The sequence below is a fragment of the Streptomyces sp. NPDC048192 genome (assembly GCF_043202415.1).
Classification (GTDB): domain Bacteria; phylum Actinomycetota; class Actinomycetes; order Streptomycetales; family Streptomycetaceae; genus Streptomyces.
Window position 1 is genome coordinate 110,768 of sequence record NZ_JBIDAL010000015.1, and the last position, 115,343, is coordinate 226,110.

General features: G+C 72.0%; 84 protein-coding genes and 2 pseudogenes (1 of these 86 cut by a window edge). 62 read left to right on the top strand and 24 right to left on the bottom strand.

Going from position 1 to position 115,343, the window contains the following annotated elements; genetic code table 11:
• The 4 genes from ACGFZN_RS29715 to ACGFZN_RS29730 form a co-directional block, all read right to left on the bottom strand.
• Positions 1-1,103: the 5' portion of a hypothetical protein gene (locus tag ACGFZN_RS29715; protein WP_393861534.1), read on the bottom strand. The gene continues 436 nt to the left of window position 1, outside the view; only the first 1,103 of its 1,539 coding nucleotides appear in the window; its start codon is at positions 1,101-1,103; its stop codon lies off the left edge, out of view.
• Complete coding sequence (locus tag ACGFZN_RS29720; RefSeq protein ID WP_393861535.1) at positions 1,085-1,831, bottom strand: ABC transporter ATP-binding protein; 747 nt, start codon at positions 1,829-1,831, stop codon at positions 1,085-1,087. The genes ACGFZN_RS29715 and ACGFZN_RS29720 overlap by 19 nt, the downstream gene beginning before the upstream one ends.
• 196 nt (positions 1,832-2,027) lie before the next feature.
• Entirely contained in the window at positions 2,028-3,410 is a 1,383-nt protein-coding gene (locus ACGFZN_RS29725) for an aspartate aminotransferase family protein (RefSeq protein ID WP_393861536.1), read from the bottom strand.
• Positions 3,395-3,916, bottom strand: a complete 522-nt coding sequence (locus tag ACGFZN_RS29730; protein WP_393861537.1) for an Lrp/AsnC family transcriptional regulator — start codon at positions 3,914-3,916, stop codon at positions 3,395-3,397. The genes ACGFZN_RS29725 and ACGFZN_RS29730 overlap by 16 nt, the downstream gene beginning before the upstream one ends.
• Positions 3,917-4,087: 171 nt before the next feature.
• On the opposite strand from ACGFZN_RS29730, the gene ACGFZN_RS29735 reads away from it, so the two are divergent.
• From ACGFZN_RS29735 to ACGFZN_RS29765, 7 genes are all read left to right on the top strand, one after another.
• Positions 4,088-5,527, top strand: a complete 1,440-nt coding sequence (locus tag ACGFZN_RS29735) for a gamma-aminobutyraldehyde dehydrogenase (protein ID WP_393861538.1) — start codon at positions 4,088-4,090, stop codon at positions 5,525-5,527.
• 178 nt (positions 5,528-5,705) lie between these two features.
• Positions 5,706-6,662 (top strand): hypothetical protein, encoded by a 957-nt coding sequence (locus ACGFZN_RS29740; protein WP_393861539.1) that lies wholly within the window; start codon positions 5,706-5,708, stop codon positions 6,660-6,662.
• Between the two features lie 31 nt (positions 6,663-6,693).
• Positions 6,694-7,350 (top strand): hypothetical protein, encoded by a 657-nt coding sequence (locus ACGFZN_RS29745; protein WP_393861540.1) that lies wholly within the window; start codon positions 6,694-6,696, stop codon positions 7,348-7,350.
• The gene (locus tag ACGFZN_RS29750) at positions 7,334-8,296 is read left to right on the top strand and encodes an inositol monophosphatase family protein (RefSeq protein WP_393861541.1); all 963 of its coding nucleotides are present in this window, start codon (positions 7,334-7,336) and stop codon (positions 8,294-8,296) included. The genes ACGFZN_RS29745 and ACGFZN_RS29750 overlap by 17 nt, the downstream gene beginning before the upstream one ends.
• A gap of 150 nt (positions 8,297-8,446) precedes the next feature.
• Positions 8,447-8,926, top strand: a complete 480-nt coding sequence (locus ACGFZN_RS29755; RefSeq protein WP_393861542.1) for a Scr1 family TA system antitoxin-like transcriptional regulator — start codon at positions 8,447-8,449, stop codon at positions 8,924-8,926.
• 16 nt (positions 8,927-8,942) lie between these two features.
• Entirely contained in the window at positions 8,943-9,284 is a 342-nt protein-coding gene (locus tag ACGFZN_RS29760; RefSeq protein WP_393861614.1) for a Scr1 family TA system antitoxin-like transcriptional regulator, read from the top strand.
• On the top strand, positions 9,256-9,531 hold the full coding sequence (locus ACGFZN_RS29765) for a DUF397 domain-containing protein (protein ID WP_393861543.1): 276 nt from the start codon (positions 9,256-9,258) through the stop codon (positions 9,529-9,531). Before ACGFZN_RS29760 ends, ACGFZN_RS29765 begins: the two co-directional genes overlap by 29 nt.
• Here ACGFZN_RS29765 and ACGFZN_RS29770 read toward each other — a convergent pair.
• Entirely contained in the window at positions 9,528-10,811 is a 1,284-nt protein-coding gene (locus ACGFZN_RS29770) for an SLC13 family permease (protein WP_393861544.1), read from the bottom strand. The two genes, ACGFZN_RS29765 and ACGFZN_RS29770, sit on opposite strands and share 4 nt — an antisense overlap.
• Positions 10,812-10,912: 101 nt before the next feature.
• Here ACGFZN_RS29770 and ACGFZN_RS29775 point away from each other — a divergent pair, with 101 nt between their 5' ends.
• Both ACGFZN_RS29775 and ACGFZN_RS29780 read left to right on the top strand, forming a co-directional pair.
• Entirely contained in the window at positions 10,913-16,741 is a 5,829-nt protein-coding gene (locus tag ACGFZN_RS29775; protein WP_393861545.1) for a TIR domain-containing protein, read from the top strand.
• Positions 16,742-16,790: 49 nt separating this feature from the next.
• Positions 16,791-17,318, top strand: a complete 528-nt coding sequence (locus tag ACGFZN_RS29780) for a hypothetical protein (RefSeq protein WP_393861546.1) — start codon at positions 16,791-16,793, stop codon at positions 17,316-17,318.
• A 16-nt stretch (positions 17,319-17,334) separates the two neighbouring features.
• Here the strand turns inward: ACGFZN_RS29780 and ACGFZN_RS29785 are convergent, their stop codons facing one another.
• The gene (locus ACGFZN_RS29785) at positions 17,335-18,063 is read right to left on the bottom strand and encodes a glycerophosphodiester phosphodiesterase (RefSeq protein WP_393861547.1); all 729 of its coding nucleotides are present in this window, start codon (positions 18,061-18,063) and stop codon (positions 17,335-17,337) included.
• A gap of 20 nt (positions 18,064-18,083) precedes the next feature.
• A pseudogene (locus ACGFZN_RS29790) lies at positions 18,084-19,212 on the bottom strand (adenosine deaminase).
• Positions 19,213-19,311: 99 nt separating this feature from the next.
• Here ACGFZN_RS29790 and ACGFZN_RS29795 point away from each other — a divergent pair.
• Positions 19,312-20,148: a DUF4190 domain-containing protein gene (locus ACGFZN_RS29795; RefSeq protein ID WP_393861548.1), complete on the top strand. Its 837-nt coding sequence runs from the start codon at positions 19,312-19,314 to the stop codon at positions 20,146-20,148.
• Positions 20,149-20,187: 39 nt separating this feature from the next.
• On the opposite strand, the gene ACGFZN_RS29800 is transcribed toward ACGFZN_RS29795, so the two are convergent.
• On the bottom strand, positions 20,188-20,751 hold the full coding sequence (locus ACGFZN_RS29800) for an NADAR family protein (protein ID WP_393861549.1): 564 nt from the start codon (positions 20,749-20,751) through the stop codon (positions 20,188-20,190).
• Between the two features lie 209 nt (positions 20,752-20,960).
• On the opposite strand from ACGFZN_RS29800, the gene ACGFZN_RS29805 reads away from it, so the two are divergent.
• The 8 genes from ACGFZN_RS29805 (at position 20,961) to ACGFZN_RS29840 (ending at position 30,697) form a co-directional block, all read left to right on the top strand.
• Entirely contained in the window at positions 20,961-22,496 is a 1,536-nt protein-coding gene (locus ACGFZN_RS29805) for a gamma-aminobutyraldehyde dehydrogenase (RefSeq protein WP_393861550.1), read from the top strand.
• A 97-nt stretch (positions 22,497-22,593) separates the two neighbouring features.
• Positions 22,594-23,841, top strand: coding sequence for a PotD/PotF family extracellular solute-binding protein (locus ACGFZN_RS29810; RefSeq protein WP_393861551.1), 1,248 nt, complete (start codon positions 22,594-22,596; stop codon positions 23,839-23,841).
• Entirely contained in the window at positions 23,838-24,998 is a 1,161-nt protein-coding gene (locus ACGFZN_RS29815; RefSeq protein ID WP_393861552.1) for an ABC transporter ATP-binding protein, read from the top strand. The genes ACGFZN_RS29810 and ACGFZN_RS29815 overlap by 4 nt, the downstream gene beginning before the upstream one ends.
• Entirely contained in the window at positions 24,998-25,933 is a 936-nt protein-coding gene (locus ACGFZN_RS29820; protein WP_393861553.1) for an ABC transporter permease, read from the top strand. The genes ACGFZN_RS29815 and ACGFZN_RS29820 overlap by 1 nt, the downstream gene beginning before the upstream one ends.
• Complete coding sequence (locus ACGFZN_RS29825) at positions 25,934-26,734, top strand: ABC transporter permease (protein WP_393861554.1); 801 nt, start codon at positions 25,934-25,936, stop codon at positions 26,732-26,734. It begins immediately after the preceding gene.
• A gap of 36 nt (positions 26,735-26,770) precedes the next feature.
• Positions 26,771-28,201 (top strand): NAD(P)/FAD-dependent oxidoreductase, encoded by a 1,431-nt coding sequence (locus ACGFZN_RS29830; protein ID WP_393861555.1) that lies wholly within the window; start codon positions 26,771-26,773, stop codon positions 28,199-28,201.
• Between the two features lie 126 nt (positions 28,202-28,327).
• Entirely contained in the window at positions 28,328-28,780 is a 453-nt protein-coding gene (locus tag ACGFZN_RS29835) for a hypothetical protein (RefSeq protein ID WP_393861556.1), read from the top strand.
• Positions 28,781-28,864: 84 nt separating this feature from the next.
• Positions 28,865-30,697 (top strand): chitinase, encoded by a 1,833-nt coding sequence (locus tag ACGFZN_RS29840; RefSeq protein ID WP_393861557.1) that lies wholly within the window; start codon positions 28,865-28,867, stop codon positions 30,695-30,697.
• Here ACGFZN_RS29840 and ACGFZN_RS29845 read toward each other — a convergent pair.
• Positions 30,639-31,322: pseudogene (locus tag ACGFZN_RS29845) on the bottom strand (phosphatase PAP2 family protein); the annotation flags it as partial. The gene ACGFZN_RS29840 and the pseudogene ACGFZN_RS29845 overlap by 59 nt on opposite strands.
• 450 nt (positions 31,323-31,772) lie before the next feature.
• Positions 31,773-33,107, bottom strand: a complete 1,335-nt coding sequence (gene gabT / locus ACGFZN_RS29850) for a 4-aminobutyrate--2-oxoglutarate transaminase (protein WP_393861558.1) — start codon at positions 33,105-33,107, stop codon at positions 31,773-31,775.
• A 300-nt stretch (positions 33,108-33,407) separates the two neighbouring features.
• Here gabT and ACGFZN_RS29855 point away from each other — a divergent pair, with 300 nt between their 5' ends.
• From ACGFZN_RS29855 to ACGFZN_RS29870, 4 genes are all read left to right on the top strand, one after another.
• Positions 33,408-35,918, top strand: a complete 2,511-nt coding sequence (locus ACGFZN_RS29855; RefSeq protein ID WP_393861559.1) for an ATP/GTP-binding protein — start codon at positions 33,408-33,410, stop codon at positions 35,916-35,918.
• A gap of 132 nt (positions 35,919-36,050) precedes the next feature.
• The gene (locus ACGFZN_RS29860; protein ID WP_393861560.1) at positions 36,051-37,703 is read left to right on the top strand and encodes a PucR family transcriptional regulator; all 1,653 of its coding nucleotides are present in this window, start codon (positions 36,051-36,053) and stop codon (positions 37,701-37,703) included.
• A 142-nt stretch (positions 37,704-37,845) separates the two neighbouring features.
• Positions 37,846-39,291 carry an aldehyde dehydrogenase family protein gene (locus ACGFZN_RS29865; RefSeq protein ID WP_393861561.1) on the top strand — a complete coding sequence of 482 codons (1,446 nt, stop codon included), beginning with the start codon at positions 37,846-37,848 and terminating at the stop codon, positions 39,289-39,291.
• A gap of 222 nt (positions 39,292-39,513) precedes the next feature.
• Positions 39,514-40,881, top strand: coding sequence for a S8 family serine peptidase (locus ACGFZN_RS29870; protein ID WP_393861562.1), 1,368 nt, complete (start codon positions 39,514-39,516; stop codon positions 40,879-40,881).
• 105 nt (positions 40,882-40,986) lie between these two features.
• On the opposite strand, the gene ACGFZN_RS29875 is transcribed toward ACGFZN_RS29870, so the two are convergent.
• Positions 40,987-43,830, bottom strand: coding sequence for a glycoside hydrolase family 3 C-terminal domain-containing protein (locus ACGFZN_RS29875; RefSeq protein ID WP_393861563.1), 2,844 nt, complete (start codon positions 43,828-43,830; stop codon positions 40,987-40,989).
• A 356-nt stretch (positions 43,831-44,186) separates the two neighbouring features.
• On the opposite strand from ACGFZN_RS29875, the gene ACGFZN_RS29880 reads away from it, so the two are divergent.
• From ACGFZN_RS29880 to ACGFZN_RS29915, 8 genes are all read left to right on the top strand, one after another.
• Positions 44,187-45,896, top strand: a complete 1,710-nt coding sequence (locus ACGFZN_RS29880) for an extracellular solute-binding protein (RefSeq protein ID WP_393861564.1) — start codon at positions 44,187-44,189, stop codon at positions 45,894-45,896.
• Positions 45,897-45,924: 28 nt separating this feature from the next.
• Complete coding sequence (locus ACGFZN_RS29885; protein WP_393861565.1) at positions 45,925-46,971, top strand: ABC transporter permease; 1,047 nt, start codon at positions 45,925-45,927, stop codon at positions 46,969-46,971.
• Entirely contained in the window at positions 46,968-47,903 is a 936-nt protein-coding gene (locus ACGFZN_RS29890) for a carbohydrate ABC transporter permease (protein ID WP_393861566.1), read from the top strand. Before ACGFZN_RS29885 ends, ACGFZN_RS29890 begins: the two co-directional genes overlap by 4 nt.
• Before the next feature lie 144 nt (positions 47,904-48,047).
• Positions 48,048-50,225, top strand: a complete 2,178-nt coding sequence (locus ACGFZN_RS29895) for a 1,4-beta-glucanase (protein ID WP_393861567.1) — start codon at positions 48,048-48,050, stop codon at positions 50,223-50,225.
• Complete coding sequence (locus ACGFZN_RS29900; RefSeq protein WP_393861568.1) at positions 50,222-52,192, top strand: beta-galactosidase; 1,971 nt, start codon at positions 50,222-50,224, stop codon at positions 52,190-52,192. Before ACGFZN_RS29895 ends, ACGFZN_RS29900 begins: the two co-directional genes overlap by 4 nt.
• Positions 52,189-54,390, top strand: a complete 2,202-nt coding sequence (locus ACGFZN_RS29905; protein WP_393861569.1) for a glycoside hydrolase N-terminal domain-containing protein — start codon at positions 52,189-52,191, stop codon at positions 54,388-54,390. The genes ACGFZN_RS29900 and ACGFZN_RS29905 overlap by 4 nt, the downstream gene beginning before the upstream one ends.
• Positions 54,391-54,427: 37 nt before the next feature.
• Positions 54,428-55,141: a hypothetical protein gene (locus tag ACGFZN_RS29910; protein WP_393861570.1), complete on the top strand. Its 714-nt coding sequence runs from the start codon at positions 54,428-54,430 to the stop codon at positions 55,139-55,141.
• Positions 55,142-55,169: 28 nt separating this feature from the next.
• The gene (locus ACGFZN_RS29915) at positions 55,170-55,739 is read left to right on the top strand and encodes a chorismate mutase (protein ID WP_393861571.1); all 570 of its coding nucleotides are present in this window, start codon (positions 55,170-55,172) and stop codon (positions 55,737-55,739) included.
• Positions 55,740-55,764: 25 nt separating this feature from the next.
• On the opposite strand, the gene ACGFZN_RS29920 is transcribed toward ACGFZN_RS29915, so the two are convergent.
• The gene (locus ACGFZN_RS29920; protein ID WP_393861572.1) at positions 55,765-57,804 is read right to left on the bottom strand and encodes a TIM-barrel domain-containing protein; all 2,040 of its coding nucleotides are present in this window, start codon (positions 57,802-57,804) and stop codon (positions 55,765-55,767) included.
• A gap of 467 nt (positions 57,805-58,271) precedes the next feature.
• Entirely contained in the window at positions 58,272-59,285 is a 1,014-nt protein-coding gene (locus ACGFZN_RS29925) for a LacI family DNA-binding transcriptional regulator (RefSeq protein WP_393861573.1), read from the bottom strand.
• Positions 59,286-59,603: 318 nt separating this feature from the next.
• Between ACGFZN_RS29925 and ACGFZN_RS29930 the strand changes: the two genes are divergently transcribed.
• On the top strand, positions 59,604-61,541 hold the full coding sequence (locus tag ACGFZN_RS29930) for an acyl-CoA dehydrogenase family protein (protein ID WP_393861574.1): 1,938 nt from the start codon (positions 59,604-59,606) through the stop codon (positions 61,539-61,541).
• Positions 61,542-61,575: 34 nt separating this feature from the next.
• On the opposite strand, the gene ACGFZN_RS29935 is transcribed toward ACGFZN_RS29930, so the two are convergent.
• Positions 61,576-62,043, bottom strand: coding sequence for a hypothetical protein (locus ACGFZN_RS29935; protein WP_393861575.1), 468 nt, complete (start codon positions 62,041-62,043; stop codon positions 61,576-61,578).
• 270 nt (positions 62,044-62,313) lie between these two features.
• Here ACGFZN_RS29935 and dxr point away from each other — a divergent pair, with 270 nt between their 5' ends.
• From dxr to ACGFZN_RS29965, 6 genes are all read left to right on the top strand, one after another.
• Positions 62,314-63,585, top strand: coding sequence for a 1-deoxy-D-xylulose-5-phosphate reductoisomerase (gene dxr / locus ACGFZN_RS29940; protein WP_393861576.1), 1,272 nt, complete (start codon positions 62,314-62,316; stop codon positions 63,583-63,585).
• Positions 63,582-64,886: a M50 family metallopeptidase gene (locus ACGFZN_RS29945; protein WP_393861577.1), complete on the top strand. Its 1,305-nt coding sequence runs from the start codon at positions 63,582-63,584 to the stop codon at positions 64,884-64,886. The genes dxr and ACGFZN_RS29945 overlap by 4 nt, the downstream gene beginning before the upstream one ends.
• Positions 64,887-65,056: 170 nt before the next feature.
• Positions 65,057-66,214: a flavodoxin-dependent (E)-4-hydroxy-3-methylbut-2-enyl-diphosphate synthase gene (ispG, locus tag ACGFZN_RS29950; RefSeq protein ID WP_393861578.1), complete on the top strand. Its 1,158-nt coding sequence runs from the start codon at positions 65,057-65,059 to the stop codon at positions 66,212-66,214.
• 247 nt (positions 66,215-66,461) lie between these two features.
• Positions 66,462-67,310 carry a GNAT family N-acetyltransferase gene (locus ACGFZN_RS29955; protein ID WP_393861579.1) on the top strand — a complete coding sequence of 283 codons (849 nt, stop codon included), beginning with the start codon at positions 66,462-66,464 and terminating at the stop codon, positions 67,308-67,310.
• 20 nt (positions 67,311-67,330) lie between these two features.
• On the top strand, positions 67,331-67,861 hold the full coding sequence (locus ACGFZN_RS29960) for a GNAT family N-acetyltransferase (protein WP_393861580.1): 531 nt from the start codon (positions 67,331-67,333) through the stop codon (positions 67,859-67,861).
• Between the two features lie 73 nt (positions 67,862-67,934).
• Positions 67,935-69,638, top strand: a complete 1,704-nt coding sequence (locus tag ACGFZN_RS29965; protein ID WP_393861581.1) for a proline--tRNA ligase — start codon at positions 67,935-67,937, stop codon at positions 69,636-69,638.
• Between the two features lie 93 nt (positions 69,639-69,731).
• Here the strand turns inward: ACGFZN_RS29965 and ACGFZN_RS29970 are convergent, their stop codons facing one another.
• The 3 genes from ACGFZN_RS29970 to ACGFZN_RS29980 form a co-directional block, all read right to left on the bottom strand.
• Positions 69,732-70,643, bottom strand: a complete 912-nt coding sequence (locus ACGFZN_RS29970; RefSeq protein WP_393861582.1) for an aminoglycoside phosphotransferase family protein — start codon at positions 70,641-70,643, stop codon at positions 69,732-69,734.
• 70 nt (positions 70,644-70,713) lie between these two features.
• Positions 70,714-71,196, bottom strand: coding sequence for a ferritin-like domain-containing protein (locus tag ACGFZN_RS29975; protein ID WP_393861583.1), 483 nt, complete (start codon positions 71,194-71,196; stop codon positions 70,714-70,716).
• Positions 71,193-71,702, bottom strand: a complete 510-nt coding sequence (locus ACGFZN_RS29980) for a hypothetical protein (protein ID WP_393861584.1) — start codon at positions 71,700-71,702, stop codon at positions 71,193-71,195. The genes ACGFZN_RS29975 and ACGFZN_RS29980 overlap by 4 nt, the downstream gene beginning before the upstream one ends.
• 279 nt (positions 71,703-71,981) lie before the next feature.
• Here ACGFZN_RS29980 and rimP point away from each other — a divergent pair, with 279 nt between their 5' ends.
• The 9 genes from rimP (at position 71,982) to ACGFZN_RS30025 (ending at position 84,596) form a co-directional block, all read left to right on the top strand.
• A complete protein-coding gene (gene rimP, locus ACGFZN_RS29985; protein WP_393861585.1) occupies positions 71,982-72,494 on the top strand; it encodes a ribosome maturation factor RimP in 513 nt (170 codons plus the stop codon).
• A 2-nt stretch (positions 72,495-72,496) separates the two neighbouring features.
• Positions 72,497-73,486 carry a transcription termination factor NusA gene (nusA, locus tag ACGFZN_RS29990; protein WP_393861586.1) on the top strand — a complete coding sequence of 330 codons (990 nt, stop codon included), beginning with the start codon at positions 72,497-72,499 and terminating at the stop codon, positions 73,484-73,486.
• 128 nt (positions 73,487-73,614) lie between these two features.
• Complete coding sequence (locus ACGFZN_RS29995) at positions 73,615-73,911, top strand: YlxR family protein (protein WP_393861587.1); 297 nt, start codon at positions 73,615-73,617, stop codon at positions 73,909-73,911.
• 145 nt (positions 73,912-74,056) lie between these two features.
• Positions 74,057-77,095, top strand: a complete 3,039-nt coding sequence (gene infB / locus ACGFZN_RS30000; RefSeq protein ID WP_393861588.1) for a translation initiation factor IF-2 — start codon at positions 74,057-74,059, stop codon at positions 77,093-77,095.
• Positions 77,096-77,263: 168 nt separating this feature from the next.
• Positions 77,264-77,557 (top strand): DUF503 domain-containing protein, encoded by a 294-nt coding sequence (locus ACGFZN_RS30005; protein WP_030216812.1) that lies wholly within the window; start codon positions 77,264-77,266, stop codon positions 77,555-77,557.
• Between the two features lie 62 nt (positions 77,558-77,619).
• Entirely contained in the window at positions 77,620-78,078 is a 459-nt protein-coding gene (rbfA, locus tag ACGFZN_RS30010) for a 30S ribosome-binding factor RbfA (RefSeq protein ID WP_360152816.1), read from the top strand.
• Complete coding sequence (gene truB, locus ACGFZN_RS30015; RefSeq protein WP_393861589.1) at positions 78,075-78,980, top strand: tRNA pseudouridine(55) synthase TruB; 906 nt, start codon at positions 78,075-78,077, stop codon at positions 78,978-78,980. The genes rbfA and truB overlap by 4 nt, the downstream gene beginning before the upstream one ends.
• Before the next feature lie 260 nt (positions 78,981-79,240).
• Positions 79,241-83,509 carry a hypothetical protein gene (locus ACGFZN_RS30020; RefSeq protein WP_393861590.1) on the top strand — a complete coding sequence of 1,423 codons (4,269 nt, stop codon included), beginning with the start codon at positions 79,241-79,243 and terminating at the stop codon, positions 83,507-83,509.
• Positions 83,510-83,648: 139 nt separating this feature from the next.
• Positions 83,649-84,596 carry a bifunctional riboflavin kinase/FAD synthetase gene (locus ACGFZN_RS30025; RefSeq protein ID WP_393861591.1) on the top strand — a complete coding sequence of 316 codons (948 nt, stop codon included), beginning with the start codon at positions 83,649-83,651 and terminating at the stop codon, positions 84,594-84,596.
• 111 nt (positions 84,597-84,707) lie between these two features.
• Here ACGFZN_RS30025 and ACGFZN_RS30030 read toward each other — a convergent pair whose 3' ends face one another.
• From ACGFZN_RS30030 to eccE, 3 genes are all read right to left on the bottom strand, one after another.
• Positions 84,708-87,821, bottom strand: coding sequence for an SCO5717 family growth-regulating ATPase (locus tag ACGFZN_RS30030; protein WP_393861592.1), 3,114 nt, complete (start codon positions 87,819-87,821; stop codon positions 84,708-84,710).
• Positions 87,822-88,168: 347 nt separating this feature from the next.
• On the bottom strand, positions 88,169-88,879 hold the full coding sequence (locus ACGFZN_RS30035; protein WP_393861615.1) for a hypothetical protein: 711 nt from the start codon (positions 88,877-88,879) through the stop codon (positions 88,169-88,171).
• Positions 88,880-88,944: 65 nt separating this feature from the next.
• Positions 88,945-90,282, bottom strand: a complete 1,338-nt coding sequence (eccE, locus tag ACGFZN_RS30040; protein ID WP_393861593.1) for a type VII secretion protein EccE — start codon at positions 90,280-90,282, stop codon at positions 88,945-88,947.
• Positions 90,283-90,478: 196 nt separating this feature from the next.
• On the opposite strand from eccE, the gene eccB reads away from it, so the two are divergent.
• The 7 genes from eccB (at position 90,479) to ACGFZN_RS30075 (ending at position 98,996) form a co-directional block, all read left to right on the top strand.
• Positions 90,479-92,002 (top strand): type VII secretion protein EccB, encoded by a 1,524-nt coding sequence (gene eccB / locus ACGFZN_RS30045; RefSeq protein WP_393861594.1) that lies wholly within the window; start codon positions 90,479-90,481, stop codon positions 92,000-92,002.
• 11 nt (positions 92,003-92,013) lie between these two features.
• Complete coding sequence (gene mycP / locus ACGFZN_RS30050) at positions 92,014-93,264, top strand: type VII secretion-associated serine protease mycosin (RefSeq protein ID WP_393861595.1); 1,251 nt, start codon at positions 92,014-92,016, stop codon at positions 93,262-93,264.
• 1,412 nt (positions 93,265-94,676) lie between these two features.
• Positions 94,677-95,129 (top strand): hypothetical protein, encoded by a 453-nt coding sequence (locus tag ACGFZN_RS30055; RefSeq protein ID WP_393861596.1) that lies wholly within the window; start codon positions 94,677-94,679, stop codon positions 95,127-95,129.
• Positions 95,126-96,901 carry a hypothetical protein gene (locus ACGFZN_RS30060; protein ID WP_393861597.1) on the top strand — a complete coding sequence of 592 codons (1,776 nt, stop codon included), beginning with the start codon at positions 95,126-95,128 and terminating at the stop codon, positions 96,899-96,901. The genes ACGFZN_RS30055 and ACGFZN_RS30060 overlap by 4 nt, the downstream gene beginning before the upstream one ends.
• 81 nt (positions 96,902-96,982) lie before the next feature.
• A complete protein-coding gene (locus tag ACGFZN_RS30065) occupies positions 96,983-98,197 on the top strand; it encodes a S8 family serine peptidase (protein WP_393861598.1) in 1,215 nt (404 codons plus the stop codon).
• A 114-nt stretch (positions 98,198-98,311) separates the two neighbouring features.
• Positions 98,312-98,653, top strand: a complete 342-nt coding sequence (locus ACGFZN_RS30070; RefSeq protein ID WP_393861599.1) for a WXG100 family type VII secretion target — start codon at positions 98,312-98,314, stop codon at positions 98,651-98,653.
• Positions 98,654-98,693: 40 nt separating this feature from the next.
• The gene (locus tag ACGFZN_RS30075; protein ID WP_393861600.1) at positions 98,694-98,996 is read left to right on the top strand and encodes a WXG100 family type VII secretion target; all 303 of its coding nucleotides are present in this window, start codon (positions 98,694-98,696) and stop codon (positions 98,994-98,996) included.
• A gap of 301 nt (positions 98,997-99,297) precedes the next feature.
• On the opposite strand, the gene eccCa is transcribed toward ACGFZN_RS30075, so the two are convergent.
• Positions 99,298-103,263 carry a type VII secretion protein EccCa gene (gene eccCa, locus ACGFZN_RS30080; protein WP_393861601.1) on the bottom strand — a complete coding sequence of 1,322 codons (3,966 nt, stop codon included), beginning with the start codon at positions 103,261-103,263 and terminating at the stop codon, positions 99,298-99,300.
• A gap of 300 nt (positions 103,264-103,563) precedes the next feature.
• Here eccCa and eccD point away from each other — a divergent pair, with 300 nt between their 5' ends.
• Together eccD and ACGFZN_RS30090 are read left to right on the top strand one after the other, a co-directional pair.
• A complete protein-coding gene (gene eccD / locus ACGFZN_RS30085) occupies positions 103,564-105,066 on the top strand; it encodes a type VII secretion integral membrane protein EccD (RefSeq protein WP_393861616.1) in 1,503 nt (500 codons plus the stop codon).
• A gap of 184 nt (positions 105,067-105,250) precedes the next feature.
• A complete protein-coding gene (locus ACGFZN_RS30090) occupies positions 105,251-106,747 on the top strand; it encodes a PQQ-binding-like beta-propeller repeat protein (RefSeq protein ID WP_393861602.1) in 1,497 nt (498 codons plus the stop codon).
• A 62-nt stretch (positions 106,748-106,809) separates the two neighbouring features.
• Here ACGFZN_RS30090 and ACGFZN_RS30095 read toward each other — a convergent pair whose 3' ends face one another.
• Positions 106,810-107,136 carry a DUF397 domain-containing protein gene (locus ACGFZN_RS30095; RefSeq protein WP_393861603.1) on the bottom strand — a complete coding sequence of 109 codons (327 nt, stop codon included), beginning with the start codon at positions 107,134-107,136 and terminating at the stop codon, positions 106,810-106,812.
• Positions 107,137-107,355: 219 nt separating this feature from the next.
• Here ACGFZN_RS30095 and ACGFZN_RS30100 point away from each other — a divergent pair, with 219 nt between their 5' ends.
• The 6 genes from ACGFZN_RS30100 (at position 107,356) to ACGFZN_RS30125 (ending at position 113,260) form a co-directional block, all read left to right on the top strand.
• Positions 107,356-107,571, top strand: a complete 216-nt coding sequence (locus ACGFZN_RS30100; RefSeq protein WP_393861604.1) for a hypothetical protein — start codon at positions 107,356-107,358, stop codon at positions 107,569-107,571.
• Positions 107,572-107,747: 176 nt separating this feature from the next.
• Positions 107,748-108,035, top strand: coding sequence for a 30S ribosomal protein S15 (gene rpsO, locus ACGFZN_RS30105; RefSeq protein ID WP_030619140.1), 288 nt, complete (start codon positions 107,748-107,750; stop codon positions 108,033-108,035).
• Positions 108,036-108,422: 387 nt separating this feature from the next.
• A complete protein-coding gene (locus ACGFZN_RS30110) occupies positions 108,423-110,642 on the top strand; it encodes a polyribonucleotide nucleotidyltransferase (protein ID WP_393861605.1) in 2,220 nt (739 codons plus the stop codon).
• The gene (locus ACGFZN_RS30115) at positions 110,639-112,018 is read left to right on the top strand and encodes a M16 family metallopeptidase (RefSeq protein ID WP_393861606.1); all 1,380 of its coding nucleotides are present in this window, start codon (positions 110,639-110,641) and stop codon (positions 112,016-112,018) included. Before ACGFZN_RS30110 ends, ACGFZN_RS30115 begins: the two co-directional genes overlap by 4 nt.
• Positions 112,019-112,043: 25 nt before the next feature.
• Positions 112,044-112,796, top strand: a complete 753-nt coding sequence (gene dapB / locus ACGFZN_RS30120; RefSeq protein ID WP_360572584.1) for a 4-hydroxy-tetrahydrodipicolinate reductase — start codon at positions 112,044-112,046, stop codon at positions 112,794-112,796.
• An 11-nt stretch (positions 112,797-112,807) separates the two neighbouring features.
• Complete coding sequence (locus ACGFZN_RS30125; protein ID WP_393861607.1) at positions 112,808-113,260, top strand: hypothetical protein; 453 nt, start codon at positions 112,808-112,810, stop codon at positions 113,258-113,260.
• Between the two features lie 93 nt (positions 113,261-113,353).
• Here the strand turns inward: ACGFZN_RS30125 and ACGFZN_RS30130 are convergent, their stop codons facing one another.
• Complete coding sequence (locus tag ACGFZN_RS30130) at positions 113,354-113,914, bottom strand: hypothetical protein (protein ID WP_393861608.1); 561 nt, start codon at positions 113,912-113,914, stop codon at positions 113,354-113,356.
• A 90-nt stretch (positions 113,915-114,004) separates the two neighbouring features.
• A complete protein-coding gene (locus ACGFZN_RS30135; protein ID WP_330337458.1) occupies positions 114,005-114,241 on the bottom strand; it encodes a hypothetical protein in 237 nt (78 codons plus the stop codon).
• Between the two features lie 183 nt (positions 114,242-114,424).
• Between ACGFZN_RS30135 and thyX the strand changes: the two genes are divergently transcribed.
• Positions 114,425-115,174 (top strand): FAD-dependent thymidylate synthase, encoded by a 750-nt coding sequence (gene thyX / locus ACGFZN_RS30140; RefSeq protein WP_393861609.1) that lies wholly within the window; start codon positions 114,425-114,427, stop codon positions 115,172-115,174.
• The last annotated feature ends 169 nt before the right edge of the window (positions 115,175-115,343 follow it).

The following is a 115,343-nucleotide window of genomic DNA, read 5'->3' on the forward strand; positions in this document are numbered from 1 at the left end:
ACGAGCCCGGCGGCGGTCAGCAGCCGGCCGAGCAGTACGGCGATGTCCGCGTGACCGCCGTAGGCCTGGACGGCGAGGCCGGTGGCCAGGAGGCTGATGCCCCAGGGCAGGCCGGCGGGGGCGCCCTTGGGGGGCTGGGCGCCGTGCGTCCCGCCGGCGGCGGATGCCTGCGGCTCCGGCCGGGCATCGCCGCCCGGCGCCGGCCGGATGCCGTCGGCGTCCGAGGCCGCCGGGGTGCCGTCCGCCTCCGGGGCCCCTGCCGTCGCCGTGGCGTGGCCGGGGTCGTCGACTCCGTGCGGGGCTGCCGGGGCGGGGTCGGCAGCCATGGTCCCTGTCGCCGCGGCGGCGCGACCGGCGTCGGTGGCACCACCCGCCGCTGCCGGGGCGCCGTCGGCATCCGCCGTCGCCGTCGACGCGGTGGCGGGGCCGCCCGCGGACTGTCCGGCGTCGCCGGCTTCGCCGTGCGGGCGTGCGGCCTCCGGCCGCAGCCGCGCCCCGAACCTGCCGTACGTCCCGAACGTCTCCCGGGCCGCCGCGTAGCCGTACGCGCCGAAGCGGCCGTATCTGCGCAGCAGCGGGGCGGTGGGGCGCGGGTCCCTGGGGCGCAGGGCGAGGGCCACCGTGGCCGAGGCGGCGGCCGGGACCAGCAGCAGCAGTGTCAGGGTGGCCGGCACCGGCAGGTGCGCGTCCACGGCCAGGAAGTCCGCCGCGGCGCCGTCGAACGGCACGCCGGTGAGGTCGCCGCGCAGATCGAGGAAGACCAGCAGGGCCAGCAGCGAGCCCAGGGTGCAGCACAGGGCGGTGGTCAGCGCCGAGATCGCCATCATGCGGGCCGGGCCGAGGCCCAGCGCGGACAGTCCCGTGCGCGGCCGGGTGGCGGGGTCGGTGCGGGCGACGGCGAGCGCGAAGTACACCGTGGCGGCGAGCGGCACCGTGCACCAGGCGAGCCGCAGCGCAGCGGCGTCCGCGGCCTCGGGGTGGTTCAGGGCGTAGCCGAAGCAGGACAGCAGGAGGAATCCGGTGCCCGCCGACGCCGCGGTCACCAGCAGCCGGCGCAGCTGGACGGCGGGCCGGGCCGCACGGGTCAGACGGAGAGCGACCACGCTGCCCGGCCTTCCGTCTCGGGGGTCTCGGGCAGGTGCACGGTGCTGACGCGCCGGCCGTCCAGCAGGCAGACGGTGCTGTCGGCGAGGGCGGCGGTGTCGGGGTCGTGGGTGGCTAGGACGACCGTGATGCCGTGCGAGCGGGCGGCCGTGGTCAGGGTGCGCAGCACGTGGGCGCGGTCGGCCCGGTGCAGCGGGGCCGTGGGCTCGTCGGCGAAGAGGACCGTGGGGGTCGTGGCCAGGGCCCGGGCGATGGCCACCCGCTGGCGCTCGGCCTGCCGCAGCTCGTGCGGGCGGCTGCGGGCCTTGTCGCCGACGTCGAGGCGCTCAAGCCACTCCAGCGCGGCGACCTTGGCCCTGCGGCGGCCGGCGCCGCGCAGCATCAGGGGCAGCGCGGCGTTCTCCCAGACGTTCAGCTCGGGCACCAGGACCGGCTGGGTGTCGATCCAGCCGAACCGCTCCCGGCGCAGCCGCTCGCGGCGCATCGGGCCGAGGGTGTGCAGGGGGGAGCTGTTGAACCACACCTCGCCCTCGCGCACCGGCACCAGGCCGGACAGGCAGCGCAGCAGGGTCGTCTTGCCGCTGCCGCGCGGGCCGGTGACGGCGAGGATCTCGCTCGCGCGCACACCGAGCGAGACCCCGGTGAGTCCGGGGGAGCCGTCGGGGTGGGTGAAGTGCAGGGAGCGTGCCCAGAGCACGTCGTTGTCCGGCGGGGCCTCGGCCTCCATGGCGTACACCTCGGTTCTGATCCGTTTTCCCGCTTCCGGTCCCTCGTCCGGGGGAACGAAGGCTGGGCCGATCGGTCACTGGCACGCTAGGCAGCGGTCCCGGGGAGGCCGGACAGCACACGGCCCCGGGCCGCCGTTCCCACTCGAACGGACGGCACCGGGGCCGGTGCTGATCAGCTGATCGGATGAATCAGGCTCAGAGCTTGGTCCACGCCTCCGTCAGCGTCGCGCGCAGGATCTGCTCGATCTCGTCGAAGGTCCCCTGGTCGGAGATCAGCGGCGGGGCGAGCTGGACGACCGGGTCGCCGCGGTCGTCGGCACGGCAGTACAGGCCGTTGTCGTACAGCGCCTTGGAGAGGAAGCCGTACAGGACGCGCTCGGTCTCCTCGTCGTTGAAGGACTCCTTGGTGTTCTTGTCCTTCACCAGCTCGATGCCGTAGAAGAAGCCGTTGCCGCGGACGTCGCCGACGATCGGCAGGTCGTGCAGCTTCTGCAGGGTCTGCAGGAAGGCGCCCTCGTTGTCCAGCACGTGCTGGTTGAGGTTCTCGCGCTCGAACAGGTCGAGGTTGGCGAGACCCACCGCGGCCGACACGGGGTGGCCGCCGAAGGTGTAGCCGTGCAGGAAGGTGTTGTCGCCCTTGTAGAACGGCTCGGCGAGGCGGTCGGAGACGATGCAGGCGCCGATCGGGGAGTAGCCCGAGGTCATGCCCTTGGCGCAGGTGATCATGTCCGGGACGTAGCCGAACTTGTCGCAGGCGAACATCGTGCCGAGGCGGCCGAAGGCGCAGATGACCTCGTCCGACACGAGCAGCACGTCGTACTGGTCGCAGATCTCGCGCACGCGCTGGAAGTAGCCGGGCGGCGGCGGGAAGCAGCCGCCGGCGTTCTGCACCGGCTCCAGGAAGACCGCGGCGACGGTCTCCGGGCCCTCGAAGAGGATCTGCTGCTCGATCTGGTCGGCGGCCCAGCGGCCGAAGGCCTCGGGGTCGTCGCCGAAGATCGGGGCGCGGTAGATGTTGGTGTTCGGCACCTTGTGCGCGCCGGGGACCAGCGGCTCGAAGGGGGCCTTCAGGCCGGGCAGGCCGGTGATGGACAGGGCGCCCTGCGGGGTGCCGTGGTAGGCGACCGCGCGGGAGATCACCTTGTGCTTGGTGGGCTTGCCGACCAGCTTGAAGTACTGCTTGGCGAGCTTCCAGGCGGTCTCGACGGCCTCGCCGCCGCCGGTGGTGAAGAACACCTTGTTCAGGTCGCCGGGGGCGTAGTCGGCGAGGCGCTCGGCCAGCTCGACGGCCTTCGGGTGGGCGTACGACCACACCGGGAAGAAGGCCAGCTCCTGGGCCTGCTTGAAGGCGGTCTCGGCGAGCTCCGTGCGGCCGTGACCGGCCTGGACCACGAACAGACCGGCGAGACCGTCGAGGTAGCGCTTGCCCTTGTCGTCGTAGATGTAGGTGCCCTCGCCCCGGACGATGGTCGGCACGGGGGAGTTCTCGTACGAGGACATGCGGGTGAAGTGCATCCACAAGTGGTCGTACGCGGTGCGGCTGAGGTCCTTCTGGGTCACGGTTATCGGGTTCCCCACATGTAGGTCTGCTTCTTCAGCTTCAGGTAGACGAAGCTCTCGGTGGAGCGCACCCCGGGCAGGGCCCGGATGCGTTTGTTGATGACGTCCAGCAGGTGGTCGTCGTCCTCGCAGACGATCTCGGCGAGGATGTCGAACGAGCCCGCGGTCATCACCACGTACTCGACTTCCGACATGCCGGTCAGCGCGTCCGCGATCGACTCGACATCGCCCTCGACGTTGATGCCGACCATCGCCTGCCGGCGGAAGCCCACGGTGAGCGGGTCCGTGACGGCGACGATCTGCATGACGCCCTGGTCCAGCAGCTTCTGGACGCGCTGGCGCACGGCCGCCTCGGACAGGCCCACGGCCTTGCCGATCGCGGCGTACGGCCTGCGGCCGTCCTCCTGGAGCTGCTGGATGATGGCGAGGGAGACGACGTCCAGCTGGGGGCTGTTGCCGTTCCTGGACTCGCGGGTGGAGTCCCTCTGGTCTGCGCTTCGACTGGCCACGACCTCACTGTGCACGAGGTCTCGTCAGTTTCGCAAGCCCCGATCGATGAAATCCGTTGTCTGGGACTCGCAGTCTTGCGGATTTCGCAGAAGTCGATGGCGCGGGGGTGTTGAAAACGTGGGGCTGGCGGCTAGGGTGGGGTGTCTCAGCAAGTGGACGCAAAGAACCAGATCAGGAGGCCGGCAGTGAGCACCGAGCTGCGTCGTCTGCGCAACTACATCGACGGTGAGTTCCGGGACGCCGCCGACGGACGGACCACCGAGGTGGTCAACCCCGCGACGGGCGAGGCGTACGCGACCGCGCCGCTGTCCGGCAAGGCGGACGTCGACGCCGCGATGGAGGCCGCCGCCCGCGCCTTCCCGGCCTGGCGCGACACCACCCCGGCCGAGCGCCAGAAGGCCCTCCTCAAGATCGCCGACGCGTTCGAGGAGCGCGCCGAGGAACTGATCGCGGCCGAGGTGGAGAACACGGGCAAGCCGGTCGGGCTGACCCGCTCCGAGGAGATCCCGCCGATGGTCGACCAGATCCGCTTCTTCGCGGGCGCGGCGCGGATGCTGGAGGGCCGCTCGGCCGGCGAGTACATGGAGGGGATGACCTCGATCATCCGCCGTGAGCCGGTCGGCGTCTGCGCGCAGGTCGCGCCCTGGAACTACCCGATGATGATGGCGGTGTGGAAGTTCGCCCCGGCGATCGCCGCGGGCAACACGGTCGTCCTCAAGCCCTCGGACACGACCCCGGCCTCCACCGTCCTGATCGCCGACATCATCGGCTCGATCCTGCCCAAGGGCGTCTTCAACGTCATCTGCGGCGACCGTGACACCGGCCGCCTGATGGTCGAGCACGACATCCCGGCCATGGCGTCGATCACCGGCTCGGTCCGCGCCGGCATGTCGGTCGCCGAGTCGGCGTCGAAGGACCTCAAGCGGGTCCACCTGGAGCTGGGCGGCAAGGCCCCGGTCGTCGTCTTCGAGGACACCGACATCGCCAAGGCCGTCGAGGACATCTCCGTGGCGGGCTTCTTCAACGCCGGCCAGGACTGTACGGCGGCCTGCCGCGTTCTGGTCCACGAGGCCATCCACGACGAGTTCGTGGCCGCGCTCGCGAAGGCCGCCGAGGACACCAAGACCGGCCAGCCGGACGACGAGGACGTCCTCTTCGGCCCGCTGAACAACCCCAACCAGCTCAAGCAGGTCGAGGGCTTCATCGAGCGGCTGCCCGCTCACGCGCGCGTGGAGGCCGGCGGCAAGCGCGTCGGCGACAAGGGCTACTTCTTCGCGCCGACCGTCGTTTCCGGCGTCAAGCAGGACGACGAGATCATCCAGAAGGAGGTCTTCGGCCCGGTCATCACCGTCCAGTCCTTCTCCGACGAGAACCAGGCCGTCGAGTGGGCCAACGGCGTCGAGTACGCCCTCGCCTCCTCCGTGTGGACCAAGGACCACGCCCGCGCGATGCGCATGTCCAAGAAGCTCGACTTCGGCTGCGTGTGGATCAACACCCACATCCCGCTGGTCGCCGAGATGCCGCACGGCGGCTTCAAGAAGTCCGGCTACGGCAAGGACCTGTCGGCGTACGGCTTCGAGGATTACACGCGCATCAAGCACGTGATGACGTCGCTCGGCGAGTAGACACCGGCGACCGCAGGCAGTGAGCGGCCCCCGGACGGGTCCACCTTCCCGTCCGGGGGCCGCGCCATGTCGTTCCGCCGGACGTCCGCCGTCCCCCGTCCGGTTACGGCCGATTGACGCATGGCTGACCAACTCCCGTTGCTCCTACGATGGAAGCCACCGTCGGGGGAGGGTGGACGTGACGAGCAGTTCGCCGCAGGGGGCCGGGCGCCGGCTGGAGAACGGGATCGCCTGGGCGGTCCGCAACGCCGACGGGATCGTGGCGATCGTCGTCGCCGTGGTCGTCGGGCTCATGGACGTCCTCAACCAGAACATGGACGACAACATCGTCTCCGGCGCCACGCTGCTCGTGCTCGCCGCGCTGGTGTACGGCTCGCTCACCGAGCGCCGCCGGCGGATGGCCGACATCCGCACCGCCACCACGGCGACCAGCCGGGCCGTCGAAAACCTGGCGATGGTGCGCACCCTGTCCGGCGCCGAGGTCGCCCTCGCCCACGAACGGGCCCGGCGCACCACCACCCGCTGGGTGTTCAAGGGCGGCACCGGCACCTACCTGCGCGCCGTCACCCTGCCCGAGTGCGTGCTGGAGGCGCAGCGGCAGCGGCGCTCGCTCAGCATGAAGATCGACATCATCAACCCCGCCGACGACGCCGTGTGCGCCGCCTACGCCCGCTTCCGCAGCACCTTCGGCCCCGGCGGCGACCTCGCCGCGTGGACCGTGGAGCGCACCCGCAAGGAGGCGTACGCCACCGTCGTCGCCGCGAGCTGGCACCGGCAGCGGCTGGACACCCTGGAGATCGACGTCCACCTGTCCTCCGTCGCACCGGCCCTGCGGTTCGACCTCTCGGACACCTGCCTGATCATCACCCAGGACGACCCCAGCCGGGTCGGCCTGTACGTGGAGCGGGACCGGCCGCTCTACGACTACTACGTCACCGAGCTGCACCAGAGCCGGGAACAGGCGGTCAAGCTCGATCTGCGCGAGGCCGTCCCGCTCGCCGACGAACCCACCGTGGACGAGGTCGGACGCCTGCTCGACCGGCTCGGACTGCCGCTTCCGCCGAGCTTCACCGACCGTGACGTCGGCGACATCATCGACAAGGCGCTGCGCGCGGAGAACCCGTACCGCAGGTGAGCGCCGTGTTCCGGCCAAGGGGGGAAGGAACATGGACTACCCGGCCCTGGAACGGGCCGCCCGGCGGCACGCCACCGCCGAGCTGATCCGGCACGCCGTGGCGGAACTGGACCGGATCGTCTCGGGCCGCCGCACCCTGCACGCCGTACGCCACCCGCTCGGGTTCGTCTGCCTGCCCGTGCTGCGCGACGGCCCCGACGGCGTCTGCGTCCACGTCTTCGGCACACCCGAGTCCCCACCCGACGCCTCTGCGCCCCAAGTGCACTGCCACAGCTGGGACTTGACCAGCACCGTGCTGTACGGCCGGCTCGACAACCGGCGCGTGCGCGTCGACGACACCGCCGCCGACCCCACCCACCGCGTCTTCGAGGTGCTCAGCGACCCGGCCGGCGTGGACGAACTGCGGCCCACCGAGCGGCTCGTGCGCTGCCGGCCCGGCGCCCGGGAGACCAGCGTGCGCGGCCAGAGCTACGCCCTTCCGGCGGGCGAGTTCCACACCAGCGTGGTGCCGGACGGCCGCCCCGCCGCCACGCTGGTCCTCGGACGGACCCTGCCCGGCCGGGTGGACCTCTCGCTGGGCCCGCCGTCCGCACCCGGGCACCGCATGGTCCGCCGGACGTGCGACGCGACCCAGACCGCCCGCATCGCCCGCGCCGCCCTCAGGAGGATCCATGAGCCCGAACCCTGACGCCTGGTCCTCCGAGCACGCCGCGGCCGTGGCCGCCGCCGAGGAGGCCGGGGCGCTGCTGCGGTCCCGTTTCCCCGACGGCTTCGCCGCCCGCCCCAAGGGCCGACGCGGCGACGTCGTCACCGACCTGGACGTCGCCGCCGAGCGCCTGGTGGTCGGCCGGATCCGCGAGCGCTTCCCGCACGACCGGATCCTCGCCGAGGAGTCCGGCGAACTCCCCGGCGACGGCGAAGGCTCCGGCCGCACCTGGCTGATCGACCCCCTCGACGGCAGCAACAACGTGGTCATCGGGCTCGCCGTGTACGTCGTCGGCATCGCCCTGTGCGTCGACGACGCGCCGGTGGTGGGCGTCGTCCACGATCCGATGACCGGGCGTACGTGGTCCGCGCGGCGGGGCGGCGGGGCGCACGGTCCCGCGGGACGGCTCACGTCCCCCGCGGCTCCCCGCCCGCTGTCCGCCGCCGGGCCCCTGCTCGCCTGGACCCAGGGTCACGCCGTCTCCCGCGACGACCCCGTGGCCTGCTCCCTGCGGCACACCCTCGAACTCCGCTCCCGGCGCCTGCTCCAGCTCTGGGCTCCGCTGGTCGCCTGGGCGATGCTGGCCCGGGGCGACATCGACGGCTTCGTCGGCTACCGCGCCGAGGCCGTCGATCTGCCGGCCGGCGCGCTTCTCGCCCGCGAGGCCGGCGTTTCTCTACGGCGCCTCGACGGCACGGAGTTCGGCGGCGGCTTCGGCGGCCCCGACACGGGGCGTTCCTTCGTCGCCGGGCGCCCCGAACTCCTCCCGCACCTGCTGGACCTCGTCAGCCCTTTCTCTCCCGGCACCGCGGACACGCGCACGGCGGGAACCGCCCCGACAGATCCAGCGGCGCGGCGTTCTTCGGCGGCCGGTACGTCACCCTGGGCCCCCACGTCCGCCCGCCGTCCCGGGACACCCTCAGCGTGAGAAACACCCTCACGTAACCGTCTTCCTCGTCCTGCATGTGCAGTGCCTTTCACTTTCCGTGGCGATTCATGCACAGAGTGATGTGAGGGCGGGTAGCTTCGGAAGATGACCGAGAGTGACGAGGGAGTCTGCACAAGGGGGAGTTGAGGCGTGGCCATCGAGGACAACCCGATCTCGCGGGTGCGGTACGGGGAGGAACTCAAGCGGCGGAGGGAGTTTGCCGGGCTCACGCAGGAGGAGCTGAGCCAACGTGTCGTGATGGCCCGCACGCACATCGCCCATATCGAGGCGGGGCGGCGGAGGCCGGATGTGGAGGACGCGCGACGGCTCGACCGGGAGCTGGGCGGGGATGGGTTCTTCGAGCGGTTCCTGCCGACGCTGGACGGCAGGAAGGTGGCGGAGCACTTCGCGGAGGCACTGGAGTTCGAGGGCAAGGCGACGGTCATCAAGGAGTACGCCCCAAGCCTCGTGCCAGGTCTCCTGCAGACGAAGCGGTACGCGTACGAAGTGCTCGGCACCGGCTACCCGCGCCAAAGTGACGAGGACCGCGACAAGTTGGTGACCACGCGCCTAGATCGAGCGGGCATCCTCAGCAACTTCCACGCCCGAGGTCTGCTTCCTCCTGGATGAAGCGGTGCTGCGGCGTGTGGTCGGAGGGCCGGCTGTGATGTGCGAGCAGCTCCGGCACATCGCGGAGTTGGGGGAGAGCCGTCGTATCCGCGTGCATGTGCTCCCTTATTCAGCGGGTGCCCATGCCCTCCAGGCAGGTTTCCTCTCCCTCATGTGGTTCGAGGACATGCCGCCCATCGCATACGCGGAAGGCGTGAACAGCGGCCGTCTCCTCGAAATTCCGTCCGTGGTGCGAGGGTGTCAGGAGCTCTACGATCAAGCTCTGGGTGACGCCTTGTCGCACCGTAAGACCATGGGCCTGCTGAGGTCCGTCGCGGAGGATTACGAACATGAAGCGCAGCGAGCCGATCATCCCTGACGCGTCGGCGCTTTCGGGCTGGCGCAAGTCCAGTTATAGCGGAGGCAGCAGCGACAACTGCCTCGAAGTCACCGTCTGGCGTAAGTCGAGCTACAGCGGTGAGAGCGGCGGCAACTGCCTCGAAGTCGACGACACCCCCGCCCCCACCCACGTCCCTGTGCGTGACAGCAAGAACCCCGCCGGGCCCGCCGTCGTGTTCTCGGCGTCGGCCTGGGCGGCGTTCGTCGGTGCGCTGAAGGACAGCTAGCGCGTCAAGGCCAGCGCAGCCACCGCCGCCCCCACCGCGCACACGGCCAGCACCGCGCCGGTGCCCATCAGGCGGGGGACCGGCACCCGGACGCCGTAGGCGTGGCAGCGCTCGTACCACAGCAGCGTGGCCAGGGACGCCCAAGGGGTGATCACCGGGCCGGCGTTGGTGCCGATCAGCAGGGCCAGCAGCTGGTCGTGGTTGCCGACCGGGACCGCCGCCTCGCCGGCCAGGTACACCGGCAGGTTGTTCAGCGCGTTGGACAGGCCGCCGCCGACCGCCGCCGCGCGGAACAGGCCGAGCGTGCCGCCGTCGGTGCCGACCGCCGAGGCGAGCAGGTGGTGCAGCCCGTGCGCGTCGAACGTCTCGACCACGAGGAACATGCCCGGCACCATCACCAGCAGCCGCCAGGGGACGAGGGACAGGCTCAGTGCGGACCGCTGCCGCAGGGCGAAGGCCGCCACGGCGATGAGTGCCGCCGTGCCGGACGCCATCCACAGGGGGACGTCGGCCACCAGGATGGCGAGCAGGAAGCCGCCGCAGGCCAGCGCGCAGGCGCGGAACAGGACGGCGTCGGCGGGGCGGTGGACGGCCGGGGGGACGTAGCGGTCGGTGGCGTCCACCCGCACGTCCGTCACACGGGCCGCGCCCGGGCCCGAGACCTCCACGGCCTCCATCAGGCCGGACCCGTCCACAACAGGCCCCCCTCGCCGTCCCCGGCGCCAGAAGAACAGCCACAAACAAGCCATCGTCACGGCGAGCGCGGCGAGTTGCGGGGCCCACATCCGTCCCGCGAGACCCAGCGGGGACAGCGCGACCCGGTTGGCGGCCAGCAGGTTGGTCAGGTTGGACACCGGGAGCAGAAGGCTCGCCGTGTTGGCCAGCCATACCGTCGTCATGGCCAGCGGCACCGGCGCGATGCCCACCCGGGAGGCGAGCGCCAGCATCACCGGGGTCAGCAGGACGGCCGTGGTGTCCAGGTTCAGGGTGATGGTGGTGACCGCGGCGAAGGCCACGCACAGCAGGAACAGCGCCGGATAGCTGCCCCGGCCCGCCCGCGCGACCCGCGCCGCCACCACGTCGAACACCTCGGCCCGGCTGGTCAGTTCGGCCAGCACGATCACCGTGCCGAGGAACGCCAGCAGCGGGGCGATGCGTGTCATCGCGTCGGACGCGGAGTCCTGCGGCAGCAACCCCGTCGCCACGCACAACAGTCCGGTGGCCAGCAGACCGATCGCCACCCGGTCGAGGACATGCAGACGCAGCAGTAAGGCACGCACGGAGGGAAGGGTCGCACGTTTGTGCGCCGCTGTGACCAGGGCACCGTCGAACGCCTGGAAACGACCGGTATCGGCCTGTCTTCTCACGGCATCATGAATACATGGTGGCTCGTCAGATCGCCCCGGGGGACACCGGGCCATTGGATTTCTTCGTCAGCTACTCGCCCGCGGACGAGCGCTGGGCGTCCTGGATCGCCTGGACGCTGGAGGAGGCCGGGTACCGCACGGTGCTGCAGGCCTGGGACTTCGTGCCCGGCACGAACTTCGTGGACTTCATGGACCGGGGCGTGAGCGAGTCCGCCGCCGTCATCGCCGTACTCTCGCGGAACTACGAGCGGTCCCGGTACGGGCGGATGGAGTGGCAGGCCGCCCTTCGCGCCGATCCGGACGCGCCGGAGCGGCGGCTGATCACCGTGCGGGTCGAGGACATCCCGGTGGAGGGCCTGCTCGCCACCATCACCTACGTGGACCTGGTGCCGGTCACCGACCCGGTGGCGGCCCGGGACCTGCTGCTCGCCCGGGTCCGGCAGGCCCTCGACGGGCGGGCCCGGCCCAGTCTGCCGCCCGGTTACCCCGGCGGCGCGAACGGGCATCCGCCGGCCTCGGCCCCGCCCCCGCCGAGCCCGGGACGCCCGCTCGGCGGCACCGGGTGGGCCGGGCGGCGCAGACCCGCGGCGGCGCCGGCGTATCCGCGGGCGTCAGGAGCGGACGGGGAACGGGACGCGGTCACCGTGCTCCAGCTCGCCGGGCCCGCCTTCGGCCGGGGCCAGGACCCCGCCGAGTTACAGGCCGCGATCTGGGGCGACCTGGTCGAGCTGGCCGACGCCGGGGCGCCCGCGCCCGACCTGCTCGTCGTCACCGGGGACCTCACCGCCTCCGGCAGCCGGCGCGAGTTCGAGCAGGCCCTCGCCTTCCTCACCGGGCTGCGGGCCCTGCTCGGACTCGAACCGCACCGGGTCGTCCTGGTCCCCGGCGGCCAGGACGTCAACCATGCCGCCTGCCGGGCCTACTTCAGCACCTGCGAGGCCGACGAGATGCCGCCCCGGCCGCCGTACTGGCCCAAGTGGCGGCACTTCGCCGGGCTGTTCCGGGAGCTGTACCAGGGGCTCGACCTCGTCTTCGACAGCGATCAGCCGTGGAGCCTGTTCCCCGTGCCCGAGCTGCACACCGTGGTCGCGGGCCTGAACTCGTCCATGGCCTACAGCCACCGGCCCGACGACCAGTACGGGCTGATCGGGCGCGAGCAGGCGGCCTGGTTCGCGCAGGCGCTGCGACCCCACGAGACCGAGGAGTGGCTGCGGATCGGGGTCGTACGGCACTCGCCCGGCGCCGCCCGCGCGGCCGCCCCCGGCGTACGGCGCCCCGGTGCGGCCGCCGCCGACGGCGCCGGGCCGCTGCGCGACACCGACGTGCTGGCCCGGCTGACCGCGCCCCGGCTGCACCTGCTGCTGCACGGCCCGTCCGGCCCCGGCACGCCGGCCGCCCTGGCCACCGGCTCCGGCGAGGTGCCGCTGCTCGGCGCCGGGCGGCCCGGCGGACACCAGCTGGTGCGGATCGGACGCGACGGACTGGCCGTCTGGCAGGGGCCGGGCGAGCCGCAGCGGCGGCCCGTCCGGTGGCGGCGGGCCGACCGGGCCTTCGGGCCCGGGGCCGCGCCCGCCGACGACCGCGCCGGCACGCCCGCACCCGCACCCGAGCCCGAGCCGCGCGCCGTGCAGACCCCCGCCGAGATCCTGCTCGCCCGGGTCGCGGAGGTCTGCCGCACCCGGCACGAGGGCGCCCAGCTCCGCCGGGTCGACGGGCCGGTGCCCCAACTCCTCGTCACCTGGAGCCAGTCGGGCTTCGTGCGGCAGCAGCGGGTGGCGGTCCACATCGGCACCCCGGCCGCGCAGGACGTCGACCGGTTCGCGGCCCTGGTGCACGCCGCCGACGCCCAGGCGGAGGCCGAACTCGTCCACGACGGCCCGCCGCCCGCCCGCGAACTGCGCGACGCGGCCCGCCGCCTGGGCGTCCGGGTGCGCAGCTTCACCGAGTTCCAGGGACTGCTCGACCTGCGCGGCTACGTCGCCGGGCAGACCGAGCGGCTGCGCACCGACCCCCGCTACCCCCCGGGCATGTACCTGCCGCAGCGCTACCGGGAGGTGGAGCGCCTCGACGCCGAGGACCGCGACGGGCTCGTGGACGAGATGCTGCGCCTGCTCGACTCCGACCAGGGGCGCTTCCTGCTGCTGCTCGGCGACTTCGGGCACGGCAAGACCTTCGCGCTGCGCGAGCTGGCCCGCCGGATCCCGGCCGAACTGCCGCACCTCGTGCCGCTGCTGATCGAACTGCACGCGCTGGACCGGGCCTACTCCTTCGAGGGCCTGGTCGCCGCGCACCTCGCCGCGCACGGCGTCGACAACATCGACCTGCGGGCCTTCCGGTACATGCTCCAGCAGGGCCGGATCGTGCTGCTCTTCGACGGCTTCGACGAACTCGTCAACCAGGTGACGTACGACCGCGCCGCCGAACGCCTCCAGGTGCTGCTGGACTCCGCCGTGGACAGCGCCAAGGTCGTGGTCTCCAGCCGCACCCAGCACTTCCGCTCCCAGGGCCAGGTGCTCACCGCGCTCGGCGAACGCGTCGGCCTGCTCCCGCACCGCCGGGTGCTGGCCGTGCGGGAGTTCACCCCGCAGCAGATACGCGCCTACCTGGTCAACCGCTACGACGGCGACGAACGCGCCGCCGACCACCGGCTGCGGCTGCTCGACGCCATCCCCGACCTGCTCGCCCTGTGCCGCAACCCCCGGCTGCTCGGCTTCGTCGCCGACCTCGACGACGACCGGCTGCGCGCGGTCGCCGGCGCCGGGCGCGCCCTCAGCCCCGCCGGGCTGTACGAGGAGGTGCTCGGCGCCTGGCTGGGCTTCGAGGCGCAGCGCGGCGGCGGCAGCCCCGGCCGGGCGCCCGGACTCTCCGTGGACCAGCTGTGGGACGCGGTCACCGCGCTCGCCCTGCGCCTGTGGGAGAGCGGCCAGGACTCGCTGCGCCTGGACGAGCTGACCGACGTCGCCGAGACCCTGACCGGGCTCGCGGACGCCCGGCTGTCGGTGCCGCAGACCGCGCACGCCATCGGCTCCGGCAGCCTGCTGGTGCGCAGCGACGACGGGGTGTTCCGGTTCATCCACGGCTCGGTGGTGGAGTGGCTGGTCGCCCGGGAGTGCGCCCGCCGGATCACCCGCGGCGACAGCACCCTGCTCGAGCGCCGCCAACTCGGGCAGCTCGCCGTCGAGTTCCTGTGCGACCTCGCCGACCACCGCCTCTGCCAGGCCTGGGCCGAACGGGAGCTGTCCCGCACCTCCGGCGACGCCGCGCCGGACGCCGCCCACGCCAACGCCGTGAAGATCCTCAGCCGGCTGCGCGTGCCCGCCCACACCGATCTGCGCGGCGCGGCCCTCGCCGGGGAGGACCTGTCCCACCGCGACTTCTCCGGCGTCGACCTGACCCGCGCCGACCTCACCGACGCCCGGCTGATCGGCGCCGACCTCTCCGGCGCCGTCCTGCGCGGCGCCCGGCTGACCGGCGCCCGGCTCGACGGCGCCGACCTCACCGGCGCCGACCTGCGCGGCGCCGACCTGCGGCGCGCCCGGCTGATCCGCGCCGACCTGACCGGCGCCCGGGTGGACGGCAGCCGGTGGCGGCGGGCGGCGCTGATCTCGGCGACCACCGGGCCGCTGGCCGGCCGCCCCGAGCTGGCCACCGCCGCGATCGCGCCCGGCATGGCGGTCGACGCCGGCTTCCGGCCCTCCGCGGTCGGTGTGCCGTACGGCTTCGACATGCGGACCAGCCGGCTGCCCGAACCCATCTCCTACAGCCCCGACGGCGAACTCCTCGGCGTGGGCAGCGAGGACGGCGGCGTCCTGGTCTGCGAGGCCGCCACCGGCACCCCGCTGCGCACCCTCCAGGGCCACACCGGCCGGGTCTACGCCGTGAAGTTCCGCGGCCGCGTCCTGGCCACCGGCAGCTCCGACGGCACGGTACGTCTGTGGGACCCGGTCTCCGGCCGCTGTCTGCACCGGCTGGAGATCCACGGCAGCGGCGTCTGGCCGCTCGTCCTCGACGCCGAGGGCTCGCTCATGGCCACCGGCGACGCCGACGGCGTGGTCACCGTCTGGGACACCGCCTCGGGCACCGCCCTGCACCGGCTGCCCGGCCACACCGCGCCCGTCTACACCGTGGCGTTCGCACCGGGCAACGCCACCCTGGTCACCGGCGACGCCTCGGCCGCCGTACGCCTGTGGGACCTGCGCACCGGGCAGCCGGCCGGGGAACTCCCCGGGCACCAGGGCGCGGTGTTCCGGGCGCGGTTCAGCCCGGACGGCGCCCTGCTGGTCACCGCCGACCGGGGCGACGGCCGGCAGGGCGGGGCCGTGCGGCTGTGGGACCTGGCGACCGGACGCCCCCTGCACGAGTTCACCGGACACTCCGGCCGCGTCTACACCCTGGACTTCCACCCCGGCGGCGCCCTCCTGGCCACCGGCGACACCGAGGGGGAGGTACGGCTGTGGGACCTGGCCGGCGGGCGCGGCGCCGGGCTGCTCGGCGGCTGCCGCGGGGCCGTCTACCAGGTGCTGTTCGACCCCGACGGGACCCTGCTGGCCGCCGGGGACAGCGCCGGGGTGGTCCGGCTGTGGCGGATCGACCCCGCGGCCGACCCGGTCGCCACGCCGCTGAACCGGCAGCCCGCCGAGCACCGCGGCTCGGTCTGGGTGTGCAAGTTCCGTCCGCACGGCGACACGCCCGCCCAGGGACCCGGCGCCCTGCTGGTCACCGGCGGCAACGACGGCGTCGTACGGCTGTGGGACCCCGCCACCGGGCAGGGCCGGCGCATCCTGCGCGGCCACGGGCGGCGCATCGGCAGCCTCTCCTTCAGCGCCGACGGCTCGATGCTCGCGGCCGGCGGCAACGACGGCGTCGTCCGGGTGTGGCACGCCGCCTCCGGCCGCCGGCTGCGCGAACTGACCGGCCACAGCGACCGCCTGGTGTCCGCGGCGTTCGGCCCCGCCGGGTCCCTGCTGGCCACCGCGAGCAGCGACGGCGACATCTACCTGTGGAACGCGGCCACCGGCGAGTACCAGCGCGCGCTCGACGTGGAGACCGACCATGTGTGGGCGGAGGCGTTCAGCGCCGACGGCGAACTCCTCGCCACCGCCAACGACGACGACACCGTACGGCTGTGGTACCGGACCACCGGCGCCCATGTGGCCACCGTCACCGAGCACTTCGGGCGGGTCCGCGCGATCGCATTCCGGGCCGACGGCGCGGTCCTGGCCACCGGCTGCGACGACCGCAGGGTGCGGATCTGGGACGTGGCGGAGGGCCGGATCACGGACGTCCTCGACGGCCACACCGACCGGGTGTACGCCGTGGGCTTCGCCCCCGACGGCTCCTGGCTGGCCAGCGCCTCCTGGGACGGCATGGCGGTGATCTGGAAGGACGGCGAGAGCGTCCACCGGCTCACCGGCCACACCGGCAAGCTCTGGACGGCGGCGGTGCATCCGTCGCGGCCCCTGCTGGCGACGGCGGGCGACGACCGCACCGTCCGCCTCTGGAACGCCCTCACCGGCGAGCAGACGGCCGTGCTGACCGGCCACACCGGCCGGGTCCTGGCCGTGGCCTTCAGCCCCGACGGCTCCCTGCTGGCCGGCGGCGGCGAGGACGGCACGGTACGGCTGTGGAACGTGCCCGCCGACGCCGCGCCCGCCCTCAAGGTCACCCTGGTCGGCATGCCCGGCGGCTGGGCCGCGCTGTCCCCGTCCGGCGGCTACAAGTACGAAGGTGACGTCACCGGCGAGTTCTGGCACGCGGTGGGCATGTGCCGCTTCGAACCGGGGGAGTTGGACGGCCGGCTGCCGGGGGTGCGGCAGGTGCCGCCGGACGAGCCGCTGGGGTAGGGCAGGGGGTGGTTTTGAACGCGTTCAAATACAGGCGTACGCTCCTGTCATGAGCGACAGAGCCGCCCTGCTCAAGGGCATTCGCGTCTGGCTGGTCTTCTTCGTGGTGTGCCTCGCCCTCAGCGGGGCCACCGCCTTCCCCCTGGTGCACGAACTGCGCTGGACCGACAGCGCGCTGAGGTGGCTCTCCGTGCCGGACCACCTGCCCGGCCTGGCGGCCTGGATCGCACGGGTGCGCGACGGTCTGGACACCGTGGACGCCCGGTACCCGTTCGTCCTCTACGGCACCGACTGGCTGGCCTTCGCCCACCTCGTCATCGCCGTCGCCTTCTACGGGCCGTACCGCGACCCCGTCCGCAACGTCTGGGTCGTCGAGTTCGGCATGATCGCCTGCGCCGGCATCGTCCCGCTCGTCCTGATCTGCGGGCCGATCCGCGGAATTCCCTTCTGGTGGAGCCTGATCGACATGTCCTTCGGCGTGTTCGGCGTGGTCCCGCTGTACGTCGTACGCAAGAAGATCAAGCGGCTGGAGGCGCTCACGCCCGCGGTGGCCGGCGCGGCTCAGGCGCGGGCGTAGCGCTGCCGCGCGGACCTCACCGCCCCGAGGACCGGGCCCGGCCCCGGCGGCGCCCGCCGCCGTCGCCGTCGCGCAGGGCGTGCAGGGTGTCGATCCGGTTGGTGGTGATCGAGTCGACGCCCAGGTCCAGCAGGCGGGCCATCGAGCGGCGGGTGTCCGGGGTCCACACGGACAGCAGGTAGCCGTCGCGGTGGACGCGGGCCGCCAGCTCCCGGCTCACCAGGGAGAAGCGGTAGTTGAGCCAGCGCGGGCGGATCACGTCCAGCAGCACGGGCCGGGGCGGGGCCAGCGTCGTGCGGGTCAGGGCGATCTCGGCGGCCGGGTCGGCGGCGCGGACGGCCAGCATCGCCTCGGCGCCCGCGCAGTAGTAGACCCGCTCCCCGGCCCCGCTCTGCCGGACCACGTCCATGACCCGGTCCACCGTCCGCCGCTCGACCCGACCGCACAGGTCCACCATCACCCGGCTCTCGCCGGTCGCGGCCAGCGCCTCCGCCAGCGTCGGCACCCCGCCCGCCGTGAGCCCGCGCACCTCCTCGGCGGACAGCGCCGCCAGCGGCCGGCCGACGCCCCACAGCCGCTCCAGCGTGTCGTCGTGCAGCAGCACGGGCACGCCGTCGCGGGTCAGCCGGACGTCGACCTCGACCACGTCCGCGCCCCGGCCGAGCGCGGAGCGGAGCGAGGCGAGCGTGTTCTCACGGAGGCGATAGGGGTCGCCGCGGTGGGCCACGGCGGTCAGGGTCTGCATGCCCCCCATTGTGGGGTGCGTCAGGAGGCGAGCCAGGTCGTGGTGTACGCGTCGATCTCCGCCGTGAGCCGGGCCTTGCCGGCCGGGTCCAGGAAGGACGCCTCCACCGCGTTCCTGGCGAGGCCGGCGAGGCCCCGCTCGTCCAGGTCCAGCAGCCGGGCCGCGACCGCGTACTCGTTGTTGAGGTCGGTGCCGAACATCGGCGGGTCGTCGGAGTTGATCGTGACCAGCACGCCGGCCTTCACGAACTCCCGGACCGGGTGCTCCTCCAGGGTGCGGACCGCCCGGGTGGCGATGTTCGACGTCGGGCACACCTCCAGCGGGATGCGGTGCTCGGCGAGGTGCGCGAGCAGCCCGGCGTCCTGCGCGGAGCTGGTGCCGTGCCCGATGCGCTCGGCGCGCAGCTCGGTCAGCGCGTCCCACACCGTCTGGGGGCCGGTCGTCTCACCGGCGTGCGGCACCGAGTGCAGGCCGGCGGCGACGGCCCGGTCGAAGTACGGCTTGAACTGCGGCCGGGGCACGCCGATCTCCGGCCCGCCGAGTCCGAACGACACCAGCCCCTCCGGGCGGATCCGGTCGTCCGTGGCCAGCCGTGCCGTCTCCTCGGCGGACTCCAGCCCCGCCTCGCCCGGAATGTCGAAGCACCAGCGCAGCACGGTCCCGAACTCGGCCTCGGCCGCCTTGCGGGCGTCCTCGATCGCCGCCATGAAGGCCAGCTCGTCGATGCCGCGGCGGGTGGAGGAGAAGGGGGTGATGGTCAGCTCGGCGTACCGCACCTGCTGCCGGGCCAGGTCACGGGCCACCTCGTAGGTGAGCAGCCGGACGTCCTCCGGGGTGCGGATCAGGTCCACGACCGACAGGTACACGTCGATGAAGTGCGCGAAGTCGGTGAAGGTGAAGAAGTCGGCCAGGGCCTCGGGGTCGCTCGGCACCTTGGAGTCGGGGTGCCGGGCGGCCAGCTCGGAGACGATGCGGGGGGAGGCGGAGCCGACGTGGTGGACGTGCAGTTCGGCCTTGGGCAGTCCGGCGATGAAGGTCCGCAGATCACGGTCGGCGGTGCCGGCGGCGGGCACGGAACTGTCGGTCATGGGGTCCTCCCCGGGAAGGGCGCCCGCACAGCGGTGTCCGTGGCGGTGCGGGCGCGGTGATCGGCTGATCGGTTGCGCGGCATCATCGTAGGCCCCTGCCCCGAACCCTCCCGACCTGCCCGTAGCATGGCGGCACAGCCAGCAGAGGGGGGCCTTCACCATGTCCGACGAGGTGCCGCAGTCCACGCCGCAGCAGCACCGGCCCGCCGGCGACGGCCAGGCCCCGCCCCGCGTCTCCCTGGACAAGCACCAGGACCCGATACCCGAGGCCCGGCCGGGCGCCGCTGCCCGGGACGGATACGGGTCCGCCCCCTACCAGCAGACGGTGACCTCGCTGCCGTCCTCGCCGGACGAGCCCTCCGACGCCGTGCCGTCGGCCTGGGCCCCGCCGGCCGCCGATGCCGCGCCCCCGGCCGCGAACCCCTTCGCACCCCCGGCGGCCACCCCGCCCCAGGCGAACCCGTACGCCCCGCCGGCCGCCCCCGCCAACCCGTACGCCCCGCCCGCCGCCACGGCGCACGCCTACGCGCCGCCCGTCGCGCCGGCGAGCCCGTACGCACCGCCGGTCTCCTACATCCCGCCCGCCGCACGGCACGCGGGGCCGGAGCCCGTTCCCCCGCCGCCCATCGCCCCCGACGGCCCCGGCCGGGTGCCGTACGGCTATCCGGGCCCCGCGGGCTACGGTTACCCCGGCGGGCCCCAGCCGCCGTACGCCGGTCCCTACGGCTGGCCCGGTGTGCAGCCCATGCCGAGCAACGGCATGGGCACGGCCTCGCTGGTGGTCGGGATCCTGGGCGTGCTCTTCTTCCTGCTGTGGCCCATCTCCCTGGTGCTGGGCATCCTGGGCATCATCTTCGGCGCGGTGGGCCGCGCGAAGGCCAACCGCGGCGAGGCGACGAACCCCGGCGTGGCCCTGGCCGGCCTGATCTGCGGCGCGGGGGGCATCGTCCTGGCGCTGGTCTTCATCGCGGCACTGATCGCGGCCGGCTCCTCCTGACCGGATCCCCGGACCCATCCGGTCGCCAGGTCTCGGGGTTTATTCGGCGCCCTCCTTCAACCTGTCCCGCGCCTCCATCAACGCGAACCCCAGAAGGTTCAGCCCTCTCCACCGCTCGGGGTCCGACGCCGCCTCGTCGGTCGCCGCCAGGCCGATGCCCCAGACGCGGTCCACGGGGCTCGCCTCCACCAGGACGCGGTCGCCGGTGCCCAGCAGGAAGCCGCGCAGCGCGTCGTCGGACGCGAACTTGTGGACGCTGCCCTCGACGACGATCCGGAACCGCTCCCGCTCCCAGACCGCCTCGTCGAAGTCCCGGACCAGCCGCCCCGCCTTCTTGGCCTGAGCCGGGTGCTCCGCGGCCAGGATCCGCCGCTCCGCCTCCGCGTCGCCGAACAGGCGCGCCTTGCCCGCCATCATCCAGTGCTCCGCCGTCGCGTACGTGACGCCGTCGACGACGAACGGGGACGGCCACCACTGGCTCAGACAGCTGGCGCCGATCGTGCCGTCCGGTCTCGGCCGGTGCCCCCAGAAGTGCAGATACCTGGTCCGGTGACCCGCCCGGACCCGGCTGACCAGCGCTTCCACCCCGTCGATCTTCCCCATGCAGCCGAGTCTGGCACGCGCCACTGACACTCCGTCCCCCCTTTTCCGGCCCGACTCGACATCTGGTCGACAGATTCCGTCGCGTAACCAAAAGGCAACAACGGAATCACTTGTTGAGGTCCTTGTGCTCTGTCAGGATCGGCACTCAAATCGAGCTGGAGCTACGCCACCCACCCCCCGGGACGGGGCGAACGGCGGAGGAGAGCGACATGCACAACCCGGGCACTGCCACCCCGGAACGATTTCCCGCCGAGGACCGGTTCGCCGCCGGCGCGCAGTTCATCGCGGGCCGGCCGGCCAAGGGCACGTCGGGCCGTACCCACGCCGTCGTCGACCCCGCCACCGGCGAGGAGGTGTACACCTACGAGCTGGCCGGCCCCGACGACGTCGACGCGGCCGTCGCCGCCGCGCGCGAGGCCTTCCCGGGCTGGGCCTCGCTCACCCCGGGCGAGCGCTCGGACGCCCTGCACCGGTTCGCCGCCGTGCTCGCCGACCGCGCCGAGGACCTCGCCCGCGCCGAGTCCCTGCAGTGCGGCAAGCCGCTCAAGCTCAGCCGCGAGTTCGACGTGCCGGGCACCATCGACAACACCGCCTTCTTCGCGGGCGCCGCCCGGCACCTGCAGGGGCAGTCCGCCGGTGAGTACTCCGGCGACCACACGTCGTACGTACGGCGCGAGCCGATCGGCGTCGTCGGGTCGATCGCCCCCTGGAACTACCCCCTGCAGATGGCCGCCTGGAAGATCCTCCCGGCGATCGCCGCGGGCAACACCATCGTGCTGAAGCCCGCCGAACTCACCCCGCTCACCTCGCTGCTGTTCGCCCAGGCCGCCACGGACGCCGGCATCCCCGACGGCGTCGTCAACGTCGTCACCGGGACCGGCAGGGAGGCGGGAGAGCACCTGGTCGGCCACCCCGATGCCGCGATGACCTCCTTCACCGGGTCCACCGCCGTCGGCAGGCGCGTCGCCGAGGTCGCCACCGCCACCGTCAAGCGGCTGCACCTGGAGCTGGGCGGCAAGGCGCCGTTCGTCGTCTTCGACGACGCCGACCTGGAGGCCGCCGTCCACGGCGCGGTCGCGGGCGCGCTCATCAACACCGGGCAGGACTGCACGGCCGCCACGCGCGCGTACGTGCAACGGCCGCTGTACGACGCGTTCGTGGAGCGGACCGCCGCGCTGATGGAGACCGTGCGGCTGGGCGATCCGTTCGCCCCGGGCACCGACCTCGGACCGCTCGTCTCGCACGCCCAGCGCGACCGGGTCGCCGGCTTCGTGGACCGTGCGCGTGCCTACGCGCGCGTGGTGACCGGCGGCGAGGCGCCGGGCGGCGACCTTGAGAAGGGCGCCTACTACCGGCCGACCCTGATCGCCGGCGCGGCCCAGGACAGCGAGGTCGTCCAGTCCGAGATCTTCGGCCCGGTCCTGGTCGTCCTGCCCTTCGACACCGACGACGAGGGCATCCGGCTGGCCAACGACACCCCGTACGGCCTGGCCGCCTCCGCGTGGAGCACGAACGTGTACCGCGCGGGCCGCGCCACCCGCGAGATCAAGGCGGGCTGCGTGTGGATCAACGACCACATCCCGATCATCAGCGAGATGCCGCACGGCGGCTACAAGGCCTCCGGCTTCGGCAAGGACATGTCGGCGTACTCCTTCGAGGAGTACACGCAGGTCAAGCACGTCATGTTCGACAATACGGCGGTCGCCCGGAAGGACTGGCACCGCACGATCTTCGGGGACCGGTGACAGCCGGGGACACCGCAGGAACCGGCTGCCGCCGGGTGTGACGTTCCGGCCCACGACCAGGCCGACCACCCAACCCTCCCGAAAGGGCACCACGCGCATGGAGAGTTACGAGCCCGACCGCCTCAACCCGGTCGAAGTCGCCGCCATACGGCGCAGCCTCCGCACCGGCCGGGCCGCGCTCACCCGCCGCTCGCTGCTGCGCGCCTCCGCGGGCGGCGCGCTCACGGCAGGCGGCCTCGGGGCGCTGAGCGCCTGCGGCATCCCCGCGGCGGACAAGACGCAGGGCGGCGTGTCCGCCGACGACCACTCGGCCAAGGAGAAGGTCGTCAACTTCTCCAACTGGCCCGAGTACGTCGACGTGGACGACAAGACCAAACGGCACCCCACGCTCGACGCGTTCGCCCGGCAGACCGGCATCCAGGTCAAGTACACCGAGGACATCAACGACAACGACGAGTTCTTCGGCAAGATCCAGCCGGAGCTGGCCGCCGGCCACGACACCGGCCGCGACCTGATCGTCCTCACCGACTGGCTGGCCGCCCGGATGATCCGCCTCGGGTACGTGCAGAAGCTCGACGCCTCCAACCTGCCGCACGCCTTCGCCAACCTCTCGGACCAGTTCCGCGCCCCCGACTGGGACCCCGGCCGCGCCTACTCCTACCCCTGGCAGGGTGTGTCGACCGTCGTCGCCTACAACAAGAAGGCGCTCGACGGCATCGAGGTGAAGTCGGTCTCCGACCTGCTGGACAACCCGAAGCTCAAGGGACGCGTCAGCTTCCTGACCGAGATGCGCGACACCATCGGCATGACCATGCTCGACATGGGCAAGGACCCGGCGAAGTTCACCGACGACGACTTCGACGCGGTGGTCGCCCGCCTCCAGAAGGCCGTCGACAAGGGGCAGATCCGCCGCTTCACCGGCAACGACTACACGTCCGACCTCACCAAGGGCGACATCGCCGCCTGCGTCGCCTGGGGCGGCGACATCGTCCAGCTCCAGGCGGACAACCCGAACGTCGGCTACATCATCCCCGACAGCGGCTACATGACCTCGACCGACAACATGATGATCCCCAACAGGGCGCGTCACAAGACGAACGCCGAGCGGCTCATCGACTTCTACTACCAGCCCGAGCCGGCCGCCGAGCTGGCCGCGTACGTCAACTACGTGAGCCCCGTCGCGGGAGTGGAGCCCTACCTCGCGAAGATCGACAAGAACGCGGCGAGCAACCCGCTGATCGTTCCCGACAAGGCCATGCAGGCGAAGTCCCATTCCTTCCGCGCGCTGACGCAGAAGGAAGAGACCGCCTACCAGCAGAAGTTCTCGAAGCTCACAGGGGCGTGACGACGATGACGACACCAGACAACAGCGGCGACGTCCGCCTCTCCGGTATCTCCAAGACCTACGACAACGGCTTCACCGCCGTGCACCCGCTGGACCTGACCGTGCCGCAGGGCTCCTTCTTCGCCCTGCTCGGCGCCTCCGGCTGCGGCAAGACCACCACCCTGCGCATGATCGCCGGCCTGGAGGAGCCGACCGGCGGCACCGTGCACCTCGGCGACCAGGACGTCACCCATCTGCCGCCGTACAAGCGGCCGGTGAACACGGTCTTCCAGTCCTACGCCCTCTTCCCGCACCTCGACGTCTTCGAGAACGTCGCCTTCGGCCTGCGCCGGCGCGGCATCAAGAGCGTGAAGAAGCAGGTCGAGGAGATGCTGGAGCTGGTCCAGCTCGGCGAGCAGGCGCGCAAGAAGCCGCACCAGCTCTCCGGCGGCCAGCAGCAGCGCGTGGCCGTCGCCCGGGCGCTGATCAACCACCCGAAGGTGCTCCTCCTCGACGAGCCGCTCGGCGCCCTCGACCTGAAGCTGCGCCGGCAGATGCAGCTGGAGCTCAAGCGGATCCAGACCGAGGTCGGCATCACCTTCGTCCACGTCACGCACGACCAGGAGGAGGCCATGACGATGGCCGACACGGTCGCCGTGATGAACGCGGGCCGCGTCGAGCAACTCGGCTCACCCACCGACCTGTACGAGAACCCGAACACGACCTTCGTCGCGAACTTCCTCGGCACCTCCAACCTCATCGAGGCCGAGGTCGACACCAGCAGCGGCGACGACCTCGTCCTGAAGGCGGCCGGCGGCAAGCTGGTGCTGCCGAAGGCGCGGTGTTCGGCGCCCACGGCGGCCGGCGGCAAGGTGCTGGTCGGCATCCGCCCGGAGAAGATCTCCCTCACGCACGCCGACGACGCGGGGGAGATACCCGAGGGACGCAACCGGCTCACCGGGAAGATCGCCGACGCCAGCTTCATCGGCGTCTCCACGCAGTACGTCATCGACAGCCCGGCCTGCGACGAGCTGTCGGTGTACGTGCAGAACGTCGAGCGCGACGGCCGGCTGGTGCCCGGCGCCGACGTCGTCCTGCACTGGAGCCCTGCGCACACCTTCGGCCTCGACGCGGCACAGGACATCGACGCCGGCACCGAGGAAGAGGCGGCCGTCTGATGTCGACGCTCACCGAAGCCGAGGCGCCCCCACCGCTCGCGCCCACCGCACCGAAGACCAGGCCCCCGCGCAAACGCGGCAGGTTCACGCCGTACTGGCTGCTGCTGCCCGGCATCCTGTGGCTGCTCGTCTTCTTCGCGCTGCCGATGATCTACCAGGCCTCCACGTCCGTGCAGACGGGCTCGCTGGAGGAGGGCTACAAGGTCACCTGGCACGTCGCGACCTACTGGGACGCCCTGTCCGAGTACTGGCCGCAGTTCCTGCGGTCGGTGTTCTACGCGGCGGCCGCCACGGTCCTGTGCCTGCTGCTGGGCTACCCGCTGGCGTATCTGATCGCGTTCCGCGCGGGCCGCTGGCGGAACCTGATCATGATCCTGGTGATCGCGCCGTTCTTCACCAGCTTCCTGATCCGCACCCTGGCCTGGAAGACGATCCTCGCCGACAACGGCCCGGTCGTGCACGTGCTGAACTCGCTGCACATCCTGGACCTCACCGGCTGGCTCGGCTGGACGGCCGGCGACCGCGTCCTCGCCACCCCGCTCGCGGTGGTGTGCGGACTGACGTACAACTTCCTGCCGTTCATGATCCTTCCGCTGTACACCTCGCTGGAGCGGATCGACCCGCGGCTGCACGAGGCGGCCGGCGACCTGTACGCCAGGCCCTGGACCACCTTCCGCAAGGTCACCTTCCCGCTGTCGATGCCGGGCGTGGTCTCCGGCACGCTGCTGACCTTCATCCCGGCGGCCGGCGACTACGTCAACGCCGAACTCCTCGGCTCCACCGACACCCGCATGATCGGCAACGTCATCCAGACGCAGTTCCTGCGGATCCTCGACTACCCGACGGCCGCCGCCCTGTCCTTCATCCTCATGGCCGCCATCCTGGCCATGGTCACCCTCTACATCCGCCGGTCCGGGACGGAGGATCTGGTCTAAATGCCCTTCGTCACCTGGCTCAAGCGCCATCTCGTCGTCATCGCGGGACTCCTGACGCTCGCCTACCTGCTGCTGCCCAACGTCATCGTCACCGTGTTCTCCTTCAACAAGCCGAAGGGGCGCTTCAACTACGAGTGGCAGCAGTTCTCCGTGGACGCCTGGAAGAAGCCGTGCGGCGTCGCCGACATGTGCGGCTCGCTGTCCGTCAGCCTCCAGATCGCCGTCTGGGCGACGATCGGCGCCACCGTCCTCGGCACGATGATCGCCTTCGCGCTGGTCCGCTACCGCTTCCGCGCCCGCGGCGCCGTCAACTCGCTGATCTTCCTGCCGATGGCCATGCCCGAGGTCGTCATGGCGGCCTCGCTGCTCACCCTGTTCCTCAACATGGGCGCGCAGCTCGGTTTCTGGACGATCCTCATCGCCCACATCATGTTCTGCCTCAGCTTCGTCGTCACCGCGGTCAAGGCGCGCGTGATGTCGATGGACCCGCGCCTGGAGGAGGCCGCCCGGGACCTGTACGCCGGCCCGGCGCAGACCTTCCTGCGGGTCACCCTGCCCATCGCGGCGCCGGGCATCGCCGCGGGCGCGCTGCTGTCGTTCGCGCTGTCCTTCGACGACTTCATCATCACGAACTTCAACGCCGGCTCGACCGTCACCTTCCCGATGTTCGTGTGGGGTTCGGCGCAGCGCGGCACGCCCGTGCAGATCAACGTGATCGGTACGGCGATGTTCCTCGTCGCCGTCCTCATCACGCTGTTCTCGATGCTCGTCACCAACCGCCGCACCAGCCAGAAGGCATAGGCCTTCGCCAGCAGTCCTCTGTAGGGAGTTGAAATCATGGCCCCGAGCGCCATGAGCCGTGGCACAGACACCTGGATCGCCTCTCTCTCCGAAGCCCGGCCGGTCCCGTACTGGCTGGAAGACCCCGGCAAGCCCCGCCCCGAGCCCGCCCTCACCGGCACCGACACCTGCGACCTGCTGGTCGTCGGCGGCGGCTACAGCGGGCTGTGGACCGCGCTGAACGCGAAGGAGCGCGATCCGCGACGGGACGTGGTCCTGCTGGAAGGCCGCGAGGCGGGCTGGGCCGCCTCCGGCCGCAACGGCGGCTTCTGCGCCGCCTCCCTCACCCACGGCCTGGCCAACGGCCTGACCCGCTGGCCGGACGAGATCCACCGGCTCGAGGAGCTGGGGCGGCGCAACCTCGACGAGATCGAGGCCGCCCTCGCCCGGCACGGCATCGACTGCGACTTCGAGCGCACCGGCGAGATCGACGTCGCCACCGAGCCCTACCAGGCCCGGGAACTGCGCGACTGGCACGAGGAGCTGCGGGACAAGGGCCTCGCGGACGGCATCGAGTTCCTGGACGCCGACGCGGTGCGCGAGCAGGTGAACTCGCCGACGTTCCAGGCCGGTCTGTGGGACCGCGAGGGCGTGGCGATGCTGCACCCGGCCAAGCTGGCCTGGGGCCTGAAGAAGGCGTGCCTGAAGCTGGGGGTGCGGGTGTACGAGCACACGCCCGCGCTCACCCTGAAGCCGTACGGCGCGGGAATGGCCGTACGCACCCCGTACGGCGCGGTCCGCGCCCGCCAGGTGGCCCTGGCCACCAACGTCTTCCCGAACCTGCTGCGCCGGGTGCGCTCCTACACCGTGCCGGTCTACGACTACGCGCTGATGACCGAGCCGCTCAGCGCGGACCAGCTGGCCTCGATCGGCTGGAAGAACAGACAGGGGCTCGGCGACAGCGCCAACCAGTTCCACTACTTCCGGCTGTCCGCCGACAACCGCGTCCTGTGGGGCGGCTACGACGCGATCCACCACTACGGCGGCCGGGTGCGCGCCGAGTACGACGACCGGCCCGAGACGTACGCCAAGCTCGCGGGCCACTTCTTCACCTGCTTCCCGCAGCTGGAGGGCGTCCGCTTCACGCACGCCTGGGGCGGCGCGATCGACACCTGCTCGCGTTTCTCGGCGTTCTTCGGCACCGCGCACCAGGGCCGGGTCGCGTACGCGGCCGGGTACACCGGGCTCGGCGTGGGCGCGACCCGCTTCGGGGCGGACGTGATGCTGGACCTGCTGAGCGGGGAGCGCACCCAGCGGACGGAGCTGGAGATGGTCCGCACGAAGCCGCTGCCGTTCCCGCCCGAGCCGTTCGCCTGGACCGGCATCGCGCTCACCAAGTGGTCGCTGGCCCGCGCGGACGCGCACGGCGGCCGCAGGAACCTGTGGCTGCGGACGCTGGACCGGCTGGGCCTCGGCTTCGACAGCTGAGCAGAAATGTGATTCAGGTCACTCTATAAAGGGTGGGAATCCGCGTAATGCCCACCGAAGGCCTCCCTCTCTCCTCCTGAGGCGACCGCACCGGACGGTCGGGACGAGAACAGGGAGGCCTTGCGCATGACTGGGGCGAAGACGGCCGTCGAGTGGCTGGCATCCGTCGCGCCGGACCCTGAGGCGTGCCGCTGGGAATGGGAGCGCAACCCCCTCGGGGTCACGCTGCTGCCCGCCGGCCGGGCCTGGGACGTGCTGATCCTGCCGGGCGACCTCGGCTATCCGACCCTGGACGTGCTCACCCGCGTCCTCGACCGGCCCGGCCCGGTGCTCGTCGACTTCGGCGACCACCGGGTCGGGTTCTTCGTGCCGCCCGGCACCGCGGCCCGCTGGGTCGGCACCGGAGTGCGCACCGCGGGCGCCGGCACCTGGATCGTCGTACCGCACCCGGCGCGCGCGACCCGGGACGTGCGCTGGCTGGTGCCGCCGGACGGCTCGGGCGCGGTGACCGACCCCGCGCTGCTGGAGCTGGCGATGCACGAGGCGGCGGCGCGGCTGGCCGGGGGCGGGGACGGGTAGCGTCCGGAAGCCTTGACAACAGGATTGGTCTGGACCAAGTTGTGTGCGCTCCACCCTCCAACTCCCCCACCACCGGAGGCCCTTGTGGACCGCACCCCGCGCGCCCCGCGCGCACGACGCGCCAGACTCGTCCTCGCCCTGCTCACGGCCGCCCTGCTGGCCGTGCCCGGGATCACCGCACTGTCGTCGGCCGCCCGTGCGGCCGACGCGGACCTCGTGACGAACGGCGGCTTCGAGTCCGGCCTGACCGGCTGGACCTGCACCGCCGGTACCACCGTGAACTCGCCCGTGCACAGCGGGGGTTCCGCGCTCCAGGCGACCCCGGCCGGCAGCGACGACGCCCAGTGCGCGCAGACGGTGACCGTCCGGCCCGGCGCGCAGTACACCCTGTCCGGCTACGTCCGCGGCGCCTACGTCTACCTCGGCGTGAACGGCACCGGCACCACCGACGTCTCCGCCTGGACCCCGTCCACCTCCGACTGGCAGCGGCTGACCACCACCTTCACCACCGGCGCCGCCACCACCGAGGTCACCCTCTACACCCACGGCTGGTACGGCACCGGGGCCTACCACGCCGACGACATCTCCCTGACCGGCCCGGGCGGCAGCGGCGCCGAGCAGCCGCCCGCCGCGCCCACCGGCCTGAAGACCACCGCCGTCACCTCGTCCTCCGTCACCCTCGCCTGGTCGCCGGTCACCGGCGCCACCGGCTACACCGTCTACCGCGACGGGACCAGGACCCAGACGGTGACCGGCACCTCGGCCACCGTGACCGGGCTGTCCGCGTCGACCGCCTACGGCTTCCAGGTCACCGCGAGCAACGCCGCCGGCGAGTCCGCGAAGTCCGCGGTGGTGGCCGCCACGACCGCCGCCGGCACCGGAACCGGCGGCGGCTCCGCCGGCCTGCCCGCCCACGCCCTCGTCGGCTACCTGCACGCGAGCTTCGCCAACGGCTCCGGATACACCCCCCTCGCCGACGTACCCGACAGCTGGGACGTGATCGACCTCGCCTTCGGCGAGCCCACCTCGCCCACCTCCGGGGACATCCACTTCGACCGCTGCCCGGTCACCGAGTGCCCGAACGCCGAGAGCGACGCCGACTTCAAGGCCGCGATCAAGGCCAAGCAGGCGGCCGGCAAGAAGGTGCTGATCTCGATCGGCGGCCAGAACGGCCAGGTCCAGCTCACCACGACCGCTGCCCGGGACGCCTTCGTCTCCTCGGTCTCGGACATCATCGACACCTACGGCCTCGACGGCCTCGACATCGACTTCGAGGGCCACTCCCTGTCCCTCGACACCAACGACACGGACTTCAAGAACCCGACCACGCCGGCGATCGTCAACCTCGTCTCGGCGCTGAAGACCCTGAAGGCGAGATACGGCTCCGGCTTCGTGCTCACGATGGCCCCGGAGACCTTCTTCGTGCAGATGGGCTACCAGTACTACGGCACCGGCAAGTGGGGCGGCCAGGACCCGCGCTGCGGGGCGTACCTCCCGGTCATCTACGCCCTGCGCGACGACCTCACGCTCCTGCACGTCCAGGACTACAACTCCGGGCCGATCATGGGCCTGGACAACCAGTACCACTCCATGGGCGGCGCCGACTTCCACATCGCCATGACCGACATGCTGCTCACCGGCTTCCCGGTCGCCGGCGACCCCGGCAACGTCTTCCCGCCGCTGCGCCCCGACCAGGTCGCCATCGGCATGCCGGCGTCCACGAACGCGGGCAACGGCTATGTGGCGCCCACCGAGGTCACCAAGACGCTGGACTGCCTCACACGGAGGACGAACTGCGGCTCGTACGCGACCCACGGGACCTGGCCCGCACTGCGCGGTCTGATGACGTGGTCGGTGAACTGGGACCGCTACTCGGGCTGGGAGTTCCAGAAGACGTTCGACGCGTACTTCGGCTGAGCCCCGTCACCAGGGACAGGGCGGTCAGCAGCACGGTGGACAGGCACCAGCTGGCCACCACGTCCAGCGGCCAGTGCCAGCCGTGCCGGACCAGGCCGTACGACACCCCGAGGACCAGCACCGCGCAGCCGGCCACCAGCAGCCGGCGGGCGAGGGCCGACCGGAGCCAGGGCAGCAGGATCAGGGTCGCCGAGCCGTAGGCGACGGCCGCCGTGGCCGTGTGCCCGGAGGGGAAATAGCCGACGGCCGGGGGCACCACGGGGGTCCCCGGCCGTGCGGTCCAGTCCTTCAGCGGTACGACGATCGCCGGGACCAGGGCCATCAGCACGGCCGCGGCCAGCGGCGGCAGCCACCACCGGTGCGTGCCGGCGGCGCGCCCCCGCCACAGGACGTAGCCCACGGCCGCGACGAGGACCGGGACGGCGACCTCGATGTTGCCCAGATCGGACAGGGCCCCGCCGAAGCGGTCCGGATGGACCAGGGACCGGCTGAGGCGGGCGTCCAGACCCAGCAGCGGGCCGTGCGCCACGACCTGCCAGGTGATCAGGGCGAAGAACACGGCCGGGGCGCAGAGGAGCGGGACGAGGCGGACTGCACGGGACACGGCGTCCAGCTTGTCAGACATTCGGCCCGGCGGGCGGACGACATACGGTCTGCCGCACTGCCCCGAGGAGGAAGGGGAGGAAGGGAGAGAAGAAGGAGGTCGGCCGCCCCGGAACAGGGGGGGTGGTTCCGAGGCGGCCGTCCGGACCGGAACGTCGCTCGCCCCGGGGGGTTTGGGGCGGCGACCGTCCGATCGGTGAGGAGATCCCGGAGCCGTCAGGCGCCGGTTGTGTGCGCGAGGGCACGACCAGGTCGAAGCTGGGGAGGCCTCGGCCCGAAATCGCCCACAGTCCCCTGTGGGCGGGGTGTATCTCTCATCTGGGTAGAACCTACGGCAGGCCGGGCCGCTTGGGCAGACGGAATCGGGTCCCGTCATCCACCTCGCACACGTTCTTCACACGGCCTGCCGCAGGCGCACGTCAGAGGAAAGAGCGCTCGCCCAGATGGGCGTCGAACGCCCGCCCGGCGGTGCTCAGATGCCCGCGAAGGCCTGCTCGATGATGTCGAGGCCCTCGTTCAGCAGGTCCTCGCCGATCACCAGCGGGGGCAGGAAGCGCAGCACGTTGCCGTAGGTGCCGCAGGTGAGGACCAGCAGGCCCTCGGCGTGGCAGGCCTTGGCGAGCGCGGCGGTGGCCTCCGGGTTCGGCTCCTTCGTCGTACGGTCCTTCACCAGCTCGATGGCGATCATCGCGCCGCGCCCGCGCACGTCGCCGATGACGTCGAACTTCTCGGCCATGGCGGTGAGGCGACCCTTCATGATCTCCTCGATGCGCTTGGCCTTGCCGTTGAGGTCCAGCTCCTTCATGGTCTCGATGGCGCCGAGCGCACCGGCGCACGCCACCGGGTTGCCGCCGTAGGTGCCGCCCAGCCCGCCGGCGTGCGCGGCGTCCATGATCTCGGCGCGGCCGGTGACGGCGGCGAGCGGAAGGCCGCCGGCGATGCCCTTCGCGGTGGTGATCAGGTCCGGGACGATGCCCTCGTCCTCGCAGGCGAACCACTGACCGGTCCGGCAGAAGCCGCTCTGGATCTCGTCCGCGACGAACACGATGCCGTTGTCGGCGGCGAACTGCCGGATGGCCGGCAGGAAGCCCTTCGCGGGCTCGATGAAGCCGCCCTCGCCCAGCACCGGCTCGATGATGATCGCGGCGATGTTGTCCGGGCCGACCTGCTTGGTCATCTGGTCGATGGCCTGCGCGGCGGCCTCGGGACCGGCGTTCTCGGCGCCGGTCGGCCAGCGGTAGCCGTAGGCCACCGGCACCCGGTACACCTCGGGCGCGAACGGCCCGAAGCCGTGCTTGTACGGCATGTTCTTCGCCGTCAGCGCCATCGTGAGGTTGGTGCGCCCGTGGTACCCGTGGTCGAACACCACCACGGCCTGCCGCTTGGTGTAGGCACGCGCGATCTTCACGGCGTTCTCGACGGCCTCGGCGCCGGAGTTGAACAGCGCCGACTTCTTGGCGTGGTCACCCGGGGTCAGCTCGGCCAGCGCCTCGGCGACCGCGACGTACCCCTCGTACGGGGTGACCATGAAACAGGTGTGGGTGAAGTCGGCGAGCTGGGCGGAGGCACGGCGTACGACGGCCTCGGCGGAGGCGCCGACGGAGGTCACGGCGATACCGGACCCGAAGTCGATGAGGCTGTTGCCGTCGACGTCCTCGATGACACCGCCACCGGCGCGGGTGACGAACACCGGCAGCGTGGAGCCCACGCCCTGCGCGACCGCGGCGGTACGGCGGGCCTGCAGCTCCTGCGACTTCGGGCCGGGGATGGCGGTGACGACGCGGCGCTCCTGCGGAAGTGCGCTCATGAGGGCTCCCTGAAGATCTTGCGTACCGGGCGGTCCCGGGATTCCGGGCGGTGATGTTTTCGGCCGCATACCAGTCTTTCTTCGCAGGCTAGGGCCGGCCACGGGGGGTGGGCATGCTCCATGTGGGCGTCTTCGGGGGTGGCGGTTGTCCGGAGTGGACATAGAGGTATCGGAAGAGAGACGTGGCGGGGCGCTCGCATCTCACCACGCGCCGACCGCGCAATCGCTGAACTCCCCTTGCCAGGGCATTAGATTGACTCGCTGATGGTGGACGGAGCGGCTGGTCAGGGGGCAGGAGCAATGGACAGCGACGGGACGCAGGACGCGCGGGGCACGCATGCGCACCCTGTGCCGCGGCCGGCGGAGCCGACGGACGTGCCCCCGGCACCCCCGAACGGCCCCGCGACGCCCCACCAGGGAGCCGCGACACCGTACGACGGAGCGGGAGCGCCGTACGGCGCCCGCGCCGTGCCGCCACGGCCGTCGCGGGCGCCGGACGTGCCGCCACCGGCCGCCCCGTCCGGGCACGCCACTCAGCCGTCGCATTCCCGCTCGCCGGTCGCCGACTGGCTCGACGAGCCGCGTCCGGCCGTCGAGCCCGGCATCTGGCGCCTCGGCTACCGCAGGCCGAAGGCGGCATCCCAAGGACAACGCCTGGCGCCCGTCACCGTCGTCGGTTTCGCCGTCCCCCTCGCCGCGGGGCTGCTGCTGTGGTCACTGTGGCGGCACGGCGGTCTTCCCTATCAGTGGACCATCCTGAAGCTGCTCACCCCCGCGGACTGGTGGTGGCCCGGCACCACATCGGCGAAGGGCTACCAGGGCGCCGAGGTCAAGACGGTCGCCGACGGGGTCTTCTTCGCCATCCTCGTCTACGTCATGGCGCGCCTGGGCAGCTGGTCCGACATCATCCGGCACGTCGTCACCCGCCGCGAGCAGCCCGCCCGCGCCCTCATGGCCGCTCTCGGCGCGCTGATCGCGCTGGCCTTCGTCTTCCCGAGCTGGTTCGGCCTGGGCTGGGACGCCCTGCCCGTCCAGGATCCGCTGTTCTCCCTGATCGTCCTGATCAACGGCGGTGACTACGGCGTGTTCGCGTCGAAGACGCTGACGGACGGGCTGTACACGCTCATCACGCTGCTGGTGCTGTGGCCCTTCGCGCGGATCGGCGGCTGGTGGCCGCTCGCCAAGGAGGCGCTGGCCGCGCGAGCCCGGGCCGGGACCGCCGAGGCCGCGCGGCCGGCGGTCGAGCGGCGCCCGTCGCAGTGGCCGGAACTGCGCGAGGCCGGTCAGCACCAGGCCGCGGACGTGCTCTCCGCCGAGGTGGAGGCCGGCCGGATGAACGACGTGGACTGCGCCAGGGTCGGCCACATGTGGGCCGTGGCACGTGCCCGGGCCCGGCTGTCCTCCTTCGCCGACACCGTGCTGCGCGAGGGCGGCGCCGCCTGGACCCACCCCTCCGGCGACCGCGATCTGCCCGGCCGGGCCGCCCGGCACGATCTGCTCGTCAGGCAGGTCCGCATCGGGCAGTGGGCGGCAGGGGAGCGCACCCCCCTCACCTACGCCGGCGCCGGGGCGGCTCTCGCACCGGACACCCTGGGGACCTCGCTGCTGGCGGTGGGACCTTCGGGCTCCGGCAAGACACGCCACCTGATCCGGCCCGTCGTCGAGTCGCTCGGTCTGCAGGCCCTCGCCGGTCAGTGCGCCGTCGTCGCGGTGTGCGCGGCCGGCACCCCGCTCGGACCCGACTCCGGCTACGACGTCGTCGTACGCCTCGGCGACCCGGCGTCCGTGCACGACCTCGACCCCTACGCGGACTCCGACGACCCCGACGAGGCCGCTGCCTTCCTGGCGGAGGGGCTGGCCGGTGATCTGGACACCGTGAGCGGCCAGCGGGCGGTCACCGCGCTCGCCCAGCTCCTCGGCCCCTACCAGGCGGCCTACGGACGTTTCCCGACCCTGTCCGCGCTGCGGGAACTCCTGGAAGGCGAGTCCTCGGCCCTGTCCGCGCTGCGCGGCGCGCTCGCCGGCGACGAGCACGCCGCGATGCGCCGCGAACTCGACGCGCGTGCCCGGCAGGCCGGGAGTGCCGGCGATCCCGGCCCGGTCCTGGCCGACAGGCTCGCCCTGCTCGACCGCCCCGCGTTCGCCGAGTTCTTCGGCGGGGACGGCGGCAGCGCCCGGCCGTTCTCGCTGCGCGCCGTCGCCCACCATCCGCTGCGCGTCCGCATCGACCTGCCCGCTCGTGGCCACGAAGAGGCGTCCCGGATCGTCACCCGGCTGCTCCTCGCCCATTTCTGTTCCGTGGCGTCGGCGGGCGAGCGGTCCCACTTCGCCTGCATGGTCCTGGACGATGCCACCGGAGCGGTGACGAACGACTCCGTCCGCCGCATCCAGCGCCTGCGGTCCCACAACGCGGGCGTGGTGCTCGCCCTGCGGACGGTGGGCGATGTTCCCGAGACGCTGCACGGACCGCTGTACGCGGCCGTGGGCTGCCACATGGCGTTCTCCGGGGTGACCACATGGGACGGCGGCAGGTTCGCCGAGGCCTGGGGCACCCAGTGGGTGGAGACCCGCGACGTGGCCCGGCACACCGTCTTCGCCGACCAGCCGATGACACGCGCCATCCACGCCCTGCGCAAGCTGGTGACCGGCAAGGCCGTGACGACGGAAGCCGTCACCGTCCGTCAGGTGGAGCGGGAGCGGTGGTCGGCGTCCGAGTTGGCTCATGGGGTGCCGGCGGGGCATGCGGTGGTGTCGTTGACGAGTGTGCGCGGGGAGCACGCGCCGCCGTTGCTGGTGGATCTGCGGGGGTGAGGGGGCGGCGCGGGATCGTACGGTGAGGCAGAATCGAGGAAGGCCGTTCATACGCCGCGGCCAAAGAATCGGTTCGGTCGGCCGGGCGCCCCGGCCCCGGCCGACGGAATCACCCCTCACCGTGAAGGCCCCATGCCCCTGACCCTCGCCTCGCTCGTCCACCACTCCGCGCTGAGGCTGACCGTGCGCGCGGGCGAGGACCGTCTCGACGTGCCCGTGCGCTGGGCGCACGTCAGCGAGCTGGCCGACCCCGTGCCGTACATGGAGGGCGGCGAGCTGCTGCTGATCACCGCGCTGAAGCTGGACGCGGAGGACCGCGAGGCCATGCGGCGGTACGTGAAGCGGCTGGCCGGCGCGGGTGTCGTCGGGCTCGGGTTCGCCGTGGGGGTCAACTACGAGCAGACCCCCGCCGCGCTGGTCGAGGCCTGCGCGGAGGAGGGGCTGCCCCTGCTGGAGGTGCCCCGCCGCACCCCCTTCCTCGCCATCAGCAAGGCCGTCTCCGCCGCGATCGCCGCCGACCAGTACCGGGCCGTGACCGCGGGCTTCGCCGCCCAGCGCGAGCTGACCAAGCAGGCCCTGGGCGCCGGTCCCGAGGGCCTGCTCGGGGCGCTCGCGGCCCAGGTCGACGGATGGGCCGCGCTGTACGACGCCTCCGGCGCCGTCGTCGCGGCCGCGCCCGAGTGGGCCGGCCGGCGTGCCGCCCGGCTGACGGCGGACGTCGAGCGGCTGCGGGAGCGCCCGGCGCCCGCCTCCTCCGTCGTCGGCGGCCCCGACCACGAGGACCGGGTCGAGCTGCACTCCCTGGGCACGGGCCGGCGCCCGCGCGCCGCGCTCGCCGTCGGCACCGCCGCGCCCCTCGGCACCGCCGAGCGCTACGCCGTGCACTCCGCCATCGCCCTGCTCACCCTCACCACCGAACGCTCCCGCTCCCTGCACGCGGCCGAACAGCGCATCGGCACGGCGGTGCTGCGCATGCTCCTCGCCGGGGAGCCCGACCACGCCCGCGCCGTCGCCGGCGACCTGTACGGCGGACTGCTCGACGCGCCGTTCCGGGTGATCGTCGCCGAGGTGGTGTCCGGCCCTGCCGCCCGGGCGCACGCCGACGCCCAGGGACACGCGCGCACCCCGGGCGGCGCCGGGCGCACCGGCGCCGACGCGGGCGGGGATCCGCTCGGCGCGCTGACGGAGAGCGTGGAGTCCGCCGCCGCGCGCTCCGGCGAGGCCGTCCTGGTCGTGCCCGAGGGCGAGCGGCTGGTGGTGCTGGCCGCCGACGGGGGCGCGGCGGTGGCCGCCTGCACGCGGTACGCGGCGGATCTGGAGGCGGCCCGGGCCGTGCCCGAGCAGACCGGGGCCGACGACGAGGAACTGGTCGTCGGGCTGTCCGCGCCGGCCGGGCCGATCGCCGCCGCCGCGGCCTACAAGCAGGCCGAGCAGGCGCTGTCGGTGGCGCGGCGCCGCGGGCGGGTCCTGGTGGAGCACGAGCAGCTGGCCGCGGGGTCGGTGCTGCCGCTGCTGGCCGACGACGCGGTGAAGGCGTTCGCGGACGGGCTGCTGCGGGCGTTGCACGAGCACGACGCGACCGGGCGCGGCGATCTCGTCGCCTCGCTGCGGGCGTGGCTGTCCCGGCACGGGCAGTGGGACGCGGCCGCCGCGGACCTGGGCGTGCACCGGCACACGCTGCGCTACCGGATGCGGCGGGTGGAGGAGATCCTGGGCCGGTCCCTGGACGACCCGGACGTGCGGATGGAGCTGTGGCTCGCGCTCAAGGCGACCAGCACGGAGTAGGACGAGGAGTCCAGTAGTCCAAACAGTAGTGGGCGGTCCGCGCACTGCTACGACTCGGACAAACGACCCCCGGCCGTCCCCGCCCTACCGTGGACCACGCAAGCCAAGCACACCTCCAACGCGGAAGGGCCGGGACTCACCTATGACTTCCACCCACGCCTTCTGGCTCGCCGGCCGCCAGGTCACCGGCGAGGACACCTTCGACGTCACCTCCCCGTGGGACGGCCGGCTCGTCGGCACGGTCAGCGTGCCGTCCGACGCCCAGGTCGAGGAGGCCGTGACCGCCGCGTACGCGGTGCGGGACGAGTTCGCCGCCACCCCGGCGCACGTGCGCGCCGCCGCCCTGGACCACGTCAGCAGGCGGCTGGCCGAGCGCGCGGAGGAGATCGCCCAGCTGATCTCCGCCGAGAACGGCAAGCCCGTCAAGTGGGCCCGCGGCGAGGTCGGCCGCGCCGTCTCGGTGTTCCGGTTCGCCGCCGAGGAGGCACGGCGGTTCAACGGCGGCGAGGCCCAGCGCCTCGACACCGACGCCGGCGGCCAGGGCCGGCTGGCCCTCACCCGGCGCTTCCCGAAGGGCGTCGTGCTCGGCATCGCGCCGTTCAACTTCCCGCTGAACCTGTGCGCCCACAAGGTCGCCCCGGCGATCGCCGTCGGCGCGCCGATCATCCTCAAGCCCGCCCCGGCCACCCCGCTGTCCGGCCTGATCCTCGGCGAGCTGCTGGCCGAGACCGAGCTGCCGGCCGGCTCCTGGAGCATCCTGCCGGTGCCCAACGACCGCATGCCCGCCCTCGTCCAGGACGAGCGGCTGCCGGTGATCTCCTTCACCGGCTCCGACAAGGTCGGCTACGCGATCATGGACTCGGTGCCGCGCAAGCACTGCACCCTCGAGCTGGGCGGCAACGGCGCAGCCGTCGTCCTCGCCGACTACGCGAGCGACGAGGACCTGGACTGGGCCGCGACCCGCATCGCGACCTTCTCCAACTACCAGGGCGGCCAGTCCTGCATCTCCGTGCAGCGCGTGATCGCCGACGCCTCGGTGTACGACCGCCTGCTGCCGCGCATCGTCGCCGCCGTCGAGGCCCAGGTCACCGGCGACCCGTCCGACCCGAAGACCGATGTCGGCCCGCTGGTCAGCGAGGACGCCGCCAAGCGCGTGGAGTCCTGGGTGAAGGAGGCCGTCGAGGCCGGCGCCACGCTGCTCACCGGTGGCGACCGCGACGGCGCCTCCTACGCGCCGACCGTCCTCACCGGCGTACCGGCGGACACCACCGTCGCCTGCGAGGAAGTCTTCGGACCGGTCCTCACCGTGCAGAAGGTGGACGGCGAGGCGGAAGCCTTCGCCGCGGTCAACGACTCCAAGTACGGCCTCCAGGCGGGCGTGTTCACCCACGACCTGCAGGTCGCCTTCCGCGCCCACCGCGCCCTCGAGGTCGGCGGCGTGGTGATCGGCGACGTGCCGTCCTACCGCGCCGACCAGATGCCGTACGGCGGCGCCAAGCAGTCCGGCGTGGGCCGCGAAGGCGTGCGCTTCGCGATGGAGGACTACACCTACGAGCGCGTGCTGGTTCTCACCGGTCTCGCGCTCTGACCTGCCACGGACAGGTCGGACGGAACGGCCGCAGCCCACTGTGCGGGGGCTGCGGCCGTTTCCGTTTCCCCCGTTCGCCTCATTTCTGCTGTCCGGTAAAGGATTTGATATCGGCCGTTCAAGAGTGTGCCCCTGCGTCTTGTTCTGTCCATGACTCACCCGATGGGATGCGCCTGACCACTTCGTCCGGCTCAGGACGTATCGGATCTGTCAGGGGAACACATGCTCATAGCCCGTACCGGGCGCGGCGTCGCGGCGTCCGCAGCCACCGCCGCGCTCGTCGCCGCCGCACTGGCGGCCACCTCCCAGGCCGGCGCCACCAGCGCCGCGCCCGCCGGCGTGCCGCACACCTTCGCGCAGCCGGCCGTCAAGGGGCACACCCTCGTCCAGGGCGTGGCCAGCCCGCTGCCCATCGCGCAGTGCCAGTCCAAGTGGCACATCAACTGCTACAACCCGCTGCAGTACCGCACCGCGTACGACCTGAACCCGCTGTACAAGAAGGGCATCACGGGCAAGGGCCGCACGATCGTCATCGTCGACTCCTTCGGGTCCCCGACGGTCCAGCACGACCTGGACGTCTACAGCAAGCAGTTCGGGCTGCCCAGCACCAAGGTCAACGTGGTCAAGTGGGGTCACGTCCCGAAGTTCGACCCGAAGAACGCGGACATGGCCGGCTGGGCCGGCGAGACCACGCTGGACGTCGAGATGGCCCACGCCGTCGCGCCCGGCGCGAAGATCGTCCTGGTGGAGACCGCGGTCTCCGAGACCGAGGGCACCACCGGTCTGCCGGAGATGATGTCCGCCGAGAAGTACCTGATCGACCACGGTGTCGGCGATGTCGTCAGCCAGAGCTTCGGTGCCACCGAGAACACGTTCCCGGGATTCGACAAGGGCGACTTCTCCAGCATCAAGAAGCTGCGCTACGCCTTCGAGGCCGCGCACCGCAAGCACGTGACGGTGCTCGCGTCCTCCGGCGACGGCGGCGCCACCGACATGAAGCTGGACGGCAAGACGTACTACAACAAGCGCGTCAACTCCTGGCCGTCGTCGGACCCGTTGGTCACCTCCATCGGCGGCACCCAGCTGCACCTGAACGACAAGGGGCAGCGGGTCAAGCCGGACAGCGTCTACAACGACTACGGCGCGAGCGGCGGCGGCCAGTCCCACGTGTTCACCCGTCCCGGCTTCCAGGACGGCGTGCAGAAGACCGTCGGCACCCGCCGCGGCACCCCGGACATCTCGATGGCCGCCGCGGTCAACGGCGGCGCCTGGGTCTACTCCAGCTACGACCCGAGCGCCACCGGCTGGGACGTCTCCGGCGGCACCAGCGAGGCCAGCCCGCTCTTCGCGGGCATCGTCGCGCTCGCCGACCAGGCGGCCGGACACCGCCTGGGCACCATCAACACCGCCCTCTACACGCTGCTGAAGCAGAAGAACCCGGGCATCGTCGACGTCAACGACGGCACCGACAACAGCTACGAGGGCGTCAAGGGCTACAAGGCCGTCAACGGCTACGACATGGCGACGGGCGTGGGCACGCTGGACGCCCTGCGCTTCGTCCCGGCGCTGGCCAAGCAGCCCGTCCGCTAAGGGAGTGCGGCCAGGCTGAGTACAACTCCGCCCACCGCACGGGAGGGCCCGGCACCGCAGTCTGACGGTGCCGGGCCCCTCGTGTCGTCGGCCGTCCCCGGACCCTCAACCGGAGAAGCCGACGTGCGCGAGCCGCAGCGGGCCGCGCAGCGTGAGGCGGACGTCGTGGACGCCGTCGGCGGGGAAGGCGGCGCTGAGGGCGGTGTAGGCGTGCACGCCGGCGGTGGGGGCGTCCTGGGTGAGCGAGGCCAGCACCGGGCCGCCGTCCAGGGACACCTCCAGGACGCCCTCGCCGGCCACCTGTGCCGTCACCTCGCCGGTCCCCGTGCCGAAGTCGCAGGCGCGGTAGACCAGTTCGGCCGTCCTGCCGTGCTCCGGCGTCACCGCGTCGCCCGCCGTCCTCGTCCGGTCCACGATCGCGGCGCCGGACTGCTCGTCGAAGTCGGCCGCCGCGAGGCCCCGCCGGACCACCGGGCGCGGCGCCGGGGGAGCGCCGTCGAGGTGCACGGTCGTCCGCAGCCGGATGTCCTCGCTGGACGCCCCCACCAGCAGGTCGTAGGGGCCGCCCTCCAGCCTCGGGCCGCCCTGCGCCACGTCCCAGAACTCCAACTCGGCAAGCGGGACTTCGAAGGCGACGGCGGCCGTCTCGCCGGGCGCGAGGGCGATCCGGCGGTGGGCCAGCAGCTCGCGGCGCGGGCGGGGCACCGAGGGCTCCACGGCCCGCCCGTAGACCTGCACCACCTCGTCCGCCGCCCGGTCCCCGGTGTTCGTCACCGCGCAGGACACGCGCAGTGAGCCCTCCGCGACTCCGGCCGTGAGGCCGTCGTAGGCGAAGGAGGCGTACGACAGCCCGTGGCCGAAGGGGAAGAGCGGAGCGCCCTCGAAGTACAGATACGTCTGGCGGCTGCCGATCACGTCGTAGTCGAGCAGGTCCGGCAGATCGGCGTCGGAGGCGTACCAGGTCTGCGGGAGGCGGCCGGCCGGTGAGACGTCCCCGGCGAGGACCCGGGCCAGCGCCGTGCCCGCCGCCTGCCCGCCGTGCGCCGTCCACAGCACCGCCGGCAGCCCGGCCGCGTCCACCGCGTACGGGTACGACGAGGTCAGCACCAGCACCGTGCGCGGGTTGGCGGCGCGGGCCGCGCGCAGCAGCCGCTGCTGGTGCGCGGGCAGCCGAAGGGTCGTACGGTCCTCGGTCTCCCGGCCGTTGATGTGCGGGTCGTTGCCCGCGACCACCACGACGACGTCCGCCCGCCGCGCCGCCCGGGCCACCGCCTCCTCACCCCGCTCGACGCCGACCACCTCGAAGACGTCGCCGGACTCGCCGTCCCCGGCGACCCGCACCCCGTCGGCGGCGACCCGGACCGCACGCCCCGTCCCCAGGTGCGTGAGGAGGTGACCGGTGCCGTGCGGTTCGAGGCGGAAGGTCTCCTGGACCACCCAGCCGCCGGGCTGGTCGGCGGCGGCGCGCACCCGGCCGTCTTCGGCGACCGAGAGGTACCGGCCGTCGGGCGCGCGCAGCGTCAGCACGCCCTCGCCCCAGTCCACCAGCGCGAACTCGGTGCCCACGGGGTCCACGGCGAGGGGCGGCAGATCGGTGCGGCCGGAGAGCAGCGCCGGGTCCAGGGCGCCCTCCGCGCCGCGCACCTCCTCCGGCGCGTCCGAGGCGGGGACGTGCAGGAAGGCGCCGGCGGCGGTGCGCAGCCGCACCCGGTCCACGCCCTCCGCGAACTCCACGCGGTCCGCGCCGAACCGGTCGTACAGGCCCTCCAGGGGAGTGGAGCGGTGCAGGAGGCTGCCGCTGTACCAGTCGAGCTTGCACTCGTCGGCGAGCAGGCCGACCACCGCGATCCGGGCGCCGGCGGCCAGGGGCAGCAGGCCCCCGTCGTTCTTCAGCAGCACGACGGCCTGCTCGGCGGCCTCCTGGGCGAGCGCCCGGTGCTCCGGGGTGTCGAACGCGCCGGCGCCGGCGTGCGGGTCCTCGTGCGGGTCGAACTCGCCCAGCCGGAAGCGGACGGAGAGCTGGCGGCGTACGGCCGTGTCGATGTCACCCTCCGTCAGCAGGCCCTGCGCGCAGGCCCTTTCGAGCCGTCCGGTGATCGGCGAGGAGTCCGTGCCGTGGTCGGTGAAGCTGTCCACGCCGGCGAGCAGGGCGGCCGCGGTGGCCTCCTCATGGGTGGCGAAGTAGTGCTCGGCGTCCACCAGGTTGGAGGGCGCGCCCGCGTCCGAGCAGACCAGCAGCTCCTCGTCGGTCCAGGTGCGCAGGTGCTCGCGCAGGTAGGGGGAGAGGTGGTTGGGACGCCCGTTGACCAGGTTGTAGGCCGGCATCACCCCGGCCACCGCGCCCGCCCGCACCGCCCCCTTGAAGGCGCGCAGATCGTACTCGTGCAGCACGCGGGGGCGGACGGAGACGGAGCAGGTGGCGCGGTCCGTCTCGTTGTTGTGGGCGAGCCAGTGCTTCAGGACGGGGGCGGTGCGCCAGTAAACCGGGTGCTCGCCGCGCAGGCCCCGGGTGTACGCCGTGGCGATCGCCGAGGTCAGCCGCGGGTCCTCGGAGTAGCCCTCCTCGTTGCGGCCCCACAGCGGATGCCGCAGCAGGTTGACCGTCGGCGCCCAGACGTTCAGGCCGACCCGCTCGTCCCGGGCCCGCATCGCGCGCGCCTCCTTCGACACCGCCTCGCCGACCCGGCGCACCAGCTCCGGGTTCCAGGTCGCGCCGAGGCCCACGGCCTGCGGGAACACCGTCGCCGGACCCATCCAGGCGACGCCGTGCAGGGCCTCCTGGCCGGTGCGGAAGGCGGCGATGCCCAGGCGTTCCACGGCGGGTGCGAACTGGTGCAGGAAGGAGATCTTCTCGTCCAGGGTGAGCCGCGACAGAAGGTCGTCGATGCGCTTCGCGAACGGCAGCCGCGCGTCACGGAAAGGCGGCGTGGAGGGTGGGTCAACGGTCACGAGTGGTGCCCCTTGCGGAGAGAGCGGCGAGGACGCTTTCGAAGCGCTTCGATGCTCAGGGGGCCGGGGGTGGGGTGTCAAGGTGCTGGACCGGAAGTCGGCCCAGCTGTCGCCGACTTGCCAAGGGGTATGGACCACTCGGGCGGCCCGCCGGACATTCGTGGAATCTTGGGAGCGACCCTTGTGCACCCCCTGGCGTTCACTTAACCTCGCAGCAACATCGAAGCGCTTCGACGCTCGCCGTGCTCCGCTTCCGCCTTCCTCGAAGCGCGTTTTCCGCTCAGCCAGATCCACTGAAGACACCGCAGCCGACGGCCACCGCCGGGTGTCCTGGTGCGCCATGAAGGGTTGACGCAATGACGCCGAACGCCGCCTCCGCCTCCTCCGCGCCCAGCCGGAGAAGCTCGCCCAGCCGGAGGAGCTTCCTCGCCTCCACCGCGGTCGCCGCCGCGGCGGTCGCCGGGGGGATGCCGCTGCTGACCGCCTGCGGTGCGTCGGACAGCGGGTCGGGCGGGGGCTCCTCGTCGGGCAAGGACGCGGGCAAGCTGCTGCCGTCGTACGTGCCCCGCGACGTGGTGACTCCGGACATCCCCGCGAAGAACGGCTCGGCGATCGGCTTCACCGGCAAGCTCGACCTGGCCACCCTGAAGACCTCGGTGCCCAAGAAGCTCGGCAAGGGCGGCAAGGTCACCGTCATGTCGCCGTTCTGGGGCACCCCGCCCAAGCAGGACAACGCCTACTACCGGGCGATGAACGACCTCATCGGCGTCGACGTGGTCTGGCAGAACCAGGACGGCAACACCTACGACCAGAAGCTCGGCGCCGTCCTCGCCTCCAGCGACGTACCCGACGTCGTGGTCGTCCCCAGCTGGAACATGGGCGGCAAGATCCCCACCGCCATCATCAGCAAGTTCGCCGACCTCGGGCCGTACCTGTCGGGCGAGAACGTCAAGGACTACCCGAACCTCGCCGCCATCCCCACCGACGCCTGGCGGCGCTGCATCATCGGCGGCAAGCTGCGCGGCCTGCCGCAGCCCTCGCCGTACGTCACCGGGATCGTGCCCCTCTACCGCAAGGACATCTTCGACAAGGAGGGCTACCGGATCCCGCGCTCCGCCGACGAGTTCATGGCCCTGGCCAAGGAGATCACCAACGCCAGGGCCAAGCGCTGGGCCTGCCTGGACATGAAGTGGACCGCCTTCCAGGCCTTCGGCGTGCTCTCCGGCAGCGAGAAACCGCTCGGCTGGAACCTCGTCGACGGCAAGCTGGTCAACCGCATCGAGACCGAGGAGTACCTCGAGGCACTGGAGTGGACCCGCAAGCTCTTCGCCGCCGGCGTCGTCCACCCCGACGCGAAGATGGGCAAGAACGCCCCCGACCCCGGCCCCAAGTTCGCGGCTGGCGAATTCCTCATCTACCCCAACAACATCTCCCAGTGGTGGAGTCGCACCGCCGAACAGGCCACCCAGAACCCGCAGTTCAAGATCTGGGGCATGGACGTCTTCGGCCACGACGGCGGCAACCCGACGCTCTGGGCCGAACAGCCGGCCGGCATCTTCGCCTTCGTCAACAAGAAGGCCTCCGAGTCCGCCGTCCGTGACGTCCTGGCCGTCGCCGACGTCACCGCCGCGCCGTACGGCACCAAGGAGTACATGGCCACCAACTACGGCGTCGAGGGCGCGGACTACACCGTCAAGGACGGCGTGCCCGTCAAGACCACCCAGGGCAACAACGAGGTCATGAACGCCTACGTCATGGTCGCGAGCCCCGCCGCCACCATCGCCCACCCCGACTTCCCCGACGTGGCCCGGGCCCAGGTCGAATGGCAGCAGCGGATGGGCGCCTTCACCAGGAAGTCCAGCTTCTACGGCCAGATGATCACCGAGCCGTCCCGCTTCACCAACCTCGGCAACGACTTCGAGCAGCTCGAGGACGACATCACCCGCGGCCGCAAGAAGATCAGCGACATGCAGCAGGCCGTCTCCGACTGGAAGAGCAAGGGCGGCGACAAACTGCGCGACTGGTACAAGAAGCTCCTCGACGAGAACGGTACGGCGGCAGGCTGAGGCGAGGCACTGAGGCAAGGAGACGACCGTGTCCCACAGCACGGTGCCTCGGAGCAGGGCCGAGGCGGACGACAGGGCGAGCGGGACCCCGGCGGCGCCGGACGGCGCCACCGGAGCCCGCAGGAGCCGCACGAGGGCGACGACCGGCAAGCTGAGCCTGCGCCTGAGATTCAGACGCGACCGCGCCCTGATCCTGATGACCCTGCCGGCGATCCTGCTGATCCTGGTCTTCAACTACCTGCCGGTCCTCGGCAACATCGTCGCCTTCCAGGACTACGACCCGTACGTCAGCGACAACGGCATCGTCTCGATGCTGCACAGCCCCTGGGTCGGCCTGGAGAACTTCCAGCAGATCTTCGCCGACTCGGCCTTCTGGAACGCGGTTCAGAACACACTGGTGCTGTTCTTCCTCCAGCTCGTGCTGTTCTTCCCGGTCCCCATCCTGCTCGCGCTGCTCATCAACAGCGTGGTACGGCCCCGGGTGCGGGCCGTCGCCCAGGCGGTCCTTTACCTGCCGCACTTCTTCTCCTGGGTGCTGGTCATCGCCGTCTTCCAGCAGCTCTTCGGCGGCGCGGGCGTCCTGTCCCAGCTGCTGCGCCGGCACGGCTACGACGGGCTGGACATCATGACCGACCCGTCCACCTTCAAGTTCCTCGTCACCGCCGAGGGCATCTGGAAGGACGCCGGCTGGGGGATCATCATCTTCCTCGCCGCGCTGGCCTCCGTGAGCCCCGACCTGTACGAGGCCGCCGCGATGGACGGCGCCGGCCGCTGGCGCCGCATGTGGCACGTCACGCTGCCCGCGCTGCGCCCGGTGATCGCACTGCTGCTGGTGTTGCGCGTCGGCGACGCCCTGACCGTCGGCTTCGAGCAGATCCTGCTCCAGCGCGACGCCGTCGGACCCGGCGCCGCCGAGGTCCTCGACACCTTCGTGTGGTGGAACGGCGTACGCAACCAGGACTTCGGCTACGCGGCCGCCGCTGGCCTGATCAAGGGCGTGGTCAGCCTCGGACTGGTCCTCGCCGCGAACAAGGTGGCCCATCTCATGGGCGAGCAGGGGGTGTACAAGAAGTGACCGCACTCATCGACAAGCCGCCCGTACGGCCCTCCCGGTGGGCCGCGCCACCCCGCCCGGTGTGGGAGGAGCCGCCGAGCAGGACCGGCCTCGCCGGCAAGGGCCTGGTCCTCACCCTGGCCTGCCTCGGCATCCTCTTCCCGCTGTGGATCGTGGTCGTCACCAGCCTGTCGTCCCGGCAGACGATCGACCGGGCGGGCGGCCTGGTCATGATCCCCAGGGGCGTCACGTTCGTCGCGTACCGGGAACTGCTCAGCGGCGGCCAGGTCACCCGCGCCGCGGTCGTCAGCGTCCTGGTCACCCTCGTGGGCACGCTGTTCTCGATGACCGTGTCGGTGCTCTGCGCCTACGGCCTGTCGCGCATCGGCTCGCTCGGCCATCGCTGGTTCCTGATGCTGCTGCTGGCCACGATGTTCTTCAGCGCGGGCCTCATCCCGACCTACCTGCTGGTCCAGTCCCTGGGCCTGATGGACAGCTACCTCGCGCTGATCCTGCCGAGCGCGGTCAGCGTCTTCAACATCCTCGTCCTGCGCGGCTTCTTCATGGGCATCTCGCAGGAACTCGTCGACAGCGCGCGCATCGACGGCGCCGGGGACTTCCGGATCCTCTGGCAGATCGTGATGCCGCTGTCCCGTGCGGTGCTGGCCGTCATCACGCTGTTCTACGCCGTCGGGTACTGGAGCGCCTGGTTCAACGCGTCCCTGTACCTCAACGACCAGGACAAGATGCCGCTGCAGAACGTCATGATCCAGCTCGTCCAGAAGCAGCAGGCGCCGGTGGGGCTGGGCCAGGCCATCAAGACGGGCGAACTGTCCGGCCTCGCCGTGCAAATGGCGGTCATGGTGATGGCCCTGCTGCCGGTGGCCGTCCTGTCGCCGTTCGTCCAGAAGCACTTCAAGAAGGGGATGCTGACGGGGGCGGTGAAGGGGTGACCGGGCGCCTGCTCGAAGGGGTGGTGCCGTCTCGCGGGCGGCCGCGGGTCCGCCGTGGCTGATCGCGCAGTTCCCCGCGCTCCTTCGGGGCGCCGCACCAACCCCGCACCACCCACCACACCTACGCCCCCACCGAGGTAACCCATGCCCAGACCGACCCGCAGGACCGTGCTGGCGGCCACCGCAGCCACCGCCGCCGCCCTCAGCCTTCCCACGAGGGCCGATGCCGCCGCCCAAGCCCCGCAGGGATACCGCTGGCGCAACGCGGTGATCGGCGGCACCGGCTTCGTCACCGGCATCCTCTTCCACCCCACCGCCCCCGCCCTCGCCTACGCCCGCACGGACATCGGCGGCGCCTACCGCTGGGACGCCCGCGCCGCCCGCTGGATCCCCCTCACCGACCATCTCGGCTGGGACGACTGGAACCTGCTCGGCGTGGAGGCGATCGCCGTCGACCCGGCGCATCCCGACCGCGTGTACCTCGCCCTCGGCACCTACGCCCAGCCCTGGGCCGGCAACGGAGCGGTCCTGTGCTCGGAGGACCGCGGCGCCACCTGGGCCCGTACCGACCTCGCGGTGAAACTGGGCGCCAACGAGGACGGCCGCGGCACCGGCGAACGCCTCCTCGTCGACCCCCGCGACAGCGACACCCTCTGGCTCGGCACCCGGCACGACGGCCTCGTCAAGTCCACGGACAGGGGCGCGAGTTGGTCCCCGGACTCCGGGTTTCCGGCCGCTCCCCGCGGCGGCGGCCAGGGCGTCACCCTCCTCGTCGCCGCCGGCCGCGCCGTCTACGCGGGCTGGGGTGACGCGGACGCCGCCGCCCCCAACCTGTACCGCACGAGCGACGGCACCACCTGGGAGCCGGTACCGGGACAGCCCGCCGGCGCCCCGGCCAGGGTGCCGGTCCGCGCCGCCTACGACCGGCACGCCCGCGAGCTGTACGTGACGTACGCGAACGCGCCCGGACCCAACGGCCAGAGCGACGGCAGCGTGCACAAGCTCGACGTCACCACCGGCACGTGGACCGACGTCACCCCGGCCGCCCCGCAGGACGGCGACACCTTCGGGTACGGCGGGGTCGCCGTGGCCGCGCACCGCCCCGGCACCGTCGTCGTCTCCACCAACAACCGCTGGGCGGCCGTGGACACGCTGTACCGGAGCACCGACGGCGGCCGCAGCTGGGTCTCGCTGAAGGACACCGCCGTCCTGGACGTCTCCGAGACGCCCTACCTGAAGTGGGGTGAGGCCGAGCCCAAGTTCGGCTGGTGGATCCAGGCCGTCGCCGTCGACCCGTACGACCCGGAGCACATCCTCTACGGCACCGGCGCCACCGTCTACGGCACCCGGGACCTGCGCACCTGGGCCCCGGTGATCCGCGGTCTGGAGGAGACCTCGGTCCGCCTGCTCCTCTCGCCGCCCGCCGGCGACGCCCATCTGCTCAGCGCGAACGGGGACATCGGCGTGCTGTACCACGACCGGCTCACCGCCTCCCCGGCGCGCGGCATGGCCACCGACCCGGTCTTCGGCACGGCGACCGGACTCGCGCAGGCCGCGGCGCGGCCCTCGTACGTCGTGCGCACCGGCTGGGGCGATCACGGCAACGGCGCCTTCTCCACCGACGGCGGCCGGACCTGGGCGCCGTTCGCCGGGCAGCCCGGACTCGCCAAGGACGCTCCCGGCCCCATCGCCGTCAGCGCCGACGCCGGGGTCCTGCTGTGGACCTTCGTGTCCGGGGACGGCACCGGCCACCCGGCCCACCGCTCGGCGGACGGCGGGGCGACCTGGGCGGAGGTGGCCTCGTACCCGAAGGGGGCCACTCCGGTCGCCGACCCGGTCGATCCGGGGACCTTCTACGCCTACGACACCGCCGGCGGCACCCTGTACGCCAGCACCGACGGCGGCCGTACCTTCGTCCCCCGCGCGACCGGGCTGCCCGCCGGGGACAGCCAGTACCAGCTCGCCGCCGCGCCCGGACGCGGCGGCGACCTGTGGCTGAGCACCAAGTGGAACGGGCTGTACCGGTCCACCGACGGCGGCGCGACCTTCACCAAGGCGGGCAGCGCGTGGGCGGCCTACACCCTCGGCTTCGGCAAGGCCGCCCCCGGCGCCGACTACCCGGCGGTCTACCTCGTGGGCGCCACCGGCACCGTCACCGCCGTGTACCGCTCCGACGACCAGGCGAAGAGCTGGATCCGCATCAACGACGACGCCCACCAGTGGGGCTGGACCGGGCAGGCCGTCACCGGCGACCCGCGCATCCACGGCCGGGTGTACCTCGCCACCAACGGACGCGGCATCCAGTACGGGGACCCCGCATGACCCCGGGCCTCGCCGACGCCACCCGGGGCCGCATCCTCTTCGGCGGCGACTACAACCCCGAGCAGTGGCCGGAGGAGACCTGGCAGGACGACGTACGGCTGATGAAGGAGGCGTCGGTCACCTCCGTCACGGTCGGCGTCTTCTCCTGGGCGAAGCTCGAACCCGAGCCCGGGGCACGGGAGTTCGGCTGGCTCGACCGGCTGATGGACCTCCTGCACGCCCACGGCATCGGGGTCGTGCTCGCCACGCCGACGGCCTCGCCGCCGCCGTGGATGGGCCGGCTGCACCCGGACACGCTGCCCCGCGACGCCGACGGGCGGACCGAGTGGTGGGGCGGCCGGCAGCACTTCTCGCACTCCAGCGCCACCTACCGGCGCTACGCCGCCGCCATCACCGAGGACCTGGCCGCCCGCTACGGCAGCCATCCCGCCCTCACCATGTGGCACATCAACAACGAGTACTGCACCTTCGACTACGGCGACGAGGCCGCCGCCGCCTTCCGCCGCTGGCTCCGCGAGAAGTACGGCACCCTCGACGCCCTCAACTGCGCCTGGGGCACCGCCTTCTGGAGTCAGGGGTACGACACCTGGGACGGCGTCCTGCCCCCGCGGCACGCGCACTACCTGAAGAACCCCGCCCAGGTGCTGGACTTTCGCCGCTTCACCTCCGACATGCTCCTGGAGTGCTTCGCCGCCGAACGGGACATCGTCCGCCGGCACACCCCGCACCTACCGGTGACCAGCAACTTCATGCCGCTGTGGATCGGCCAGGACGGCTGGCGCTGGGCGCGGGAGGAGGACGTGGTCTCCGTCGACCTGTATCCCGATCCGCGTGATCCGCTGTCCGCGCAGCGCGCCGCCCTGGTGCAGGACCTCACCCGCTCGCAGGCCCGCGGCCCGTGGATGCTGATGGAGCAGGCGGCCGGACCGGTCAACTGGCGCGGGGTCAACCACCCCAAGCCGCCCGGCCTGAACCGGCTGTGGTCCCTCCAGGCCGTCGCCCGCGGCGCCGACGCCGTCTGCTACTTCCAGTGGCGCCAGTCCCGGCAGGGCGCCGAGAAGTTCCACTCGGGGATGCTCGGTCACGCGGGGGAGGAGGGCCGTACCCACCAGGAGATACGGCGGCTCGGCGCCGAACTGGCCATGCTGGGCCCGGAGGTGGCCGGACAGCACAGTGCGAGCCGCATCGCCGTCCTGCACGACTGGCACTCCTGGTGGGCCGGTGCGCATGAGGGGCGGCTGTCCACCGAGGTGGACTACCCCGAGGTGCTCACCGCCTGGCACCGGGCGCTCTGGGAGTCCCAGCTGGCCTGCGACTTCGCCCACCCGGAGGACGACCTGTCCGGGTACCGGCTCGTCGTCGTCCCGCAGCTGTACCTCCTCACAGACAGCGCCGTCGGCAACCTCCTGGCGTACGTCCGCGGCGGCGGCGCCCTGGTCTGCGGCTTCCTCACCGGCGTCGCCGACGAGGACGACCGGGTCAGGCCCGGCGGCATGGACGCCCGGCTGCGCGAGCTGTTCGGCATCCGCGTGCTGCACGAGTGGTGGCCGCTCGAGGCGGGGGAGACCGTGGAGTGCGAGGGGTTCCACGGGACCCTGTGGTCGGAGGAGATCGAGCCGGAGCCCGGCGCCGCCGAGACCGTGCCCTACCGGGGCGGTGAGCTGGACGGGCTGCCCGCCGTGCTGCGCCGGGGCCGCGTCTGGTACGTCTCCACCCTGCCCGCGCCGGACGCGCTGCGCGCGCTGCTCGCCTCCGCCGCCGCCGAGGCCGGTGTGCGGCCGGTGCTGGAGGGGCTGCCGGCCGGGGTGGAGGCGGTGCGCCGGGGCGAGCTGCTGTTCCTGCTGAACCACGGGCGGGAGCCGGTCACCGTCGAGGTCCCGGGCAGCCCCCGCGACCTGCTCGGCGGCGCACGCGTCACCGGTTCGGTCACCCTGGGCCGCTACGGCGTGGCGGTGCTGCGGCCATGAGCGGCGGGCCGTTCCACGGCACCTGGGAACCGGCCCCGGCGGACCGCTGGGAGGACGCCTTCCTGACCGGGAACGGCCACCACGGCGCCCTCGTGCACGGCGATCCGGACGACGACCGGGTCGTCGTCACCCATCACACCCTGGTCCGGCCCAACGGCGGCGAACACGCCGAGCCGCCCCGCCTGGCCGCCCGACTGCCCGCGATCCAGGACCGGTTGCTCGCCGGCGACCTCACCGCCGCCGAGGACTTCACCGACGGCCGCCCCCTGCAGTGGGTGCAGCCCTTCCACCCGGCCTTCCAGGTACGGCTGCGCAGGGTGGGCGGCAGCGGCCCCGGGTACCGCCGGGCCGTCGACTTCGCCACCGGTGAGGTCACGGCCCGCTGCGCCGGGTGGAGCAGCCGGGTCTTCGTCTCCCGCGCCGACGACGTGATCGTGCACGAGGTCACCGCGGCCGCCGTCGACATCGGCCTGGACCACCGGCTGCCCGGTGCGCCGGCCGGGCTGCGGGCCGGCCACGGCGCGCTGCTCACCGGCGCGGGCGCCCTGCTCAGCCTGCGCGCCCGCTACCCGGACAGCGACCGCGCCTTCACCGGCGTGACCCTCGTCGCCCCCGGTGGCGGCCGCACCGAACTCCTCCCGCCCGGCGTCCGCGTCACCGCCGCCGCCTCCGTCCTGCTGCTGACCCGGGTGCGCCGGCACACCGGCGAGGCCGACGTGGCCGCCGAGGGCCGACGGCTCCAGGACCTCCTGGCCGGCGCCGGCGCCACCGGGCGGCCGTACGACACGCTCCTCGCCCGCCACCTGGAGCGGCACCGCACCGCCTACCGGCGCGTCACGCTGGACCTCGGCGCCGACCCCGCCGAGCGCGCGCTGCCCGGCTCCGAGCTGCTGAAGCGCCCGCACAGCCCGGCCCTGCTGGAGCGGCTCTTCGCCGCTGGCCGCTACCACCTGCTGAGCAGCAGCGGCCTGAACCCGCCCCGGCTCACCGGGCTGTGGACCGGCGACTGGGACACCGCCTGGTCCGGCGCGTTCACCACCAACGCCAACCTCAACCTGCAGACCGCCTCCGCGCCGGCCGCCGCCCTGCCGGAGGTCACCGAGGCGCTCGCCGCGTTCGTGACCCGGCAACTGCCGGACTGGCGGGCCAACGCCCGCGCGATCTTCGGCGCCCGCGGCGCCGTCGCGCCCTCCCACACCGACGGCGAGTCGGGGCTGACGTACCACTTCAGCCGCGCGTACCCGCTGCACCTGTGGACGGCCGGAGCGGACTGGCTGCTCAAGCCGCTGGTCGACCACGACGAGATCCGCGGCGCCCGCGATCCGCGCACCGCCGCCGCGCTCGCCGAGACCGCCCTGTTCTACGAGGACTTCCTCACCCGCACCGACCTCACGGGCCACGTCGTGATCGTCCCCTCCTACTCGCCCGAGAACCGGCCCGCGAACGGCGGCTGGGGCGCCCTCAACGCCGCCATGGACCTCTCCGCCGCCCGCCACACCCTGCTCACCGCCGCCCGCTACCACCCCCGGCACGCCGACCGATGGCGGGCGTTGGCCAACCGGCTGCCGCCGCACCGGACCAACCCGGACGGCGCGCTGGCCGAATGGGCCTGGCCCGGCCTCGAGGACACCTACGACCACCGCCACCTCAGCCACCTCTACGGAGTCTGGCCCCTGGACGAGATCACCCCCCACGACACCCCCGGCCTCGCCAGGGCCGCCCGGCGCGCCCTCGACCTGCGCGGCGCCGAGAACCACTCCGCCCACGGCCATCTGCACCACGCCCTCGTCGCCGCCCGCCTCGGCGCGCGCGACCCGGCCGCCCGTGCCCTGCGCCACGTCCTGGACGGCGACTACTTCCACGCCTCCCTGATGAGCGCCCACTACCCCCACCGGGACGTCTACAACGCCGATGCCGCGCACACCCTGCCCGGCGTCCTGATCGAGATGCTCGTCCAGTCCACCCCGGACCGGCTGGTCCTGCTGCCCGCGACACCGGACGGCTGCCCCCGCGGCGAACTGCGGGGCGTGCGCACCCGGTTCGGTGCGGAGATCGACCTGAGCTGGACCCCGGACGGCGCCCGGGCCGTCCTCAGACCGACCCGCACCCACCGCATCGACCTGCGGACTTCCTCCGGCAGCCGACCGCTCGACCTGGTCGCCGGAGAAGACCGCGTCCTCACCCTGAAGGCGCGGTGAGCCCACGCAATTCCCCCCACCCATGGAAAGGCACACCATGGCACCAAGCACACTCGGCAGGGTCGCCAGGGCCCTGATCGCCCCCGCCCTCGCCCTCGGCGCCACCGCCGGCCTCGCCTCGGCCCCGGCCTCCGCCGCCGTCTGGTCCTCCTGCGACCAGTGGGCCAGCACCACGCTGAACGGCTACACCCTGTACAACGACATCTGGGGCTCCGGCGCCGGCGCCCAGTGCATCTGGGCCAACTCCGGCACCAACTGGGGCGTCAACGCCAACCACCCCAACACCGGCGGGATCAAGTCGTACCCCAACGCCAAGAAGGTGATCAACAAGTCGATCTCGTCGCTGTCGTCGCTCAGCAGCAGCTACAACGTCACCGTCCCGTCGTCCGGCGCCTACGAGACGGCGTACGACATCTGGGACACGAACTACAAGTACGAGATCATGCTCTGGGTCAACAAGACGGGCGCCGTCGGCCCGCTCGGCACCTCTCAGGGCACCGTCACGCTCAGCGGCTCCACCTGGACCGTCTACAAGGGCAACAACGGCTCCAACGACGTCTTCTCCTTCGTCCGCAGCTCCAACTCCGGCTCGGGCACGGTGAACATCCTGCCGATCCTGAAGTGGATCAAGGACACCAAGGGCTGGTTCGGCGACGTGACCATCGGTGATCTCCAGTTCGGCTTCGAGATCACCTCGTCCGCCGGCGGCCTGGACTTCACCGTCAACAGCGAGAGTGTCAGCAGCAGTTGAGACACCGGGGTGGGGTTTCATGGACCTCATGCGTATTCCCACCCCCCTCACCGCAACCGTGATCGCCGCTGCCGCGCTGCTCGCCGTGCCGGGCACCGCGGCGGCGGCTCCGGCCCCGTCGCCCCTCCGCCCCGTGGCCTCCCTCGCCGCCGAACGTCTCGCCACCGCCGACCTGGTGGCCGCAGCGAAGTGGGGCACCACTAGCCCCATCGACGACCCCGCCCGGGAACAGCAGGTCCTGGACTCCGTGGCCGCGCAGGCCGAGCAGCTCGGCGCCGACCCGGACGAGGCACGGCGCGTCTTCCGGGACCAGATCGAGGCCAACAAGATCGTCCAGCGCGGCCTGTTCGCCCGGTGGACGGCTCACCCCGAGCAGGCCCCGACCACGAAGCCGGACCTGAACGTCGTCCGGCAGACGATCAACCGCATCAACACGGACCTCGTCCGCACCCTGGCCGGCACGACCGCGGAGCGCACCACCCCGGCCTGCGCGCCCGAACTGGCCGTAGCCGTCGTCGAGGTCCACCACGAGAAGCACCCGGACCTGCTGCACACGGGTGCGCTCGTGCGTTCCCTGGTGTCCGTCTGCCGGGACTGACCGGCACCTGGTGTCCGTCTGCCGGTCACCCCGCCACCGGCAGCTCCGCCCCGTCCCGCAGGAACAGCGGGATGCGCTCCAGCGGCGCGTCCGCCGTGACCGCCGCACCGCCCTCGTACGTCTCACCCGTCCACGCGTCCGTCCAGCGCGCGCCCGCCGGGAGGTACACCGTGCGGGCCGTGGCCCCCGCCGTCAGCACCGGGGCGACCAGCAGGTCCCGGCCGAGGAGATAGGCGTCGTCCACCGACCACGCGGCCTGGTCGCCGGGGAACTCCAGGAACAGCGGCCGCATCACCGGCAGGCCCTCCTCGTGGGCCTCGCGCATGACCCGGAGGACGTACGGCTTCAGGCGCTGGCGCAGCCGCAGGTACTTCTCCAGGATCGCGCCGGCCTCCTCGCCGTACGACCAGACCTCGTTCGGGCCGCCCGTCATCTGAGGGCCCAGCGGCATGCCGGGCTCGCGGAAGCCGTGCAGGCGCATCAGCGGGGACAGCGCGCCGAACTGGAACCAGCGGACCATCACCTCGCGGTACGCCTCGTCGTCCGGGTCGCCTCCGTGGAAGCCGCCGATGTCGGTGTTCCACCAGGGGATGCCCGACAGCGCGGTGTTGAGGCCGGCCGCGATCTGCCGGCGCAGGGTCGCGAAGTCGGTGCCGATGTCACCGGACCACAGGGCCGCGCCGTAGCGCTGACTGCCCGCCCAGGCCGAGCGGTTGAGGGTGATGACCTCCTCGCCCTCGGCGCGCAGCCCGTCGTGGAAGGTGCGGGCGTTCTCAGCCGGGTAGAGGTTGCCGACCTCCGGGCCCGGGCCCGCCCAGTACCGCAGGTTCTCCGCGAAGCCCGGCTTCAGTTCCGGCTCGCAGGCGTCCAGCCAGAACGCCGTGATGCCGTGCGGGAGAAGGTAGTTGTCGCGGATCTTCGACCAGACGAACGCACGGGCCTCGGGGTTCGTGGCGTCGTAGAACGCCACCTGCACGGTCGAGGCGACCTCCTTGTCCGGCCAGTCGGCGTGCGCCATCGGGCCGTACTGGGTGCCGATGAGATAGCCGCACTGCTCCATCAGGGCGTGGTTCTCCGACAGCGGCGACACCGACGGCCACACGGACACCACCAGCCTGACGCCCAGTTCGTCCAGCTCGCGGACCATCGCCGCCGGGTCGGGCCACTCCGCCGGGTCGAACTTCCAGTCGCCGAGGTGGGTCCAGTGGAAGAAGTCGCACACGATCGCGGCCAGCGGCAGTCCCCGGCGCTTGTACTCCCGTGCCACGGCGAGGAGTTCGTCCTGCGTGCGGTAGCGCAGCTTGCACTGCCAGAAGCCGGCCGCCCACTCCGGCAGCATCGGCGTCCGTCCGGTCACCGCGCTGTAGGCGCGCTGCCCGTCGGCCGGGGCGCCCGCCGTGATCCAGTAGTCGATCTGCCGGGCCGAGTCGGCGACCCAGCGGGTGCCGTTGCCGGCCAGCTCCACCCGGCCGATCGCCGGGTTGTTCCACAGCAGGGTGTAGCCCCGGCTGGACACCAGCACCGGCACGCTCACCTCGGCGTTGCGCTGCACCAGGTCCACCACCAGGCCCTTCTGGTCGAGCCGCCCGTGCTGGTGCTGGCCGAGGCCGTACAGCTTCTCGCCCTCGTAGGCGGCGAAACGCTGCTCCAGGCGGTGGTGGCCGCCCCCGACCGCCGTGTAGAGGCGCGGCCCCGGCCACCAGAAGTGGGCCCGCTCCTCGGCGAGCAGTTCGCCGCCGTCGTCGGTGCGCAGGAAGCGGAGCATGCCCTCGGCGTTCACCTCGACGGTCAGCGCGCCCACCGTCAGCCGCGCCTCGCCGTCCCCGGCCTTGACCGTGGAGTCCTGGGCCGGCGGCGCGTCGAGGAGCGCGCCGGGAAGTCCGTCCAGCACGGGCCCGCCGAGCCGGGCGCGCACCCGCACCGCGTCCGGGCCCCACGGCTCGATCCGCACCGTCTCCTGGCGCCCGCTCCACTCCAGCGCCCCGTCCCGCTCACGGAAGGTGCCGACGGTGGGGGAGGACTGGGCGAGGCTGACCTTGGGCTGCGCGACGACGGACTGGTTCACAGCGTGCTCCTGACATGCGACGTGCGGGACAGGGAAGGCAGGCAGAGGTACGCCCCGAGGCGGGGAGGCAGCGAAGCGGCGCGACCGACGGACGCCGGGAGACCTGGGCGGGGCTTGGGGCGGTGTGTCGGCGGGGCTGGTGGCTGTGTGTGCCGGGGCCTGTCGGCCGGGGTGTGCGCCGGAGCGTGTCAGCGGGGCTGTCGGTCGGGTGTGTGGGTTGGGGATGCGTGGGCTGGGACGTGTCGTTGGGGCCTGTCGGCCTCAGCCTGTTATCGGCTGGAGCCGTGGGGACCGGGTTGTGTCGGGTGGGTTCGCCGGGCTTGTCGGCGGGGGTGCGTCAGCGGGGGTTGAGGGCGGAAGCGTCGTCGGGTGTGTTCGCCGGGGTTTGCGGGCGGGGCGTGTCAGGCGGGCCTGTCGGCCGGGACGTGTCGGCGGGGCTTGGGACCCGGGGTGTCGTCGGGGTCTTCTCAGGACGTGACCGGGGCCGGGCCCGAGCTTGTGCGTACCGTCAGTTCGGGTGCGATCAGCACGACCTCGTCGCTGCCGCGCCCGTCCAGCTTGGCCACCAGATGCTCGACCGCGTACCGGCCCATCTCCTGCGCCGGGACGCCGACGGAGGTCAGCCGCACCGAGGCCTGCACGGCGACCTGGTCCGGGCAGATCGCCACCACGGACACGTCCTCCGGCACCGCCCGGCCCTGCTGGCGCAGCAGCGCGAGCAGCGGCTCCACCGCCGACTCGTTCTGTACCACGAACCCGGTCGTCCCCGGCCGCTCGTCGAGGATCCGGGCCAGGGTCAGGGCCATCGCGTCGTACCCTCCCTCGCACGGGCGGTGCAGCAGCCGCACGCCGGTCCGCCGGGCCGCAGTGCGCAGCCCGTCCAGGGTGCGCTCGGCGAAACCGGTGTGCCGTTCGTAGACGGCCGGGGCCTCGCCGATGACAGCGATGTCACGGTGACCCAGCCCCGCCAGATGCTCCACGCACAGCGCGCCCGTGGCACTCCAGTCCAGGTCCACGCAGGTCAGACCGGTGGTGTCGGCGGGCAGACCGATGAGCACGGAGGGCTGCCCGGTCCCCCTGAGCAACGGCAGCCGCTCGTCCTCCAGCTCCACGTCCATGAGGATCATCGCGTCGGCCAGGCCGCTGCCGGTCACCCGGCGCACCGCGTCCGGCCCCTCCTCGCCGGTGAGCAGCAGGACGTCGTAGCCGTGCGTGCGGGCCGTGGTGGCCACCGCGATGGCGATCTCCATCATCACCGGCACGTACATGTCGGTGCGCAGCGGGATCATCAGCGCGATGATGTTCGACCGTTTCCCGGCCAGGGCCCGGGCGCCCGCGTTCGGGTGGTAGCCCAGTTCCCGGATGCTCTGCTCGACCCGCTGCCGGGTGGTCGCGGAGATGGACCGCTTGCCGCTGAGGACATAGCTCACCGTGCTCGCCGAGACTCCGGCGTGCTGGGCTACCTCGGCGAGGGTGACCATCCGGGCTCCAAGCTTTGTGAAGCGCTTCGACTACCGCGCATTGCCGATGGGGTGGAGTGAGGGTGAGATCGACACTAGCCCTCGGCCGGGCGGGGTGTCCATAGGCTGTCGAAGCGCTTCGACAGCTTTTCCCTGCGGCTCCGTTCCCCTCGGGCAGCAGCAGTACCACACCCGCCGACCGGGCCCGCGGCGGGGCTTTCGGCCGGATGGACGCGCGAGGGGTGGTGAGGTCGGCCCGTTTCGGGTACCAACGATCCAGTAGCACTGGTCGGTAGCGAACGGTCCCTAATCATCCCTCTTCGCGGCGAGGTGAGCCTCATGTCCGCCCCCTCCACCCCACGCACCACCGTCACCGAGCGCGAGGCCCGTCAGGTGGCGGAGGCCGCCCGGCAGCAGGACTGGCACAAGCCCAGCTTCGCCAAGGAGCTGTTCCTCGGGCGTTTCCGGCTCGACCTCATCCACCCCCACCCGCTCCCGGATCCCGACAGCGTCAGCCGCGGCGAGGAGTTCCTCGCCAAGCTGCGCGCGTTCTGCGAGTCCACCATCGACGGCGCCCGCATCGAGCGCGAGGCCCGCATCCCCGACGAGGTCGTCGCCGGGCTGAAGGAACTCGGCGCCCTCGGCATGAAGATCGATCCCAAGTACGGCGGCCTCGGCCTCACCCAGCTGTACTACAACAAGGCGCTCGCCCTGGTCGGCTCCGCGAGCCCCGCCGTCGGCGCGCTGCTCTCCGCGCACCAGTCGATCGGCGTCCCCCAGCCGCTGAAGATGTTCGGCACCCAGGAGCAGAAGGACGCCTTCCTGCCCCGCTGCGCCCGCACCGACATCTCCGCCTTCCTGCTCACCGAGCCGGACGTCGGCTCGGACCCGGCGCGCCTCGCCACCACCGCCGTGCCCGACGGGGACGACTACGTCCTCGACGGGGTGAAACTGTGGACCACCAACGGGGTGGTCGCCGACCTCCTCGTCGTGATGGCCCGGGTGCCGAAGTCCGAGGGGCACAAGGGCGGCATCACCGCGTTCGTCATCGAGGCGACCAGCGAGGGCATCACCGTCGAGAACCGCAACGCCTTCATGGGCCTGCGCGGCATCGAGAACGGCGTCACCCGCTTCCACCGGGTCCGCGTCCCGGCCGCCAACCGCATCGGCCCCGAGGGCGCGGGCCTGAAGATCGCGCTCACCACGCTCAACACCGGCCGGCTCTCGCTGCCCGCGATGTGCGCGGGCGCCGGCAAGTGGTGCCTGAAGATCGCCCGCGAGTGGTCGGCGGAGCGCGAGCAGTGGGGCAAGCCGGTCGCGCTGCACGAGGCCGTCGGCTCCAAGATCAGCTTCATCGCGGCCACCACCTTCGCCCTGGAGGCCGTCCTCGACCTGGCCTCGCAGATGGCCGACGAGGACCGCAACGACATCCGCATCGAGGCCGCCCTCGCCAAGCTCTACGGCTCCGAGATGGCCTGGAAGATGGCCGACGAGCTGGTCCAGATCCGCGGCGGCCGCGGCTACGAGACCGCCGAGTCCCTCAAGGCGCGCGGCGAGCGCGCGGTCCCGGCCGAGCAGATGCTGCGCGACCTGCGCATCAACCGCATCTTCGAGGGTTCCACCGAGATCATGCACCTGCTGATCGCCCGCGAGGCCGTCGACGCCCACCTCTCCGTCGCCGGTGACCTCATCGACCCCGACAAGTCCCTGTCCGACAAGGCGAAGGCGGGTGCGAACGCCGGCGTCTTCTACGCCAAGTGGCTGCCGAAGCTCGTCGCCGGGCCGGGTCAGCTGCCCACGTCGTACGGCGAGTTCAAGCACGGCATCGACCTGTCCGGGCATCTGCGCTACGTCGAGCGCACCGCCCGCAAGCTGGCCCGCTCCACCTTCTACGCCATGTCCCGCTGGCAGGGGAAGATGGAGACCAAGCAGGGCTTCCTCGGCCGGATCGTGGACATCGGCGCCGAGCTGTTCGCGATGAGCGCGGCCTGTGTCCGGGCCGAGTGGCTGCGCGGCCGGGGCGACCACGGCCGCGAGGCCTACCAGCTGGCCGACGCCTTCTGCCGGCAGGCCCGCATCCGGGTCGACGAACTCTTCGACCGCCTGTGGACCAACACCGACGACCTGGACCGCAAGGTGGTCAAGGCCGTCCTCGGCGGGGCCTACACCTGGCTGGAGGAGGGCATCCTCGACCCGTCCGGCGACGGCCCGTGGATCGCCGACGCGACCCCCGGAGCCTCCGCACGGGAGAGCGCGCGCCGCCCCTTCGGGGCCTGACGCGCCCTCCCGCCCGCCGACCTGGCGCCTGGGGTCAGCTGCCCCAGGTGCCCTGGTTCACGGCGCAGGTCCAGCCCGAGCCGTGCAGGGTGAACTTCACCTTGTAGCTGTGGGTGTTGAGCAGATGCGTCTGCACCTTCACCCCGAGGCTCGCCTTCTTGTTCAGCGTCCCCGTGTACACGGTCACCGTCTTCGACGTCCTGTGGGTGACCTTGCCGCCCGTGGCCTTGGCCGTGCCGAAGCGGATGTTCTTCACGTCGGTGACCGTGAAGCCGACCTTCTTGAACGTCTTCGTCGTGCTCTTGTTCTTGATGCCGAAGTACAGGCCCCCGTTGGTCACCCACCCGTGCGAGTCGACGTAGAAGCGGGACGGGTAGACCAGGTCGATCGGGCAGCCGGAACTGGCCGGCGCCTGCGCGGCGGCGAACGCGCCCCCGGCGAGTCCGAGCTGAGCAGCGGTCAGCAGACCGGCCGTGGCCAGGACGGTCGTGGTCGTGCGCATACGGTTCAAGGCGGTGATTCCTCCCCCATTTTCTTCGCGCCCGTCGAACCGGGCGCCCACGGAAGGATGCCATCACCGGCGCCGCGACACGCGGGGTTTCAGCAGGAGGCGGCACCCGGGCCGCCGCTCCGGGCCGCGGCCCCCGCCGCGTCACCTCCACCGATGCCCCACAGGCGGAACAAACGTTCCATTCATGGACGAAAACCGTTCACGCACCCGCCCGAGGGACACCCTGTCCCCGCTGTCGGTGGAAGCGGCAACAATGGGGGGATGACCGACAGCCCCGCCCATCCGGCACCCCTCGCCGATCCGCACCGCGTCTACGACCCCCTCGCGGCCGACGGCCCCAAGGACGTGGTGATCCTCGGCTCCACCGGATCCATCGGCACCCAGGCCATCGACCTCGTGCTGCGCAACCCCGACCGCTTCCGGGTCACCGCCCTGTCCGCGAACGGCGGCCGCACCGCCCTCCTCGCCGAGCAGGCGCACCGGCTGCGGGTGCGCACCGTCGCGGTCGCCCGCGAGGACGCCGTACCCGCGCTGCGCGAGGCCCTGGCCGCCGCCTACGGCCCCGGCGAGCCGCTGCCCGAGATCCTCGCCGGACCGGACGCGGCCACCCAGATCGCCGCCTCCGCCTGCCACACGGTGCTGAACGGCATCACCGGCTCCATCGGCCTCGCGCCCACCCTGGCCGCCCTGCAGGCGGGCCGCACCCTCGCGCTCGCCAACAAGGAGTCGCTGATCGTCGGCGGGCCGCTGGTCAAGGAGCTGGCCAAGCCCGGCCAGATCATCCCGGTCGACTCCGAGCACGCGGCGCTCTTCCAGGCGCTGGCCGCGGGGACGCGGGCCGACGTCCGCAAGCTGGTGGTGACGGCCTCCGGCGGCCCCTTCCGCGGCCGGACCAAGGCCGAGCTGGCGGACGTGACCGTCCAGGACGCCCTCGCCCACCCCACCTGGGCGATGGGCCCGGTGATCACGGTCAACTCCGCGACCCTCGTCAACAAGGGCCTGGAGGTCATCGAGGCCCACCTGCTCTACGACATTTCCTTCGACCGCATTGAGGTGGTCGTGCATCCCCAGTCGTATGTCCACTCGATGGTCGAGTTCACCGACGGATCCACGATCGCCCAGGCGACGCCCCCCGACATGCGCGGGCCCATCGCCATCGGTCTGGGCTGGCCCGAACGGGTTCCGGACGCGGCGCCCGCCTTCGACTGGAGCAAGGCCTCCACCTGGGAGTTCTTCCCGCTGGACAACGAGGCCTTCCCCTCGGTGGACCTCGCCCGGCACGTGGGGCGGCTCGCGGGCACCGCCCCGGCGGTGTTCAATGCCGCCAACGAGGAGTGCGTCGCCGCCTTCCTGAGCGGCGCGCTGCCCTTCAACGGCATCATGGAGACCGTCACCCGGGTGGTCGAGGAGCACGGCACCCCGGCCACGGGAACTTCCCTCACCGTGTCGGACGTCCTCGAAGCGGAGACCTGGGCCCGAGCCCGGGCCCGCGAACTCACTGCCACGACGGCGACCGCGGAGGCGCGTGCATGACGACCTTGATGTTCATCCTCGGCATACTGGTCTTCGCCGTCGGCCTGCTCGTCTCCATCGCCTGGCACGAGCTGGGACACCTGTCCACGGCCAAGCTGTTCGGCATCCGCGTGCCGCAGTACATGGTCGGCTTCGGCCCGACCGTCTGGTCGCGGAAGAAGGGCGAGACCGAGTACGGCATCAAGGCCATCCCGCTCGGCGGCTACATCCGCATGATCGGCATGTTCCCGCCCGACGAGAAGGGCCGGGTCTCCGCCCGCTCCACCTCCCCGTGGCGCGGCATGATCGAGGACGCCCGGTCGGCCGCCTTCGAGGAACTCAAGCCCGGTGACGAGACGCGCATGTTCTACACGCGCAAGCCGTGGAAGCGCGTCATCGTCATGTTCGCCGGCCCCTTCATGAACCTGATCCTCGCGATCGGCCTGTTCTTCACGGTCCTCATGGGCTTCGGCATCCAGCAGCAGACCACCACCGTCGCCTCCGTCTCGCCCTGCGTCATCGCGCAGAGCGAGCACCGCGACAGCTGCAAGAAGTCCGACCCCGCGTCCCCGGCCGAGGCCGCCGGCATGAAGAAGCGCGACAAGATCGTCGCCTTCGCCGGCAGGCCCACCAAGGACTGGAACACCCTCTCGGACCTGATCCGCGACAGCGCCGGCAAGACCGTCCCGATCGTCGTCGAGCGCGACGGCAGGCAGCTCACCCTGCACGCCACGATCGCCACCAACCAGGTCGCCAAGAAGGACTCCAGCGGTCAGTACGTCGAGGGCAAGTACGTCAAGGCGGGCTTCCTCGGCTTCAGCGCCGCCACCGGCGTCGTCCACCAGGACTTCGGCCAGTCCGTGACCTGGATGACCGACCGGGTCGGCGACGCCGTCGACTCCCTCGCCGCCCTGCCCGGCAAGATCCCGGCCCTGTGGGACGCCGTCTTCGGCAACGCCCCGCGCCAGCCGGACTCCCCGGTCGGCATCGTCGGCGCGGCCCGCATCACCGGCGACATCGCCACCCTGCACATCCCCGCCTCCCAGCAGGTGGCGATGTTCGTGATGCTGCTCGCCGGCTTCAACCTCTCCCTGTTCCTGTTCAACATGCTCCCGCTGCTCCCGCTCGACGGCGGCCACATCGCGGGCGCCCTGTGGGAGGCGCTGCGCCGCAACGTCGCCAGGGTGCTGCGCCGCCCGGACCCGGGCCCGTTCGACGTGGCGAAGCTGATGCCGGTGGCATACGTGGTGGCGGGGATCTTCGTCTGCTTCACCCTTCTCGTCCTGGTGGCGGACGTCGTCAACCCCGTGAAAATCTCGTAGTCACGCACCGTTCACGGCGGCCCGGAAGCCTGTCTTCCGGGCCGCCTTCCATCGGGTGGGTTTACCGGGTGGGATGTGATGCCGCATGGGGCCGTGCCGTAATCTCGAAGCCTGGAGCCCGCCCGACGACGGGACCGGACCTTGATCCACGACTTGGGGTTGCACAGCAGATGACTGCGATTTCTCTCGGCATGCCGTCCGTTCCGACCAAGCTCGCCGAGCGCCGGAAGAGCCGGCAGATCCAGGTCGGAAGCGTGGCGGTCGGCGGGGACGCCCCCGTCTCGGTCCAGTCGATGACGACGACCCGTACGTCCGACGTCGGCGCCACCCTCCAGCAGATCGCCGAGCTGACCGCGTCGGGCTGCCAGATCGTCCGCGTGGCCTGCCCCACGCAGGACGACGCGGACGCCCTCGCGACCATCGCCAGGAAGTCGCAGATCCCGGTCATCGCCGACATCCACTTCCAGCCCAAGTACGTCTTCGCCGCCATCGAGGCCGGCTGTGCCGCGGTCCGCGTGAACCCCGGCAACATCAAGCAGTTCGACGACAAGGTCAAGGAGATCGCCAAGGCCGCCAAGGACCACGGCACCCCGATCCGCATCGGCGTCAACGCCGGCTCCCTCGACAGGCGCCTGCTGCAGAAGTACGGCAAGGCGACGCCGGAGGCGCTGGTCGAGTCCGCCCTGTGGGAGGCGTCCCTCTTCGAGGAGCACGACTTCCGGGACATCAAGATCTCCGTCAAGCACAACGACCCGGTCGTGATGATCGAGGCCTACCGCCAGCTCGCCGAGCAGTGCGAGTACCCGCTGCACCTGGGCGTGACGGAGGCCGGTCCCGCCTTCCAGGGCACGATCAAGTCGGCGGTGGCCTTCGGCGCGCTCCTGTCCCAGGGCATCGGCGACACGATCCGCGTCTCCCTGTCCGCCCCGCCCGTCGAGGAGGTCAAGGTCGGCCTCCAGATCCTGCAGTCGCTCGGCCTGCGCCAGCGCGGCCTGGAGATCGTCTCCTGCCCGTCCTGCGGCCGTGCCCAGGTCGACGTCTACAAGCTCGCCGAGGAGGTCACCGCGGGCCTGACCGGCATGGAGGTCCCCCTCCGCGTCGCCGTCATGGGCTGCGTCGTCAACGGCCCCGGCGAGGCCCGCGAGGCCGACCTCGGCGTCGCCTCCGGCAACGGCAAGGGCCAGATCTTCGTCAAGGGCGAGGTCATCAAGACCGTGCCCGAGTCCAAGATCGTCGAGACCCTCATCGAGGAGGCCATGAAGCTGGCCGAGCAGATGCAGGACGAGGGCGTGGAGTCGGGCGAGCCGTCGGTGTCGGTGGCCGGCTGATCATCTCGGCTTTCCTGAGCCCCGTCACCGCCGGGTGGCGGGGCTCACCTGTGCGTCCGCCCTGCCGGACCCGGTGTGACCCCCGGCCGGCGAAGGCCGCGCTCACCCCGTGCCGGCGCCGGCCCGCCGGGGCAGCACAGGCCCGCCCCGCACGTCGTCCCGCTGTGCCGTTCCGACCGGAAGCGTTCCACAATTCATCGGGGTACAGTTCCACGACCAGCAGAACCCCAGGGTGAGGCCCTCGCACGTGTTGACCCAGACGACCTCTCGGGTGCTTGAACCGAGTGACCTTGACGCCGCGCTCGCCGTCCTCGACCGCGAGCCGGTCGCGAACGCCTTCGTCACCTCGCGGGTGCAGGTGGCCGGCCTCGACCCGTGGCGGCTCGGCGGCGAGATGTGGGGCTGGTACGAGGACGGCATGCTCACGTCCCTGTGCTACGCGGGCGCCAACCTGGTCCCCGTCTGTGCCACCCCGCGCGCCGTCCGCGCCTTCGCCGACCGGGCCAGGAGAGCGGGCCGCCGCTGCTCCTCCATCGTCGGCCCCGCCGAACCCACCGCCGCGCTGTGGAGCCTGCTCGAACCCCACTGGGGCCCCGCCCGCGAGGTCCGCGCCCACCAGCCGCTGATGGTCACCGACCGCATGCCCGCCGACATCGCCCCGGACCCCTGCGTGCGCCGCGTCCGCAAGGACGAGATGGAGACGATCATGCCGGCGTGCGTGGCGATGTTCACCGAGGAGGTGGGCGTCTCGCCGCTGGCGGGTGACGGCGGGCTGCTGTACCAGGCGCGCGTCGCCGAACTCGTCGGCTCCGGCCGCTCCTTCGCCCGCCTCGACGAGCACGGCAAGGTCGTGTTCAAGGCGGAGATCGGCGCCGCGACCCACCACGCCTGCCAGATCCAGGGCGTCTGGGTGGCCCCCGAGTACCGGGGGAGGGGCCTCGCCGCCCCGGGCATGGCGGCGGTCCTGCGGTACGCGCTCGCGGACGTGGCGCCGGTCGTCAGCCTCTACGTGAACGACTTCAACACCGCCGCCCGCCGGACGTACAGGCGAGTGGGCTTCCAAGAGGTCGGCGCCTTCATGAGTGTCCTGTTCTGAGGCCCCTGTACGCTCCCCGCATGGACCTCGTGATCGGCCCCCTGGACCTCGCAGCCCACGTCGACGAGGCCCTCGCTGTGCAAGCCGTCGCCTTCGGCCTCGGCCCGGACGAGGTCGCCGTACGCCGCCAGATCGTCCAGCGCCACATGCAGTTCCCGGGCGCGCGGGCCCTCGGCGCGACCGCGGGCGGCCGTCTCGTGGGGTTCGTGTACGGCATGCCCAACTCCCGCACGCACTGGTGGTCCACCGTCGTGGAGCCCTACCTCCGCGCGGCCGGCAACGACCACTGGCTGGACGACTCCTTCGTCATCACGGAGCTGCACGTCCACCCCGCCCACCAGAACCGCGGCATCGGCCGGCGCCTGATCACCACGATCACCGACACGGCCGGCGAACCCCGCTCGATCCTCTCCGCGATCGACACCGACAGCCCCGCCCGCGGCCTGTACTTCTCCCTCGGCTACGTCGACCTCGCCCGCCAGGTGCACTTCCCGAGCGCGCCGAAGCCGTACGCGGTGATGGGCGCCCCCCTTCCCCTGCGCAGGCGATAACCAATTTCCGCCCGCGCGGCCCGCCCGGCTAACCTCCTATGCCAAACCCTTATCCAGCAGGAGTACGAGAACCATGGCCAACGCACAGGTCCAGCGCATGTCCCAGTTGATGGCGAAGACGCTGCGCGACGACCCGGCGGACGCCGAGGTCCTCAGCCACAAGCTCCTGGTCCGAGCCGGCTACGTCCGCCGCACCGCCGCCGGCATCTGGAGCTGGCTGCCCCTCGGCATGAAGGTCCTGGCCAACGTGGAGCGGATCGTCCGCGAGGAGATGGACGCCATCGGCGCCCAGGAGGTCTCCCTCCCCGCCCTGCTGCCGCGCGAGCCCTACGAGGCGACCGGCCGCTGGGACGAGTACGGCCAGGAGCTGTTCCGGCTCAAGGACCGCAAGGGCGGCGACTACCTCCTCGGCCCCACCCACGAGGAGATCTTCACCCTCCTGGTCAAGGACCAGTGCACGTCCTACAAGGACCTGCCGGTGATCCTCTACCAGATCCAGACCAAGTTCCGGGACGAGGCCCGCCCCCGCGCCGGCATCCTGCGCGGCCGTGAGTTCCTGATGAAGGACTCGTACTCCTTCGACCTGGCGGACGAGGGCCTCGCCCAGTCCTACGCCCTGCACCGCCAGGCCTACCAGCGCATCTTCGAGCGCCTCGGCCTGGACTACCGCATCTGCGCGGCCACCGCCGGCGCCATGGGCGGCTCGAAGTCCGAGGAGTTCCTGGCCCCCGCCGAGGCCGGCGAGGACACCTTCGCGGACTGCCCGAACTGCGACTTCGCCGCCAACACGGAGGCGATCAGCTACGCCCTGAAGCCGGTGGACGGCTCCGCCGTGCCCGCGCTGGAGGAGATCCCGACCCCCGACACCCCGACCATCGAGACCCTGGCCGCCTCCCTCGGCGTCCCCGCCTCCGCCACGCTGAAGAACCTGCTGGTGAAGGTGGACGGCGAGATCGTCGCCGTCGGCGTCCCCGGCGACCGCGAGGTGGACCTGGACAAGGTCGAGGCGCACTTCGCGCCGGCGGTCGTCGAGATGGTCACCGAGGCGGACTTCGCGGGCCGCCCCGACCTGGTGCGCGGTTACGTCGGCCCGCAGGGCCTGGGCGAGAAGGTGAAGTACATCGCCGACCCGCGCGTGGCCCCCGGCACCGCCTGGATCACCGGCGCCAACAAGGAGCACACGCACGCGAAGAACGTCGTCGCCGGCCGTGACTTCGAGGTCGACGCCTACGTGGACGTCGTGGTCGTGCAGGAGGGCGACCCCTGCCCCCAGTGCGGCACCGGCCTGAAGCTGGACCGCGCCATCGAGATCGGCCACATCTTCCAGCTGGGCCGCAAGTACACCGACGCCCTCAAGCTGGACGTCCTCGGCCAGAACGGCAAGCCCGTCCGGGTCACCATGGGCTCCTACGGCATCGGCGTCTCCCGCGCGGTCGCGGCCATCGCCGAGCAGAGCGCCGACGAGCACGGCCTGGTGTGGCCCAAGGAGGTCGCCCCGGCCGACGTGCACGTGGTCGCCGCCGGCAAGGCCCTGCAGACCGAGCTGGCCCTCGACGTCGCCGAGAAGCTGGCCGCCGCGGGCGTACGCGTCCTCGTGGACGACCGGGCCGGCGTCTCCCCGGGCGTGAAGTTCACCGACGCCGAGCTGATCGGCGTCCCCCAGATCCTGGTCGCCGGCCGCCGCTCCGGCGAGGGCGTCCTGGAACTGAAGGACCGCAGGACCGGCGAGCGCGAGGAGCTGTCCGTCGAGGACGCCATCGCCCGCCTGACCGCCTGACGAGGGCAGCCGCGCGGCGAAAGGCCCCCTGGGACCGGCAGAGGTCCCAGGGGGCCTTTCGCCGCCTGATCACAGGGCCGCTCGCCCGGTCGGTCACAGCCAGCCCGCGAACTCCAGCAGCAGTTCCCCGTCCTTGGGCCGCCCCACCCGCAGCGCGCGCACGCCCGACTCCACCGCCCGGAACAGGGTCCAGCCGCGCAGGCGGTCCTGGTCCACCTCCAGGGACTCGGCGAGGCGCTTGATGCGGCGGCGGGTCGTCGACGGGCCGGAGGCGGTCGCGATCAGGTCCTCCACGCGGTCACGCACCAGCCGCGCCAGGTCGAACGCGCACTCGCCGACCACCGGGTCCGGCCCCACCGCGAGCCACGGCATCCGCTCCCCGGCGAGCACCTTGCTCTGCCGGAACGTGCCGTGCAGCAACTGGTGCTCGGGCGGGGCGGCGACCAGCTCGTCCCGGGCCGAGAGCGCCGCGTCGACCAGCGGCGCCACCTCGGGCTCGGCCTCGGCGCCGGCCCGCATCGCAGCCGCCTGCCGCCCCGTGCGCTCCACGACCGTCTCGAAGACGTGACCTGCGGGCGGCGCGACCCACAGCCGCCGGAGCGTGCCCGCGGCCTCCAGCAGCGCCTTCGCCTCCGGCAGCGACCGCACCGACACATCGGGGTGCAGCCGCTCCAGCAGCAGCACCCCTTCCTCCGCCCCCTCGTCCGCGCGCTCCTCCAGCAGCTGTACGGCGCCCAGGCCGCCCCAGTGCGCCAGCGCCGCGCGCTCGCTTGCCGGGCGGGCCCGGGGCGGGGCCAGCTTCAGCACGGCAGGGGTGCCGTCCGGGCGCCGCACCAGCACCACCAGACTGCTGCGGCCGCCCGGCACCTGCACCCGCTCCACGGTCAACCCGCGCCCGGCCACGGCCTGTTCGGCGAGCGCGGGCAACCGGGCGAGCCAGTCGTCCCCGTCCGGCGCCGTCTCACCGAGCGCCCGTACCAGGCGCGGCGGCGGTTCGAAAGCCATGCGCGAGTCGTTCCCTTCCGGTCCGGGTCCTGTCCTACGGGCACACCTGGCGGGTCACCCGGTCAGGGTGTCACCGGGCGGAGGCCGACGGGGCGGCACCGGCCGCACCCGTCCCCTCGCCGGCCCGCTCGGCGAGCCCAGGGAAGGCTACGCTCTCCCCGCTCCAGCGCACCGCGCGCACCGCGGCCTCGCGCAGCGCCGCGGCGGCCGAGGCGCGCCGCGCGCCCGTCGCGGCCCGCACCAGGTCCGCGTAGACGCCGGCCACCCGGTCCTCCAGCCGGGCGGCGAGCCGTACGGCGGCGGGCGCGTCCGGCACCGGGAACGGCAGCGCGTACGCGGCGTTCGCGGCGACCGGCTCCCCGCCCAGGTCGCGGACCTCCCGGGTCAGCGCGTCGCGGCGCGCCCGGTGCGCGTCATAGGCCGCCCGCGCCTCGCTCCGCCGCGCCGCGCCGATCCGGCCGCCGACGACGCCGTAGCCGTACACCGCCGCGTGCTCCGCGGCCAGCGCCGCCTGCAGGGCCGTCAGCTCGGCCCGCTTCGCCCCGTCGCTCACTTCGCCCCCTCGGTCAGCAGGTACGCGTGCGTGGCCCCGGCCGCCGCCACCGACGCCAGCAGCCGAGCCAGCTCGCCGGGCACGTCCAGCAGGGCCTTGGCCCGCTGGTCGGCGAGGGTGCGCTCGGCCGCGGCGAGCCCCGCGAGCGCGTCCTTCTCGGCGGCAGGCACCTGCGGAACGGGGGACGGGGAGGCCGAGGACGTCGCCGGCACGGGCGACGCGCCGTCCCGGAACGCCCGGACGTGCGCGGCGACCTCGGCCCGCAGCGGGCCCAGCCGCCCGGCGAGCCCCGGATGCGCGGCGAGGACGGCGTCGTACCGCGCCAGCAGCGCCCGGCTGTCACCCGCCGCACGCGCGCGTGCCCGCTGCGCCGCCGAGGAGGCCGCGCCGCCGCCGGCGTCCGGATCGGCCGTGCAGCCCGCCAGCAGGGCGGCGCCGGCGGCCGAGGCGAGCAGGGATCTTCTGCGCGGCCCGGTGGGGATGCGCGGCGGCGGGGGGTACGGCACTGCAGACGTCCTCGGGGCTCGTACGGAGGGAAAACCTGACGGAAGGCCGCACAGGTGGTCGGCACGTCCGTGATCACGGTACCCGCGCGCCCGTCCCACGCCACTCATCGGCACCGACGGCCCCGCACGGGCAGGCGAAACGTCCCTGCGGGCCCGGCTTTCCCCACTGATCACCCCGGTTGTCCACAGGTGGACGGCGACACTCCCCGCGACCGGATACGCTTTGACCAGACACGCGACCCATCCCACAACAGCACACGCGGCCGAGGAGTCACCCGGATGAGCACCACCCAGAGCGAGAGGCTGCGAGAGCTGCTCGAACCGCTCGTCATCTCCCAGGGACTGGATCTCGAAGAGATCGCCGTGGACTCCGTCGGACGCAAGCGGGTGCTGCGCGTGGTCGTCGACTCCGACGCCGGAGCCGACCTGGACGCCATCGCCGATGTGAGCCGTGCGCTCTCGGCGAAGCTCGACGAGACCAACGCGATGGGCGACGCGGCGTACGACCTGGAGGTCGGAACCCCCGGCGCGGAGCGCCTCCTCACCGAGCACCGGCACTTCGTGCGCGCCACCGACCGGCTCGTGAAGTTCCAGCTGACCGAGGGCGGCGAGCTTCTCGCCCGGATCCTGGAGGTCGACGAGGACGGTCTGCAGGTCGAGGTCCCCGGAGTGAAGGGCCGCAAGGCCACCACCCGCAGACTCGGCTTCCCGGAGATCGCCAGGGCGCGCGTGCAGGTCGAGTTCAACCGCAAGGACAGCAAGAAGGACATGAAGGAAGAGGAGGAGGCGTAGCCGTGGACATCGACATGAGCGCCCTGCGGGGCTTGGTTCGGGAGAAGGAGATCTCCTTCGACCTGCTGGTCGAGGCGATCGAGTCGGCCCTCCTCATCGCCTACCACCGCACCGAGGGAAGCCGCCGACACGCGCGCGTGGAGCTCAACCGGGAGACCGGGCATGTGACCGTGTGGGCGAAGGAGGACCCCGAGGACCTCGAGGAGGGCCAGGAGCCCCGCGAGTTCGACGACACCCCGTCCGGCTTCGGGCGGATCGCCGCCACCACGGCCAAGCAGGTGATCCTGCAGCGGCTGCGCGACGCCGAGGACGACGCGACGCTCGGCGAGTACGCCGGCCGCGAGGGCGACATCGTCACGGGCGTGGTCCAGCAGGGCCGCGACCCGAAGAACGTGCTGGTCGACATCGGCAAGCTGGAGGCCATCCTGCCGGTGCAGGAGCAGGTGCCGGGCGAGACCTACCCGCACGGCATGCGCCTGCGCAGTTACGTCGTCCGGGTGGCCAAGGGCGTCCGCGGCCCCTCCGTGACCCTGTCCCGTACGCACCCCAACCTGGTGAAGAAGCTCTTCGCCCTGGAGGTGCCGGAGATCGCCGACGGCTCGGTGGAGATCGCCGCGATCGCCCGTGAGGCCGGTCACCGCACCAAGATCGCCGTCCGGTCCACCCGCTCGGGCCTGAACGCCAAGGGCGCCTGCATCGGCCCCATGGGCGGCCGGGTGCGCAATGTGATGGGCGAGCTGAACGGCGAGAAGATCGACATCGTCGACTGGTCGGACGACCCGGCCGAGATGGTGGCGAACGCCCTGTCACCCGCTCGGGTGAGCAAGGTGGAGGTCGTCGACATGGCCACGCGGTCCGCCCGGGTGACCGTGCCGGACTACCAGCTGTCGCTGGCCATCGGCAAGGAGGGCCAGAACGCCCGCCTCGCCGCGCGGCTCACCGGCTGGCGGATCGACATCCGGCCCGACACCGAGCCGGCCGCCGCCGAGTGACCGAGTGACGCCCCGTGACCGCGCGGCTCCGGGAATAGATCCCAGCCGCCGGTCGCTAGGTTTACGACAACAGCCGTTCGATCTCTGCCCCGAAGGGGTGAGGTCGGTACGGGGAGGTAGACTTAACTGTGTCTGGCCGGACGCACGCCCGAGCACGCCCTGAGCGCACCTGTGTGGGGTGCCGGGAGCGGGCGGCCAAGAACGATCTCCTGCGGATCGTGAAGATCGAGGACGCCTGCGTCCCCGATCCTCGCGGTACGCTGCCCGGCCGGGGTGCGTACGTACACCCCGCCCTGGTCTGTCTCGACCAGGCGGTACGCCGCCGGGCGTTCCCGCGGGCACTGCGCGTCCCGGGGCCGCTCGACACAAAGGCGTTGCGCCGATACGTCGAGCAGACAAGAGTTGCCGAGCAGGCAACACCGTAAGACGTGCCGTACGGAACCCCGTGCGGCCTGGTACCTCGCGAGTCGAAAGCAGGTCGAGATTGCGATGAGCACTCGATGAGTACGCGATGAGTACGCCCATGAACTAGCGACGGTCCGGCTTCAACCCGGACCTCAAAGGAGCGAAGTGGCTAAGGTCCGGGTCTACGAACTCGCCAAGGAGTTCGGTGTCGAGAGCAAGGTCGTCATGGCCAAGCTCCAGGAACTCGGTGAATTCGTCCGTTCGGCGTCTTCGACCATCGAAGCGCCGGTTGTACGCAAGCTGACCGACGCCTTCCAGGGTGGTGGCAACGGCAAGTCCGCCGGCAAGCCCGCCCCCCGCAAGGCTTCCCCCAAGCCCGCCCCCGCGCCCTCTCCGGCGCAGGCGGCACGTCCTGCTGCCCCGGCCCCGCGGCCGGCAGCTCCCAAGCCTCCGGCGGCGCCGGCTGCCGAGCAGCCCGCCACGCCGTCGGCTCCCTCGGCGCCGGCCCCGGGCCCGCGTCCGGTGCCGGGTCCCAAGCCCGCGCCGCGTCCGGCTCCGGCCGCCCCCGAGTTCACGGCTCCGCCCGCCCAGACCCCGCAGGCCCCGGCCGCGCAGGGTCCGCGCCCCGGCGCCCGTCCCGGCGCGCCGAAGCCCGGTGGCGCCCGTCCGGGTGGCCCCGGCCAGGGTCAGGCCCGTCCGGGCCAGGGTGGCCAGCGTCCCGGCGGTCAGGCCCCGCGTCCGGGCGCCCGTCCGGCCGGTCCGCGTCCGGGCAACAACCCCTTCACCTCCGGTGGCTCCACCGGCATGGCCCGCCCGCAGGCCCCGCGCCCGCAGGGCGGTCCGCGTCCCGGTCCCGGCGGCGCTCCCCGTCCCCAGGCGCCCGGCGCCCAGGGCGGCGGTCCGCGTCCGCAGGCTCCCGGCGGTCCCCGTCCGTCCCCGGCCGGCATGCCCCGGCCGCAGGGCGGTCCGCGTCCCGGCCCGGCCGGTCCGCGTCCGAACCCGGGCATGATGCCGCAGCGTCCCGCTGCCGGCCCGCGTCCCGGCGGCGGTGGCCCCGGCGGCCGCGGTCCCGGTGCTCGTCCCGGTGGCGGCGGCGGTCGTCCCGGTGGCGGCTTCGCCGGTCGTCCCGGTGGCGGTGGCGGCGGCGGCTTCGCCGGCCGTCCCGGTGGCGGCGGCGGTGGCGGCGGCTTCGCCGGCCGTCCGGGTGGTCCCGGTGGTGGCGGCGGCGGCCGTCCCGGCTTCGGTGGCCGTCCCGGCGGCCCCGGTGGCCGCGGTGGCACGCAGGGCGCCTTCGGCCGTCCCGGTGGTCCCGCGCGTCGTGGCCGCAAGTCGAAGCGGCAGCGTCGCCAGGAGTACGAGGCCATGCAGGCCCCGAGCGTCGGCGGCGTGATGCTGCCGCGCGGCAACGGCGAGACCATCCGTCTCTCCCGCGGCGCGTCGCTCACCGACTTCGCGGAGAAGATCAACGCAAACCCGGCGTCCCTCGTCGCGGTCATGATGAACCTCGGCGAGATGGTCACGGCCACGCAGTCCGTCTCCGACGAGACCCTGCAGCTCCTCGCCGACGAGATGAACTACGCGGTTCAGATCGTCAGCCCGGAGGAGGAGGACCGCGAGCTGCTCGAGTCCTTCGACATCGAGTTCGGCGAGGACGAGGGGTCCGAGGAGGACCTGGTCGTCCGTCCGCCGGTGGTGACCGTCATGGGTCACGTCGACCACGGAAAGACCCGACTGCTCGACGCGATCCGCAAGACGAACGTCATCGCGGGCGAGGCCGGCGGCATCACCCAGCACATCGGTGCCTACCAGGTCGCGACCCAGGTCAACGACGAAGAGCGCAAGATCACCTTCATCGACACCCCGGGTCACGAGGCGTTCACCGCCATGCGTGCCCGCGGTGCGAAGTCGACCGACATCGCGATCCTGGTCGTCGCGGCCAACGACGGCGTCATGCCGCAGACGGTCGAGGCGCTCAACCACGCCAAGGCGGCCGACGTGCCGATCGTGGTCGCGGTGAACAAGATCGACGTCGAGGGCGCCGACCCGACCAAGGTGCGCGGTCAGCTGACCGAGTACGGCCTGGTGGCCGAGGAGTACGGCGGCGACACCATGTTCGTCGACATCTCCGCCAAGCAGGGTCTGCACATCGACTCGCTGCTGGAGGCCGTGATCCTCACGGCCGACGCCTCGCTCGACCTGCGGGCCAACCCGAACCAGGACGCGCAGGGCATCTCGATCGAGTCCCGCCTCGACCGCGGCCGTGGTGCCGTGGCGACGGTCCTCGTCCAGCGAGGCACGCTGCGGGTCGGCGACACGATGGTCGTGGGCGACGCCTACGGTCGCGTGCGCGCCATGCTCGACGACAACGGCAACAACGTCGCCGAGGCCGGCCCGTCGACGCCGGTCCAGGTCCTGGGCCTGACCAACGTCCCGGGTGCGGGTGACAACTTCCTGGTGGTCGACGAGGACCGTACGGCCCGTCAGATCGCCGAGAAGCGCGCCGCCCGCGAGCGCAACGCGGCCTTCGCCAAGCGCACGCGCCGCGTGTCCCTGGAGGACCTGGACAAGGTGCTCAAGGCCGGCGAGGTCCAGCAGCTGAACCTGATCATCAAGGGTGACGCTTCCGGTTCCGTCGAGGCTCTCGAGTCCTCCCTGCTCCAGCTGGACGTCGGCGAAGAGGTCGACATCCGCGTGCTGCACCGCGGCGTCGGTGCGGTCACGGAGTCCGACATCGACCTGGCGATGGGCTCCGACGCCATCGTGATCGGCTTCAACGTCCGCGCGGCCGGCCGCGCGGCGCAGATGGCCGAGCGCGAGGGTGTGGACGTCCGGTACTACTCGGTCATCTACCAGGCGATCGAGGAGATCGAGGCGGCCCTCAAGGGCATGCTCAAGCCGGAGTTCGAAGAGGTCGAGCTGGGTACGGCGGAGATCCGCGAGGTCTTCAAGTCGTCCAAGCTGGGCAACATCGCCGGTGTCCTCATCCGCTCCGGCGAGGTGCGCCGCAACACCAAGGCCCGCCTCATCCGCGACGGCAAGGTGGTCGCGGAGAACCTCACCATCGAGGGCCTGCGTCGCTTCAAGGACGACGTCACCGAGATCCGCGAAGGCTACGAGGGCGGTATCAACCTCGGCAACTTCAACGACATCAAGGTCGACGACGTCATCGCTACGTACGAGATGCGGGAGAAGCCGCGGGCGTAACGGCCGACGGTGCCTGAAGCTGGCCGGCGGGATCTCGGTCCCGCCGGCCAGCTTGCCGTTCCCGGGGGCGGACGGCGCCGGAGAAACCCGGTCGAGCCGCCGACAGGCACGCGGTACGGTGGCTCCAGACCATCGATCCCGTACCGGCGGGTTAACCCGGCACACACCATGTACGTGGGGACTCTGTCCTTCGATCTCCTCCTCGGCGACGTCCACTCGCTGAAGGAGAAGCGCTCCGTCGTCCGCCCCATCGTCGCCGAACTCCAGCGCAAGTACGCGGTGAGCGCGGCAGAGGTGGACCACATGGACCTCCACCGGCGAGCGGTCATCGGTCTCGCCATGGTCTCCGGCGACGCGGCGCACCTCACCGACGTGCTGGACCGGTGCGAACGGCTGGTCGCCGGCCGCCCCGAGGTCGAGCTGCTGTCCGTACGACGGCGCTTCCACGGCGAAGACGACTGACACGACGACGCCGAGCAGACCACAGCAACGCAAGAAGAAACAAAGGAACGGGAGACGGACCAGTGGCCGACAACGCGCGGGCGAAAAGGCTGGCGGACCTCATCCGGGAGGTGGTGGCCCAGAAGCTGCAGCGCGGGATCAAGGACCCGCGGCTCGGCTCGCACGTCACCATCACGGACACCCGGGTCACGGGTGACCTGCGGGAGGCGACCGTCTTCTACACGGTCTACGGCGACGACGAGGAGCGCAAGGCCGCCGCGGCCGGACTGGAGAGCGCCAAGGGCATCCTGCGCTCCGAGGTCGGCCGCGCCGCCGGGGTGAAGTTCACGCCCACCCTGACCTTCGTCGCGGACGCCCTGCCGGACACCGCCCGGACCATCGAGGACCTCCTCGACAAGGCCCGGCAGTCCGACGCGAAGGTCCGCGAGGCGGCCACCGGCGCCACGTACGCCGCCGGCGCGGACCCCTACCGCAAGCCGGCCGAGGACGAGACCGACACGGACGGCGACGCCGCGGAATGACCCAGAAGCACACCACGCCCGACGGCCTCGTCATCGTCGACAAGCCGTCGGGCTTCACTTCGCACGACGTGGTCGCCAAGATGCGCGGGATCGCCAGGACCCGCCGCGTCGGCCACGCCGGCACCCTCGACCCGATGGCGACCGGCGTGCTGGTCCTCGGCGTCGAGCGCGCCACCAAGCTCCTCGGGCACCTCGCCCTCACCGAGAAGGAGTACCTGGGCACCATCCGCCTGGGCCAGAACACGGTCACCGACGACGCCGAGGGCGAGATCACCTCGTCCACCGACGCCTCCAAGGTGACCCGGGACGCCATCGACGCCGGGATCGCCAAGCTGACCGGCGACATCATGCAGGTGCCGTCCAAGGTCAGCGCCATCAAGATCAACGGCGTGCGGTCGTACAAGCGGGCCCGCGAGGGCGAGGAGTTCGACATCCCGGCCCGGCCGGTGACGGTCTCCTCCTTCGCGGTGTACGACGTCCGGGACGCCGTCGCCGACGACGGCACCCCGGTGCTCGACCTGGTCGTCTCCGTCGTCTGCTCCTCCGGCACATACATCCGCGCCCTCGCCCGTGACCTGGGCGCCGGCCTCGGCGTCGGCGGCCATCTCACCGCACTGCGCCGGACGCGCGTCGGGCCGTACCGGATCGACACGGCGAAGACGCTGGACCAGCTGCAGCAGGAGCTGACCGTGATGCCGATCGCGGACGCCGCCGCGGCCGCGTTCCCGCGCTGGCAGGTCGACGCCCGGCGCGCCCGGCTGCTGCTGAACGGCGTCCGGCTGGAGATGCCCGACGAGTACGCGGGCGCCGGTCCTGTCGCCGTCTTCGACCCCGAGGGCCGCTTCCTCGCGCTCGTCGAACAGCACAAGGGCAAGGCCAAGAGCGTGGCCGTCTTCGGCTGAGCTCCCGCGCGAAGGCGCGTGTCCGTGGAGCGGCGGCCGGCCACGGGGTGTGCCCCTGCCGCCGCTCCACGGTCCCCCCTCGGTTCCCCCACCCCTAGGGTTATCCAGCGGCTCCCGCCTATTCACCCGTCCGGGCAGGCGCTCGGAGTGAACCGGGGGAGCGGAAGGGGGCGCGTTCGCCACGCGATCTGTCCCGTAGATCATCCTGCGCCTTACCGTCGCAGGAGAGGTCACGCGGGCGAGAGCGGGGAGGTACGGCCATGGCGGAACGGGGTCCGCGCACCGGAGACGCTCGCCGGCCGCCGACGGACGGCTTCCGCGGCCCCGGCGGGGACCGCACGGCCGCCGGGGACACGGCCGGTCCCCACAGCGCGCCGGGCGCCGGCGCCGTCGGCTACACCACGGGCGCGGCCTGCTTCGAACACGCCGCACGCACGGCCGGCGGCACGGACACGCCAGGTCCCGGCACGGCGGCCCCGTCCGTCCCCGGCGCCGTCACCGACCACCCGCACCCGCCCCTCGTCCAGATCCGCGACCTCGCCGGGCGGCCCCGGGGCCTCGGGTTTCTCGCCGATCACCAGGGCACCCTGGTCACCAGCCACGAGGCCGTCGACGGCCTGCCCCGGCTCGTGCTGCAGACGGCGGGCGGCGACCGCACCTGCGTGGTGGCCGCCGATGCCGTGACTCCGCTCCCCGCCCTCGACCTGGCCCTGGTCCGCACCGACGGCCTGGGCCTCGACCCGCTGCCGCTGACCGTCCGGGACCGGATCGACGCCGGAACCTACGTACGGCTCCCCGCGGGCTGCTGGCGGGAGGCGCGGATCCTGGCCGCGACCGAGGTGACGTACACCGCCACCGACCGCTTCCACCTCCTGCCCGACGCGCTGGAGCTGGCCATCGGCACGGCCGGGCGGGACGCGCTGCGGCTGGGCGGCGGCGCGGCCGGGGGACCGGTGCTGGACGCGCGGACCGGCGCTGTCCTCGGCGTCCTCGGCACCGCCCTGCACTCCGCACAGCGCGACACCGGGTTCGCGGTGCCACTGCGGCCCACCGGCGGTCCCCTCGCCGAGCTGCTCGCCCGCAACGCGGCGACCGTGCCCGCCTACGGCGCCGACCTCAACCTGGCCGGCATCCTGCAGCTCACCGGGACTTCGGTCGGCCAGGACGGCCCGCAACGGTCCCTCGCCGGCACCGTGGAACCGGTCGAGCGCCCCGATGTCGTCAGGGAATTGGCCGCCTTCACCGACGGCGGCCGGTCCGTCCTCGGGCTCGTCGGCGCCCCGGGCAGCGGCCGTACGACGGTACTGGCGGACCTCGCCGCCCGCCGGGCCCATGGCGAGCGGCCCGCCCCGACCCTGTGGCTGCGCGGCGCCGACCTGGAGGACACCGACGCCTCCCTGGCCGACGCGGCCCGCCGCGCCCTGGAACGGGCGGCCCGCATCGTCGCCGCGGCCCGCCACGCCCACCCCGACTCCCTCGGCGACCTCACCCCCGACGACCTGGCCCAGCTCGCCGCCCGCGCCGGCCGCCCGCTCCTGCTGGTCCTGGACGGCCCCGAGGAGATGCCCCCCGTCCTCGCCCACCGCCTCCCCGACTGGACCCGGGGCACGGCGGAGTGGCTCCGCCGGACCGGCACACGTCTGGTGGTGGCCTGCGGAGAGGAGTACTGGGAGCATGCGGGAGCGGAATTCCCCACCGACCTGCTGCACACCCCGACGCCTCCCACCGCCCCCGCAGGACCCCGGGCCACCGACGTCTTCGTCGCTCCGGGTGGGACCGAGACGGGCGACGTGGCGGTGTCGGCTGCGGGGGGCTGCGGGGTTTTCGTCGGTGGGGGTGCGGCCGAGGTGGGCGACGTGGTGGCGGCGGGTGCGGGGCGCTTCGCGGGTTGCGCTGCTCCGGGTGTGGCCGAGACCGTCGAGGCAGCCGCGTCCGGTGCGGGAGCCTCCGGGGCTTTCGTCGACCCGGCCCTGAGCGAGACCGCTGACGTGGCTTCGCCGGGCGCCGGGACGTCCGGGGTTTTCGTCGCTCCGGCCGTCGTGGCGACCGCGCCGGTCACCGGCACGCCCTCCGCCGCCTTCACGGCCCTGCCAGGCGCCGCGACCGCCGGTGCTTGCGCCACTCCGGTCGCCGCTGGCACCGCGGCCACGTTGCCCGGCACCAACATCGCCATCGCGCCCGGCGCCAAGCTCGGCACCGCGACCTTCCGCACCGCCCACGCCACCCCCGCCGCCGATGCGGTCGGCACAGGCCTCCCCGCCTCCCTCCCGCCCTGTCTGCGCCTTACCGACCTGACCGACGACGAGGCCAGGCTGGCCCGGGCCCGTTACGGGCTGCCGGACGGCCTTCTGGCCGAGCGTGATGCCCGGCACCCGCTCACCCTGCGGCTGCTGGCCGAGGTGCGGGCCGCCGCGCCGGACGTGCAGGCCGGTGCCGTGCCGCTCGACCGGCATGACGTGTTCGCCGCTCACCTGGACCTGATGTGCCTGCGGATCGCGGTCCGGCTCGCCGCCGAGGGCGGGCTGCGCGGGACGCCCGTACGCCTGCTCGCCGCGCGGGTGGCCGGGCAGGTGCACGAAGCCGCCCGGCGGAGCCTCGGCCCGGGGCAGGGGGAGCTGGACCGGGCGTCGTTCGAGGCGGTGTTTCCCTGGGGGCCCGCCCCGGGACGGCTCGGCGGCGGCACCGGCTGGGCGTCCGCCGTCCTCGCCGAAGGCCTCCTCGTCCCGGCCGGCCGCGGCTACCGCTTCGCACACGAGGAACTGGCCGACTGGATCCAGGGCATGCACCTCGATCTCGACGCGGCCCTGCACGCCCTGGTCCACCGCGCCGGCGCCCCCCACCCGGTGCCCGTGCCGCACCACCGCGCCGGCCCGGTCGTACAGGCCCTGCTGCTCCTCGGGCGGCAGCGCGGCCACCGGCAACTCGCCGCCCGGCTGCGGGACTTGACGGACGCCCTGGACCGTGACCCCGGCTCCTGGTGGGCCGCGCGACTGCTCGCCCGCACCCTGCTCCAGGTCCCGGACGCCACGCCGTACACGGAGGCGCTGCGGCGGCTCGCGGACCGGATCGTCGCCTGGCGCCGCGCCGCGCTGCCGGTGCCGGCCGAGTTCGGTCCCGGTTTCTGGACCGAACTGCCGGTCACCGACACCGAGCGGCTCGACCTGCTGCGCCGGCTCGTGCCGGCCGACCAGGCGCCCTCGGAGCCCGGCGAGCGCTACCTCGACGCCGTCGCCCGGCTGCTCGCCGCCGCCCCCGCCGTCGTACAGCCGGCGCTGATCCGCTGGTTCGACGACGAACGGCCGCTGCCCGCGACCCCGCACGCCACCGTCGCGACCGCCGCGCAGGCCCTGCTGCACACCCACCGGCACGCCGCGCTGGACGACCTCACCGAGGTCCTGGCGGCGAGCGGGCACCGGCGCGCCGACGAACTGCTCGCCACCCTCGCCGAGGACGAGCCGGCCGCCGTCTGCCGGGCCGTCGACCGCTGGGCGCACGACGAACGCCCCGCCCGCCACCTGGCGGCCGTGACCCACGGGCTGCGCGCGGCCCGGTACGTCCACTCGGAAGCCGACCGCCGGCTGCTGCGCTACGCCGCCCTCACCCTGCTCGCCCGCCCCGCCGACCGCGCCCTGCACGGCGGCGCCCTCGCCCTGCTGGTACGCGATCCGCACAGCCGCGACCGGCACCTCGCCGCAGCCCTGCGGCACTTCGCCGACGGCGATCCCCATCTCCCGCCGAGCGCCCTTGCCCCCGCCCTGACCACCCACCCCGAACCGGTCCTCGATGCCTTCCGCGCCCGGCTGTGCCGCCCGGCCGGGACGGAAACCCACCAGGCAAGGGCGCACCCGGAGACGGCGGAGACACACCCGGAGACGGCGGAGACGCACCCGGGCACGGCGGAGACGCACCCGGGCACGGCGGAGACGCACCCGGACGAGACGCTGCGCACCCTCACCGACGTCACCACCCCGGCGCTCGCCCGCCGCGTCGCAGCTCTCCTGCGGGAGTCGGCACGGTCGCGCCCCTCGCTCGCCCGGCGCATCGCCGCCCACGTCGACCGGCGCCTCGCCGAGGGCCCCACCGTCCGGCCCGTACTGCTGCCCCTGGTCACCGGCCTGCTCGACGACGGACCCGACCACCTCCGCGCGGCCCTCGCCGGCGTCCTCGCAGCGGCCGGCACCCCCGCCTGCCGGCCGCTGCGCCGGGAGCTGCTGGAGCCGCTGCTCGCCCGGGAACAGGACCCGTCCGTGGTGGACGCCGTCCTGCACGCCGCCGCCACCGGACACGGCGACGACCGGGAGGAGGAGGTCCGCGGACTCGTCCACCGCGCCGGCCTGCTGCTCGTCCGCACCCCCGAGGGCGCCGCCCGCTTCGACCGCGGCCTGGTCGACCTGGGGCGGCAGGTGCCCGGTTTCGCCGCCCGCATGACCGGCTGGCTGGCCGCCGCCCCGGACGAATGGGCCGCCGTGGTCGGCCCCAGCACCCGCCGCATGCTCGAGAACCTCTCGGGCGTCGGTGTACCGGCATGAGCGGTGACGGTCCGTGGCCGCGGACGTGCGCCCCGTCACAGCCCCGATACCGATGCGGGTCCGGGGCACCCGGCATGGCACCCTTAGACCTGCGCAAGTCTTAGGCGTCGTTTGGACACGGGTTCGAGGAGCGGTCACAGTGCAGCGCTGGCGTGGCTTGGAGGACATCCCCCAGGACTGGGGGCGCAGCGTCGTCACCATCGGTTCCTACGACGGCGTCCACCGCGGCCACCAGCTGATCATCAAGCACGCCGTCGACCGCGCCCGCGAGCTGGGCGTCCCCGCCGTCGTGGTCACCTTCGACCCGCACCCCAGCGAGGTCGTCCGCCCCGGCAGCCACCCGCCGCTGCTCGCCCCGCACCACCGCCGCGCCGAACTGATGGCGGACCTGGGCGTGGACGCGGTCCTCATCCTGCCCTTCACCACCGAGTTCTCGAAGCTCTCGCCCGCCGATTTCGTGGTCAAGGTCCTGGTGGACAAGCTGCACGCGAAGGCGGTCGTCGAGGGCCCGAACTTCCGCTTCGGCCACAAGGCCGCCGGCAACGTGGACTTCCTCGCCGAACAGGGCAAGGTGTACGACTTCGAGGTCGAGGTCGTCGACCTGTACCTCACCGGCGAGGCGGGCGGCGGCCTGCCGTTCTCCTCCACGCTGACCCGCCGCCTGGTCGCCGAGGGCGACGTCGAGGGGGCCCGGGAGATCCTGGGCCGCCCGCACCGGGTGGAGGGCGTGGTCGTGCGCGGCGCCCAGCGCGGCCGCGAACTGGGCTTCCCGACGGCCAACGTCGAGACGCTCCCGCACACCGCGATCCCCGCCGACGGCGTGTACGCCGGTTACCTGCACGTCGAGGGCGAGGCCATGCCGGCTGCGATCTCCGTCGGCACGAACCCGCAGTTCGACGGCACCGAGCGCACGGTGGAGGCGTACGCCATCGACCGCGTCGGCCTCGACCTGTACGGCCTGCACGTCGCCGTCGACTTCCTCGCGTACGTGCGCGGCCAGGCGAAGTTCGACACGCTGGAGGCCCTGCTGGAGCAGATGGCCGCCGACGTGAAGCGCTGCCGGGAGATCGTGGCGGCGGAGGGCTAGCCGCCGGCGGTTTCCCGGTTCCCCGGTTCCTCGCTTCCCCTGCTCCCGGGGGCCTCTGACACACGAGGGCGGCCGGTGCGCTGAGCACCGGCCGCCCTTTGCCGTGCGGTCCTACTGATGGGGCGGGGCCTGCGGCGGCTGGGGGTAGCCGTACGCCCCGGGCTGGGGCGGCTGCCCCTGCTGCTGCGGATACGGCTGCTGCCCCGGGGCGGCCTGCGGGTACGGCTGCTGCGGCGGATACGGCTGCTGTCCCGGCTGCCGCGGAGGATAGGGCTGCTGGCCCTGCTGCGGCGGGTACGGCTGCCCCGGCGCCTGCGGGTAGGGCTGGCCCGGCATGGCCTGGCCCGGCATCGGCGGGGCGGCCACCGGCGGCGGGTTGCCGTCGCTGGTCCACAGGCCGTGCGCCTGCTGGTGGCGGGTGAAGTCCTCGGCGACCAGCGCGGCCAGGTTGAAGTACGCCTCGCGCGTCTTCGGCCGCATCATGTCGAGGTCCACCTCGGCGCCGGCGGCCAGATGCTCGTCGAACGGCACGACCACGACCGCGCGGGTGCGCGTCTCGAAGTGCGCCACGATGTCCTCGACCTTGATCATCTTGCCGGTCTCGCGGACCCCGGAGATCACGGTGAGCGAGCGGGAGACCAGGTCGGCGTACCCGTGCGCGCCCAGCCAGTCCAGCGTCGTACTGGCGCTGCTCGCGCCGTCCACGGACGGCGTGGAGATGATGATCAACTGGTCGGCGAGGTCGAGCACCCCGCGCATGGCGCTGTACAGCAGGCCCGTGCCCGAGTCGGTCAGGATGATCGGGTACTGCCGGCCGAGCACGTCGATCGCGCGCCGGTAGTCCTCGTCGTTGAACGTGGTCGAGACGGCCGGGTCCACGTCATTGGCGATGATCTCCAGACCGGAGGACGCCTGCGAGGTGAACCGCCGGATGTCCATGTACGAGTTGAGGTACGGGATCGCCTGGACGAGGTCGCGGATGGTGGCCCCGGTCTCCCGGCGCACCCGCCGCCCGAGCGTGCCCGCGTCCGGGTTGGCGTCGATGGCGAGGATCTTGTCCTGCCGCTCGGTGGCGAGGGTGGAGCCGAGCGCGGTGGTGGTCGTGGTCTTCCCGACACCGCCCTTGAGGCTGATGACCGCGATCCGGTAGCAGGACAGCACCGGCGTGCGGATCAGCTCCAGCTTGCGCTGCCGCTCGGCCTCCTCCTTCTTGCCGCCGAGCTTGAACCGGCCGCCCGCCGCCGCGGGCCGCCCGCTCTTCGCCTTCTGCCGCTTGTTGTTGAGCAGCCGGTCCGAGGACAGCTCCACGGCGGCCGTGTAACCGAGGGGCGCGGCACCGGGGTTGGTGGGCTGCCGCTGGTCGTGCTGAACGGGCTGCGGCCAGGCGGCCCCGGAGCGCGGATCCACGGGCGCGTGCGGGGCCTGCGGGGCGTGGGGAGCCTGCGGGGCCTGCTGCGCCCCCTGAGCCTCGGCTGCAGGTGCGCCGCCCTGACCCTGCGGAGGCGGCGGGAACCCGTAACCGCCGGGCCGCGGCTGCGCGTTCGGGGTACCCGCCTGCACGCCGGGCTGCGGGAAGCCGTAACCCCCTGGCTGCGGCTGTGGCTGCGGCTGGGCGGTGGGCGGCTGGGGGAAGCCGTAACCGCTCGGCTCCGGCTGGGCGTTGCGGGTTCCGGGCTGCGGGAAGCCGTAACCGCCCGCCGGGCCGGGGCCGTTGGGGTGGGGCTGGGTTGCCGGGGGCGGCGGGAAGCCGTAACCGCTCGGTTGGGGCTGGGCGTTGGGGCCCGCGGGGGTCGGCTGCCCCGCCGGGTTCGGCTGTCCGGGCTGCGGTGCGGCGGGCGCGCCGGGCTGGTTCTGCTGCGCCTGGTTCCAGGCCGCGGGCGCGGGCTGAGGGGCCTGCGGCTGGAACGGCGGCTGCTGGCCGGGCATCGGGCCGGGTCCCTGAGCGGCCGCCGGCTGCGGCTGGCCGGGCATCGGGCCGGGCTGCTGCTGCACGGGCCACTGGGCCGCCGGAGCGGGCGCCGCGGGCTGGTACGACGGCGGCAGCGGGGGCACCCCGTTCTGCGGCGCGGGCGGAGGCGTCCAGCCGGAAGCGCCGTCCTGACCGCCCTGGACGGGCGCCGGCGGCACGGCGGCCTGCGGAGCGCCCGGCTGCGAGGCGCCGTCCGCCTGACCGCCGCTCTCCGGCGTGCCGGTCTGAGGCTCGCCGGATTGCGGGGCGGCGTCGGCGGCGGGGGAGACGCCGGGTGCCACGGCCTCCTGCGCGCCCGCGTCGGCGCCCGCGTCCGTGGACGAGGAGGCGTCCGACTGGGCGGCGTCAGGCGCGCCGTTCTCGGATGTCGCGTCGGCGGACTGGGCGGCGCCGGACTCGTCCTCGCCGGACTCGCTGTCCCCGGCCTCGGCGTCCTGCGCGGACTCGTCCGGAGCACCGGCCGTGTCCTCGGCCTCCGCAACGGCGTCGCTCCCGGCCGCGTCCTCAGGCCGGCCCTGCTCCTCGCCCTCACCCTCGACGTCGCCCTCACGCTCGCCGGGACTCTTGTCCTCCCCGGCCTCCTCCTGCAGGGCGGCGGCATCCTGCGCGGAACCGGCGGACCCCTCGTCCGACCGTTCCTCGTCCGACCGCTCCTCGGCAATGCCGTCGGCGCCCTCGTCCGGGCCCTTGTCGCCAGAACCGATCTGCTGGGCGGCGGCCGCCGCGCGCTCGGCGATCTCGGCCATCTCGCGCTTCAGGGCCACGGCGGAGAACCGCATGGTGGCCCCGCTCTCCAGGTCCCCGTTGCCGCTCTCCGGGTCTACGGCCGGCGCCGGAGCCTCCGGCTGTGCCTGCGGGGCGGCATGCGGCTGCTGCGGCTCGAATCCCTCCGGCAACCGGGGCATCGGGACGGGGTCCCCGGCGGGCGGCGCCGGAGGAGCGTAGGGCGCGGGCTGTGCCTGCGGGGGCGGCGGCGCGTACGGAGTGCCCTGGGGCGGCGTCCCCTGGGGCGGTCCGTACGGGGCGGCCTGCGCAGGAGCGGGCGGGGTGTACGGGGCACTGTTCGCCGGCGGAGGCGGCGGCACCGGCGACGACGAGGGCGCACCGGACGAACCCTGGGCGTTCTGCGTGTACCAGGCGGGCGGCGCGTAGTCGATGGTGAACTCGCCCGTCATCTCGATGGCGGACTCCGCGTCGGTCTGGTCGTCGTCGGGTGTGTCCCAGCCCCCGCGGATCCCGTCCCGATCGCTGTTCACAGTTCCTCCTGGTGTGGTCGAACACCCTCGTGCCGTGCCGGGGCGACCGTGTCGTGTCGTTCCGAGTCGTCCGTAGTCGTTCGGGGCAGTCCGAGTCGGCGGTCCTCCCCCTGGGACACCGATCGCCCGGTCAACGGGTTGTGCCATCGCGCCCGCTCCCAGCCTAATCACCACGAGCCGTCCCCCGGCAGGCCCGCCCGCCTCCGAGCACATGTCGACAGGGTCACCGTGCAATCGAAACGGCCCCGTTGACCCCTCGACCGCGCGCAGGAATTCAGGACTAATCGGCGGACAACGGGCGAACAGAGACCACGAGCGACCCGAACAAAACGGGTGGTAAGGGCAGTTCAGTCCATCCGGCGAGGAGTGCCCAACAATCCGATCTCGGCGTCGGTGGGTTGGGTCATCACGTACTGCCGGTCACGATCCGTGCACCACAGGGTGACGCCGTCGGGCAGTGCGGGCAGCGACTCCACCTCGGTCCGCGAAAGGCCCATCGTCCGACCCAGCTCGGCGGCCTCGTCCGGAGAGACCCGCTGGATTCCGGCGAGCCGTGCCTGGCGCAGCAGCCGGGGCGCGACCGGGCTGAGATACGGCAGGAGAGTCAGCACCGACTGCCAGGGCCCTGACACCACACGGCCGCGCGGGGGCCGCATGCCGCAGTCGCGCACCACCAGCACGGGCGTTCCGGCGGAGGCACCCTGCGGAGGCACCCGGCCGACGTCATACACGGACAGTCCGTTCTGCCCGCCTCCCATGGCGTGCACCATCTGCATCCAGGCCTGCGGCCGGCCGGTCTCGACGGCGACCCGCGCGCCCGTGGCCGCCGAGCGCAACGCCAGCACCTGCGCGGTCCACAGGCCACCGATCAGCACGACGTCGTACGGCGTCGGCCGGTTGATGCCCAGCACGGCCGGCTGGCCCTCGGCGTCGACCCCTGCAACGACGCCGTCGTCCCCGATGGGCAGGGCGAGCGTGTCCAGGTGCTGTGCGGGCAGTCCGTGCCTCCCGTGCCGGGGTCCGATCAACCCCAGTCCGTGTCGCAGCAGGTCGCCCATCCGGCGCGGCCCGGATGCCGCCAGTGCCTCACTGCCCTGCGTCGGGGATGTCGTCGGGATCGTCGTCACCGCGCACCTCCGAGGGGCAGCGTGGCCAGCATTCCGGGCAGTTGTTCACGGTCGAGGCGGGCCAGGCCGGCGCCCGCCTGCCGGGCCGCGCCCTCCAGCGCCCGTCGCGCTGCCACGAGTTCGTCGTCGCTGCGGCCGGTCACCCGCAGATGCGCGGACAGGGTGACCTCCTGCCGCTCGCCGCGTGTGAGGGTGAGGCTGAACGTGGTCGCGAGGGCCGGTATCGCGGTGACCCGGGCGACGAAGTGCGGCAGGGACTCGCCCCGGCCGCCGCCCAGGTCGGGCCAGCGTCTGACCCAGTACGTCGTGTGCCGACGGTTGTCGCAGCGCCAGCTGCGCCCGGACTCCTCCGTGCGCCGCTCCCGGGCCTGGCTGCGCCCGGCCTCCGCCGTGACCAGCGGATTGGCGCAGGCTGAGGTGGCGAGCGCGGCGACCAGCTCCTCCTCGTCGAGCACGTGCGCCCGGAAACCGGCGCCGGTCAGCCGGCTCGCGAGATGGTCCGCGCTCCGCACGACGCACTTCTGGGCGCCGAGCAGCCCGCCACCGCGTGCGGCCACGGCCTCCGCGCACAGCTCGGGGTCGAGCTTCAGCGCGATCCAGGTGATGCGCACCGCCGGGGCCCCCGTCTGCTCCTGCAGCGGAAGGTAGTTGGACACGGCGACGGACTGCTGAGGCAGATGCAGCGCGGGCGCCGGCTGGGTGTGCAGCACGATCTGAGCCGACTCCAGACGGATCCCGTCCACGTCCAGAGCGTCCCGCACCAGGGCGACCGGCAGCGGCTGCCGACTCCGCTCGGCCCGCAGTGCGGTGGCGTCGGCCTCCGCCTGGAGCACGGCCGTGACGAAGGTGCCGTCGCCGACGACGCCCACCGGGCGCCGGTCACGGGGGCCGTAGGAGTACGTCCGCAGGGCGGGCTCGCACTCCACGGCAGGGACAAGTCCCGGCTCCGTACCGGGCGGTATCGATGTGCTCGCGGCCCGTTTCTGGCGCGCCCGGAGCTCCCGCGCGGTGGCGAGCCACTCGGGCAGGGAACGGCCCCGCCGCCGTACGAAGGCCAGCAGGACCAGCGCGACGGCCACGACTGCGGCGGGCACGAGCGCGACCATCCCGATGGCGAGGCCGACCACCAGCGCGGCGGCCGCCAGCTCCACCAGCACGAGCCGTTGCAAACGGAATGAACCTGCCTGGCCCGGCCGCGGCCTGAGGGCGAGCGTGATCTGCTGCTGCGCGACTGCGCGCTGGGCGGACCTCTCGCCTGTCGGCGACGCGGACCCGGCCGCGCGACCTCGTGCCGCCGATCGGCCGCGCGCTCGCGTCCGCGTTCCGGAAGCCATCACGGCATCCCCCCGATTTGCTCACAACTCGCTGGAACCAGGCCACTGAACAAGGCCCTTGAGTGCCCCGGTACCCTACCCGCTCCGCAAGACTCGTTCCGTACCAGGCATAGTAGGGGCCGGGTCCGACAACGGAGGGCGGGGGAGCGTGGTGCCCCGGCGCTCTTCGCGTGAGTCACGGGGAGAAAAGGCACAGATGGCATCTCGGCGGGACCAACTCAACGCCTACACCTTCGCGAAGCGTCGCATGCTCGCGTCGTTCGTGCAGTCCTCACCGGATGCCTCCGATGAGGGGGCGCCGCGGCCGCTGCGTGCAATCCTGCCGGGCTCCATCGTCGGTGTCGTCGTCCTCGCCGCCTTCGGCGCCTGGGGCATGTTCAAGCCGACTGCCCCGCAGGGCTGGGACAAGCCCGGGCAGAACGTGATCATCGCCAGCAAGTCCACCACCCGGTACGTCGTACTGAAGACGCAGGGCAAGGTGCAGCTCCACCCGGTCCTCAACATGGCGTCCGCCAAACTCGTCCTCGACAGCCAGAACGACGTCAACGTCGTCACCGTGGACGAGTCGATCCTCGACAACGGCAAGATCCCCCACGGTGTCACCATCGGCATCCCCTACGCCCCCGACCGCCTGCCCTCCGGCAAAGAGGCCGGAGCGGCCAAGGAGTGGGCCGTCTGCGAACGCCCGAGCGGCAGCGGAAGCTCCATCCAGAAGGCCGCGTTCGTCCTGGCCGAGCGCGACCAGAAGCTGACCGAGGGGCCGGAGAAGCTGCACGGCGGCGAACTCCTCTACGTCACCACCCCGACGGACAAGAAGCAGTACGTGGTCGACGCGCAGGGCACGGCGTACCCGGTGGACGCGTCCGACCCCCTCCTGCTGCAGACCCTCGTGGGCGACCGCAAACCGCAGCAGGTGACCAGGTCATGGATCGACACCCTGCACCCGGGCGACCCGATCAGGATCCCGTCGATCCCGGGCGTCCCGGGCGCCGCGGCGAACGCACCCGGTGAGCTGGGCGATGCCGACAAGGTCGGCATGGTCCTCAGGGCGCCGATCAACAGCCATGAGCGGTACTTCGTGGTGCTGCCCGGCCGGGTCGCGCCCGTCTCGGACTTCGTCGCCCAGTTGCTGCTGGTCAGCAGGGACCTCGTCAAGCTCGGCCAGGCCGGACACGCCCAGGAGGTCAGCGCGGGCGCCATCAAACAAGACGCGCCGTTCGCCGCCGACCACAAATGGCCCACGCAGACCCCCAGCGCCATCAACGACGCCTCCACCGCCGACGGCAGCCGCAACACGATCTGCACCGTCCTGAACCACGTCGATCCCGACAACGGAAACACCACCCTGACCACCTGGGCCGGGAAGGACTTTCCGGCGGTCCTGCCCACGGGCTCCTCCAGCGCGTACGTCACCGCCGGCTCCGGCCAGCTGTACCGCCAGTTCCAGGGCACCGCGACCAAGGACGGCCCGGTCTTCCTGGTGACCGACACCGGCCTGCGCTACGCCCTGCAGTCCAACGACGACAGCGCCACCGACGACAAGGGCATCGGCATCACTCCCAAACAGCGCAAGGAACTCCAGCAGGAGGCCGAGCTGGCGCAGACCCGCCTCGGCTACGCAGGCGTGAACCCGGCTCCCGTCCCTGCGGCGTGGTCGGAGTTCCTGCCGACGGGCCCGCGTCTGTCCACCGCGGCCGCACGCCAGCCGCAGGGGTCGTGAGAGATACGCCGATGCGATCCACACTGCGCACCCGTACGACCCTGGCGGCGACGCTGGCCGTCACCGCCTCGCTGCTGGCGGCGCCGATGGCCGCCGCGGACTCCGTCTCCGACCAGTGCACGTTCTCCAAGAGCAACCACAAGTACACCGGCACCCCGTGGGCCCTGCAGCGCGTCAACCTCGACGAACTGTGGAGCCAGTCCAAGGGCAAGGGCGTGAAGGTGGCCGTGATCGACACCGGCGTCGACACGAGCAACCCGCAGCTGACCCAGGCGGTGAACGCGTCCTTGGGGGAGAACCTCCTTCCCGCGAAGGACGGCAACGGCAAGCCGGTCGACGGCGCCAAGTCCAAGCCCACGACCGACACGGTCGGCCACGGCACGCGCGTGGCGGGCATCATCGCCGCCCGTCCCATGAAGGGCACCGGCTTCGTCGGCCTTGCCCCCGAGGCCACGATCATCCCGATCAAGCAGAACGACGCCGAGGGCCACGGCACCTCCGATCGCCTTGCCGCGGCGATCAGGCATGCGATCGCGGTGGGAGCGCAAGTCATCAACATCTCTCAGGACACCGCGAACGCCGTGCCTCCGGGTGATGCCCTGCACAACGCGATCGACGATGCCCTCAACCGCAAGATCGTGGTGGTCGCGTCGGCGGGAAACGACGGCCTCGACGGCAACGTCAAGCCGACCTATCCCGCTTCCTACCCCGGAGTCCTGGCCGTCGCAGCCTCCGACCGCAACAACGAACGCGCACCCTTCTCCCAGTCCGGGGACTGGGTCGGAGTCGCCGCTCCGGGTGTCGACATGATCTCGACCGTGCCCAAGGGCGGCCACTGCTCCGACAACGGCACGAGCTTCTCCGCGCCGTACGTGGCCGGAGTCGCCGCGCTGATCAAGGCCAAACATCCCGATTGGACGGCCCGCGAGGTCGTGGCCCAGATCGAGCAGACGGCGGAGCGCTCCATCGCCGGCCACGACCGACTCGTCGGCTGGGGCGTGGTGGACCCGGTCCGCGCTCTCACGGAGGACGATCACCCGATCGAGGCGCCCCGGCCCGACGCCGGCCTGACTCATGTGGAGGCCCCGACCCCCGCCAAGCTCACGCTGGGGGAAACTCCCCAGGAGCGCACCGCCCGCATCGCCACGTACGTGGCCATCGGCGTGGCCGTACTGGTGGCGGGCCTGAGCGGAGGCGCGGTGGCCCTGCGGGACGCCCGGCGGAGGCGGCCGAGCGTGGAAGGGCAGGCCGTGAAGCACTGAATGGCCTGCTGGGGCTCGGAGGGGCCGATACGCCCGCGCGAGGCCCATGGGTCAGACGGGCCCTGTGCATGACGAGCCCGAACACCCGTGAGCTGGTGTGCGAACGGTGCGGCGTTTCGGGCGAGTGAGGCCAAGCCGTCACGCTGTTGTGCTTCTGTGGTGCTGCCGTGCTGCCTGAGCTCCACGACCACGCTCAGGTGTTCTCCGGAGCCTTGTCCGGCGCACGGGACGTAGATGGCGGCAACCCTGCTTGATCCGACCGCCTTGTCGCCGGCGTCGAAGGAGACGAGTGAAGAGGCCGGAGCGAACTGCGTCACCACTTCCTTCACCCAGCTGTCGGCCTTGTCGTACTCCAGCATTTGCGTCCTCGCGGCGAGAAGCATCTGACCATCGCCGCGTACGAAGCAAGAAGTGTCGTACGTACGGTCCTTGTCGTCGGTGCGCAGGTCGGTCATCGCGTCATCGAACGAATACGACGACTTGTCCGGTAGGACGCGCTTCAGCGCCGCAGCACTGCTGGAGGCGGACCCCAAGGTACGGCACACCTCCGACGCCTTGATCTCGCCCTTGCTCTCTTCGAAGGGAGGGAGCCCCGCCGTGTAGAGGACCACTGCCACGAGGCAGAGCAACAGCGCCGTTCCCCCGGCGAGCAAGGACTTGGTACGAGTGGATGCCAACGTCTCAGTCTTCCGTGTCGAGTTGCCGGGGAATTCCCTCGCCGTCGAGGTACTGGTGGACCAGGCGACCGGAGGTGTCGAACCCGTCCTGTGCCGAGGTGGCCACCGAGGCTTCGATCATCGGGCTCCACCACCGTCCACATGGTTCAGCTGCATGTGGGCCGACTGTCCGGAAGCGGCCTGCGCCTTGAGCTGCTCCCACTCGTCCCATGCCATGGAAGGGCCCCTTCCCCCGTGCGACTGATCCTGTGACCCGTCAAATTAGCAACCCGCACAGAGGAAAATCTCAACCATGTTCGTCATGTGGCGGATTGTTCGTGTGGAGATCCATGGCAGGCGTGGACGCAGTGGACATGGCAACTCGTGGGCTCATTCGCCCGCCAGGTCGGGTCGCGGCTTGCCACCCGTTGACCCTTCGGTGGCCTGGTGACCGCTTCCTTCATGGGTCGGTTTTGTGATTGCAAAGCTCCCGTCTCGCTGGTGTGTGGCGTCTCCCCGCTTGGATGCATGTGAAGCTTCTGCGCAGATGTCGGGGTGCTTCTGTCCTTATTGACCGCCTTGGCGGTCTTGGGTGACCCCGGACTCGGTCACTTCGGGACACCATTGCAACTGAGCCGTCACAGAGTTCAGTTGGCCGCGAATTGCACAGTGACTACAGTGGTCGGCGACGGACCCGGGGGGCGCTTCTCCGGTCTGTCGCGAGTTCGATCAACGGGGAACGGGGAAGGGGCCACGGTGGGTGACGGTGGCAGCGCGAATCTGAGGCGCGGCGCTGATGCGCTGTCGAAGTTCAGTGATGGGTTGAGCAACGCGCTGACGGCGTTCGAGAAATCTCCTGCAAGCCCGTCCCAGCTCGGGCACCACGGGCTTGACCGCAGGTCGTTCGGCGGTGGGAAGATCCCGTTCTCGGAGGCGGACTTCCTGCACGACAGGTACTCGGACGTGCATGACGTGCTCATGAGCATGTCGTCGACCTTGCGCCTGCACATCGAGGCTCTGCAGTTGGCCGCGCGCTCGGCAGATGCCACGTACGACGGTACCGAGGACGAAGTGCGGCGTCGGTTCTGGGAGATCAAGGCCAAGATCGATCGCGAATACGAGAAGACGCACCCCGAGAAGCACCAGCAGCCTCAGAAGGACACGAGGCAGCACACCGACGACAAGTCTGTGGGGGTGAGCACTCAGTGAGCGACGACTGGAAGCAGCGGCCCCAGTACAAGAGCGGTCTCAAGGAAGCGAACGTGCTGGCCGGCGCGTCCGACGCGCTCGCCATGGTCGACAACTTCCTCAGGGGCATGCCGTTCGGCAGGAGCCAGTTCGACGAGTGCGACCTCAACGACATGATCGACGCGGTCGAGCAGGCCAACCCCGAGCATCTGGAGATGGCCGGCAAGGCCATCTGGGATGCCCGCGACGCCATCAGTGCCGCCGCCAAGGACTTGCGCAAGTACGTCGACAACGTCGACTGGGAGGGCGAGGGCGCCACGTCCTTCCACGCGTACGCCACCTCGCTCCTCGCGTGGGCAGGGGAGTTCGAGGACTACGCGCACAACGTCGGTGCGGAGGTAACTGCCGCCGCCACGGGCCTGGCCTCCGTGTCCAAGTCCATGCCCCAGGAGCGGGACCCCCGCCCCGCCGGCGAGCAGAAGCGGCCTTGGCTGCTGCCCAAGGCCAAGCAGGTCGACAGCAACCCGGACTACGTGCTCGCGCAGAAGGTCGAGAAGAACCGGCAAGAGGCCATCAACCAGATGAACCGGTTGGCCTCCTATTACTCGGTGGCCGGCGGGACGTTGCAGTCGCAGCCCAAGCCGTCCATGGCGAAGATCGACAAGCTTCCGGACTTCGGGGTGCCGCGGCCGTCAGGCTCACGCGATGAGATTCGCCCGTATGGCACCGGGACGCCGACGGCCTCGGCCCGGCGAAGCATCGCAGGCGGCGACAACCCGGTGGTCGGCTCGCACGACACAACGGCAGGCGGCGCGGTGCCGCATCCCAGGGAGGTGCACGCACCCAGCGTGCATCCGGTCGGTCACGATGTCGGCACGGAAATCAACACCGTCGGTACGCTGCCTCCCCCGGCACACACCACACAGCCCGGTCTCCCCACGCCGACTCTTCCGACGGCTGGGGGCGGAGGGCCGACCCCCACGCCCCCGCTGGGGCCCGGACCGATGGTTCCGCCGATCGCGCCGACTGGCGGTCGCACCACGGGCTATCGGCCGACCAGCCGGCTCCCGATTTCGACACAGGGGCGCACGGGTCCTTCGGGCACTGCAGGTGGCCGAGTGCCGCAGGAGCCCGAGGAACAGGTCGGGCGTACCGTCACCGGCGGCCGTGTGCCCCAGGGGCCCATGGGGCAGGCTGCCCGCGCCGTGGGGCGTACGGCGACTCCGGCCGGTGAGTCGGCGGTGCGTGGGCCCGCTCAGCAGGCCGGGCGCTCCCCGCTGGGGCGTGGCATCACCGGCGGAACGCCGAGAATGACCAACACCCCTGGTGAGCGTGCCGGAGCGGCCGGCCCGACCGGTGCCGTGCGCAATGGTGTTGTGGGCGGCAAGCCTGTCACTGGTCGTACGGCGGGAGCGGCGCCCAATTCCCGTGTGCCGCGCGGTATGGTCGTCGGCGCTGATGAGCCGGTCTCCTCGGCGCAGCCGAAGGGCCCCCTCGGGCAGCGAGGAGTGGTCGGCGCGCCCGCGGTGAGGGACGAGTCCGGTACCGGCCAGTCCGTGCTGCGTTCGGCAGGCAATCCCGAGGGTGTGATCGGTGCGCCCCGGAATGCCGCCGGATCGGCACCCGGAGGAGGCTCCGAGGCCGGCGCCCGTGGTGCAGGGCTCGGCCGTGGTGCGGTCGGCAACCGCCAGGCCCCGGACGAGGGGACCGGCCGTGTCGGCGGGCCCGCCGAGAAGCAGCAGCACCGCCCGTCGCAGAAGCAGCGGCGTGACGCGCCCAAGAAGCGTGACTGAACACGAGCGAGGACTTACACAGGCATGAAGCCAGGGACCGGCCGACGCGGTAGAGGTATTGACCTCCCGAGGAGGCGCAATGTGAGACGCCTTGCGGCGGTGTGCTCGGCACTGGGCGCATTGGTTGTCGGCTCCGCTGCGCTGGCTCCCGGGACAGCCGCGGCCTCGGACACTCAGTCGAAGCAGTGGTACCTGAAGTCCATGGGCGCCGACGAGATGTGGAAGTACAGCACAGGCAAAGGGGTGAAGGTCGCCGTTATCGATACCGGGGTCAACTCGGCGACTTCGTCACTCAAGGGGCAAGTGCTGGCCGACGAGCTGCCGAAATCCGTGCAGTACCGGGCCACTGAGGACTACAACGGTCACGGGACCTCGATGGCCGAGATCATCGCCGGAACAGGAGTGGGCGGCGGCATCAAGGGGTTGGCGCCGAGCGCCAAGATCATTCCGATTCGTATCTATTTGACTGACACACCTGGCGCCAAAGACGACCCGAAGTCACCCACTTCTGCGGAAGCGATCCGTGCTGCCGCCGACAGCGACGCAAAGATCATCAGCATGTCCTACAGCAGCCCTTACCCGGACCCCAACGAGGAGGACGCCATCAAGTATGCGGCCTCCAAGGGGAAGCTGATGTTTGCTGCGGTCGGCAATGATGGGGAGAAGGGCAAGGCTCAATACCCTGTCACGGAGCCCTACGTTGTCGGCGTCGGCGCTATCGACAGTTCCGGAACCGTCGCCAAGTTTTCCACGAAGAGCAACTACGTCGACTTCGCAGCGCCGGGCGTCGACATTCCCGGCTGGTGCGACGCCAAGTTCACCGAGTACTGCACCCCTTCGGGAACCAGCCCCGCCACCGCCATCGCCTCCGCCTCCGCCGCCCTCGTCTGGTCGGCTCACCCCAACTGGACGGCCGACCAGGTCCTGCGGACGCTCCTGGACACCGCGGGCCGCTCCTGGCCGAAGGACAAGCCCAGCAGGTATCTCGGTTACGGCCTCATCCGCCCGCGTCGCGTGCTGATCAACAAGAACATCGACCCCGGTCCGGCCAACGTCGACCCCCTGGCTGCCGAGAACGGCGACGCCACCTCAGCCGCCGGTACTCCTGCGGCCAAGACCCCGTCCGGTAACCCGGCCAAGGACGCCGGATCCTCCAGCGGCGCCACCTCCGCCGCCGCAAAGAACGCCGGCTCCGGCAGCAGCACCCAGACCTGGTTGATCGTCGGCGCCGCAGCAGCCGTACTCGTCATCGGAGGCGCCGGATTCGCCGTGCTGCGTGCACGGCGTAACGCCTGACCGGTCCCTCGCGCAGCTGCTCATTCGCCGAATGGGCAGAGGTCCGCTTGCCACCGGTGCCGGCCGCCTCGAGCCGGCACCGGGCAAGGTCAGTTCACAGAGAAAGGCATCGAAATGGCCGCAGGCACTCAGAAGATCACAAAAGAATCAGTCGCAGGCCTTGAGCAGAAGCTTCTGGGGCAGTTCGACGACATCAAGGGCCAGGTCCGTCGACTCCAGGGCCTGATCGACTCGCTCGAGGGCCACTGGAAGGGCATCGGCGCCGGCGCGTTCAACGCCAAGCAGACCGAGATCAACGAGCACATGGTCCGGATCGGCAACATCCTGGTCGGGTTCATCGAGTCGATGAACACCACCATGAAGATCAACGACCACACCGAGGACGAGGTCCGCGCCAAGGTCCGGAGCATCGACGTACAACTCGGCGGCGCGCACTCGGCGCTGAACAACCTCTGATCACGGCCAGACCACTACTTCTCGGAACAACGGAGGAATCATGGGCGTCAACAACAGCGGCGTGACAGAGGTCCATTACGACGGCCTCGACCACATCGCGACCGAGATCGCCAACCAGGCCAAGAACCTGGAGGCCAGCCTCGAAACGATCAAGCGCGAGGTCCAGAACGTCTCGGGCATGTGGGAGGGCGAGGCCCACCAGGCGTACATCAAGAGGCAGGCCGAGTGGGACCGTGAGGCCAGGGCCATCCACGAGGCTCTCCACGCCATCGGCCGGGCCGTGCACGCCGCCGGCGGTGACTACATGGGCGGCGACAAGAAGGCCGCCAGCTACTTCCAGTAAGTGGCCGGGATCATCGGTACGTCGCGGTAGCGGGGTGGGCGCGCACGGAGGGTGCCCACCCCCAGTCGTGTTCGGGGGCTTTTCTTACGCTCATCGAAGCCTTGGTCCAGCTGGGAGATGCTGCCGGGAGCGTCGGCGCTGTGGACTCGTCGGCCGCATGCCGGGGCTCGGTGCAGGGCAGGTGGGCGGAGACGCGAGCACGGGCGACGAGAAGAGTCTGTCCCCGGTCGACCCAGTGCTCGGCGACGCGGTCGAGGGCGGAGCCCAGAGCGAAGCCCTGCTGCAGCCCCGCCTTCTCCCGTCAGTACTCCACCTCCACCAACCCCGTCTGAACCAACGGCTTCCCCCGCTTCCGCGACACGAAGACGCCTCGCCCCGCGGGCATCGGACGGGGCCGGACGCCGCCGAGGATGTCGCCCTCCGCCGGGTCGCCGGCCAGGACGATTCCCTGAGCGCCGAGTTCCTTCATGCGCTGCAGGAAGGGCTCGTAGGCGGCGCGGCTCGCGCCCGCGGAGGAGCGGGCGATGATGAAACGGACGCCGACGTCGCGGGCGAAGGGCAGCAGCTCCGTCAGGCCGCTGAGCGGGTTGCCGCTGGAGGTGGAGACGAGGTCGTAGTCGTCGATGACCACGTAGACCTGCGGGCCGCGCCACCAGCTCCGGTCCCGCAGCTGCTGCGGGGTGACGTCGGCCGTGGGGCTGCGGCGCTGCATGAGGTCGCCCAGGGCCGTCATGTGGTGGTCCATCTGGCTGGACATCGGGATGTACTCCGCCAGGTGGGAGGCGGGGGTGACGTCCAGCAGGGAGCGGCGGTTGTCGACGACGAAGAACTTCGCCTCGTCGCCGCCGTACCGCAGGGACAGCTGCCGGATCAGCAGCCGGAGCAGGTTGGACTTGCCGGACTCGCTCTCGCCGAAGACGAGGAAGAACGGGTCCTGCTCGAAGTCGACGAACACCGGCTCCAGGTTGTCCTCGTCCAGCGCGAAGGCCACGCCCTGCTTCGGCAAGCGGTCGCCCTGCGGCAGCTGGGCCGCCTCGAGCCGGCGCGGCAGCAGTCGCACCCTGGGTGCGCCCGGTGCCTGCCAGTGGCGGCCGACCTCGGTAGAGAGCGCCGCCGTGGCCTCGGCGAGGTCGGTGTCGGACGTCAGGCCGTCGATGCGCGGCACCGCCGCCATGAAGTGCAGCTTCTGGGGGGACAGACCGCGACCGGGAACGCCGGCGGGGACGTTCGCCGCCACCTTCCGGTCGATCTCCGAGTCCATGACGTCACCCAGGCGCAGCTCCAGGCGGTTCATCAGGTGGTCCTTGAGGTTCGCCCGGACCTCCATCGAGCGCGACGCGGTGATGACCAGGTGGATGCCGTACCCCAGACCGCGCGCGGCGATGTCGAGGACCGCAGGTTCCAGGCCCTCGTAGTCCGTGCGGAAGTTGCCCCAGCCGTCGATGACCAGGAAGACGTCGCCCCAGGGCTGGTCCGTCACCGAGATCTCGCCGCGGGCGCGGCGGTTGCGGTAGTCGGCGATCGAGGCGATGCCGGCGGAGCGGAAGTACTCCTCGCGGCGGGTCAGGACGCCGTACACCTCGGAGACCGTACGGCGGACGCGCTCCGGGTCGAGGCGGGAGGCGACGCCACCGACGTGCGGCAGGCCGTCCACCGCGGCCATGCCGCCGCCACCGAAGTCCAGGCCGTAGAACTGCACTTCGTGCGGCGTGTGCGTGAGCGCGAAGGAGCAGATCAGGGAACGCAGGAGAGTCGACTTGCCGGACTGGGGGCCGCCGATGATCTGCATGTGGCCCGCGGCGCCCGAGAAGTCGAGCATGAGGCGATCGCGGCGCTGCTCGTACGGCTTGTCGACCAGACCGACCGGGACGACCAGTCGGCCGGCACCCTCGTAGTTCGGCTGGGTCAGACCGCGGCCCTCCACCGCAGCGAGGCCGGGCAGCAGCGCGTCCAGCGAGGGCGGGCTCTCCAGCGGCGGCAGCCACACCTGGTGCGCCGCCGGGCCCTGGGCCTCCAGCCGGCGCACGATCACGTCGAGGACCGTGTCGGCCAGCGCGTCGTCGACCTTGGGAGCCGACTCGATGCGCTGCTGAGGGATGGCCGTGTACTGCACCGGCACCTCGGTGGCTGTGAACAGCACCGGGCGCCGGTCCATCGGCAGGGGGCCCCCGCCCAGCGCGGCGCGTTGCGGGCCGGAACGGTACACGCCCGAGACGTACGCGGCCTTGAAGCGCACCATTTCGTCCGTGCCGAACTTCAGGAAGCCGGAACCGGGGACGTTGGGGAGTTCGTAGGCGTCGGGGACGCCGAGGGCGGCACGGGATTCCGCCGCCGAGAAGGTCCGCAGACCGATGCGGTACGACAGGTAGGTCTCCAGACCGCGCAGGCGGCCCTCCTCCAGGCGCTGCGAGGCCAGCAGCAGATGCACGCCCAGCGAACGGCCGATACGGCCGATCTGCACGAACATCTCGATGAAGTCCGGCTTCGCCGTCAGCAGTTCGCTGAACTCGTCGATCACCAGGACCAGCGACGGGATCGGCTGGAGCGGGGCGCCTGCCGCACGGGCCTTCTCGTAGTCGTGGATGTTGGCGTAGTTTCCCGCGTCGCGCAGCAGCTCCTGGCGGCGGTTGAGTTCACCGCGGATCGAGTCGCCCATGCGGTCGACCAGGGTGAGGTCGTCGGCCAGGTTGGTGATGACCGCCGCCACGTGCGGCATCTGTGCCATGCCGGCGAAGGTCGCGCCACCCTTGAAGTCCGCGAGGACGAAGTTCAGGGTCTCGGAGGAGTGGGTGACGGCGAGGCCGAGGACGAGGGTGCGCAGCAGCTCCGACTTGCCGGACCCGGTCGCACCGACGCACAGGCCGTGCGGGCCCATGCCTTCCTGGGCGGCCTCCTTCAGGTCCAGCATCACGGGCCGGCCGTCCACGCCGACGCCGATCGGTACGCGCAGACGCTCCGCCAGCGCGCGCGGGCGCCAGGTCCGCTTGGTGTCCACCGACGCCGCGTCGCCGAGGCCGAGGAGGTCGGTGAACTCCAGGTTCGCGAGCAGCGGTTCGTCGTCGTCGCCACCGGATGCCATGCGCAGCGGGGCCAGCTGCCGGGCCAGCGCCTCGGCGGACGCGTAGGACAACGCGTCCGGGGTGCCCTCGTAGACCTCTCCGTGCCCGGACTCCAGGCGCAGCAGGCCCGGTTGTACGACGACGGACAGGTCGCCGCCCGTCGTGGTGAGTTCTCCGGGCACGACCTCGACGACCGTGACGCCCTGAAGACCCTCCGGGTTGGCGAGCACCGAGTCCGGCATCAGGGAGATGTCGTCCAGGACGAGCACGATGTGCGGCGCGTCCAGCAGCGGTGACGCGGCGGGATGGAACCGCGGGCGGCCGGTCAACCGGAAGGACAGCAGGTCTTCCAGCTCGCGCGGGTCGGTGCCGATCAGGCGGCGGGTGCCCGCCCCGTCCACCTCACCGGAGGCCTGTACGTGCGGGAGCCACTTGACCCAGTCCCAGTGCGGCAGTGCCTCACGGCCCGCGGCCACCGCGATGACCAGGTCCTCGGGGGAGTGCAGGGACGCGAGTGAGCCGACCAGGGCGCGGGCGCAGGCCCGTACGGACTGCGGCTCACCGCTGACCGTGAGGTGGTAGAAGGCGCGCAGCGACACCGCCATCGGCAGGTCGCCGACGGTGCCGTGCGCGGCGAGGAAGCGCTGCATCGCGCCCGCGGTGAGCGGTTCCAACTGCTCGACCGGTCCCGTCTCGGGAGCGATGAGCGGGGTTGCCAGGGGCTGGGGGCCCAGTCCGACGCGCACATGCGCGAAGTCCTCGTCGCCCGGCCGCCGTTCCCACACCCGGCTGCCCTCTGCGACGAGCGCCCACAGCTGTTCGGGAGAGGGGTGCAGGTAGTACTGGGCGTCCCGCTGGGCCTTCGCCGTCTTCACGGCGGACCTGCGGGTCTGCGACAGATAGCTGAGGTAGTCGCGGCGCATGTCGGCCAGCTGACCCTGGGAGCCGCGGCGGAAGCGGACCACCATCGCGATGGACATCGCCACCGTCGAGGCAATCATGATCATGCCCATGATCTTCATGAACGGCTGACCGTTCGTGAAGAAGAACACCACCGAGCCGCCCATGCCCAGCGTGGGCAGGAGCTGCATCAGGACACTCTCCTGATGCCCCCGCGGGAGTTCGGGCGGTGGCTGGACAACGACCTCTTCCGTGGGCACTTCGGACGGCAGCGCCCTAGCGGGGCGCTTGACGACAATCTGGCTCACTGCTCACCAATTCCCTTGCCCGACCCAGGCTTTCCACCCGCCGCCCCGTGTCCGGCGAGCGCAGGCCGCCGCGTGATCCTACTGAGTTCACGGCGCACCGGTGAGCGGTAGGGTGCCGAATGTTCGCGTGAGCACACGCCGAGCATGCTGGACATACCCGGACAACCCCCTCGATGTCGAGGGGGGAAGGTCCCGGAACTCTGCCGCACGGCATTCGTGCCGCTGTGCGCGGGGCGAACCGGCACGAGACCTTCACGAAGTAGACGCACCACCACCACTGAGGGGGAGCAGCAGGTGAGCATGACGGCCGCCACCGGCGGACCCGGGACGGGAGCCCCGGTCGGGTCCGGTACCGGACTCGGCTTCTGCCGGGTCACCATCGTCGCGCCCGACAGCCGTATCGACGTGGCACTGCCCGACGACGTCCCGGTCGCCGACCTCTATCCGGAGATCCTCCGGCTGTCCCGGCAGAATCCCGAGGCGGGCGCCCCGGTCGGCTACCACCTCGTCCGCACCGACGGAACGGTGCTGGACAGCGCCCGCTCCTTCGCCGCCCAGCGCATTCTTGACGGCGAACTCCTCACCCTGCGCCCGTTCGCCGAATCCCTGCCACCGGCCGTCTTCGACGACGTCGCCGAGGCCGTCGCCTCCGCCGTCACCAAGCAGCACAAGCTCTGGAGCGGCGATCTGACCCGCGCGGCGGGCCTCGTCGGCGGCGGAGTGCTGCCGACGCTGCTCGCGTTCGTCGCCTGGACCGCCGACCCGCGCCACGACATGCACGGCCTGGCCGGCATCCTCGCGGCCGTCGCCGGTGTCCTGCTCGTCGTGCTCTCCGCGGTCCGCGCCCGGGTCTACGACGACCGCGGCTCGGCTGTCGCCCTCGGTCTGGGCGCGCTGCCCAACATCGGCGTCGCGGGCAGCGGACTGCTGCCGCTCACCCACGGCGAGGGCATCGGCAGGCTGCAGTTCCTGCTCGCGTGTGCCGCCGTCCTCATCGCGGCCCTGATCCTGACCCTGTGCTCCCCGCAGGGTGACGGCCCGTTCGTGGCCTTCGTGTTCGCCTCGGCGATCACCCTGGTCGTCGTCTTCGTCGCGACCCTCACCCACTGGTCCGCGACGGAGATGGCCGCCTTGTGCGCACCCGTTGCCGTGGGCGCGCTCGCCTTCCTGCCCGGCATGTCCATGCGTTTCGCCCGGCTGCCGATCGGTTTCGAAGCCCCGAGCAGCGGCGGCCCGAGCCGGTCCGCCTACGGCACCGATTCCACCGTGCCGGAGACGGTGGACACCGAGCGCGTCGAGGCCCAGGCCCGGCGCGGTCACGAACTCCTCGTCGGTCTCGTCGGCGGCTGCGCCGTGCTCGCCGTCGGCGCCTCGGCGGTGCTGGGCTTCTCCGACGACGTCTGGGCTCAGGTTCTCGCCTTCGCCACCGGCGTCGCGATGCTGATGCGCGCGGGCCTCTTCCGCTACACCGCCCAGGTCGCTCCCGTCCTCGCCGCCGGCCTGGCCTCCGTGGTTCTGCTCGGCCTCGGTCTCGCCCTCAACCCGCCGCGCCATGTGGTGCTCGAGGCGCTGACCGGCGACCGTACCGACCTCGACATCCGCACCATCTGGCTGATCGCCGCCATCGCCGCGGTCACGGCGGTGGTGACGGCGCTGGGCCTGATCCTGCCGCGGGGCGGTCTGACCCCGTTCTGGGGCCGCTTCCTTGAAATCTGCGAGGGCTTCGTCCTGCTCACCCTGATCCCGCTGGCTCTGGCCGTCTTCAACGTGTACGCGACCGCTCGGGCGATGACCAGCAAATGACCGACGCACGTCCCCAGGGCCGCCGGCGCTGAGCGTCACCCGGAGGCCCTGGGGGCCGGTTCATGCCGCTGCGTGCCACTCGAAGCCGGGACTCCACAAGAAGGCGATCACCCCACGCCGGTCGTGTGCGGCACAGTCGCAGTCACCAGCGACGGTCTGCGCCACCGACGACGAAAGGATCAGCGTGAGCTTCGGCCCGCCTCCGCCGATGTACACCCAGCCCGCGCCGGCGGAGGACCGGCCGCGGGCCAGACGGCTCAGGCGCGTCCTCGGCGCGGTCGCCGCGGTGGTGATCGCCGTCGTGTGCCTCGGCGTGGGCCTGCTCTGGTACAACGCGGGCGGTCCCACGAAGGAGCGGACCGACACCGCGACGGCACGGCAGGCAGCTGACGCGATACGCCGCACCGTGGAGAAGCCCCCCGTCTCACCGGAGGGCCAGGTCGTCGTCCAACACAACGAAAGTGGCCTCACCGGTCGTCAGCAGCGGTTCGCGCCCGTCACCTGGGCCACGCCCAAGATCGCCGCGCGGGCCCTCGCCGACCGCATCGAGGGCTACCAGATCGAGCCGAACCCCGACTGGGACGCGAAGGCATGGACTCTCCAACTCGGCGGTCACGTCTGCGCCGTCAGCCGTGACGTCACCGCGGACGACCGGACAGCCGTCCTCGTCGAGCCCGGAAACATCAACTCCCCCCAGCAAGGGGCCTGTGACGAGGTGCTCACGGTCGACCTCGACACCGGCAAGAAGCTCTGGCAGCAGAAGGTGCCGGAGGCCCGCGCCGCCTCCATCACCAGCACCAACGTCTCCCTGACGCAGGGCGTCGTGGCCATCGCCTGGGTCGACGGGTCGGCGGCGTATGACATGGACAGCGGCAAGCGGCTGTGGGGCACGCGCAGCACGTCGCAGTGCCACGACTCGGCCTATGCCGGTGGCGGGGCCCTGCTGGCCCTCGTCAAGTGCGGCGACTCCAGCGACCCCACCTACCGGGTGGAGAAGCTGGAGCCGCGCACCGGCAAGACCGTGTGGCGCTACTCGGTCAGCAATGGTCTGAAGAGCATCTACCTGCCGTCCGCCGACCCGCCCGTGATCGCCGTCGAGGCAGGGGACTACCGGGTCACGGACCTGATCACTCTGAACCCCAAGACCGGTGAGCGGCTGGCCACCATCTCGATGGACGGCTACGACCCCAAGTGCGGCGGCAACGCCGAGGCCTTCTTCGAAGCCGTCGACAAGTGCTACGGCATGGCAGTCGGCCACGACCGGGTCTTCGTCATGAGCAAAGACACTGACGACGTCACCAGGAAGCCGGAGAACCACATCACGGCCTTCGACCTCGAGAAGGGCACCGCCGTCGCCAAGTTCGCGGGCAGGCTCTTCCAGCGGGTCGTTCCCGTCCGCGTGAACGGCGACGACCTGATCGTCTTCCGCACCTCCGAGGACGACGTCCAGCCGGCGGCCGTGGTGGACTGGAACCCCCGGACCGACAAGGAGACCCCGTATCTCCTGTTCCACCTCCCGGAGGACGACGAGGGTGAACTCAGTGATCCGGAACAGTCGGACATCCTGTACGAACAGGGGCACGCCTTCTTCGCCCGCCGCCTTCTGACGCGCGACCTCGTCCATCCGAGGAACCCGGTGCTCTCGGTGATCGGAGTGGGCACCGCGGGGCTGAAGCACTGACACGGCACAAAGCGGAAAAAGGGGCGGCACGCACGCGTGCCGCCCCTTTCCCGTCCCGCCGGTTACGCCCCGAGCCCTCCGTTGCGCTCATTGGGCTCCAGGTCGAACTCCCCGTCCCGCGCCCCCAGCACGAACGCCCGCCACTCGGCCTCGGTGTAGCGCAGGACGGTGTCGTGGTCGAGGGAGGAGCGCATGGCCACCGCGCCGCCGGGCAGGTACGCGATCTCGACGCGCTCCTCGTGCTCCTCGGTGCCGGGCGCGCAGTGCCACTCCACGCCGGAGATGTCGAGGGAGTACAGCTCGTCCCGCTCCCGCTCCTTGCGCGCCTTGACGTCCTCCTGCGATTCCGGCGCCGACGTCCCGGCGCTCGTGCCCTGTGTCTCGGCCATGGTGAAGCGGCCCCCTTCGGCTACGGACAGCGTTGCGCTGTCACCCTACTGGCAGGGCACGCGCGCGTACGGTGAAACAGCCTGGTCAACGCCCGCAGGAGGGTACGGCCGGAGAACGCGGGGCGCACGGCGCCCGCATGTGCCGGGGGAGCGGAGGTTTCGTCACAGGGAGGCAACAGGCGTGCCCATGCCATGCCATGCCCACGTAAATTCCAGTCCATGAGCATGCCCGGCACTGCCCCGTGGTCCCTCCCGTCGACCGGCGTCCTCGCCCTGGGCGGCCGTAAGAGCGGCGGCTACCACGGCGGCTATCACAGCAGCTACCACCACTACGGGAGCCACGGATCCGGCGGCGGCGTCGACTGGTGGATGATCCTCCTGCTGCTCCTCGTGATCGTCGGCGTCCTGGTCTGGTACGTCCAGCGCGACCGGTGACACGGGCGGCCGAAACGCCCTGGTACCCTGAGTGACGGCCGTTTGTGTACGCACCCCCGGAGCCTTCGGTTCTGGTGGCCGCGCCCAGCGGATCCCCGCCTCCCGAGTAACGGAAGCTCCCCCGAGAAGCAGACCGGGGGCACTCGGTGGCCACTCAGAGACTATGAGGAGTACGCGTGTCGCTCGACGCCGCTACGAAGAAGCAGATCATCGCCGAGTTCGGTACCAAGGAGGGTGACACCGGCTCCCCCGAGGTCCAGGTCGCTCTGCTCTCCCGTCGGATCTCCGACCTGACGGAGCACCTCAAGACCCACAAGCACGACCACCACTCCCGTCGTGGCCTGCTGATCCTCGTCGGTCAGCGCCGCCGCCTTCTGCAGTACCTGGCGAAGAAGGACATCCAGCGCTTCCGTACGCTGGTCGACCGCCTCGGCATCCGCCGTGGTGCGGCGGGCGCCAAGTAAGACGCCGTGAAGGGAGCGGTTCCCGGCAGGACCCGGGGGCCGCTCCCTTCGTCGTACACGGGAGTACACGGGAAACCCTCACGTCGTACGGGGGGAGACCCTCTCCGTGCACGCGGAAACGTGCGGAGTGTCACTCACGCTTTGTAGTGTGGTAGCACAACGCATTACGTGCGACACAGAACGACGCATCACAGCGACGTTCACCCAGAACGAGGAGAAGCGCACCTCGCCGCCGCCGGTCCTCGGTAGTGGCCCCCGGGGGGAAGTGAGCCCCGGGTGCTTCGATCGAAGACCGGCCCGCATCAGACGGCGCGCTTCTCCACCACCGTCCCCCTGCCACACGGGCAGCCAAGGGACGAAAGACGATATGTAACGGAGAAAACGCTAGTGGAGAACGAGACCCACTACGCCGAGGCCGTCATCGACAACGGCGCCTTCGGTACCCGCACCATCCGCTTCGAGACGGGCCGCCTGGCCAAGCAGGCCGCCGGTTCCGCCGTGGCGTACCTGGACGACGACACCATGGTGCTGTCGGCCACCACCGCATCCAAGCAGCCCAAGGACCAGCTCGACTTCTTCCCGCTGACGGTGGACGTCGAGGAGCGGATGTACGCCGCCGGCAAGATCCCCGGCAGCTTCTTCCGCCGTGAGGGCCGGCCCTCCGAGGACGCGATCCTCACCTGCCGCCTCATCGACCGCCCGCTGCGCCCGTCCTTCAAGAAGGGCCTGCGCAACGAGATCCAGGTCGTCTGCACGGTCATGGCGCTCAACCCCGACCACCTGTACGACGTCGTGGCGATCAACGCCGCGTCCGCGTCGACGCAGCTGGCCGGCCTGCCCTTCTCCGGCCCGATCGGCGGCGTCCGCGTCGCGCTGATCCGCGGCCAGTGGGTCGCGTTCCCGACGCACACCGAGCTCGAGGACGCCGTCTTCGACATGGTGGTCGCCGGCCGCGTCCTGGAGGACGGCGACGTCGCGATCATGATGGTCGAGGCCGAGGCCACCGAGAAGACCATCAAGCTGGTCGAGGGCGGCGCCGAGGCGCCGACCGAGGAGGTCGTCGCCGCCGGTCTGGAGGCCGCCAAGCCCTTCATCAAGGTCCTGTGCCGCGCCCAGGCCGACCTCGCCGCCAAGGCCGCCAAGCCGGTCGGCGAGTTCCCCATCTTCCTGGACTACCAGGACGACGTCCTGGAGGCCCTGACCGCCGCGGTCAAGCCCGAGCTGGCCCAGGCGCTCACCATCGCCGGCAAGCAGGAGCGCGAGGCCGAGCTGGACCGCGTCAAGCAGCTCGCCGCCGAGAAGCTCCTGCCGGAGTTCGAGGGCCGCGAGAAGGAGATCTCCGCCGCGTACCGCTCGCTGACCAAGACCCTGGTCCGTGAGCGCGTCATCAAGGAGAAGAAGCGCATCGACGGCCGCGGTGTCACCGACATCCGCACGCTGGCCGCCGAGGTCGAGGCCATCCCGCGGGTGCACGGCTCCGCGCTGTTCGAGCGTGGCGAGACCCAGATCCTGGGCGTCACCACCCTCAACATGCTCCGCATGGAGCAGCAGCTGGACACCCTCTCCCCGGTGACCCGCAAGCGCTACATGCACAACTACAACTTCCCGCCGTACTCCACCGGCGAGACCGGCCGCGTCGGCTCCCCGAAGCGCCGCGAGATCGGCCACGGCGCCCTCGCCGAGCGCGCCCTGGTGCCGGTGCTGCCGTCGCGCGAGGAGTTCCCGTACGCGATCCGCCAGGTGTCCGAGGCCCTCGGCTCCAACGGCTCGACGTCCATGGGCTCGGTCTGCGCCTCCACCATGTCGCTGCTGAACGCCGGTGTGCCCCTGAAGGCCCCGGTCGCCGGCATCGCCATGGGCCTGATCTCCCAGGAGATCGAGGGCGAGACGCACTACGTCACCCTCACCGACATCCTCGGCGCCGAGGACGCCTTCGGCGACATGGACTTCAAGGTCGCCGGCACCAAGGACTTCGTCACCGCCCTCCAGCTCGACACCAAGCTGGACGGCATCCCGGCCTCCGTCCTGGCCGCGGCCCTCAAGCAGGCCCGCGACGCCCGCCTGCACATCCTCGACGTGATGATGGAGGCCATCGACCGGCCCGACGAGATGAGCCCGCACGCCCCGCGGATCATCACCGTCAAGATCCCGGTCGACAAGATCGGCGAGGTCATCGGCCCCAAGGGCAAGATGATCAACCAGATCCAGGAGGACACGGGCGCCGAGATCACCATCGAGGACGACGGCACGATCTACATCGGCGCCGCCGACGGCCCCTCCGCCGAGGCCGCCCGCGCCACGATCAACGGCATCGCCAACCCGACGATGCCCGAGGTCGGCGAGCGCTACCTCGGTACGGTCGTCAAGACGACCACCTTCGGTGCGTTCGTCTCCCTGCTGCCCGGCAAGGACGGTCTGCTGCACATCTCGCAGATCCGCAAGCTCGCCGGCGGCAAGCGCGTGGAGAACGTCGAGGACGTCCTCGGCGTGGGCCAGAAGGTCCAGGTCGAGATCGCCGAGATCGACTCCCGCGGCAAGCTCTCCCTCGTTCCGGTGATCGAGGGCGAGGAAGGCTCTGACGAGTCGAAGGACGACGCCGAGCAGTGACGTCCCGTAGCTCCCAGGTGACGGCCCGCCCCTCTTCGGAGGCGCGGGCCGTCGCCCGTACCCAAACCCTCATCAAGGGCCAGAACGGCATCGGCACCGTCCGCAGGACCACCCTCCCGGGCGGCCTGCGCATCGTCACGGAGACCCTGCCCTCGGTCCGCTCCGCGACCTTCGGCATCTGGGCGCACGTCGGCTCCCGCGACGAGACGGCGGCCCTGAACGGCGCCACGCACTACCTGGAGCACCTGCTCTTCAAGGGCACGCAGCGGCGCAGCGCGCTGGACATCTCCGCCGCGATCGACGCCGTCGGCGGCGAGATGAACGCGTTCACGGCGAAGGAGTACACGTGCTACTACGCGCGCGTGCTCGACACCGACCTGCCGCTCGCCATCGACGTCGTCTGCGACATGCTGACCGGCTCGCTGATCCTCGAGCAGGACGTCGACGTCGAGCGCGGCGCGATCCTCGAAGAGATCGCCATGACCGAGGACGACCCGGGCGACTGCGTGCACGACCTGTTCGCGCACACCATGTTCGGCGACAACGCCCTCGGCCGCCCCGTCCTCGGCACGGTCGACACCGTCAACGCCCTCACCGCCGACCGCATCCGCCGCTTCTACAAGAAGCACTACGACCCCACCCACCTGGTGGTCGCCTGCGCCGGCAACATCGACCACGCCAAGGTCGTACGGCAGGTCCGCGCGGCCTTCGAGAAGGCGGGCGCCCTGCGGAACCAGGACGCACGGCCCATCGGCCCCCGCGACGGCAGCCGTACGATCCGCACGTCCGGCAAGGTCGAGCTGCTCGGCCGCAAGACCGAGCAGGCCCATGTCGTCCTCGGCATGCCGGGCCTCGCCCGCACCGACGACCGCCGCTGGGCCATGGGCGTGCTCAACACCGCCCTCGGCGGCGGCATGTCCTCCCGCCTCTTCCAGGAGGTCCGGGAGAAGCGCGGCCTGGCCTACAGCGTCTACTCGTACACCTCCGGCTTCGCCGACTGCGGCCTGTTCGGCGTCTACGCCGGCTGCCGGCCGAGCCAGGTGCACGACGTGCTGCGGATCTGCCGCGACGAACTCGACCACGTCGCCGTCAACGGCCTCACCGACGACGAGATCGCCCGCGCCATCGGCCAGCTCCAGGGCTCCACCGTCCTCGGCCTGGAGGACACCGGCGCGCTGATGAACCGCATCGGCAAGAGCGAGCTGTGCTGGGGCGAGCAGATGTCCGTCGACGACATGCTGGACCGGATAGCCGCGGTCACCCCGGACGAGGTCCGCTCGGTCGCCCGCGACATCCTGGGACAGCGCCCGTCGCTGTCGGTCATCGGCCCGCTGAAGGACAAGCAGGCCGCGCGGCTGCACGACGCCGTCGCCTAACCACTCCCGTAAGGAAGCACAAGAGATGAGCAAGCTGCGCGTGGCGGTCCTCGGCGCCAAGGGCCGGATCGGCTCCGAGGCGGTCCGGGCGGTCGAGGCCGCCGAGGACATGGAACTGGTCGCGGCCCTCGGCCGGGGCGACACGCTGGAGACGCTGACGGCGTCCGGCGCCCAGGTCGCCGTCGAACTGACCACGCCCGACTCCGTCATGGACAACCTCGGCTTCTGCGTGCGCCACGGCATCCACGCGGTCGTCGGTACGACGGGCTGGACCGAGGAGCGCCTCGCGCAGCTGAAGGCATGGCTGGCCGAGTCCCCGCGGACCGGCGTGCTCATCGCCCCGAACTTCTCCATCGGCGCCGTCCTCACCATGAAGTTCGCGCAGATCGCCGCGCCCTACTTCGAGTCGGTCGAGGTCGTCGAGCTGCACCACCCGAACAAGGTGGACGCCCCGAGCGGTACGGCCACGCGCACCGCCCAGCTCATCGCCGAGGCCCGCAGGGCCGCCGGTACGGCCCCGGCGCCGGACGCCACGGTCACGGCCCTGGACGGCGCGCGGGGCGCCAGCGTCGACGGCGTCCCGGTCCACGCCGTACGGCTGCGCGGGCTCCTGGCCCACCAGGAGGTGCTGCTCGGCGGCGAGGGCGAGACCCTGACCATCCGCCACGACTCCCTGCACCACAGCAGCTTCATGCCGGGCATCCTGCTCGGCGCACGCCGCGTGGTGTCCGCTCCGGGCCTGACCTTCGGCCTGGAGCACTTCCTGGACCTGAGCTGAGACCGTCCCCCATGCGCGCGAAGATCACCTACCTCGTCACGGCCGCCGTCCTGGTCTTCTACTTCGTCCTGGTCGGCAGCCGCGGCGTGATGCTCATCCAGACCGGCACGCCGCTCACCGTCACCTTCGGGATCGCGGTGCTGATCCTGCCGGTCATCGGCCTGTGGTTCCTGTGGAAGAACACCCAGTTCGTCCGCAGGGCGAACGCCCTCGCCGCGGAACTCGACGCCGAGGGCGGACTGCCGGTGGACGAGCTGAAGCGCCTACCCAGCGGCCGGATCGACCGCGACTCCGCCGACGAGGTCTTCGCCAAGCGCAAGGCCGAGACCGAGGCGTCGCCGGACGACTGGCGCTGCTGGTTCCGCCTCGCCGTCGCCTACCACGACGCCCGCGACACCCCGCGGGCCCGTAAGGCGATGCAACGGGCCATCGCCCTGCACGACGGAAAGTCCGCCCCGGCCTGACACGGCGCCTGCGCGCCGAGCCGACGCGGGTCGTAGGCGGGTGCCGGTTCGTGCACGGCTGGTCGCGCGGTCACCGGCGCCCCTTCCGCGTGCTCAGCCGCGACGGCGCCCGTACTCCGCCGCCCACGCCTCCACGGTGTCCGCCGCGCGGTCGAACGCCGCCGGGCGGCCCAGGAAGTCCAGCGTGTGCGTGGTCAGCAGCGGCGGTGTGTCCTCGGCCGGCCGGTCCGCCCGGACGAGCGCCAGAGCCTGGCCCTGGACCGTCCGCGGCAGCCCCAGCCAGCGCACCGGCTGCTGCACCGTGCGCACCGAGACCACGCGGGCCCACGGCGTCGTACGCGTGACCAGGAAGCCGACCTGGCGCAGCCCGCGGCCGCTCACCCACACCCCCATGCGCAGCAGCCGCAGCGCCCCGGCGACGACCACGCACGCACCGCCGACCACCGCTCCGGCCGAGGACGCCGAGCCGGTCAGGGCGAGGGCCACGGCCGAGAACAGCACGAACGAGGCCAGCAGCAGCACCAGTGCCGCGACGCCCACCCGCCAGGGACCGGGACGGTAGGGACGCCGCCAGCGCTCCCGGTCGTCGAACGGCAGCGCGCTGTCGGAAGCGGCCTCCAAGGTGGGGTCGGCCGTCAGGAAGGACAGGGGCACGGCAGGTCCTCACTCGATCCTCGCGTGGACTGTGCCGGTGAGGCTATCCGCCGCCGTTGCCGCTCACCACCCTCGGGCGGCCGTCGGTGGTCAGTGCCCCTGGGACGCCTGGGACTGCTGCACCGGCGTATGGGACGGAGTGGACATCGCGGGCTCGCCGAGTATCAGGGCGCCCACCAGCCCCGCCACGATCGTCAGACCCAGCAGCCAGCGCCCGGCTATCTCCGCGAGGGACGCCCGCGGCCGGGGCGGGGGAGTGACATTGCTGCGGAACCTGTCCGTCTCGGCCAGGAAGGCGAAGGGTACGGGCTCGCGCCGACCGAACATCGCGGGTACGTCTCCTTTCGTGATCAACGTTTTCGGCTCGAACGAGCGGGCCTCACCGATACAGACGCTCGAGTAACACAAAAGGTGCCCATGTCGGAAAAAATCCCTGGTGGGATTTTTGAGGCCGGGCGCTGCCGTGGCCGGGGCGGGTGCCCCGTAAGGTGGGCGCGAACCACAGCTGTGATGGGAAGGACCCCGACCCCCGTGACCACCCCCGAGTCGCTCACGTTCCGCAGTGACGTCACCGTCGAGCTGGTCAAGTCCAGCGCTTCGGACGCCGACGTCCTCTTCGCCGCGCGGGTCTCCACCGCCGGCGAGCAGTCCCTGGACGAGCTGAAGAAGGACCCCGAGCGCTCCAAGGGCCTGATCAACTTCCTGATGCGCGACCGGCACGGCAGCCCGTTCGAGCACAACTCGATGACCTTCTTCATCAGCGCCCCGATCTTCGTCTTCCGCGAGTTCATGCGGCACCGGGTGGGCTGGTCGTACAACGAGGAGTCCGGCCGCTACCGGGAGCTCCAGCCCGTTTTCTACGTCCCCGGCGCCGACCGCAAGCTGGTGCAGGAGGGCCGCCCCGGCAAGTACGTCTTCGTCGAGGGCACCCCGGCCCAGCACGAGGCGGTCAGCAGCACGCTGCGGGAGTCGTACGAGCAGGCGTACGCGGCCTACCAGAAGATGCTGGCCGAGGGCGTCGCCCGCGAGGTCGCCCGCGCGGCCCTCCCCGTCGGCCTCTACTCCTCGATGTACGCCACCTGCAACGCCCGCTCCCTGATGCACTTCCTCGGTCTGCGCACCCAGCACGAGCTGGCCAGGGTGCCGTCCTTCCCCCAGCGGGAGATCGAGATGGTGGGCGAGCGGATGGAGGCGGAGTGGGCGAAGCTCATGCCGCTGACGTACGCCGCCTTCAACGCCAACGGCCGCGTGGCCCCGTAACCCCGAGTGGGCCCGCAGAAATGGCCTGCGAAGCCCTGTTCCCCCGCCAGGAACGGATGTACGGATCAGCCTCGCGAGGTGTCCGTATTGCGGCATTTCGAGAAGTTCATCTAGCCTGATCAAAGGGACCCGGCACTGCTTGAACCCCCGAGCAGGCAGTGCCGGGCTC

Excerpts from the sequence above, each read along its gene's own strand:
- ACGFZN_RS29785 (WP_393861547.1), bottom strand. The coding sequence starts at position 18,063 with ATGCAGACCCTGACCGCCGTGGCCCACCGCGGCGACCCCTATCGCCTC.
- ACGFZN_RS29720 (WP_393861535.1), bottom strand. The coding sequence starts at position 1,831 with ATGGAGGCCGAGGCCCCGCCGGACAACGACGTGCTCTGGGCACGCTCC.
- ACGFZN_RS29900 (WP_393861568.1), top strand. The coding sequence starts at position 50,222 with ATGACCCCGGGCCTCGCCGACGCCACCCGGGGCCGCATCCTCTTCGGC.
- ACGFZN_RS30100 (WP_393861604.1), top strand. The coding sequence starts at position 107,356 with ATGAGCATGCCCGGCACTGCCCCGTGGTCCCTCCCGTCGACCGGCGTC.
- ACGFZN_RS29965 (WP_393861581.1), top strand. The coding sequence starts at position 67,935 with ATGGCCAACGCACAGGTCCAGCGCATGTCCCAGTTGATGGCGAAGACG.
- dapB (WP_360572584.1), top strand. The coding sequence starts at position 112,044 with ATGAGCAAGCTGCGCGTGGCGGTCCTCGGCGCCAAGGGCCGGATCGGC.
- gabT (WP_393861558.1), bottom strand. The coding sequence starts at position 33,107 with ATGAGCGCACTTCCGCAGGAGCGCCGCGTCGTCACCGCCATCCCCGGC.
- ACGFZN_RS29825 (WP_393861554.1), top strand. The coding sequence starts at position 25,934 with ATGCCCTTCGTCACCTGGCTCAAGCGCCATCTCGTCGTCATCGCGGGA.
- ACGFZN_RS29795 (WP_393861548.1), top strand. The coding sequence starts at position 19,312 with ATGTCCGACGAGGTGCCGCAGTCCACGCCGCAGCAGCACCGGCCCGCC.
- ACGFZN_RS29925 (WP_393861573.1), bottom strand. The coding sequence starts at position 59,285 with ATGGTCACCCTCGCCGAGGTAGCCCAGCACGCCGGAGTCTCGGCGAGC.
- ACGFZN_RS30070 (WP_393861599.1), top strand. The coding sequence starts at position 98,312 with ATGGCCGCAGGCACTCAGAAGATCACAAAAGAATCAGTCGCAGGCCTT.
- ACGFZN_RS29780 (WP_393861546.1), top strand. The coding sequence starts at position 16,791 with ATGAGCGACAGAGCCGCCCTGCTCAAGGGCATTCGCGTCTGGCTGGTC.
- ACGFZN_RS29915 (WP_393861571.1), top strand. The coding sequence starts at position 55,170 with ATGCGTATTCCCACCCCCCTCACCGCAACCGTGATCGCCGCTGCCGCG.
- ACGFZN_RS29765 (WP_393861543.1), top strand. The coding sequence starts at position 9,256 with ATGAAGCGCAGCGAGCCGATCATCCCTGACGCGTCGGCGCTTTCGGGC.
- ACGFZN_RS29775 (WP_393861545.1), top strand. The coding sequence starts at position 10,913 with ATGGTGGCTCGTCAGATCGCCCCGGGGGACACCGGGCCATTGGATTTC.
- ACGFZN_RS29750 (WP_393861541.1), top strand. The coding sequence starts at position 7,334 with ATGAGCCCGAACCCTGACGCCTGGTCCTCCGAGCACGCCGCGGCCGTG.
- ACGFZN_RS30075 (WP_393861600.1), top strand. The coding sequence starts at position 98,694 with ATGGGCGTCAACAACAGCGGCGTGACAGAGGTCCATTACGACGGCCTC.
- thyX (WP_393861609.1), top strand. The coding sequence starts at position 114,425 with ATGGGAAGGACCCCGACCCCCGTGACCACCCCCGAGTCGCTCACGTTC.
- ACGFZN_RS29810 (WP_393861551.1), top strand. The coding sequence starts at position 22,594 with ATGGAGAGTTACGAGCCCGACCGCCTCAACCCGGTCGAAGTCGCCGCC.
- ACGFZN_RS29930 (WP_393861574.1), top strand. The coding sequence starts at position 59,604 with ATGTCCGCCCCCTCCACCCCACGCACCACCGTCACCGAGCGCGAGGCC.
- ACGFZN_RS30020 (WP_393861590.1), top strand. The coding sequence starts at position 79,241 with ATGGCGGAACGGGGTCCGCGCACCGGAGACGCTCGCCGGCCGCCGACG.
- ACGFZN_RS29800 (WP_393861549.1), bottom strand. The coding sequence starts at position 20,751 with ATGGGGAAGATCGACGGGGTGGAAGCGCTGGTCAGCCGGGTCCGGGCG.
- ACGFZN_RS29870 (WP_393861562.1), top strand. The coding sequence starts at position 39,514 with ATGCTCATAGCCCGTACCGGGCGCGGCGTCGCGGCGTCCGCAGCCACC.
- ACGFZN_RS29835 (WP_393861556.1), top strand. The coding sequence starts at position 28,328 with ATGACTGGGGCGAAGACGGCCGTCGAGTGGCTGGCATCCGTCGCGCCG.
- ACGFZN_RS29860 (WP_393861560.1), top strand. The coding sequence starts at position 36,051 with ATGCCCCTGACCCTCGCCTCGCTCGTCCACCACTCCGCGCTGAGGCTG.
- ACGFZN_RS30135 (WP_330337458.1), bottom strand. The coding sequence starts at position 114,241 with ATGTTCGGTCGGCGCGAGCCCGTACCCTTCGCCTTCCTGGCCGAGACG.
- ACGFZN_RS29745 (WP_393861540.1), top strand. The coding sequence starts at position 6,694 with ATGGACTACCCGGCCCTGGAACGGGCCGCCCGGCGGCACGCCACCGCC.
- ACGFZN_RS30005 (WP_030216812.1), top strand. The coding sequence starts at position 77,264 with ATGTACGTGGGGACTCTGTCCTTCGATCTCCTCCTCGGCGACGTCCAC.
- mycP (WP_393861595.1), top strand. The coding sequence starts at position 92,014 with ATGCGATCCACACTGCGCACCCGTACGACCCTGGCGGCGACGCTGGCC.
- eccD (WP_393861616.1), top strand. The coding sequence starts at position 103,564 with ATGACGGCCGCCACCGGCGGACCCGGGACGGGAGCCCCGGTCGGGTCC.
- ACGFZN_RS29960 (WP_393861580.1), top strand. The coding sequence starts at position 67,331 with ATGGACCTCGTGATCGGCCCCCTGGACCTCGCAGCCCACGTCGACGAG.
- ACGFZN_RS29865 (WP_393861561.1), top strand. The coding sequence starts at position 37,846 with ATGACTTCCACCCACGCCTTCTGGCTCGCCGGCCGCCAGGTCACCGGC.
- ACGFZN_RS29935 (WP_393861575.1), bottom strand. The coding sequence starts at position 62,043 with ATGCGCACGACCACGACCGTCCTGGCCACGGCCGGTCTGCTGACCGCT.
- ACGFZN_RS30125 (WP_393861607.1), top strand. The coding sequence starts at position 112,808 with ATGCGCGCGAAGATCACCTACCTCGTCACGGCCGCCGTCCTGGTCTTC.
- ACGFZN_RS30035 (WP_393861615.1), bottom strand. The coding sequence starts at position 88,879 with ATGGGCGACCTGCTGCGACACGGACTGGGGTTGATCGGACCCCGGCAC.
- ACGFZN_RS29880 (WP_393861564.1), top strand. The coding sequence starts at position 44,187 with ATGACGCCGAACGCCGCCTCCGCCTCCTCCGCGCCCAGCCGGAGAAGC.
- ispG (WP_393861578.1), top strand. The coding sequence starts at position 65,057 with ATGACTGCGATTTCTCTCGGCATGCCGTCCGTTCCGACCAAGCTCGCC.
- ACGFZN_RS29910 (WP_393861570.1), top strand. The coding sequence starts at position 54,428 with ATGGCACCAAGCACACTCGGCAGGGTCGCCAGGGCCCTGATCGCCCCC.
- truB (WP_393861589.1), top strand. The coding sequence starts at position 78,075 with ATGACCCAGAAGCACACCACGCCCGACGGCCTCGTCATCGTCGACAAG.
- ACGFZN_RS29895 (WP_393861567.1), top strand. The coding sequence starts at position 48,048 with ATGCCCAGACCGACCCGCAGGACCGTGCTGGCGGCCACCGCAGCCACC.
- ACGFZN_RS29830 (WP_393861555.1), top strand. The coding sequence starts at position 26,771 with ATGGCCCCGAGCGCCATGAGCCGTGGCACAGACACCTGGATCGCCTCT.
- ACGFZN_RS29970 (WP_393861582.1), bottom strand. The coding sequence starts at position 70,643 with ATGGCTTTCGAACCGCCGCCGCGCCTGGTACGGGCGCTCGGTGAGACG.
- ACGFZN_RS30095 (WP_393861603.1), bottom strand. The coding sequence starts at position 107,136 with ATGGCCGAGACACAGGGCACGAGCGCCGGGACGTCGGCGCCGGAATCG.
- rimP (WP_393861585.1), top strand. The coding sequence starts at position 71,982 with ATGAGCACCACCCAGAGCGAGAGGCTGCGAGAGCTGCTCGAACCGCTC.
- ACGFZN_RS29820 (WP_393861553.1), top strand. The coding sequence starts at position 24,998 with ATGTCGACGCTCACCGAAGCCGAGGCGCCCCCACCGCTCGCGCCCACC.
- ACGFZN_RS29945 (WP_393861577.1), top strand. The coding sequence starts at position 63,582 with ATGACGACCTTGATGTTCATCCTCGGCATACTGGTCTTCGCCGTCGGC.
- ACGFZN_RS29855 (WP_393861559.1), top strand. The coding sequence starts at position 33,408 with ATGGACAGCGACGGGACGCAGGACGCGCGGGGCACGCATGCGCACCCT.
- eccB (WP_393861594.1), top strand. The coding sequence starts at position 90,479 with ATGGCATCTCGGCGGGACCAACTCAACGCCTACACCTTCGCGAAGCGT.
- dxr (WP_393861576.1), top strand. The coding sequence starts at position 62,314 with ATGACCGACAGCCCCGCCCATCCGGCACCCCTCGCCGATCCGCACCGC.
- ACGFZN_RS29805 (WP_393861550.1), top strand. The coding sequence starts at position 20,961 with ATGCACAACCCGGGCACTGCCACCCCGGAACGATTTCCCGCCGAGGAC.
- ACGFZN_RS29905 (WP_393861569.1), top strand. The coding sequence starts at position 52,189 with ATGAGCGGCGGGCCGTTCCACGGCACCTGGGAACCGGCCCCGGCGGAC.
- eccE (WP_393861593.1), bottom strand. The coding sequence starts at position 90,282 with ATGGCTTCCGGAACGCGGACGCGAGCGCGCGGCCGATCGGCGGCACGA.